This is a genomic window from Streptomyces platensis (assembly GCF_008704855.1).
In the GTDB taxonomy this organism is placed as follows: Bacteria; Actinomycetota; Actinomycetes; order Streptomycetales; family Streptomycetaceae; genus Streptomyces; species Streptomyces platensis.
Genome location: NZ_CP023691.1, coordinates 7,210,837 through 7,325,127, shown reverse-complemented (window position 1 = coordinate 7,325,127; position 114,291 = coordinate 7,210,837). Strand labels below are relative to the sequence as shown.

Here is a 114,291-nt window from a genome sequence, read left to right as displayed (position 1 = left end):
AGGATCAGCGAACCGGTGCACACCGAGGTGGTCCAGGTGGTGTGGGCGTCCACGGCGCGGATCCACTCGTGCAGCGGGCCGTCCGTCATGTGCGCGAGCTGCCCGGGGCCGCCCGGCACGACGAGGATGTCCGGCGCGGTGACCTCGTCCAGCGTGGCGTCGGCGGCCAGTCCGAGCGAGCCGAGGTCGTTGCGGTACGGGCCGGTGCGCTCGCCGACGAACACCGCCTCCGCGCCCGGCAGCCGGCTGAGGGTTTCGTAGGGGCCGACGGCGTCCAGCGTGGTGAAGCGGTCGTAGAGAAGGATCGCGAGCTGCATCTTCGGTTCCTGTCGTCGGTGGATGGGGCCGGCGCGGTGGGTTCGTGGCGGCCGGCGGGGTTCAGGGGGTGGGTACGGGTGGTGAGGCCGGCTGGAAACGGCGGCGGTATTCGGCCGGTGAGGCGCCCAGGACGCGGAGGAAGGCGCGGCGCATCGCCTCGGGGGTGCCGTAGCCGCAGCGGCGCGCCACCTGCCCGATGCCGTCGGTGGTGTCCTCCAGGCACCGCCGGGCGGCCTCCAGCCGCACCCGGTCGACATAGCGGCCCGGTGTCATGCCGGTCTCCTCGCGGAACGCCCGGGCGAAGTGCCGCGGGGAGAGCAGGGCGCGGGCGGCGAGGGCGTCGACGGAGAGGTCCGCCGCCGGGTTGTCGGTGATCCACTGCTGGACGTCACGCAGTGGCCGGCGCTGTGCGGTCTGGGCGGCGAGCTGGGCGCTGAACTGGGTCTGGTTGCCGGGACGCCGCAGGAAGACGACCAGATGCCGGGCGATGGTCAGGGCGAGGTCCCGGCCGAGATCCTCCTCCACGAGGGCCAGCGCGAGGTCGATACCGGCGGTGACGCCCGCGGAGGTGGCCAGGTCGCCGTCCCGTACATAGATCGGCTCGGGTTCGACACGCACCGCGGGGAAGCGCTCGGCGAGGGTGTCGCAGAGCATCCAGTGGGTCGTCGCCCGGCGCCCGTCCAGCAGCCCGGCCTCGGCCAGCAGGAGTGCGCCACTGCACACCGAGACCTTGCGGCGGGCGCGCGGGGCGTGCGTCCGCAGCCAGTCGATCAGCCGCGGGTCGGGGTGGCCGGTGCCTTCGCCGCCGGGTACCAGGAGGGTGTGCGGCGGTGCGGTGTCGGTGAGCGCGAGGTCCGGGGTGAGCGTCAGACCGCTGGAGGTACGGACCGGGCCGCCGTCCAGGCTCGCGGTGCGGATCCGGTAGGCGCCCGGGGCGCCATGGTTCGCACCGTCGAAGACTTCGACCGGTCCGGTCAGATCGAGGCTCTGGAGGCCGTCGAAGAGGACGACCAGCACATCGCGCGGTTCCATGCCGTCCATCCTGGACAGTCACGCGGGTGGCGGCAATGACGGATATCCCACCTTTACTGCCATCGCGACCTTCCCCGACCCACCGGAGGCACCCTCCCCCTAGCCTCATACCGAGCGGTCGGTAACCTGCTGCCATGACTGCTACGAGTGCACTGCCCGAGAAGGCCGGCCGCACCTGCCACAACGTCGTCAACCCGTTCCACTCCACGCACTACTTCGCGCCGGAGCTGTCCGAGGAGATGGCGAAGCTCGGCCTCGACAACCGCAGCGCCGCCTACTTCGCCTGTCGTGGCGCGGCCATGGGTGCCGTGGGCCCCGGCACGATCACGGCGACCTTCTACAACTTCAAGCACGAGCTCATCGCCCAGCACGTCCCGCACATCTGGTCCGTCACCACGCCCCAGCAGGTGCTCGACGCCCGGCTGCGCGCCGTGGACGCCACGCTGCGCCGGCTGCTCGGTACCGAGGCCGTCGAGTCGCCGGAGATGGCCGAGGCGGCGAAGCTGGCGCTGCACGCCGCCGAGGCCTGCACCCGCCGGGCCCGGCCGCTGTACGCCGCGCACGCCGATCTGCCGGTGCCCCAGGCCCCGCATCTGGCCTACTGGCACGCCGCGACGCTGCTGCGCGAACACCGCGGCGACGGCCACCTGATAGCGCTGCTGAACGCCGAACTCGACGGCCTGGAGGCGCTGGTCACCCACACGGCCACCGGCCGGGGCATGAGTCACCAGGGCATCATGGCGACCCGAGGCTGGGCGGAGGAGGACTGGCAGGCCGCGCAGGAGCGGCTGCGGTCGCGCGGCCTCCTGGACGGCGGGGGCGAGCTGACCGAGGCCGGAGTCCTGCTGCGCAAGGAGCTGGAGCGGACCACCGACCGGCTGGACCGGGCCCCGTACGAGCACCTGGGCGCCGAGGGCGTGGCCCGGCTCACCGAGCTGGCGACCGGCTTCACCACCACGGCCATGAACGCCGGGGCCTTCCCCGCAGTGCTGTTCGGCAGGTGATCCGGAACGTATCGGCACGTTCCTGTACGTAACGCACCCTCAGAAGCGGTGCCCCGCGGTCGCCGGGGTGTGCGAGGTCTTCGCGCACCCCGGCGCCGGGGGTATCAGCGCGTCCCTCCCGGTTTCCGGGCGGACGAGGTGAGGTCACGGACACCCCCGGCGGCTGGGCGGCGCGACAGTCCGGCCCGCCACCCGGCACAATGCAGGCTCAAGCAAGCGCTGGAAGGCGGGTCTGGATCAACGTGACGGCATCCACTGAGCCCATCGGGGCCCTCGGGTCCATCGAAGCGAGGATCGCCGGGGAGCTCGGCGTCAAGGAGCGGCAGGTGAAGTCCGCGGTCGAACTGCTCGACGGCGGCTCGACCGTCCCGTTCATCGCGCGCTACCGCAAGGAAGCCACCGAGATGCTCGACGACGCGCAGCTGCGCTCGCTCGAGGAACGGCTGCGCTATCTGCGGGAGCTGGAGGAGCGGCGGGCCGCGATCCTGGAGTCCGTACGGTCCCAGGGCAAGCTGGACGCCGCCCTGGAGGCGCAGATCCGCGGCGCCGACTCCAAGGCACGGCTGGAGGACATCTACCTCCCGTTCAAGCCCAAGCGCCGCACCAAGGCACAGATCGCGCGGGAGGCGGGCCTGGAGCCGCTCGCCGACGGGCTGCTGAGCGACCCCTCGGTGGAACCGGCCGCGGCGGCCGCGGCGTTCGTGGACGCCGACAAGGGTGTCGCCGATCCGGCCGCCGCCCTGGAGGGCGCGCGGGCCATCCTGACCGAGCGGTTCGGCGAGGACGCGGACCTGATCGGTGAGCTGCGCGAACGGATGTGGTCGCGCGGGCGGGTGGCGGCGAAGGTACGCGAGGGCAAGGAGGAGGCCGGCGCGAAGTTCGCCGACTACTTCGACTTCGCCGAGCCGTTCACCGAACTGCCCTCCCACCGGGTGCTGGCGATGTTCCGCGGCGAGAAGGAGGAGATCCTCGATCTCAACCTGGAGCCGGAGGACCCGTCGGCGGCCACCGAGGGGCCGAGCTCCTACGAGCAGTCCATCGCGCACCGCTTCGGCATCACCGACCGGGGCCGTCCGGGCGACAAGTGGCTTCAGGACACCGTCCGCTGGGCCTGGCGCACCCGGGTGCAGGTGCACCTCGGGATCGATCTGCGGCTGCGCCTGCGGCAGGCCGCCGAGGACGAGGCGGTCCGGGTCTTCGCCTCGAACCTGCGCGATCTGCTGCTGGCTGCGCCCGCCGGTACGCGCGCCACGATGGGACTGGACCCCGGTTTCCGTACGGGCGTGAAGGTGGCCGTCGTGGACGCGACCGGCAAGGTGGCCGCCACGGAGACCATCTACCCCCATGTACCGCAGCAGAAGTGGGATGCCTCACTGGCCACGCTGGCGAAGCTGGCCCGCGAGCACGACGTCGAGCTGATCGCGATCGGCAACGGCACCGCCTCCCGCGAGACCGACAAGCTGGCGGCCGATCTGATCGCCGCCCAGCCGGAGCTGAAGCTGACGAAGGTGATGGTGTCCGAGGCCGGTGCCTCGGTGTACTCCGCCTCCGCGTTCGCCTCGCAGGAGCTGCCCGAGCTGGATGTCTCGCTGCGCGGTGCGGTGTCCATCGCCCGGCGCCTCCAGGACCCGCTGGCCGAGCTGGTCAAGATCGACCCGAAGTCGATCGGCGTGGGCCAGTACCAGCACGATCTGTCCGAGGTGAAGCTGTCGCGTTCGCTGGACGCGGTGGTCGAGGACTGTGTGAACGGCGTCGGCGTGGACGTCAACACCGCCTCGGCGCCGCTGCTTTCGCGGGTCTCGGGCATCGGCTCCGGGCTCGCCGAGAACATCGTCACGCACCGGGACAACAACGGCCCCTTCCGCTCCCGCAAGGCGCTCAAGGACGTGGCGCGGCTCGGCCCGAAGGCGTACGAGCAGTGCGCGGGCTTCCTGCGGATCCGGGGCGGCGACGACCCGCTGGACGCCTCCAGCGTGCACCCCGAGGCGTACCCCGTGGTGCGCCGGATGGTGAAGTCGGCGGATACCGCGGTCGGTTCGCTGATCGGCAACACGGCGGTGCTGCGCACCCTGAAGGCCGCGGACTTCGTCGATGACTCCTTCGGACTGCCGACGGTGAGCGACATCCTCCAGGAGCTGGAGAAGCCGGGCCGCGACCCGCGCCCGGTCTTCAAGACCGCGACCTTCAAGGAAGGCGTGGAGAAGATCGGCGACCTGGAGCCGGGGATGCTCCTGGAGGGTGTGGTGACCAATGTCGCCGCCTTCGGGGCGTTCGTGGACGTGGGCGTCCACCAGGACGGTCTGGTGCATGTCTCGGCGATGTCGAAGACCTTCGTCAAGGACCCGCGGGACGTGGTGAAGCCGGGCGACATCGTGCGCGTGAAGGTGCTCGATGTCGACATTCCGCGGAAGCGGATCTCGCTGACGCTGCGGCTGGACGATGAGCACGGCAAGGGCGCCTCGGCGGGCGGTGGCGGCGGCGAGCGGCGCGGTGGCGGCGAGCGCCGGGGCGGCAACGGCGGCGGAGCGCGCGAGGGCGGCCGGGGCGGTGCGCCGCGTGAGGGCGGCCGGGGCGGTGCGCCGCGGCAGCGGCAGGGCGGCGGCGGACCGCGCGGCGGTGACCGCAGGGGCGGCCGCGACGCCGGACCGGCCAACGACGCGATGGCGGACGCCCTGCGGCGGGCCGGGCTCCTGGGCAAGGACCGCGGCGGCCGCTGAGGCAGCCGTACGGTGTCCGGCGGCAGCGGGCCGGTCCCGCTGCCGCCGGTGCGCCGGCCCTCGCTCCCCTCGTGGCACCTCCCGCCGTGCTCCGTTGTCAGTGCCTCCTGATACGAAAGGAGGCAGCTGAGAACGGGGGCGGGGCATGGCGTACGACACGACAACGGTGGGGCACCGGCCGGTGGTTGATCTGACCGACCGGCGGGCCCTGGAGAGCTGGCACCCGGCGGCACCGGACGTGGTCGCGGAGGCGCGGCGGCTGAAGGAAGCCGCGCTGCTGGATTTCGGGCTGACGGAATCCGTGGTGGCGTCCTGGATCTACGCCAAGTGCCACCACCAGATCCCGACGACGGCCGTGCCGACCGCGGCCGTGGTGGCCTCCGGGGACGGCAGCTGTCCGCTGCTCTACAACCCCGGCTTCTTCGTCCGGCTGGGCCTGGAGGGCGTGAAGTTCGTCCTCTTCCATGAGGCGCGGCATCTGGTGCACCGTCATCTGTTCGCCGATCCCGAGCTGCGCGCGGACCCCGTCTTCACCCTCGCCGCCGAGGTCGCCATCAACCATGTCGCCCTGGTCCGGCTCGGCCGCAAGGAGCTGCCGCAGCTCGACGGCCGGCCCACGGGGGTCGACCCGCGCGAGATCCACCGGGACTACGCGGGCGATCTGACGGCCCAGGGACTCGAACCCCTCGGCTACGACGCCTTCGTCGAGACCGACATGACCGTGTTCTCCGAGCTCAAGCGCATGCGGCAGCCGCCCGTTCCCACGGTGTCCTGTGTGCATCTCACGGACCCGGAGACGGCGGACGGCGATCAGCCGACCCTCGACGAGACGGTGTCCTCCGCGCTGGTCAACTCCCTGCTGGCGGCGCGGCGCGGACACCCGGGCGCGGAGCGGGAACTGCTCGATCTGATGGACCGTACGGACGGCACCTCGGAGCATGCGAGCCGGGTGTGGGGGCGGCTGGGCGCGGGGGCGCTGCGCGGCAGGACCCCGCGGACGGGGAAGGTCGACTGGTGGCAGCGCTGGCTGGTCGATGTCCTCGCGTCCAAGCTGCGGGAGGGCGAGCGGCTGGTCTATCCGAAGAAGCGCGGCGCCCTGCTGGCGGCGCTGGGCCACGATCCGATGCTGTCGCGGTGCGGCCCGGTGCGGGAGAAGAACCTCGTGATCGCGTACGACACCTCGGGGTCGATGCCCGATGCGGTGGTCGACTGGCTGACGGAGCTGGTGGGCCAGATCGACGGGGTGACCGCCCACTGGCTGTCGTTCGACGGTGCGGTGATGCCGTTCCACCCCGGCGAGAAGGTGTACGGCGGCGGAGGCACGAGCTTCCAGGCGGTGGCCGACTACGTCGAGGGGCGCACGACGGTCGACGGCCGCGGCTTCGAGGAGATACCGGACGCCGTGGTGATGCTCACCGACGGCTACGCCCCGCACATCACCCCCGCCGAGCCGGACAAATGGATCTGGCTGATCACGCCGGGCGGCAACGACTGGCCCGACCACCACACCCCGCCGATGGCCTGCCACCGTGTGACGACAGGAGACCGATGAGCACGACCACGCCGACCGCGGCACCTCCGGGGGCCGTGGCCACCGCGCAGACCCCGCCGCCCCGCCCCGCGGGATGGCGGCCCAGCGCCACCTACCCCGAGCCCCCGGAGGGCCGGCCGGGGGTCTCCCGGCTGGAGTCGTTCATCGACGCGATGATCGACATGGGTCAGACCGGCCAGATCTTCGGCGAGCACGGCATCGGCAAAACGGCCACCTTCTTCTCCCATCTGCCCACGGCGTACCCGGATGCCGAGCTGGTCTTCGTGCCGGCCGCCAATCTCACCCCGGACGATCTGCTCGCCAACGCGCCGGTGCGCGACGCCAAGACGGGCGAACTGGTGCTGCGGCAGCTGGTGATGAGCCAGCTGCGGCCCGGCAAGCCGTTCGTGCTGCTGATCGACGACTCGCTCCAGGCCGGTGCGACGATCCAGTCACAGCTGATGCAGATCGCCTGCAACTGGACGCTGGGCGAGTACGACCTGCGGGAGCTGGGCTGCATCGGCGTCTTCCTGACGGACAACGAATCGCTGGCGGAGACGGCGGCCCGGCGCAGCGATCTGGCCGTCCTGGACCGCATGGTGACGATCCGGATCACCGCCAACGACACGTCCTGGCGGCAGCAGCTCGCGGCGAAGTACCGCGACTGGAATCTGCGCGAGGTCTTCACCCTCTGGGCCACCCTCGCCCCGGCCCTGCGCGAGCTGCTCTCCCCGCGCACCCTCGACCACATCCTGGCCAACGCCCGGGAGGGCTTCCCGCTGCGCTGGGGGCTGCCGCTGGTCAAAGGCGAGCGGCTGCGGCTGGCCGAGCAGAAGGACAACGGCAGGCCGGGCAAGGACCGTACGACCGAGGTGCTGGACCGGATCGCGGCGGCGGTGGGCGCCGCCAACCCCGCCACCCTCCCCGATCCGGTACGGGCCGTGGTGCGTGCGGCACTGCGTAACCGCTGGTCGGTGCTGTTGCAGGGGCCGCCCGGGTGCGGCAAGACGGAGCTGGTCCGCGAGACCGTCCGCGAGGGCCTCGACGGGCGCGCGCCGCTGTATTTCTCGATGCCGGTGACCAATGTCGAAGACCTCTGCGCACCGATCCCGACCACCGACGGCTCCCTGGACAACCTCCTGGCCGGATCGTTCCTGGGTCCGGAGCCGAAGGCGATCGTGTGGGACGAGTACAACCGCCCCAAGGACAAGGCAGCGTTCGCCAAGCTGATGGAGATCACTCAGGAGTGGTCCCTGGCGGGCCGCCGGATCGAGAATCTGCGGGCGCAGATCGCGGTGCAGAACCCGCCGTATCACCTGGGCCGCAAGCTTCTGGTCGCCCGGAACAACATCGCGCAGGCGACCCGCTTCACTGTCTCGCTGACCGTCGAGCCGGGCGACATCCCGGCCAACGAGTGGCTGATCGCGAAGTACGGTGCCGTCGCCGAGACGGTCCTGGAGTGGTGGAAGCACGACATCGACGAGGACGGCCGGGCCTGGATCACCAAGCGCACCCTGGAGCGGCTGATCAAACTCCACCAGCGCGGACTGCCGCTGGAGATGGGCACCGTCTATCTCGGTGACGGTGAATACGCCCCGGTGTCGCTGACCGCCCTCCTCGACCGGCTCAGCAACCGCCCGGTCACCGGCCTGCGCGAGCTGGCCCAGGAGGTCGACGCCTGGGAGACGCGGCTGCGGACGGCGGCGCGTGCGTCGAGCGAGGGCTCGAACGACAGCGATCTGGTCCACCAGGTCCTGGCCAACGCGGAGTTGTCGCAGCTGAAGCAGCATCAGGCGGCGGTGGCCCGGCTGGTGGCCCTGCTCCCGCCGAAGCTGCGTTCCACCTACCTCGTGGGGGCGTCGAGCGAGGTCCAGCGCTTCTGGATCGAGGTCTTCGCACTGATACCCCGCGGCTGAGCGACAGGGCGAGGCGGTCGGCGGAGTCGCCGCCGACCGCCGCCGCCGACCGCCGCCGCTAAATTGCGTGGACGGGGCCGGCCGGCTCGATTAGTCTGCCCGCATGTCCAGCCCCGAGGCATCAAGACGCTAGCCACCGGCCGTCCGGTGGCTCCTTGCACTGTCTCGCGGTCGCGCCGTCGCCTCCTCGACGCGCGCCACCTGGCACGCTTCCTGCCACCGGCTCGCCGTAGTACGGGCTGTTTTCTCACCTGATGCTGCGTCATATCTCTGACGTCCCAGGTCCTTTCGCGCGGTAGCCACGCGTGCCCTGCGCCGGACGGTTCGCTCCTTCGCCTCCGCACGGGCACCGCTGCGTCTGCCGTCGCGCCCTGTCGATCCACCCTGTGGTTGCGGAGTGTTGCTGTGCCCTTCGTTCTCTCCATGCTCGGCCTTGCGGTGTTCGCCCAAGGCACCTCCGAGTTCATGCTGTCCGGCCTGCTGCCGGACATCGCCCGTGAGCTGAATATCTCGCTCTCCGCCGCCGGAGCGCTGACCTCGGCCTTCGCCGTGGGAATGGTGATCGGCGCGCCGCTGCTGGCGCTGCTGAGCCTGCGCCGGCCGCCGCGTCGCGCGCTGCTGGCCTTCCTGGTCACGTTCCTGCTCGTCCATGTCCTCGGGGCGGTCACCCCGGACTACGGAGTCCTGCTGGCCACCCGGTTCGTCGCGGCGCTGGCCAACGCCGGGTTCCTGGCGGTGGCCCTGGCGACCGCGACCTCGCTGGTCGCCCCCGACGCCAAGGGCCGCGCCACCTCCGTCCTGCTCGGAGGCACCACCATGGCGTGTGTCGCGGGCGTGCCCGCCGGTGCGCTGCTCGGTGAGCTGTGGGGCTGGCGCTCGGCGTTCTGGGCGGTGGCGCTGGTCTCGGTACCCGCCGTCCTCGCGATCCTGTGGTCGGTACCCGCCGACCCCGCCCCGCGGTCCGTCGCGGGCGGCCCCCGCGCCGTTGCCGAACTGCGCGCCCTGCGCAGCCCCCGGCTCGTGGTGCTGCTGCTCCTCGGCGCCCTGGTGAACGGCGCGACCTTCTGCGCCTTCACCTATCTCGCGCCGCTGGTCACCGAGGTCACCGGACTCGGCGCCGGCTGGGTGCCCGCCCTGCTGGCGCTCTTCGGCCTGGGGTCCTTCGTCGGGGTCAGCGTGGCCGGGCGCCTGGCCGATGCCCGCCCCCTCCGCCTCCTGGCGCTCGGCGGACCGGCCCTGCTCGCCGGCTGGCTCGCCACGGCGCTCACGGCCGGCAGCCCCGTCGCCGTGCTCGTGCTCCTCTTCGTCCAGGGGGCGCTGTCGTTCGCCGTCGGCTCCACCCTCGTCTCACAGGCCCTCTACGCGGCGACCGGGGCGCCGACCCTGGGCGGCGGGTTCGCCACGGCGGCCCTCAACGTGGGCGCGGCGCTCGGCCCCTGGTGCGGCGGCGCCGCGCTCACCGCGGGGCTCGGCTTCCGCTCGCCGCTATGGGTGAGCGCCCTGCTGACGGCGCTCGCCCTAGTCGTCGGGGGCCTGGCCCGCGTGACCCGGCGCGGGTCTGCCACCACCCCGCGCCGGGTGGCCCGGCCGTCCCGTACGGATGACTCCGAAGCCCCCTCCACGACAGCGGGCGAACCGGCGGACGACCGACGGGGGCGGTGAGCCACCGGTCGCCCCTTCTGCGACGGCCCGGAGAGGAGGGCGGCTCATGACACGGGCCCCCGCCCCGTCAGCGGGGAGGGGGCCCGCACGCCGTGGTCATACCGACCGGGGGTGGCCGAAGAGGAGGTCGAAGTCCGGCGGCAGTTGCAGCAGGACACGCTGCATGAGGTCTTCGTCAGCGGCGTCGGCGACGACGCTGAGCACGGCGCCGACATCCCACTTGGCGGTCTCCTCGGTGGCGCCCTCGATCCAGGCCGCCGTGGCGCGGACGAACCGTGCGGGGTCCAGCGGCTCGGCGGCCCGGAGCGGGTTGAGCAGGATCAGGGCGAAGGTCTCCGGCAGTTCGGCGGCCAGCTCGGCCCGTTCCTCACCGACCAGATGCGCGCCCAGCAGGGCCAGGACGACGCGGGCCGCCCGCTCCGCTTCCTGCGGTGACTCGTACTCGCCGCGCTCCTGGACCTGTGCCAGAAACGCCTCCCATCGCATGGGCGCCACAGCTGCCTCCTTCTCCTCGGCGCGCGGAGCACGGGACCGGACGGAGACTTTCCCGTCCCCCCGCCGATGCGGGCGCGGTCCCGCTCAGCCGCGGCTCTGCTTCCGCCCAGTGTCCCCACAAATGGTGATCTCGCGGGGCTCGGCGCGCTCGGCGACCGGGATCCGAGGGGGCACGTCCCGGCCCCGCCCACCCCGCAGACCCCGCACACCCCGGCTCACCCCGTCCCCGCGTACCCCCGGATCCGCTCCAGTTCCACGGCCACATCCGTGAGCGTGGCGCAGTCCGGGACCGGCGGAAGGTCAGGGGCGGACGGGCCGGGCTCGGGCCGGCGGCGCGGGTCCTCCAGGGCGTCGGCCATCGCCGCCAGCGCCTGGCACAGCCCCTCGGCCTCGGCCCGGCTCGGGCGGTGCGCGCCATGGTCGAGGCGAACCGCGCAGGCGGTCGCGGCGTCCACGATGCGTTCGGCCGCGGTGACGACGGTCAACCAGTCGGGGTTGCGGTCACGGGCGGCGAGGAGTTCGGCCGCGGCGGTCTCCGCCGCCGCCCTGGCCTCCCCCAGCGCCCGGTAGGCGGCGCGGCGCAGTGCCAGCCGCCGGGTGGGGTCCGCGCCCGGTTCCGCCTCCAGGACGTGCCGCAGGAACTGCTCGGTGCTGCGCAGCGCCGAGGTGACGCGGTGCCCGACCCGGCGGCGCGGGTCGGCGAGGCGGGGCAGATGTCCGACGACGAGGACGATGCCGCAGGCGATGGAGGTGTCCACGATCCGTTCGGCGGCGGCCTCCGGATCGCCGCTGACGTACACGAACGACAGCACCATGAGGGTGATCGCGACGGTCTGCAGGGCGAAGTGGCGGGTGGCGAACGGCAGCAGCGCACCACCCGCGCCCGCCACCAGTGCGGGCCACCACGTACCGGTCAGCAGCAGGCCCGCCCCGGCGAAGACCAGCACGCCCGCGACGGTCCCGGCGAAGCGGTTGACCGTACGGGAGAAGAGCGGGCCCAGGTCCGGCTTCACCAGGAAGGTGACGGTCGCCGGGAGCCAGTACCAGTGGTCGGCGCGGAGCAGCAGCGCCACGGCGACGCTCGCGGCGATGCAGACGGCGACCCGCAGGCCGTAGTCCCGCCCGGCCGGGCCGAACAGGCCGCGCCCGCGCCGCGTCCGTCCGCCGACGGCACCCAGCGCCCCGCGGACCGCGGCCTCGGGTCGGGCCATCCAGGCGGGACGGCCCGACGGGGACGGTGCGGGCTCCGCTCCTGGCCGCAGCTCCGGCTCCCGCCGGGCGAAGGCGACCGCGGCGTCCAGCAGGGCCTGGTCGAAGGCGCCGCGCGCGGCCGTGCTGGTCTCCGGGGCGGACAGCCGGCCCGGCGACCGCCCGGTGCGCAGGGCGTCGGCGAACCTGCGGGGGCTGTCCGCCACCCGGGACGGCAACGGGCGGGCCTCCCACAGCAGCGCCACGCTGGCCTCGCAGAGCGCGGTGGCCGCGGCGAACCGCTCGGTGAGCAGAAGCTCTTCCGTACGGGCGGACCGGCGCAGCAGGCGGCTGGTGAGGAGGCGCAGCCGTACGGCCTCGTCGGCGCGGTCCAGGGCGGCGGTGAGCCGGCGCCGGGCGGGCTCGGCACCGGGCCCGCCGACCGCGCTCAGGGCGTCGGCGAGCGCGTCGAAGACCGTGGCGACCGCGGCCCGTTCGCCGCTGAGCGCGCCGCCCGTGGGACGGGGCGGGCGCAGTACGAGCCGCAGCAGAAGCAGCCACAGGCAGCCGGCGAGGACATAGAGGGCCTTCGCCCAGGGCGCGCCGGGCAGCGGCATCCCGGCGCCCAGGACGGTGGTGGCCAGCATCTGCATCCCGGCGTTGGAGCGCACCGGCCCGGCCACGCTGCCCGCGCCGGAGACGAAGCCGACGGCGAACAGCGCCGGCAGGAGCCACCAGCCCGCGTCGGCCGCCTGGAGCGAGGCGCCGATCAGCATGCCGAGCGCCGAGGCGAGGGCGGGCAGGCCGATGTGGACGATGCCGGTGCGCCGGGTGCCGGGGCGGTCATTGACCCCGGCCAGCATCGAGCCGAGTCCGGCCAGGACGCCGGGCGCGGGATGGCCGGTCGCGACGCCCGCGCCGAGCAGCGGCCCCGCACACAGCGCACCGCGGGCAACGGCCGCCCAGGGTACGGGCAGCCGCTGCCAGCGGAAGGGGTGGGCGAGCCAGGCGGGCACGGCGCGCGGCGCGCGGAGCATGGGCCTCCTCAGACGACGGCGTACGGACGGCGGCAAGCGGTTCCGAGGGGCGTCATCGGCCGACGGTGCTGCTACCAGCCTACGGTCCGGGAGGGGTCCACTCCGCTGCCGCGGGGTTACCACAAGATCACGAACAAATGGCGGGCAGGACTTCCACCTCCCCTTTTCGCCGCCCGCGCCAGCGGTTAGCGTCCCGGCATGACGAGCAATGCGGAGGGCCTGGACATCCGGGTGGTCGGCGGCGGGGTGATCGGGCTGACGTCGGCGGTCGCCCTGGCCGAGGACGGGCACCGGGTACGGGTACTGAGCCGGGACGCGGCGGGCGGGACGACCTCGGCGGTGGCGGGCGGGCTGTGCTGGCCGTACCGCATCCAGCCGTACGAGCGGGCGGTGGCGTGGTCCGTACGCTCCTTCCAGGTGCTCACGGCGCTCGCCGAACGGCCGGCGGAGACGGGCGCCCGGATGGTGACGGGCACGATGACGGCCACGACGGGCGGCGCCGATGACGGCCTGGCCGCCTGGTACGACGCGGTGCCCGGGCTGCGGCGGGCACGGGCGGCGGAGCTCCCCGAGGGCTGCGCGTCGGGGTGGCGGGCCCGTACTCCCCTGGTGGACATGCCCACTCATCTCCGTTACCTGGAACAGCGGTTGACGGCGGCGGGCGGGACCGTGGAGCGGCGTGAGGTCACCTCGCTGGAGGAGGCCGGAGCGGCGGCGGACGTGGTCGTGAACTGCTCGGGGCTCGGCGCCCGCGCTCTCGTACCCGACCCGGACGTCCATCCGGTCCAGGGGCAGTTGGTGGTCGTGGAGAACCCCGGCATCGAGGAGTGGTCCGTCTCCGCCGACGCGGGGGCGTCGGACACCACGTATCTGCTGCCCCAGCCGTACGGCCTGGTGCTGGGAGGTACGGCGCGGGAGAACGCCTGGTCCCGGGAGCCCGATCCGGCGGTGGCGGCGGCCATCGTGGCGCGCGCCGCACGGCGCTTCCCGGAGCTGGCGCGGGCCCGGGTCCTGGCCCACAAGGTGGGGTTGCGCCCGGCCCGCCCGGCGGTGCGGCTGACGGCGGAGCGGCTGTCCGGCGGCATGCCGTGCGTGCACAACTACGGGCACGGCGGTGCGGGCGTGACCGTGGCGTGGGGTTGCGCGGACGAGGTGCTGCGGATGGTGCGGGAGGTCCGGGAGGTCCGCGGGTAGGTGCGGCGCGGTCTTCGCGGTCCGGAATTCGTCCTTTCGGTCCCGCGGCAGGCGGACGAGCGGAATTCACCGGCCGGAGGGCGCATCCAATCGCCCGTCTCATGCGTCCTATGTGCAAGCGCCATTCCTATATGGCCGCACATCAGGGATATTTGGAGTATCCATTTTGAGAAACGGCATTAAGGGCATTCGTCGCGTATCCGCGGTCGCTGTCACCGCGGGGGCCGTTCTGACGGCCGGGGCGTTCACCGCTCCTGCGCAGGCCGCTGCGCCCAAGACTCCCACGATCGCCGCCCAGGGCGGCTTCGTGATGAACAACGGCACGGGGAAGACCCTCTTCACCAAGGCCGCGGACACCCGTCGCTCCACCGGCTCCACCACCAAGATCATGACGGCTCGGGTGGTGCTGGCGCAGTCGAACCTCAACCTTGATTCCAAGGTGACGGTCCAGAAGGCGTACAGCGACTACATCGTCGACAACAACTGGGCCTCCTCGGCCAAGCTGATCGTCGGCGACAAGGTCACCGTCCGCCAGCTGCTGTACGGGCTGATGCTCCCGTCCGGCTGCGACGCGGCGTACGCGCTGGCCGACAAGTTCGGCAGCGGCTCCACCCGGGACGCGCGGGTCAAGTCGTTCATCGGCAAGATGAACTCCACGGCCAGGTCACTCGGCATGACGAACACGCACTTCGACTCGTTCGACGGCATCGGAAGGGGCGCGAACTACTCGACTCCGCGCGACCTGACGAAGCTCGCCTCCAACGCGATGAAGTACTCCACGTTCCGTACGGTCGTGAAGACGAAGTCGACGACGCAGAAGGTCACGACGAAGAGCGGTGGCTACCGCAACATGTCGTGGACCAACACCAACGCGCTGCTCGGCAGCTACTCGGGCACTCTTGGCGTCAAGACGGGCTCCGGCCCGGAGGCCAAGTACTGCCTGGTCTTCGCCGCGACCCGCGGTGGCAAGACGGTCATCGGCACGGTTCTCGCCTCCTCTTCGGTGACGAACCGCACCGCTGACGCGAAGAAGCTGATGGACTACAGCTTCAAGAAGTAACCCGGACAGGCGTGGGGCCTGCGCGCGACCGGAAGGTCGTGCGCAGGCCCCTTCGTCATCCGGCCGCCGGCAGCACACCGGGGCCGTACGACGCCACTCAGGAGTCGGCCTGACCGCCGCTCTTCACTCCGACGCCGCTGTCCTCGCCGGTGCCGCTGCCGTCTCCCGCGTCGTCCCCGTTGCCGTTGCCGGGTCCGATCTGGATCTCGAAGTCACCGTCGTACTGCTCATGGCCCGCGATCACGGCCAGTTCGACGACCTCGGCGCCCTTCTGACCGCGCACGATCAGCGGATCGCTGCGCAGATCACGCATCAGCGCCCAGCACATGGCGATCATCACGACCATGAACGGCACCGCGACCAGAATCGTCAGATTCTGAAGGCCGGTCAGCGCATCGCCCGAGCCACCGCCGATCAACAGCATGATCGCCGCGACCGCACCGGTCACCACTCCCCAGAAGATCACCACGAGCCGGGTCGGCTCGAAGGTCCCCTTCTGCGAGAGGGTGCCCATGACGATGGACGCGGCATCGGCACCGGACACGAAGAAGATGCCGACCAGGATCATGACGAGAATGCTCATGACCGTGGCGAGCGGGTACTGGTGCAGCACATCGAAGAGCTGGCCTTCGGGCGTGCTCGACCCGCTGAGCTGCTTGGACGCCTGGAGCTTCATGGCCGAGCCGCCGAACACCGCGAACCACGCCAGGCTGACCACGCTCGGGACGAGGATGACCCCGCCGATGAACTGGCGGATGGTCCGGCCCCGGCTGATCCGGGCGATGAACATGCCCACGAACGGCGTCCAGGAGATCCACCACGCCCAGTAGAAGACGGTCCAGCTGCGCAGCCAGCCGCCCACATCGTCACCGCTGCTGGCCTCCGTACGGCCCGCGAGCTGCGGCAGTTCGCCGAGGAACGAGCCGAGGGAAGTCGGCAGCAGGTTGAGGATGAGGATGGTCGGTCCGACCACGAACACAAAGACCGCCAGGATGACCGCCAGCACCATATTGATGTTGGACAGCATCTGGACGCCCTTGGCGATACCGGAGACCGCGGACAGGATGAAGGCGATGGTCAGCACGGTGATGATGCCGACCAGCAGGGTGGTGCTGACGCTGTCCATCCAGCCGAGGACCTTGATGCCGCTGCCGATCTGGAGCGCACCGAGCCCCAGCGAGGCCGCCGAACCGAAGAGGGTGGCGAAGATGGCCAGGATGTCGATGACCCGGCCGCCCCAGCCGTTCGCCCGCCGGGTGCCGATCAGTGGGGTGAACACCGCGCTTATCGTCTGCCGCCTCCCCCGCCGGAAGCAGCTGTAAGCGATGGCCAGACCAACGACCGCGTAGATCGCCCAGGGGTGCAGCGTCCAGTGGAACATCGTGGTGGCCATCGCGGTGTCCATCGCCTGGGCGGCGTCCTGCGGATCGGTGCCCGGCGGTGGGGAGCTGAAGTGCCCCAGCGGCTCACTGACGCCGTAGAACATCAAACCGATGCCCATGCCCGCGCTGAACATCATCGCGATCCAGGACACGGTGCGGAATTCGGGATCCTCGCCCTCCTTGCCGAGCGTGATCCGGCCGTACTTGCTGACCGCCAGCCAAATCGCAAAGATCACAAATCCGGAGGCGGAGAGCACGAAGGCCCAGCCGCCGTTGTCGATCACCCAGTTCAGCATCGAGGTCGATGCGCTCTTGAGGGATTCGGTGGACGACGCTCCCCACGCGATGAAGGCGAGGGTGAGCAAAGAGGTCACACCGAAGACCACACGGTCGGTCTGCGGGGGCCCGTGATGCTGCGGCTCATCGGGGACGTCCGTCACGGAGTGCGTGCCACCCCCGTCTCCGGCTTCTCTGACTGTGTCCGACACGTGTCAACCTTTCAATGGGCCATATTTTCCTTACCCGTTACCCCCTACCACACGACGGCAGACGTTGAGGGGCGTCGCGACCGTAAGGTGATAACCGGCCCTCCGGTCCAACAGCAGCGGAACGAGCTTCCGCAGCGGTTGGCGCAGCGGCACGACGACGCCGTCACGGTCCCGGCGCCACACCACTCCGTGCCTCACCAGTTCTTCCCTGACCTGCGCAAACTGTCCCTCTTCGAGACGATAGGCACAAGGTGGGTCGGCCAGGATCTGCTCTTCGGTAGCCGGTTCGTTATCCGCGCCGCCGAGATACACCGGACCGTGATCGGTATAGCCCGCGAGCCGGGCGGCGGTGGTGGCCGCCTCGATCCGTGACCGGTGCCGGTCGAGGAAGGTGAAGGCGCCGTCGAGCGCGGCCAGCTGGGAGTCCACCCGGCGGCGGTTGTTGAGCGCGGGGTCGGCCTTCTCGGCCTCGGTGAGCGCATCGACCCGGGTCTCGACGAGCAGTCCGACCGAGCCCTTGACACCCGCGGTGTTGCGCAGGATCCGCTCCTGCCCGTCGCCCGCGACCTGCTTGACGGGATCACCGGTCTCCGGGTCGGTCCAGATGCCGTAGACGCCGGTGGAGAAGCCCGCCCGGTGGATGGCGGGCCGCACGAAGTCCTCGGAGAGCGCGGCCGCTTCCCGGTGCACCCCGTCCGAGGTGTTGAGATTGCGCGGCCACAGCGACAGCACGTCCTTCATGTAGTACGGGACCGTGGGGCCGTACTCGTGCAGGTCGTAGATGGTGTCGGGGCGGTAGTCGCGGATGACCTCGGCCATCGCCCGGCCCTCGGCGGTCCGCAGGGCGATGTGATCGCGGTTGATGTCCGTGCCGTCGGCGTTGCCGCGGGTGTCCGCGGCCCGGCCGTCGGGGTTGGCGGTCGGGACGACCAGCACGCTGGTGTGTTCCAGGAAGCGCCGGGTCGCCGGGTCCTTGGCGTAGGCGAGATTGCGGACGGTGGTCAGACAGGCCTCGCGCCCGGAGGGCTCGTCACCGTGCTGGGAGCAGATCAGCAGCACGGAGTTTCCGCGGCGGACCTGCGCCGGGCCCTCGGGGGCGGGGGCGCCGATCCGGACGAGCCGCAGCGGGCGGCCCTGCCCGGTGGTGCCGATCCGGTCGATCCGTACGCGCACCGAGCCCCGGTCGACGGCCTTGAGGAAGTCCTGTTCCTCGGCCTGGCCCGTCCAGCGGGCGCCATGGCTGATCTCGAATCCCGTACGGGGTGCGGGGGTTGCGGTCGCGGCCGGGGCGGGCGGCGGGGTCGCGCCGAGGGTGGCCGTCAGCCCGATGGCCAGCGGCCCGGCGGCGAGGCGGTGGGGGCGGGGTATCACGAGGAGGAGCCTCCCTTGGGTGAGCGGTGAGAGGGGGACCGGGTGGGGCCGCCCGTGGCGGGGCGGCCCCGGGGGTCATCCCACGGCCGGCAGCCGGCTGACCGAGCGCGGCGGGGCGATGCCGTCCAGCGGTGCCGCGGCGTCCGGATGCCTCGGCGCGCCCGCGGTGGCCCGCGCGAAGGCCGCCGCGCCGCCGGTCAGCGGGAGTTCGGCGGAGGTGCGGGACAGGTCGAGGGTGAGCTTCGGCGTGTCCGCGGGCGGGTCGATCAGACCGGCGTCGGTGCCGGCCACGATGAGCGCGAGCCGGTGCCCGGCGGGCACGATGTGATCGCTCGCGGCCAGGTCCAGGGTGAGCTTGTAGGGCTTGCCGGGGGTGAGCGGGCGGCCCTTGTGGGCGTCGGCGTAGTTGCCGAGGTCGGCCCAGCCGCGGCTGAAGACGGTGTGGGCGACCTTTTGAGTGTCCGCGGCGGTCTCCTTGAAGCAGCCGGTGTCGCCCGTGGTTCCGGCGCCCCAGCAGGTGCGCCGGTCGAGGGTGGTGATGCCCTCACCGTCGGCCGCGTAGTCGCGGATGGTGTCCGGGCCGAGGTCTACCAGGACGGCGGACAGATGGGCGGTCGAGGTGCTCGGGGTGACGGTCACGGTCACCCTGCCGGAGCCGGAGAGCCGTAGCGGCGTGCGCAGCGGCCCGGTGCGGAACCCGGCCTTGGCGGCGGTCGGGGCATCGATCCGGGCCGCCCAGTCAGCCTCGCTCAGCTTCGGGTCGTCGGTGAAGGTCTCGGTCGCGCCCCGCGGTGCCTTACGGGTCCCCAGCAGGCCGACGCCGGGCTCGGTGCCGCCGCGCGGCCGCAATGTGGTGGGCGCGGTGCCGGGAGCGGGCCACTGCGGGTCGGTGGACCACGTGCCGGGCGAGCGCTCGATATCGGCCATCGGGGTGCGCTCGATGCCGTTGTCGTAGCCCAGCAAATAGTGGTCGAACCAGTGGTGCAGGGTCTTGACCCAGGCGCTGCGCCGGTAGTCGAACGGGTCGACATGCCCGGTCTGGGAGAGCCAGATCTTGCGCTCGACGCCGTGCCGGGCGAGCGCGTCCCACCACTGCCCGGCGTGCCGGGTCCGGACGTTGAGGTCCTGCATGCCGTGCACCAGGAGCACGCTGGCCCGGACGCGGTCCGCGCGCCGGACGTAGTCGCGCTCGCGCCACAGACCGGTCCAGTCGCCGGTACGGGGCGCCCCGTCGGCGAGCTTCTTCTGCACGGCGGCGCAGCGCTTGCGCGCCTCGGGGCTGTCGACCACATCGGCGAGGGAGTCCGGCCCGGAGTCGTAGAGCGGGGCGCCCTTGGCGAAGTAGTAGTCGTACCAGGAGGAGATACCGGCGATCGGGACGATGGTCTTCAGCCCCTTGACGCCGGTGGCCGCGACGCCGTTGGCGATGGTGGCGTCCCAGCTCTTGCCGATCATCCCGGTGCTGCCGCTGGACCAGCCGGCCGTGACGGGTTTCCCGCCCGTACGGGCGGTGTAGGCGCGGCCTCTGCCGCCGAGCCAGTCGACGACGGCCCTGGCGGACCGGATGTCGGAGCGGCCGCCGACGTCGGAGCAGCCGTCCGAGCGGTTGGTGCCCGCGAGGTCGACCAGGACCGTCGCATAGCCGCGCGGCACGAAGTAGTTGTCGTAGAAGAGCGGGAACCCGACCGGCCGGCCCCGGTCGTCATAGGTCTTCTTCTGGCTCTCGTTACCGCGCCCGCAGCAGGAGTAGTACGGACTGGCGTCCATGATCACGGGGATCCGCCGGCCCTGTTGCGCCGGTTCGGCGGGCCGCACGATGTCGACGGCGACGCGGTCGGTTCTCCCGTCCGTGTCGCCGTCCAGCCGTGTGTCCACCCAGACCGATTCGCGTATCGCGCGGTCGTAGGAGTAGACGGGTCTGCTCTCGGCGGGCGCCGCCTGCGCGGCGGCCGGCCCGATCAGGGCGGACAGCAGGGCGGCGACCGCGGCCAGCACGAGCGCTGTGAAGGGGATGCGGGGGATCCGCGCAGGATTCGTCACGGGCGGACGGTAGCGCGGCGCAACTCCCCTGCGTAAGGGCATGTCCGGGCACCGCGGCGCGGGCGGCGGCCGAAAACAGGTCCATGGGTAGCTTTTTCGTCCCACGGGCGGTCCCGAGCCGTGATCGCGGCGGCGCCCGCTGCCCACCGTGATGGAGGGGGGACGACGGAGCACGGCAGACAGGAGGGACGGAAGGTGGTTCATGTCGGTCATGTGTCAGATCAGGCCATGTACATGACGCCGGCCGGGCGCAGTACATAGGGTCTGAACAGAGCCATCCCCCCTACGAGTTGGAGGACTCGTGCGTCACAGACTCCTCGTCCCCGGCGCGGTCGCACTCAGCCTGCTGCTGGCCATCCCGGCCTCGGCTGCCGACTTCACACCGGGCGCTCCGGGTGTGGGCGACACCTACTACCCCGAGAGCGGAAACGGCGGATACGACGTTTCCCACTACGACCTGCGGCTCAAGTACCAGCCGAAGACGGACCTGCTGGAGGGCACGGCCACCCTGCTGGCCACCACCACCCAGGATCTCTCCCGCTTCAACCTGGACTTCGGCCTCAAGGTCAGTGAGATCCGGATCAACGGCAAGAAGGCCGCCTTCGCCACCTCCGGCAAGCACGAGCTGGAGGTCACTCCGGCCACGCCGCTGGAGAAGGGCAAGCAGATCAGCGTCGTGGTGCGCTACGCGGGCAAGCCCTCCGAGCTCAAGATAGACGGCTACTGCGCGTGGGCCCGTACCCCCGACGGCGGGGTGATCGCGCAGGAGCCGGACGCCGCCGTGTGGTGGTTCCCGAGCAATGACCACCCCACCGACAAGGCGACGTACGACATCTCGGTGGCGGTCCCGGACGGCACCCAGGCGCTGAGCAACGGTGTGCTGGCCTCGCAGTCCTCCAAGCTGGGCTGGACGCGCTACAACTGGCGCTCGGACAAGCCGCAGGCGACGTATCTGACGACGCTGGCCGTCGGCAAGTTCGACATCACCAACGACAAGACCGCGAACGGTCTGCCGGTGGTCAACGCGGTCAGCAAGGACCTCGGCGCGAACGAGGGCTCGGCGAAGGCGAGCATCGAGCGCACCACCGAGATCACCGAGTGGCTGGAGAGCGTCTTCGGCGCCTACCCGTTCAACGCGGTGGGCGGCTACGTGCCGAATGTGCCGGCCCATTACGCCCTGGAGACCCAGACCCGCCCGTTCTACGGGAAGAAGGCCTTCGACCGCGGCACGAACGTCTCCGTCGTCGTGCACGAGCTGGCGCACCAGTGGTACGGCGACAGCGTCTCGCTGAAGGACTGGAAGGACATCTGGATCAACGAGGGCTTCGCCGCCTACAGCCAGTGGCTGTGGTCGGAGAAGGAGGGCGAGGGCACCGCCCAGGAACTGGCGGACTACGTCTACGCCCAGCACCCGGCCGACGACCCGTTCTGGACGGTCAAGCCGGGCAACCCGGGCGCGGAGAACCAGTTCGACGGCGCGGTCTACGACCGTGGCGCGCTGACCCTTCAGGCGCTCCGCAACAAGGTCGGCGACAAGGCCTTCTTCGGCCTGCTCAAGTCCTGGCCGACGGAGAACCGGTACGGCAACGCGTCGGTCGCCGACTTCGTGAAGTTCGCCGAGAAGAAGACCGGCAAGCAGCTGGCCGGCTTCTTCGACACCTGGCTCTTCCAGCCGACCCGGCCCTCGGCGGGCGCGGCCAAGCAGGCCCTCGGTGCCTCGCATGCGCCGGTCGCCGCGCCCAAGTCGTGGAAGCAGATCGCGGCCACGCACGACGTGCACGGGCACTGAGCCGGTGAACGAGCACTGAAGGCGTACGGAGCCGGGCCTCCCCCGGCTCCGTGCGCGCACCGCGTCGTTACCGGCGCGCCGCCTGCCTGGCCCGGCGCGCGATCGGCATGAACCGCAGCCGCTCCGGGAGCACCGGCACCACGGCGCGCACGACCCGGCCCAGCCGGCGCAGTGTGCGCTCCTGGGCGTCTGTCCACTCCAGTCCGATGGCCTGCCGGGCCTCCGGCGGCATCAGCCCGACCGTGAGAAAGCGCCGGGTGCGGGCGAACCGCGGGCACAGCCATGGCCAGGTCAGCCGCAGCAGCAGCCGCAGCCAGCGCGGGCCGCGGTCGGGAACCGGCAGTTGCGGATCGGTCGCCAGCAACTCCTTGACCACGGCGGTCTCTTCGAGTTCGTTGTCGAGAACCTTCTGGTAATACGGCCAGAACTCCTCGATCGTCTGCGGCATATCGCGGTCATGGATCCCCAGGATCCGGCCGACCTGGAGCCACTCCGCGTACAGCGCCCGTTCCTGCGCCTCGGTGAAGGGGCGGCCCAGATACTGCTGCGCGTGCCGGAAGACGGGGTAGCCGGTGGCGTGCACCCAGGAGTAGTAGGCGGGGGTGAGCGCGTGGTAGGCGCGGCCGTGTGCGTCCGTCCCCTGGATGGTCTTGTGCAGCGCGCGCAGCCGGCGCCCCTCCGCGGCCGCCTCCTCCCCTCCGTACACCCACAGCTGGAGCGAGGTCAGGGACCGCTCGCCGCGTCCCCAGGGGTCCGTACGGAACACGGAGTGGTCGTCCACCCCGGCGCCCACCGCCGGGTGGGCGACCTGCATGGCCAGCGCGGCCGGCAGCGTCAGCAGCATGCGGATGTCCCCGGCCAGCGACCAGAGCACACCTCCGACCGGCGGGGGATTCGGGTCATTTTTTACCGCAATCATGGTATTAATCATCATACGGTGACTCTCCGCGATCGGCGGACGCGGGACCCACTCCCCGCTGCCATACACCCGCGCACCGCCGGAACCGGCCGCCAGCACTCCGCCGCGGCGACACCGCCCGGCACACCGATCCCGGCGCACCACCGCGGCCGCCCCTAGGGCCGGGCGACTCGTCAACGCCGCTGCGGCATGACCCCACTCGGGCCGGAGGATACCGAAGGCGCCTGTGCGGGCACGCGAGTTGGACGCGGATGGGAACGAATGGCTCCACGCCCCGGGCGAGCGGCGGAGTGTACGGCGTCACTCGACACCCGGCCGTACGGCGCCGCCCCACCGACTTCACCTGATCCCACAACGGAGCTTCACCTCCAAGAGTGGTTTCGCCGCGAGATACACCCCTGAGCTGGGGCGATCAAATCACCACTTTTCCCACTAGCCGCGGATAGTGACAAGGGGATTACGGAACGCGACACTCGCCATGTTCACCCGAACCACCCGAAAGGAGCAACTCATGTCCTGTCCCCCGCCCTGCCCCCCGCCGGTCGATGCCCGTAAGGCACTCGACTTCCTGCGGACGAGCGGACTCGTCGACCTCACCGTTCCGCTGCAGCGAGTCGTCGACCAGGTCAGCCAACTCGACGATGTGGCCGGTTACGTACTCGCCTGGGAGCGGTACGTCCTCGTAGTCGCCAACCAGGTCGCGGAGGACGACTCCGCTGCGGGCAGCTGAGCCATTGATCACGCCGATCGCCGGGAGGCATTCAGTGAACACGACGCAGCCCGGTGACGGTTCGTCACAAAGGCGCGCGGTGGAGACCCAGGCGGTCGCCTGGCTCGCTGCGCGCCGCACTCTGATCGATCCGGCCGAAGCCGCCACCGGCCGGGTGCTGTTCGCCCGTAAGGCCCTCATCGAGACGGCGTTCCTGGTGGGACTGCGGGCCCGCCTCGACCCCGAACCACTCGACGGCGACTACGCGGCCCTCCTCGACCAGGTCGAGCAGATCGCGGCCCGCCCGTCCTACCGGGAACTGATCGCCCGGGACGAAGCCGCCCTCCTGCTCTACGCGGGGACCTACGCGGCCCTCCGGCTCTGCGGTCGCGAGGACCCGGAGTTCCGGCGGCTGCTCACTCAGGCCGCGGCCGGCGGATATGCGGCGGTCTTCGAGCGGATTCCCTACCGGCAGCTCGATCTGCTGCACACCCTGGAGCTGTGCGGTGTTCCGCACGCGCTGCCCGCCATGGACGAGGTCTTGCCGTTCACCCTGCTCTGCAACGGCCCGAACGTCCTCAAGCTCACCGATCGCGATATCTACGCGATCACCCACACGATCTTCTACGCCACGGACTTCGGCCTCCGCGAGCCCCGCTGGCCGCGGGACTTCGATCCGGCCACGGCGGTGGAACTGCTCGAAGCGCTCCTCGTACTCACCCTCGGCCAGGAGAATGCCGACCTGGTGGGTGAGCTTCTGTGCTGCCTGCTGTGCCTCGGGGTCCGGGACTCCGAGGAAGCCCGCCGGGCCTGGGAGTTCCTCACGGCGGTACAAGAGGCCGACGGGCGGGTCAACGGGCCGCCGGGGGTGGTCCACCCCGGACTCGCCGACGGCGACGACGCGTACCGGCACTGGGCCACCGGCTACCACACCACCATCGTCGCGGCCCTGGCCGCGCTCCTGGACCGCAGCCCCCGGGTGGTGCGGCGGCCCCGGCCGTCCGTACCGGCGCCCGGCTCGGCCGTGGAGCAGCCGCTCCGGCGGGCCGTGGTGTGGCTGGCGGACACGGTCCGGCGCCACGACCCGGCCGGCTGCCTGCCCGCCGCGGCGGCCGTCGCGCATGCCGCCGAAGCCCTCGGCGAACCCGGGCTCGCCCGCCCCCTGCTCCTCGATTTCTCCGCGCGTCTCACGGACGCGGACGCGGAGGTGTGGCAGCGGCACGGCATGGAGGTCGTCGGTGCGTTCGCCTCCGGTCTGCGGGCTCACGGGATCCCCTGCGCCTCGCTCGACCTGTTCCTCAAGTCCACCGTCGCCGCCGTCGAAGTCCTGGACCGGGTGCCGCCACAGGCGGTGCACAACGTCCGGCGTCTGGTCGGTCTGGGGCTGCTCTCCCCGCAGCGCGCGGCCGCACTGACCGGTGGCACCGACGCACCGCACCCGGCCCCGGAGACGACCGTCACCGACTTGCCCGGCGCCTGGAAGGACTATCACCTGGGGCGTATCGCCGGCTTCATCCGGGACTCGGCTCGCACCGGACGGTCGCAGCACCGCATCACCCGCGACGCCGTCGCCTTCCTCCTCGCCCAGCAGAGCTCGTGCGGCGCGTTCGGCCGCCCGGCCTGCGACGAACCGTCAAGCCGCGAACGGGCGTTGATGTCCTGGACGCAGAGCGCCGTCACCGCGCTGGCCGCCGTACACACGGCCTGCGGCGCGGCGCTCACGAGTCCGCAGCCCTGCCCCTGACCCGGAACACCCGGCTCGTCGGCAAGAGCTTCGGTCTGTCCATCTCGTGCCCGTCAGATGGCTACCTGGAAGTAACCTCAGCTGCTTGGATGAGCGTCGCTGGTTCAAGTCCCCACCCCCACAGGGAGATTCAGTGTCGCACTCCGCGCTGCGCATGCCCCGGATCACCGCTCTCGCCACGGCCCTCGCCGCGGTCACGGTGGCGGCCGCGGCCCCCTCCGCGTCGGCCGCCGCCACGCCCCGTCTGAAGGTGCTCAGCTACAACGTCTTCCTCATGAGCAAGAACCTCTATCCCAACTGGGGGCAGGACCACCGCGCCCAGGCGATCGCGGCCGCGGACTTCTTCCAGGGCCAGGACGTCGTGGTGCTCCAGGAGGCGTTCGACAACTCCTCGTCCGAGGCACTGAAGTCCCGGGCCGCGACGCAGTACCCGCACCAGACCCCGGTGGTGGGCCGGAGCCGCAGCGGCTGGGACGCCACCGGCGGTGCCTACTCCGCCGTGACCCCGGAAGACGGCGGGGTGACGCTGCTGAGCAAGTGGCCGATCCTGCGCAAGGAGCAGTACGTCTACAAGGACGCCTGCGGTGCGGACAGCCTCTCCAACAAGGGCTTCGTCTATGCGGTGCTGGATGTCAACGGCACCCGGGTGCATGTGGTCGGCACCCACGCCCAGTCCACCGACTCGGGCTGCAAGGCGGGCGAGGCGGCCGCCGACCGCGCCGGGCAGCTCAAGGAGATGGACGCCTTCCTGGACGCCAAGAACATCCCGGCGGGCGAAGAAGTACTGGTCGCGGGCGATCTGAACATCGACTCGCACAGCGCCGAGTACGACGCGCTGCTCGGCAACGCCGACCTGGCGCCCGCCGACAGCCGCCCAGGCCACCCCTACTCCTTCGACACCCAGGAGAACTCCGTCGCGAAGTACCGCTACCCGGACGACCCCCGCGAGGACCTGGACTACGTCCTGTTCCGCAACGGCCACGCCCGTCCCTCCGGATGGCGGAACACCGTGGTCAAGGAGGAGTCGGCGCCCTGGACCGTCTCCAGCTGGGGCAAGGACTACACGTACACCAATCTCTCGGATCACTACCCGGTCGTGGGTACCGTCGGCTAGTCGACCTTGCGACGGCACACGGCCTGGCGGTGGCCGTGCGTGGTCCGGCAGCGCGTCGAGTTCCTTCTGCGGCTCGGCGCGTTGTCCGGTGCAGGTGTCCCGGGGAGGGCCTGCTGACGAGGGCCCGTCAGGCTCCGCGCCGGAGCGGCTCAGCGCTTGAGATATGCCAGGACGGCCAGCACCCTGCGGTTGTCGTCCGCCGACGGGCCGATCCGGAGCTTGGTGAAAATGCTCGCGGTGTGCTTGGCGACCGCGCTCTCGCTGATGTGCAGGCCGGTGGCGATGGCGGCGTTGGACCTGCCCTCGGCCATCAGCTCCAGGACGTCCCGCTCGCGCGGCGTCAGGCTGCCGATCGTGCCGCGGGCATCGCTGCGCAACAGCAGTCTGGAGATGACCTGAGGGTCCATCACGGTGCCTCCGGCAGCCACCCGGCGGACCGCATCGATGAACTGCTCGGTGTGGGTCACCCGGTCCTTGAGCAGATAGCCGACGGCGCCCTCGCCCCCGGCCAGCAGCTCGTTCGCGTACAGCTGCTCGACGTACTGGGAGAGGATGAGGACGGGCAGTCCGGGCCGCCGGCGACGGGCTTCGAGGGCGGCCTGAAGGCCCTCGTCGGTGAAGGTCGGCGGCAGCCGCACATCGACCACGGCGACATCCGGTGCCGCGTCCCCGTCGTCGAGCAGCGCACGCAGCAGCGACGGGCCGTTGTCCACCGCGACGACCTCGCAGCCGTGTTCCTGGAGGGTGCGTATCAGCCCGTCTCTCAGGAGGAAGACGTCTTCGGCGAGGACAACGCGCACGGTATCTCCATCGTCACGGTGGTCGGCCCGCCCTGCGGACTGTGCAGGTCGAGAGTGCCGTCGAAGGTATCCAACCGCTGCCGCACGCCGGCCAGCCCGGTGCCCCGTGCGGGGTCGGCGCCGCCGTGACCGTCGTCGGTGACGGTGGCGCGCAGCAGTCCGTTCTCGTGGGTCAGGGCGATGCCGACCGCGCGGGCGCCGGAGTGCTTGGCCGCGTTCGCCAGCGCCTCGCTCACCGCGAAGTAGGTGGCGGACTCGACCGGCGCCGGGAGCCGGTCCGGCAGCCGGGTCTCGACGTGGACATCGAGGAAGCTGTCGAGCGCCAGCGACCGGACGGCGTCGCCCAGGCCGCGGTCGGCGAGGACCGGCGGGTGGATGCCGTGCACCAGGTCGCGCAGGTCCTGCAAGGCCCCCTCGGACGTGCGGCGGACGTCCAGCAGGAGCTCGCGCGCCGCCGCCGGGTCCGTCTCCAGCAGACGGGTGGCACGGTCCAGCGTCATGCCCAGGGCGACCAGCCGGGCCTGCGCCCCGTCGTGCAAGTCCCGCTCTATGCGTCGCAGTTCGGCGGCCTGCGCGTCCAGGGCCCTGGTACGGGTGTCGGTGAGCCGCTCGACCCGCCGGGCGAGCTGGATGCGGCGCGGTGCGGAAAGCAGCGGCCGGCTCATCCGGGTGTGCAGCCGGAGCGTGGCGGGCGCGGCCAGCAGCCCGGCGGCCAGGAAAACGAGACCCAGCACCAGCGCGGCCCCCATGGTCGCGGTGCTGTGCACGGGGACGAACGCGTACCAGTTGCCGTCGTCGAGGAGCTGCCAGATGAACGGCTGCACCAGCGCCCCGAACACCCCGTACTCGACCAGGGCGAGGGGAACGGCGACGAGCAGCCCGCCGGCCACCGGCTCCAGCCAGGCCCACGCCAGGTCGCGCCAGAATCCCTCGTCGGCGATGATCGCGCCCGACCTCTTGCGGGCGTTGAGTGCACGGTCCACGGGCAGCGGTTCCGGTGGACCGATACGGACGCCTGTCCACCGGTCGGCGCGTGCCCGGGCACGATCGGACAGTCCGCGCAGGGCCCGCGCGGCGGGCGGCAGCAGCAGGAAACCCACGCCCACGGGTACCAGCAGCAGGGCAAGGACCACCAGCGAGCCCACCACCGGCACCGCGAGGGCATGCAGGCTCACCAGCTGGCACCGGCCGAGGGCGACACCGGCGCGGGAGGCGACCGCACGTGGCTCAGCGAACATCGTCCATGATCGGAGGGATCTTAGCGGGTGCCGCCTCCGCCGCACGCGGTCTGCCGACGCTCGTCCACGTCCACAGTCCGGCCGCCACCAGGCACGAGGCGCCGAACAACACCATGGGGAGCACCGCGCCGGACTCCTCATCCATGAACAGCAGCATGCCGAGGTTGATCAGCGCGTGAAAGCCCGCCGCGAGCGGCAGTCTGGAAGCCCGCGCCCCTTCAAGGGCCCACCCCATCACGACCGACATGGACACCGCCCCCATCATGAACGCCCCTGCGTACAGGGGGCGTTGGGCGAAAACCTGGACGTGCCAGACGCCCCACACCACGCCCACCACGACCGATGCCGCAAGCGGGCCGCAGCGGGTGCGCAGCAGCGGCTGGAGAAAGCAACGCCACCCGATCTCCTCGCCGCCCGCGCCGATCAGCTGCGCCACGGCGATCAACAGGAAGGGCGCACCCGGCCGGCTGGAATGCACGTCCCCGGTGAGCGCCGCGTACGCACCGGCGCCCATCGCGATGATCAGCGGCGCCGTGACGAGCAGCAGCACCCCCTTACCTCTGCTGCCCGGCCCGGAGCCGCCGAGCACTTCCCGTACCCGCCCCGGCCACAGCACCGCGGCAAGCCCCACCCCGAGTGCGGGCCCGAACTGTGTCAGCTCAATGACCTCACCCGGTATCCCGGTGACGGGCTGAAGCGCGCCCAGCGCTCCGGCCGCCAGAAACGCAACGGCGAGGAACAGGACCATCGCCCTGATGTCGACGGGTTTGCTCTGGATGGCATCTGTCCTTTGCATGCCCTCGACGATGCCGTCCGGCGGGCCCGCCGCCATTGCCTCTGGATACCGGGCGGGGGTGTACCCAGATACACCCGTGGCCCGTTTCGGCGGTGGTCGTCTGCTCACCATCCACTGACCAACGGCAGGCGGCAGGCAGCAGGCAGCGGATTCAGCGGTCGTAGACCGTCACCGGTATGCCGCACCGGGTAAGCCGCTCCCCTATCAGCGGCTCCACCCGGGACCACTTCCCGCCCGCCAACCCACAGCCGATACGCGGCATATGAACGGACGCCCCGAGCTCCTGCGCCTTGACCGCGACCCGTTCGAGCCCGGCGTCGATGGCCTCGTAGCGGACCGGGGCGCCCTTGCTGCCCGTCCGCATTCCCCGCTGTCCGACGACATTGGCCACCCATAGCCGGTCGCCGACCTGGACGAACTGGGCGGCTCCCAGACCGAAGTCGTTCCGCGCCCGCTCGCGGTGCCACCGTCGGTAGGCGGCCTCCGGCTCCGGCCAGCGCCGGGAGAGCGCGAGCACGAAGCCCTTGCCCCAGCCGCCCAGGTCGTTACAGATGTGCGCGATCACCTTGACGCCCGTGCCCTGCGGCGCCGTGGCGTCCCCCTTGATGTAGGAGATCCCCGTTTTCTCCGTCATGCATCCACAGTAGGGGCGCCCACTGACAATCGGCCGGGGCCATCGGGCCGGGCGGCCGCGCGCGCCGTCGCGTCCGCCGGAAGCGAGCGAGCGAAAGGGCGGTCGCGGAAGCCTTCCGGCCTCCGCGACCGCCCTTGATGACGCAGGCGTCCGCTGTACGTGACTACTTCGACAGCTCGCGCTCCGCGGCGATCCGGCTGACCCGGCCGCGCACCGCGAACCAGCCGCCGACCAGCGCGATGGCGAGGACCGGGATCAGCATCACGGTCTGCCGGCCGACACCGTCGTCGAACCACATCAGGACGATGACACCGAGCAGGAAGGCGATAGTGGCGATATCGGTGACCGGCGTGCCGGGGAGCCGGAAGCGCGGCCGCTCGACCACGCCCTCCTTCGACCGGCGCACGAACACCATGTGGCAGACCATGATCGTGCACCAGGTGCTGATGATGCCCAGCGCCGCGATGTTCAGCACGATCTCGAACGCCTCGCCCGGCATGACGTAGTTGAGGCCGACACCCAGCACACACACCGCGGAGGTGAGCATGATGCCGCCGTACGGCACCTGGTTGCGGTTCATCAGGCCGGCGAACTTGGGCGCCGAGCCCGCCATCGACATGGAGCGCAGGATGCGGCCGGTCGAGTAGAGCCCGGAGTTCAGGCTGGACATCGCCGCGGTCAGCACCACGAGGTTCATCACATCGCCCGCCGCCGGCACACCGACGTTGGACAGCACCGTCACGAAGGGGCTCTCGCCACCGACGTACTTGTTCCACGGCAGCAGCATCGCGAGCAGGATCACCGAGCCGACGTAGAAGACGCCCACCCGCCACATGATGGAGTTGACGGCCTTCGGCACGACCTTCTCCGGCTGGTCGGTCTCGCCGGCGGTCACACCGACCAGCTCCACCGCGGAGTAGGCGAAGACCACGCCCTGGAGCACGATCACCACGGGCAGCAGACCGGTCGGGAAGAGCCCACCGTGGTCGGTGAGCAGGTCCAGCCCTGGCGTGTGCCCGCCGACCGGGTGCTGGGTGGCCAGCAGGAAGATGCCGATGAACATGAAGATGACCAGCGCCGCGACCTTGATGATCGCGAACCAGAACTCCAGCTCACCGAAGATCTTCACCGAGATCAGGTTCACGGTCAGCACGACCGCCAGCGCGATGAGCGCCATGACCCACTGCGGGATGTCGGTGAACAGGCTCCAGTAGTGGGTATAGAGCGCGATCGCGGTGATGTCGGCGATACCGGTCGTCGACCAGTTGACGACGTACATCCAGCCGGCGACGTAGGCGCCCTTCTCCCCGAGGAACTCACGGGCGTACGAGACGAAGGAGCCGGACGAGGGGCGGTGCAGCACCAGCTCGCCCAGGGCCCGTACGACGAAGAAGGCGAAGAGGCCGCAGACCGCGTAGGCGATGGCCAGCGCCGGACCGGCGGAATGCAGTCGACCACCGGCGCCCAGGAAAAGGCCGGTACCGATCGCCCCACCGATGGCGATCATGTTGACATGCCGGCCCTTGAGGCCCTTGCTGTAGCCCGCGTCGCCCGCATCCTGCTGCGCGCCGCTCCCCCCGTCAGGTGACCCGTGGGCTGTCTCGGTGACGGTTTCTGTGCTCACTGCTGGTGTATCTCGCTTTCGGGCAGGCGCTGAAGCCATGGCCTAGAAGTCCCGCAGATCGCGTGGACGGCCGACGGCACACCTTCCCTGAAGAGCCCTTCTCCGTCTGTGGGCAAGATCACAGCGTGTATTGGCCATCCAAGATTTGTCCGTATTTGAAGTGAATTTCCCGGCGCATCAATTTCAAGAGGGGCGTCAGTTCACCCGATTCCGGACTCCGCCGCCCGTCCGGTAAGGAGGATTTCTTGACCTGTTCGGCTCAATCGAGACGTGCATTTTGCTTTCGTGACAACTCACTCCGTCCCGGCCCGCCAGAGGGCTGCCCGCGCGGACCGGCGCGCTGCGGACCGGTCCGCGCGGCAGGTTTCACAAGAGTGGTGAGACAGCAATACTGTTGAACATGATGGAGCCCGCCACCGACCTGACGGTCGACGAACTGGCCGCCCGCGCCGGCGTCACGGTCCGTACGATCCGCTTCTACAGCACGCGCGGTCTGCTGCCACCCCCGGAGATCGGCCCCCGCCGGGTCGGCCGCTACGGTCCGGACCACCTCTCGCGGCTCGCCCTCATCGAGGAGCTCCAGCATCAGGGCCTGACACTGTCCGCGATCGAACGCTATCTGGAGCAGCTGCCGCCCGATCTGAGCGCCCAGGATCTGGCCATCCACCGGGCGCTGGTGGCGAGTTGGATTCCGGACAAGGCCGAGGACGCCACCCGGGAACAGCTGGAGCGGCGGGTCGGCCGGGCGCTGACCGAGGAGGATCTGGACCGGCTGGCGGCCATGAGTGTGCTCGTACGCACCGATGATCCCCGGGTCTTCCGCGTCGACCCGGGGCTGCTGCACCTGGGCACCCGGCTGCTGGACGTCCCGATCTCCCTGGAGACCATCCTCACGGCGCGCAGTGTGGTCATCGAGCACACCCGCTCGGCGGCCCGGGAGCTCAGCCGGCTCTTCAAGGACGAGGTGTGGGAGCCGAACCGGGGCGGCGGGCCGGATGAGGACGAGATGGCGCGGATGAAGTCGCTCTCGGCCCATATGCAGCCGATGGTGGTGCAGGCGCTGGTGACCGCCTTCCAGCGGTCGATGAAGCAGGAGCTGCGGGAGTCGTTCGGCATGGAGGGCGACCGCGACCAGGGCGGCCACACCCCCGAGGGGTGACGGGGGCGGGCCGCCGGGGCCCGCCCCCATGACCGGTCAGTCGCTGAACTTCTCGCCCTTCTCGGCCTTCTCCACCAGCAGCGCGGACGGCGCGAACCGGTCTCCGTAGGCTTCCTGAAGCTCACGGGCGCGGGCCACGAAGCCGGGCAGACCGACCAGCTCCTCCCGCCCCGGGCCGCCCTGGTAGCCGTTGATGTACTGGATCACACCGCCGGTCCAGCCCGGGAAGCCGATGCCGAGGATGGAGCCGATGTTGGCGTCCGCGACCGAGGTGAGCACGCCCTCCTCGAAGCAGCGGACGGTGTCCAGCGCCTCGGAGAAGAGCATCCGCTCCTGCATGTCGATGAACGGAACGGTGGCGTCCTTCTTGGTGAAGTGCTCGCGCAGCCCCGGCCACAGACCGGTGCGCTTGCCGTCCTCGCCGTACTCATAGAAGCCCCCGCCACCACTGCGGCCGGGGCGGCCGAACTCGTCGACCATCCGGTCGATGACCGCGTCGGCCGGGTGCGGCTGCCAGCTGCCGCCGGACTCCACGACCGCCCGCTTGGTCTCCTCGCGGATCTTGCGCGGCAGGGTGAGGGTCAGCTCGTCCATCAGGGACAGCACCTTGGCCGGATAGCCGGCCTGGGCGGCGGCCTGCTCGACGGAGACCGGGTCGAGGCCCTCGCCGATCATCGCCACGCCTTCGTTGATGAAGTGGCCGATGACGCGGGAGGTGAAGAAGCCGCGCGAGTCATTGACGACGATCGGGGTCTTCTTGATCTGGCGGACCAGGTCGAAGGCGCGGGCCAGCGCCTCGTCGCCGGTCCGCTCGCCCTTGATGATCTCCACCAGCGGCATCTTGTCGACCGGCGAGAAGAAGTGCAGTCCGATGAAGTCCTGGTCCCGCTCGACACCCTCGGCCAGCGACGTGATGGGCAGCGTGGAGGTGTTGGAGCACAGCAGCGCGTCGGGCGCGACGATGTGCTGGATCTCCTTGAAGACCTTGTGCTTGAGGCCCACGTCCTCGAAGACCGCCTCGATGACGGCGTCGCAGCCCGCGAGGTCCGCCGGCTCGGCGGTGGGCGTGATGCGGGCCAGCAGCTCGTCGCGCTTCGCCTCGGTCGTCCGGCCCCGGGAGAGCGCCTTGGCGAGCAGCCCCTCCGAATACGTCTTGCCCTTCTGCGCCGCCTCCAGGGAGACGTCCTTGAGGACGACCTGCATCCCGGCCCTGGCGCAGGAGTAGGCGATGCCCGCGCCCATCATGCCGGCGCCGAGCACCGCGACCTTCTCGACCTTGCGGGGCGCGATGTCCTTGGGCCGGTTGGCACCCGAGTTGACGGCCTGGAGATCGAAGAAGAACGCCTGGATCATGTTCTTGGAGATCTGGCCGGTCACCAGCTCGACGAAGTAGCGCGCCTCGATGGTCTGCGCGGTCTCGAAGTCGACCTGGGAGCCCTCGACGGCCGCGGCGAGGATGTTGCGGGGGGCCGGGTAGGGCGCGCCGTTGAGCTGCTTCTTGAGGTTGGCGGGGAACGCCGGGAGGTTGGCCGCGAACTTCGGCTGGGCCGGGGTGCCGCCGGGGATGCGGTAGCCCTTGATGTCCCAGGGCTGCTGGGACTCCGGGTGCTCCTCGATGAAGGCGCGGGCCTTGCCGAGCATCTCCTCGGGGGTGGCCGCGACCTCGTGGATCAGCCCGGCCTCCCGGGCGCGGGTGGCGTTGTACTGGGTGCCCTGGAGCAGCACCTTCAGCAGCGCGTCGGCGATGCCGAGCAGCCGCACCGTACGGGTCACCCCGCCGCCGGCCGGCAGCAGGCCGAGGGTGACCTCGGGCAGGCCGATCTTGGTGCCGGGGGTGTCGAGGGCGATGCGGTGGTGGCAGGCCAGCGCGATCTCGTAACCGCCGCCCAGCGCCGCCCCGTTGATCGCGGCGACGACGGGCTTGCCGAGGGTCTCGATACGGCGCAGGTCGCGCTTGATGCCGTTGCCCGCCGCGAAGGCCTGCTCGGCCTTGTCGGGGGTGACGGCGATCAGGTCGCGCAGGTCGCCGCCGGCGAAGAAGGTCTTCTTGGCGGAGGTGAAGATGATGCCGCGGACGCTGTCCTTCTCGGCCTCCAGGCGGTCGGCGACCGCGGTCAGGGAGGCCTTGAAGGCGTTGTTCATGGTGTTGGCGGACTGGTCGGGGTCGTCCAGCACCAGGGTGACGATGCCGGTCTCGTCCTGTTCCCAGCGGATGGTCGACGACGCAGGGGACTCGCTCACTGTGGCTTCTCCGTAAGGGGGATGGGACGGGCGGTCAGAGGCGCTCGATGACGGTGGCGATGCCCATACCGCCGCCGACGCAGAGGGTGGCCAGGCCGTAGCGCTTGTCCTGCCGCTCCAGCTCGTCGATCAGGGTGCCGAGGATCATCGCGCCGGTGGCGCCGAGGGGGTGGCCCAGCGCGATGGCGCCGCCGTTGACATTGACCTTGTCCAGGCTCAGGCCCATGTCCTTGACGAAGCGCAGCACGACGGCCGCGAAGGCTTCGTTGATCTCGACGAGGTCGATGTCGTCGATGGTCAGCCCGGCCTTGGCCAGGGCCTTGCGGCTGGCGGGCGCGGGGCCGGTGAGCATGATCGTGGGCTCGGAGCCGGAGACCGCGGCGGAGAGGATGCGGGCCCGCGGGGTCAGCCCGTAGCGCTCGCCGACCTCCTTGGAGCCGATGGCGACGAGCGCCGCGCCGTCCACGATGCCGGAGGAGTTACCGGCGTGGTGGACGTGATCGATCTTCTCGACCCAGTGGTACTTCTGGAGGGCGACCGCGTCGAAGCCGCCCGCGTCGCCGATGGTGGCGAAGGACGGCTTCAGGCCGCCCAGGGAGTCGGCGGTGGTGCCGGGGCGCATGTGCTCGTCGTGGTCCAGGACGACGAGGCCGTTGCGGTCACGCACCGGCACGACGGAGCGGTCGAAACGGCCGTCCTTCCATGCCTCGGCGGCGCGCTCCTGGGAGAGCGCGGCGAATTCGTCGACATCCCGCCGGGTGTAACCCTCGATGGTGGCGATCAGGTCGGCGCCGATGCCCTGCGGGACGAAGCCGGTGTCGAAGTTGGTCATCGGGTCGGCGAACCAGGCGCCGCCGTCCGAGGCCATCGGAACCCGCGACATGGATTCGACGCCGCCCGCCAGGACCAGGTCCTCCCAGCCCGAACGCACCTTGGCGGCGGCCATGTTGACGGCCTCCAGGCCCGAGGCACAGAAGCGGTTCTCCTGTACGCCGGCGACGGTGTCGGGCAGCCCGGCGGCGATCGCCGCGATCCGGGCGATGTCGGAGCCCTGGTCGCCGACCGGTCCGACGACGCCGAGCACGATGTCGTCGACGGCCGCCGGGTCGAGGCCGGGGAATCGGCGGCGCACCTCGTGGATCAGGCCGACGACCAGGTCGATCGGCTTGGTGCCGTGCAGTGCGCCATTGGCCTTGCCGCGGCCGCGCGGGGTGCGGATCGCGTCGTATACGTACGCTTCGGTATTCAAGTCAACAGGCCTTTCGCATGAGGGTGGAGGCGGGAGCAGCGGGTGAGGACCGGGGGCGGTCCGGGGTCAGTCGAGCAGGGAGCGTCCGATGATCTCCTTCATGATCTCGGTGGTCCCTCCGTAGATCGTCTGGATACGGCCATCGGTAAAGGCCCTGGCCACGCGGTATTCCGCCATATAGCCGTAGCCGCCATGGAGTTGCAGACAGCGGTCGGCGACCCGCTTGTGCAGCTCGGTGGCCCACCACTTGGCCATCGAGGCGTGCACCGCGTCCAGTGCACCGGCGGAGTGGTCGGCGATGCAGCGGTCGAGGAAGGCGCGGGTGACGGCGCATTCGGTGGCCATCTCGGCTATCTCGAAGCGGATGTGCTGGAGCTTGGCCAGCGGCCGCCCGAACGCCTCACGCTCCTTGACGTAGCTGCTGGTGATCTCCAGCAGGTGTTCGGCACCGGCGATCCCGGCGACCGCGATACCCATCCGCTCCTGGGCGAGGTGGGTCATGAGATGGACGAAGGCGCCGTTGAGCTCGCCGAGCAGATTCTCCTTGGGGACGCGTACGTCGTGGAAGAACAGCTCGGCGGTGTCCTGGGACTTCTGGCCGATCTTGTCGAGGTTGCGGCCCCGCTCGAAGCCCGCCATCCCGCGCTCGACGACCAGCAGGCTCAGACCGTGCGCCCCGCCCTCCGGCGTCGTCCGGGCCACGACGATGACCAGGTCGGCAAGGATGCCGTTGGAGATGAAGGTCTTGGAACCATTGAGGACCCAGTGGTCGCCCGCGTCCTCGGCGTGGGTGCGGATGCCCTGGAGGTCGGAGCCCGCGCCGGGCTCGGTCATGGCGATGGCGGTGATGATCTCGCCGCTACAGAAGCCGGGCAGCCAGCGGCGCTTCTGCTCCTCGGTGCCAAGGCTCGTCAGATATGGGCCGATGATGTCGTTGTGCAGGCCCACGGCGAGCCCGGCGGCACCGGCCCGGGTGAACTCCTCGGCCAGCACCGCGCTGTAGCGGAAGTCCTGCTGCCCGCCCCCGCCGTACTCCTCCGGCACCGCCGGCCCGAGCAGCCCCTGTTTGCCGGCCGCCCGCCAGGCGTCCCGGCTGACGATGCCGTCCTTCTCCCACTGCTCGTAATAGGGCGTCACTTCCTTGGCGAGGAAGGTCCGCACCATCTCGCGGAAGGCCTCGTGGTCCTCGGTGAAGATCTGGCGCTTCATCTGCGCGGTCATCTCTGCGGGCCCTCCCATGAGCCAGTGCTTGACGGTCTCGGTGAACTCTGCGTCCTGCGGCTCCACGGGGCGGGCACGGAGCCTGGTCCCGTCCGCGGTCCGGAATCCCCTGATCCGGTCGCGGCCGCGCCTTCGGCTCCGCAATCGGCCTCGGCCCCGCCCCAGGCCGCGCGGGGCGACTTCCGCTCGCGGAACGCGTCCGGGTTGGCCACCACGAGCCCGGACGGGGTCGAAACCGGCCGCCGCCCTGGCGGCGGCCTCGTCGGCGACCCGGCGCGGGCCGGCCGCGTACCGGAGCGTGCGGGCGGGTGCCATCAGCCGGCGGTGTCCTTCTGGGCGGTACGGCTCGGGCCGGCGGACGGGGCGGGGGCGGCCGGCGACGGGGCGAGGAGGCCGGGAACCTGCCAGTCGCGGGCGATCTCCTCGGTGTCCGCACCGGGCCGCGCGGGTGGTCTGCGGACCGCGCCGGGGGTGCGCGAGAAGCGCGGCGCGGGCGCGGGCTGCGTCATCCCGCCGTGCTCGACGAAGGTGCCGCGGGCGGCGAGATGCGGATGCCGCGGGGCCTCGCGCAGGGAGAGCACGGGCGCCACACAGGCGTCGGACTCCGCAAAGACGGCCGTCCACTCCTCGCGGGTACGGGTCTTGAAGCGGGCGGCGATGGCGCTGCGCAGCGCGCCCCATGCGGCGAGGTCGTCGCGGCCGGGGGCCTCCTCCTCGATGCCCAGCAGGCGGATGAATTCGCCGTAGAACCGCTTCTCCAGCGCGCCGACCGCCATATAGCCGCCGTCGGCGGTCTCGTAGGTCCCGTAGAACGGCGTTCCGCCATCGAGCAGGTTGGCGCCCCGCCGGTCCTGCCAGCCACCCGCCGCCAGCATGCCGTGGATCATCGCCGTCAGATGTGCTGTGCCGTCGACGATGGCGGCATCCACGACCTGGCCCTTTCCGCCGTCGGCGCGGGCGTGCTGGAGGGCGGCGAGGACGCCGATGACGAGGTAGAGGGAGCCGCCGGCGTAGTCACCGAGGAGGTTGGCGGGGATGGCGGGCGGGCCCTCGGGCGGGCCGATCATGCCGAGCGCGCCCGTGATGGCGATATAGCCGATGTCGTGTCCGGCGGTGTCGGCGAGCGGGCCCTGCTGCCCCCAGCCGGTCATCCGCCCGTAGACCAGCCGGGGGTTGCGTGCGAGGCACTCCTCGGGGCCCACGCCCAGCCGCTCGGCCACACCGGGGCGGTACCCCTCCACCAGCACATCGGCGCGCTCGACCAGCTCGAGCACCTGCGTCACCCCGGCGGGACTCTTCAGATCCACCAGTACGGAGCGCTTGTTGCGGTTGGTGACGTCATAGGCCGGATCGATGCCCAGGCCCGCGCCTCCGGGCCGGTCGACCCGGACGACATCGGCGCCGAGGTCGGCCAGGAGCATGGCCGCGAAGGGGCCGGGACCGATGCCCGCGAGTTCGACCACCCGCACCCCGCTCAGTGGGCCGTTGCCTGGCTCTGCCATCGCGCCCCATGCCTTTCCGCACTGTGACACTTCTGATGTAACACTCGTGATGTTAAGAACGTGTTCCACTTTCCACAAGACCCCCTTGCCAAGTGGCGACCACGGAAAGGCCCGCGCCGACGAGGCTCCATCGCCATCGCCGTCACGGGCCGTTGCGCGCCTGCCGCCGCTGCGCCGCTACACCCCGTCGAGCTCGGCGATGAGCTTCTTGGGGGCTATGACGCGATAGGACTCCTCCGCCCAGTCGCAGAGCAATTCGGCGGGCGGAGCGTCCGGCTCCTCCAGGGGGACCTGCACCCATCCGGACCTGCCCAGGCCGTAGCCCGCAGGCTTGGCGCCGGGCGAAGTCAGCGCATGGGCATGGGCCTCCGGGTCCGTGAGCTTCAGCGTGACCCCGAGCGGATGGCTGCCGTCGCCGACGCCGAGGAAGATGAAGACCTTCTTGTTGACCTTGATGACGCTCTCGCCCCAGGGAAACTCCTCCACCGCCCCGGGAAGCCCGAGCGCGAACGCACGCACCCGCTCCCGCACCACCGCCGGCCCGGCCGCCTTCGCCATGCGCTCCTCCATGTCCGTGCCCCCCACGGCACCGCCTGCGATGCCGCTGAGCCGCACGCGCGTCCCGCGCGGGCCGACCCACGCATTCCACGCTAACGGCGACCACTGACAACGGCCCGCGGAGCACCCGTCGGCGGGCCGGGCGAGGGACATCTGACGCCGTGTCCGCCGGGCAACCCGCTGCCCAGCGGCACGGCCCCGACCTCTTCAGCCACCCGGGCACCGCCGTGCCGAGTCGGGCGAGACCTCCCCGGAGGCGGGGGTGGAGGACGCGGGCAGGGCCCCCGCTCCCCCGGACGCCGACACCAGGTGATCCTCGGGCGCCTGACGGCCCACCAGTCGTCCCAGCCGCTGGGGGACGTTGCCGCCCACCAGGAGGATGACGACGAGCGTCAGCCCGAAGGTGAGCACGGCGAGGGCCCGCCCCAGGGGCATGCCTTCGGCCAGACGGGCGCCGAGGACGGGTGCCGCCGCCCCGCCCAGCGCCCCGACGTTGTAGACGAAGCCCACCGAGGCGGCCCGGGTGGCGGTCGGGAAGTGGCCGGCGAGGTACTTCGGCAGAATGCCGGAGATGCCCTGGCTGAGCGCGAGCAGTACGAAGACCAGCACGCCGAGCGCCGGCAGGCTGTCCCGTACCGCGAAGACCGGGAAGACGAAGACGAGCGAGGCGAGCAGCGTGTACGTGTAGGCCCGCCGGGTACCGAGCCGGTCGCCCACGAAACCCGCCAGCCAGCAGCCCGCCATGGTGCCGAAGCCCGCGTAGAACATCACGTCCGTGACCTGCCCGGGAGCGTATCCGAGCCCGGTCTTGAGGTAGGTGGGCAACAGGGCCTGGATCGGCCAGCTGTAGAGGAACGCGCAGAACACCGTCGCCATCAGGGACACGTACAACAGCCATCCGCGGCGGCCGCCCAGCTGGACGGCGAAGGCGGTCAGACACAGCGCCGCGGCGGCGGACAGCCATGGGACATATCCCGTGCCGAGAGGCGTGAAAACGCAGAACAGCGCCATCGAGGCGGCCACCGCCAGGACCGCGTTGCCCCCGGAGCGGAGCCGTCCCGTGAACAACGGCCGGAAGGGGTTCGGGCGCCCCTCCGCCGAACGGGTGGCGGCGGCGCCGATCTCCTTCTGCCAGTCCCCCGCCTCCGGAAGCGCCCTGCGCACCCAGAGGGCCACCAGGACGGGCAGGACTCCGATCCAGAACATCCAGCGCCAGCCCCAGTGGGGCACCACCCACTTGTAGAGCTCGGCGGCGAGGACAGTACCGCCCGCGTAACCGGAGATCAGAAATCCGGAAGCCCGGTTGCGCCATCGGGTGGGCCAGCTCTCCAGCACATACGTCACGCTTGCGCTGTACTCCCCCGCCATACCGAGGCCGATCACCAGCCGGGCGACGAACAGGCTGGTGTAGTCCCAGGCGAATCCGCAGGCGAAGGTGCCGAGCGAGTAGAGCAGGATGCTGCTGATCATGGCGGCCTTGCGGCCGTAGCGGTCGCCCATCGCGCCCAGGACGGCGCCGCCCAGCCACCGGGTGATGAAGGCGCCGGAGATCAGCGAGGCGGCGGTGGCGGTGCTCAGCCGGAAGTCCGCCGCGATTTCGGTCAGCACCAGCGTGATCAGGACGAAGTCGAAACCGTCGAGAAGGTAGCCGATCCAGGCGGCGAACATCGCCTTCCACTGGGGCGGGGTGACCTCCTGCCACCATCGCCGCCCCCGGCCAGGGGTGTCCGTGGGGAGCGTCGCCACAGCAACCGGGCCTCCTCCAACAATCGACGGAATCGGACATTGGACGTCCTATGTCATCGGTGTCATCCGTGAATCTGGCCCCGCTTCTGCGCCCTGTCAAGGCGTCATGCCAGACTCCGTACGACCCACAGGGCGGTCAAGAAGGCCGCCAGGAGCGGACCTTGACGGGGCGACGCCGACTGCCGGGGTCCGGGCTCCAGGGCCGGTGGGCGGTCGAGAGGATGCGCGATGCCACGGCAGGACACCTCCGGACGGGCCTATGACCTCGTCCTCTACGGCGCGACCGGTTTCACCGGCGCCCTCACTGCCGCCTACCTGGCCGCCCACGTCCCCAAGGGCTGCCGCTGGGCACTGGCCGGGCGCAGCACCGCCAAACTGGAGCAGCTGCGCGACCGGTTGGCGAAGTCCGACCCGGCCTGCGCCGACCTGCCACTGCTGCGGGCCGACAGCAGCGACCCCGGCTCACTGCGCGACCTCGCCGCCGGCACCCGGGTGCTGGTGACGACCGTCGGTCCGTATCTGATCCATGGCGAGCCGCTGGTGGCGGCCTGTGCCGCGGCGGGCACCGACTATGTCGATCTGTGCGGTGAGTCGGAGTTCATCGACCGGATGTACGTGCGGCACGATGCGGCGGCCCGCGCGTCCGGCGCGCGCCTCGTGCACGCCGGCGGGTTCGACTCCGTCCCGTACGACCTGGGGGTCCACTACACCGTGGGGCTCCTCCCCGAAGGTGTCCCCGTACGGATCGACGGCTTCGTACGGACCAACGCGACGTTCTCCGGCGGCACGCTGAACTCGGCGCTGACCGCCGCCTCCCGTCCGGTTGCCATGGCGCGGGCCGCCCGCGAACGTCAGCGGGCCGAAGCGAAGCCGGCCGGCCGTACGGTCCGCGCGCCCTTCGGCCCGCCGGTACGGAGCAGCGAAACGCGCACCTGGGGTGTGCCGTTGCCGACCCTCGATCCGCAGATCGTCGCCCGCTCGGCCGCCGCGCTGGACCGCTACGGGCCGGACTTCCGCTATCGCCACTACGCCGGGGTGCGGCGGCTGCCGATCGCCGTCGGCGGGGCCCTGGGGGCGGGAGCACTGTGCGCGCTCGCCCAGGTGCCGCCGGCGCGGCGCTGGCTGTCGGGGCGTCTGGAGCCGGGCGACGGCCCGAGCCCCGAGCGGCGGGCGCGCAGCTGGTTCAAGGTGCGCTTCGTCGCCGCCGCCGGAGGCACCCGTCTGATCACCGAGGTTTCGGGCGGCGACCCCGGCTACGAGGAGACAGCGAAGATGCTCGCCCAGTCGGCGCTCAGCCTGGCCTTCGACGACCTGCCGGAGACCGCGGGTCAAGTGACGACGGCGGTCGCCATGGGGGACGCGTTGACGGCGCGACTCCAGGAAGCGGGCATCACATTCGGCGTCGTCCAGGAGTAGCCCGGGCCGTGCCCCCCGGGCCCGCCGTTACGCGTCGGCGAGCGCCCTCCGGCACAGTGCGTCGGCGGCCCGGGTCGTCTCCGGAAGGCGGTATTCGGCCGCCAGGTGGAGGGTGTGCGCACAGGCCCGGTCGAGGCCGGTGCGGTGCCCCACGGAGACAAAGACCGGCTTGACGCCCGTTTGGGTACGCAGCGCACGTCCTACCTCCTCGGTCCCGTCCAGCAGCGGCGAGGTGGCGCCGCGCTCCGGGCCAGGAGGGGCGTACCGGAAGGTGAAGGGGTTCTTGGCGACGCCGATGGTGGGCAGTCCGGTCAGTACGCCCAGGTGGCTGGCGAGCCCGAAGCGGCGCGGGTGCGCCAGCCCGTAGCCGTCGCAGACCACCAGGTCGGGAGTGCGGGCGAGGCGGCCGAGAGCATCGAGCACGGTGGGGATCTCACGGAAGGCCAGCAGGCCGGGGACGTACGGGAAGGAGACCTGCCCGACGGCGGTGGCCCGGTCGACGACGGCGCGGGTGCGGGCATCCAGGGCGACGGCGGCCGCCGCGACAACGTCTCGTTCATCGTCGTAGGCGACATCCACCCCCACCACAGTGCCCTCGAACCCCGGTTCCGGACCCGCTTCGTCGAGGCGTACATGGGGCCGCAACCGGTCCTGGACCGCACGCGCCTGGGCTTCGTCGGTCGGCCAGCGCCGCAGTTCGTCGTCGCAGGAGATCATTCCGGGAGTGTCCATGATGACCGCAACGCTACCGAACCGGTGATCGAGCCCAAGAGCGGGCGGATCGGCTCAAGGTTCAGGGCTCAGGGCTCAGGCTTTCAGGGCTCAGACCGCGGAGTTCAGGCATGGAATTCCGAGCTCACTGTCAGTGGTGCTCGGTACCGTGATGAGCATGCACCCGCCCGGTGTTCACGTGGAGGCTCGGCGGCCCGGCAGCGGGCCGGCGCCGGGCACGGGACGGCCGGTCCACAGCGCCACGGTGTCGCCCGCCGGGAAGAGTCCTCCTGCCCGCTCCCCCGACGCCTGCCGCCCCTTCACCTCCGGAGGTCCTTGATGTCCGATGCGCTTCACGAGCTCGACGCCACCGACCTCGCCGCCCGGCTGCGCCGCCACGAGGTCTCCGCCCGAGAGGTCGTCCAGGCCCATCTGGACCGCATCGAGCAGATCAATCCGGCCGTCAACGCGATCGTCACCCTCGACCCGGAGGGCGCCCTCACCGCGGCCGCACGAGCCGATGAGCGCCTCGTCCGGGGCGCCGCCGTCCCGCCCCTGCACGGGCTGCCGATCGCCTTCAAGGACACCCGTCTCACCCGCGGTATGCGCACCACACACGGCTCGCCGCTCTTCGCCGATCACGTCCCGGATGTCGACGATCTGCTGGTCGACCGGCTCCAGCAGGCGGGCGCCATCCGCCTCGGCAAGACCAACGTCCCCGAATTCGCCGCCGGTTCGCACACCTTCAACACCGTCTTCGGCACCACCCGCAATCCGTACGACCTCACACGCTCGGCGGGCGGCAGCAGTGGGGGCGCCGCCGCGGCGCTGGCGGCCGGGCTACAGCCGCTCGCCGACGGCAGTGACATGGGCGGCTCACTCCGCAACCCCGCTTCCTTCTGCAATGTGGTCGGGCTGCGGCCGACGCCGGGCCGCGTCCCTTCGCCTCCCGGCAGCGACCTCTGGGACACCCTGTCGGTCCCGGGCCCCATGGGGCGGAACGTCTCCGACGCCGCGCTGTTGCTGTCAGCGATGGCCGGCCCTGATCCGCGCTGCCCCCTCAGTCTGGAGACCCCGGGGGCAGCCTTCCGTGTGCCGCTCGACCGCGACCTGCGCGGGCTGCGGATCGCCTGGGCACCCGACCTGGGCGGATACGCGCCGGCCGACCCAGAGGTGCTCGCCGTTCTGGAGCCCCAGTTGAGGGTCCTGGAAGAGCTGGGCTGCCGTGTCGACACCGCCTGCCCGGACCTCGCCGGCGCCGACGAGACCTTCCGTACGCTGCGGGCGCACAGCTTCGACCTCGCGCTCGGTGGCCTGCTCGACTCCGACCCGCAGGCCCTCAAACCCAGCATCGTCTGGAACATCGAACAGGGCCGCCGGCTGACCGTGGCCGACCTCCACACGGCCACCACGACCCACAGCCGCCTCTACCTCGGCACGCTGGAATTCTTCTCCGGGTATGACCTGCTCCTCACTCCGGTCAGTCAAGTCGCCCCATTTGACGCTGAGTTGGAGTATCCAGGCGAGGTAGCGGGCCGTCCAACGGACAGCTATCTGGACTGGATGCGTTCCGCCTACCTCATCTCGGTCCTGGGCGTACCCGCCCTCTCGGTCCCCGCGGGCTTCACCCCGGGCGGCCTGCCCGTGGGGCTCCAGTTCATCGGTCCGCCGCGCGCCGATCTCGCCGTCCTCCAGGCCGGTCATGCCTACGAGAGCGCGACACGGCACGGGCGCCGCCGCCCCGACCTGCCGACGGCCTGAACCGCTGCCGAGGCCTTCCCCCTACCCGCCCTGGCCTGCACCTTCCCTGCGCGGAGAGATGGCAGAGCGCCGCCCGACACCTCCTCTATATTGCAGTCATGTTCGTACTGGAACTGACCTATACCGCGCCCCTCGAACGCGTCGACGCAGCCCTCGATCAGCATGTGGAGTGGCTTCGGAAGGAGTACGCCGCCGGGCATTTCCTCGCCGCCGGCCGCAAGGTCCCACGGGACGGAGGCGTGATTCTCGCCGCCGGGATGGACCGGGCGACCGTCGAGCGGATCGTTTCCGAGGACCCGTTCACTCTCGCCGGGGTGTGCGAGTACCGGATCACGGAGTTCGTGGCGACGACGACCGCGCCGGCGATGGAGGAGTACCGGGAGCAGCTGCCCTCCTGAGGCGCGTCGCCCGGAGGCTCGGACCGCCGGCCATCCGGCAGTCCGAGCATCGTGCGCACGCCCCGTTCGCGGTATACCGCTCCCGACAGCCCCGATAGCTACGACGTCGTGGTCGGGGGAACCGCCGAATCACCGAGCGAGCGGGGGCTTGCGGTAGTAGGCGCAGCCGGCTCGGGCCAACGCCCCCCATTGCGCCAGTATCCCTGGATCTCCTCCAACTGGCGCCCCTTGGTCTCGGGTGCGGTGACGGAGACGAAGACCAGGGCGGCAAGGGCGAGGACGCCGAGGCCCGCGAAGGTCCGGGCCGCGCCCGCCCAGGCCATCAGGGACGGGAAGAACTGGGCGATCAGGAGATTGGCGACCAGGTCCGCAGTGAGCATCACCGAGGCTCCGGTGGAGCGCAGCTGGGCGGGGAATGCCTCGCTCGCATAGACCCAGATCAGCGAGCCGAAGCCGAAGTTGAAGGCCGCGGTGAACAGCAGGATGGCGGCGAACCCCACCCAGGTCGTCGCCCCCTGGAGCTCGCCCGTGCCGAAGACCACCGTCAGGACGGCGAGCATGACGGCCATCGTGCCGACGCCGGAGAGCAGCACCACCCGGCGGCCGAGCCGGTCGATGATGAGGATGGCGAGCACCGTCGCGGCCAGCGAGGCGAGTTGGACGAACGACGGCAGCAGGAAGTTCTGGCCGTTGCCGGTGAACCCCATCTCCTCGAAGATCTGCGGGCTGTAGTACGTCACGGCGTTGATGCCGGTGATCTGGCAGAAGAACCCGAGGCCGACGACGAAGACCGCGGCGCGGGCGTAGGGCTTGCGCAGCAAGGAGCGTGCCGACCCACCGCTCTCCTCGGCGAGCGCGGCCTCCACGGCCGCGACCTCCGCATGCGGATCGACCTCGGGGTCGGTCATGGCCATGACCTCGACGGCGCGTTCCGTCCGCCCCTTGAGGACGTACCAGCGCGGGGTGTCCGGCAGCCGGAGCAGCGGAATCAGGACGAGCGCGGCGGGGACCGCGGAGAGGCCGAGCATCCAGCGCCAGTGGCCGCCCCCGGACAGGCCCCAGTTGACGAAGTACGTGAGCACGATGCCCGCGACCGTGGCCACTTGGTAGGCGGCGACGGATGCTCCGCGGATACGTGCCGGCGTTGATTCGGCGACATAGAGCGGGGCGGCGACGATCGAGATGCCGATGGCGACGCCGAGCAGGAAACGGACGATGTCCAGCACGACGACGTTGGGTGCGACCGCGGAGAGGGCCACGAAGACGGCGTACGAGCCGGCCACGATCAGCATCGCGGCCTTACGCCCCAGGGCGTCGGCGAGCTTGCCGCCGATCAGCGCGCCGACGATGGAGCCGAACACCAAAATGCTGTTGACCAGGCCCTTTTCGGTCTCGGTCAGATGGAAGTCCTTGCTCAGGAACACCAGGGCGCCGGAGATGCTGCCGGTGTCGTAGCCATAGATGACGCCGACGACCGCACCGGTGAGCGCGAACAGTCTGCCGGTGCGGTGCGTGGTCTTGGGTGACGGCGGCGGGGGCGTCGCCGAGAGCGTGGCAATGGACACGGGAAGTCCTCTGTGCGGCGGAGCGGGCCTTGCTGCATGCCGAATCGCGCATGACTGATCATGCGAGTATTCGGCGCTTTTCACGCAGCTGTCAACACTTTCCTGTACCCCTCTCTGCCATCCGCCCGCCCACCCCAACCCCGCCTGGGCCTTGCTCAAGCAGCCCATTCAGGCCCACACTCCCGCGCTCCCCTCTGGCGCATCCACTCGTACGAGGGATGGATCGCGATCAGATTTCTGCGTACAGTCGATTGCAACACAGCCAAAGATTGCAGTTTCACGCAACACTTCTTCAGTCCATTGCCACATCACGGGAGGGTGGGCCATGAGCGAGACCTCGTACATGGAGCAGGAGCTGGGCAGCCAGCCGGAGACCTGGCGGCAGGCCGCACGGATCGGAGCAGCGGCGGGGCCCTTGCCGAAGCCCGGTCAGCGGGTGGCCGTGGTCGGCTGCGGCACCTCATGGTTCATGGCCCAGTCGTATGCGGCGCTCCGCGAGGCGGCCGGACAGGGGGTGACGGATCCGTTCGCCGCCTCCGAGGCCTTCCTCGGCAGCGACCGCGGCTATGACGCGGTGGTGGCGATCACCCGCTCCGGCACCACGACCGAAGTGCTGCGGGTACTCGACGCCGTCAAGGGGCGCATCCCGACGGTGACGATCATCGGTGACCCCGAGACGCCGGCGGTGGCACTCTCCGACGAGACGGTCTCGCTGCCGTTCGCCGACGAGAAGTCGGTGGTGCAGACGCGGTTCGCGACGACGGCGCTGACCCTGCTGCGCGCGCATCTCGGCGAGGACACCTCCCGTGCGGTGGCCGACGCGGAGGAGGCGCTTGCCGCGCGGGTGGACAAGGAGTGGGTGTTCGCCGAGCAGTTCTCCTTCCTCGGCTCGGGGTGGACGTTCGGCCTGGCCAATGAGGCAGCGCTCAAGATGCGGGAGGCAGCGCAGAGTTGGACGGAGTCCTACCCCGCGATGGAGTACCGCCACGGTCCGATCGCGATAGCCGCACCCGGCCGGGTGACCTGGCTGTTCGGGCAGGCACCGGAGGGGCTGGAGGCCGATGTGGCGCGGACGGGTGCGCGCTTTGTGCACCATGCGCGCGATCCGCTGGCGGATCTGGTGCTGGTCCAGCGGGTGGCGCTGGAGCGAGCCCGCGCCCGCGGTCTGGACCCGGACAACCCGCGCAGCCTGACCCGCTCGGTGCTGCTCGAGACGCCGGCCGCCTCGTAGCCGCCCACCCCACCCCTCTCAACCAGCCCTGCCCGCAAGGGAGAAGGGAGCCGGCATCCCATGCCACTCGTTCCGACCTCATCGATCGTCGACGCCGCGCGTGAGGCGCGGGTCGGTGCCGCGGCCTTCAACGTCATCCACTTGGAAACCGCCGAGGCGCTCGTCACCGCCGCCGAGCGCACCGGTATCCCACTGATCCTTCAGATCAGCGAGAACTGCATCCGCTACCACGGCAGCCTGCTGCCCATCACCCGCGCCACGCTCGCCCTCGCCGAGGGCTCCACGGCCCGGATCGCGGTCCACCTCGACCACATCACCGATGCGGACCTCGTCCGTCAGGGCATCACCGCCGGAGTGGGGTCCGTCATGGTGGATGCCTCCGCCCTTCCCTACGAGGAGAACGTCGCCACCACCGCCGACCTCGCCGCCTGGTGCCATGAACGCGACGCCTACGTCGAGGCCGAACTCGGCGAGGTCGGCGGCAAGGACGGGGTCCATGCACCCGGGGTGCGCACGGACCCGGACGAGGCCCTGGCCTTCGTCCGCGCGACGAGCGTGGATGCCCTCGCCGTGGCCGTCGGCTCCTCCCATGCGATGCAGGAACGGACGGCCGTACTGGACAAGGACCTCATCACGGCCCTGCACACCGCCCTGCCGGTGCCGCTGGTCCTGCACGGCTCTTCGGGTGTGCCGGATGAGGAGCTGCGCCGTGCCATCGCCGCCGGAATGACGAAGATCAATATCTCCACGCATCTGGTCTCCGTCTTCACCCACTCGATACGGCGGACGCTGGGCGCCGATCCCTCGCTCGTCGACTCCCGCAAGTACGTCAAGCCGGCCCGGGAGGCGGTGGCCGAGGAAGCGGCGAGGCTGCTGGGTGTGCTGGGCACTCCGGCGACGGTCCCGGGCCGGTACGCGACCCAGGCATCTGCTCGGGGGTGAGCCCATGGGCTCGCTGATCGCCCTGGTCATGCCCCGTGACGAGACCATGCCGAGACCATGCCGAGACCATGGCAGCAGAACCCCCGCGACCGATCCCTGCATGGACCCCGCCCGGGCCCGCGCGCCCCGGCGTCGGCGGTGTGCGGCGGTGTCCGGCGGGACCTCTGCGGTGTTCGGCAGGAGCTCTACCGCGCGTCACCGTGGTGTGCCGAAACGAATTAGGCTCGCGCCATGAAGCGCCATGAACGGATGAACGCACTGCTTGAGCTGCTCGGAGACCGAGGCCGGGTGGACGTCGAGGAGGCGGCGACCGCGCTGGAGGTTTCGGCCGCCACGATGCGGCGCGACATGGACGCCCTCGCCGAACAGCAACTGCTGACCCGCACCCGGGGCGGGGCGGTGCTCAGTTCGGTGGCGTACGACCTGCCGATCCGCTACAAGCACGCTCACCGGTCGGACGAGAAGGAGGCGGTGGCGAAAGCCGCGGCGAGGCTGGTCGAGCGGGGTGACGTGGTCGGGCTGAGCGGTGGCACGACGACCACGGCAATCGCCCGGGTACTCGCCACCCGTCCGGACTTTTCGGAGGCCGGACCGCAACCGCACCTGACGATTGTCACCAACTCCCTCAACATCGCCAATGAGCTGGCCGTGCGGCCGCAGATCAAGATCGTGCTCACCGGCGGGGTCGCGCACTCGCGGTCATTCGAACTGGTGGGTCCGTTCAGCGAGTTGGTGCTTCAGCAGATCTCCATCGACATCGCCTTCATCGGGGCCAATGGCATGGACCCGATGATGGGGGCGACAGTGCACGACGAGGCGGAGGCCCGGGTCAACCGCCTCATGGCCGAGCGTGCCCGGCGTGCCGTGGTCGTCGCGGACTCGTCGAAGATCGGCGAGCGCTGCTTCGCCCGGGTCGGCGACGCGGATGTCTTTGACACGTTCATCACGGATAACGGAGCGAAGGAGACAACCCGCCGCGAATTCGCAGACCGGGGCCTGAAGGTGGTGACGGCCCGCTCGTCCGTCGGCGAGTGATACTGCCGGCTGGTCCCCGGGCGGGCAGGCCAGGCACGGCGTTGCCCGGGAAGTCCTCGGAGTATTTGGCGTGTGGGGCTTTCAGGTTTCGCCTTGTGACAGGGCCTCCCGGCCGGTCCGCCGTGTGAGAGAACCAGTCTGCTGTCCGGGTGCGCCGCGTAGCCCGGGGGCGTAGCCAGGGCTCCTGTTTGGTGTCACCAGGTGTTGTCTCCCCGGAGAACGGCGTCGGCGCCGCCGTCGAGGAAGACGACCTGGCCGGTGACGTGTGTGTTCTCGGGGGAGGTCAGCCAGGCGAGCAGTGGGGCGACCTGTTCGGGGCGGGCGTGGCCGTGCAGGGGCATGGGGATGCCGGCGTCGATGGCCTTACGTGTTTCGGCGTCGGCGAGCATGGGCTCGGTCATGGGGGTCACGGTCGTGCCGGGGGCGACGGCGTTCAGGGGGATGCCGGCGGTGGCCCAGTCGTCGGAGATGGCCGTACGGCGGAGCCAGCGGGCGATCGCCTGTTTGGAAGCGCCGTAGATCGCATATCCCTCGCCCCGGTCGACGGCGGCCTGGGCGGCGGCCACAGCTGCCCCTTCGTCGCCTGCGAGCGCTGCATCGACGATGGCCTGGTCGGCCGGATGGATCGAGGCGACGGACGAGAGCAGTACGGCGCGCGGGTCGGTACCGGCGGCGAGCAGCGGGCGCAGCCCTTCGACGGTGGCGACGACGCCGAAGTAGTTGACCTGGACGGTGCGTGGGACGAAGTGGGCGAGGCCGGCGCAGGCGATCACGGCATCGAGTCGGCCGTCGGTCAACTCGTAGGCACGATTGACCAGTTGGTCACGTCCGTCGGGGGTGGCGAGGTCTGCGGAGATGTCGGCGTCCTTGAGGTCGGCACCGATCACGGTGTGGCCCCGTTCGCGGAGGTGGGCCACGGTGGCCTTGCCTATACCGGACGCGGCTCCGGTGACGAGGTAGGTACGGGGCATGGACACCGGCGTGGACATGGTCGGCTCCTTCGCTGACGCGTTCGGGTTCTGGCTATGACTGGGGCTGGGACTGGGGATTTGGCCCGGGTTCTGGCTTTGGCTCGGGTTCGGGTTCGGGTTCTGACCCGATGGGCAGGTCGAGCGGTCGAACCGTCATTGCGGTCCGGGCGGTCCGGGCGGTCCGGGCGGTCCGGGCGGTCCGGGCGGTGCCAACATAACGAATTTTTGGCATGATGTGCCAGGGAGCTGGTCTATGACAGAAAATGGCCCTGATAGACATGACGGCCGGACGATCTGGAGGGGTGGATGACGGCAGCGCGAGGGAGACCATCGTTGACCGAGCGGCGGCGGCAGGAGAACCGGCTGGAGATCGCCGAGACCGCGGCGGCGCTGTTTTCGGACCAGGGGTATGAGGCGACGACGGTCGAGGACATCGCGTCGGGGGCCGGCATCTCGCTGCGGACCTTCTACCGCTACTGCGCGGCGAAGGAGGACGCGCTGACACCCGTCATGACGTCCAGCGTCGGTGTGCTCGTCGAGGAGCTGGCCAGGCGCCCCGTCGATGAACCCCTGAGCAGCGCCGTGCAGGCGTCGTTCACCTCGTCGACCGCGGCCCGGCAGCTCGCGGACCGCGAACAGGCCCGTCGGCTGGTGCGGGTCATGGGCACGGTCCCGGCCATTCGGATGCGATGGCTCGCGGCGGGGCGCGAGATGCAGGACCAGTTGGTGCCGGTGCTCGCGGCGCGCAAGGGCGCACCGGAGGACAGCATGGAGGTACGGCTCCTGGCCTGCGCCTTGCTCGACGCGATCAGCGTCGCCATGGAGCACTGGGCCTGGCAGGACGAACCGGAGGACGTCGCGGAGCTGACCCGCCGCGCAGTGGACTACCTGCGTATCGACGAGTTGTAGCCCGGCCGGCCCGGCCTTGTTCCGAAAGGGTTGCCGCTATGTAGCGCTTGTGTCCCTGTGTGGCCCCCGGGGCTGATTTCCATTGGGGGGGTATGGACAATGGGGAATGTACGTGCGAACACGGTAGGGGTTCGCGAGGGGATTCCAAGGCTTTCAACGGGGGAGATCACGTGCGGAAGATCATCGCCATAGCACTGGCAACCGTGGCGTGCAGCGCCTCGCTGACCCTGGTCACCGCATCGGAAGCGTCCGCCACGGGCCGGGCGCCGCAGTGCGTCAAGGTGCGGAAGTACTTCAACAAGGGCCACCAGCGCTACGTCCGCCTGTCGAATCTGTGCACGCGGCGGACCTCGTGCTTCACCATCGTCGTCCCGCATCACCGCGACCCCCATGGCAGGCTCCTCAAGGGCACGACCAAGGACATCCACTACGGCACGACCGGGACGCCGCGGGCACTGTTCGTGAAGAACACTCCCTGCTGAGCGGGCACGACCGAAGGGCCGGGGTACGGCCTCAAAGGCCAGGCGCGGCGGTAGCCGGGCCCCCGCCCGCCGCCAGGACCGCGCAGACCGCCGGAACCACACTCGCCACCAGCGTCATGCTCGCCGCCAGGGCCAGGCCCGCCGCCAGGGCCGCTGCGCCGACGGGACCTCGCCCGTTGCGGAAGGACGCGTCAGGCGCGTACGGCGATGCCGTCCAGCACCATCGAGAGGTACTGGCGGGCGATCTCCTCGGGGCTGTGCTGCCCGCCCGGCCGGTACCAGCTCGCCGCCACCCAGACGGTGTCGCGGACGAAGCGGTAGGTGAGCCGGATGTCGAGGTCCGCGCGGAACGCCCCGTCGGCCACGCCGCGCTCCAGGGTGCCGAGCCAGGCCGTTTTGAACTTCTGCTGGGAGTCGGTGAGGTAGCCGAAACGGGGCTGGGCGGCGAGGTGCTTGGACTCCTTCTGGTAAATGGCGACGGCCGCGCGATGCCGGTCGATCTCCCGAAAGGACTCGGTGACCAGGGCTTCGATGGTCTCCCTGGGACCGAGACCGGCGGCGAGGACGGCGTCGTAGCCGTCCCACAGCTCGGTCAGGAAGCTGGACAGGATCTCGTCCAGCATCGATTCCTTCGAGTCGAAGTGGTAGTAGAGGCTGCCCGCGAGCATGCCGGCTTCGTCCGCGATGCGGCGGACGGTGGTGGCGTTGTAGCCGTGTGCGGCGAAGACGTCCGCCGCGATGGTGAGCAGTTCGCGGCGACGCTCGGGCGAGGCACTCGCGGTCGTCGACTTCTTCTTGGCGGCTGGCACCCGGCCATTGTCACCCTCCGCACCACCCCACTTGTCGCCCGCTCGTCGATCACTTTTCTCCCGCCGGCCGCCGGGACTCCTGCCGTACCCGCCTCCGGCTCGTAGGACGCCCAAGCGGCGTATATTTCACGAGTAAAACACCTGCTAACATTCGCCTCATGGGGAAGCATGGGAAGCCGTCCGGTAAGAGTGCGCACGATGCTCCGGGGAGCGTGGTGCGTGCCCGGCCGCTGCCGGTCCGGAGCGCGGTGCGGCTGCGGCGGCCCGTCGACATCTGGCACAAGCCGGCGCTCAGTGCGCTGGTGGCGCTGGCGATCCCCGACCTCACGCTGTACGCGCTGGGGCGGCTGGATCTGATCCTGTACACCTCGGCGGGGGCGATGTGCGCGCTCTACGCGCACGGTCTGCCGTATGCGGCGCGTGCCCGCACGCTGCCGTGGGTGGTGCTCGGCATGGTCGCCAGCCTCGGCGTCGCGCTGACCGCCGCATCGCTGATCGCCTCGACCGCGCTGCTGGTCGTATGCGCCTCGCTGGTCGCCGCGGCCCATAAGATGGTCTGTGACGCGACGCGTATCGGCCCGCCGGGCAACGTCATCCTGACCTTCATCACCGCCTCGGCGTTCTTCGTGCCGCAGCACCTCGGGCAACTACCTCTGCACCTGGCGCTGGCGTTCGGCACCGGGGTGCTCGCCTGGCTGGTCTGTATGGCTCCGGCGCTGATACGGCCGCAGGGGCCCGAGCGGATCGTGGTCGCCCGCGCGCTGGAGGCCGCCGCGGGGCTGCTGCGTACGGAGGCGGGCACCGGCGGCGCGGCACCGGCCGGGGTGGCGCACGCCCGTCATGCCGCCGCGGCCGCGGTGAACGCCGCCTGGCACACGCTGTTCCTGGTCCCGGCGCGTACCCCGGACACGGCCGCGGCGCGGGCCGGACTCGAACGGCTGCTGGTGCGCGCCGAGTCGGCGTCGGGGAGCACGGGGCTCGCCAGGGGCGTGGCCGCCCCGGGCGCACCGTATGCAGCGGGATTCGCGGGGGCCGAGGCCGAGCGGCTCGGCGGCTGGGCGCGTGAGCTGCGCGGCGGGCGGCCGTTGCCCGAGGTGGCGTTGTCCGCGGCACAGGCCGAGGAGTTGGCGGGTGTCGCCGCGGAGGCGTGGGGGCCGCGGCGGCCCGGGCCCGGTCATCCGCGCGGGGTGCGGGCGGTGCTCGCCCGGTTGGCGCCCGGGGCACCGCTGCTGCCCATCGGCGCGCGGGTCGCCGTGGGGTGTGTACTGGCGGGCTGGGCGTCAATGGCCGTCGGGGTCGGGCATCCGTATTGGGCCGTGGTCACGGCAGCCTCCATCTACCAGGCCAACACCACGCTCTCCTGGCAGCGCGCGCTTCAGCGCACCCTCGGCAATCTGCTCGGGCTGCTCCTCTACACCGCACTGCTGCCGCTGATACACCTCGGACCGCTCGCGATGATCGCGCTCGCGCTGGCCTGTCAGCTCGGCGCGGAGGCCACGATCACCCGTAACTACTGGCTCGGTTCGGTGTGGGTGACCCCGATGGCGCTGCTGCTGACCGAATTCGGCAGTCAGGTGCCGGCGACGACGCTGATCGCCGACCGCTGGCTCGACACCGTGGTGGGGGCGGCGGTGGGGCTGGCCTGCTGTGTCCTGGTCACCAATCGGCGTGCCGCGGATCGTATCGAGGTGGCGCTGGAGCGGGTCGCGGCCGCCGAGGCCGTCGCGTCCCCGCTGCTCCGGGAGGGAGCCGCGACCGGTGTGGACGAGGCCCGGGAAATCGGCTGGGCCCGCGACCGGCTGGCGGGCTGTCTGGTCGAGCTCCGGGAGGCGGTGGAGGTCGCGGCCGGTGAGTGGTGGCAGCGGGCCGTTCCGGAGGAGCGGATCGTCCACGCCGAACAGCGAGGTCACCGGGCGCTGGCCGGTCTCGTCCGGCGGCTCACGGCGCCGGCACTTGCCGCCTGACCCGTGCGCCCGATCGGCACCGTACGGCAGGCACAATGAGGGCGCCGCGCCCTGGGGGCGTACGGCACGGCCGAGAGGAGAGTGCGGGTGACCGAGGACATCGTCGCGGGGGTGCTGCGCCAGTGGCAGCAGGTGCACCCCGGGCTGGACACCGGCCCGATGGCGGTGATCGGGCGGCTCAACCGCTGTTCCGCGCTGCTTCAGCAGGCGGCCGACGCGCCGCTGCGGAGGGCCGGACTCACCAGGCCCGAGTTCGACATCCTCGGCACCCTGCGCCGGATGGACCGCGAGCTGACCCCCGGGCGGGTGGCCCGCGAGACCTTCGCCTCCGGTGCCGCGGTCACCAAACGGGTACGGCAGTTGGAGGAGCGGGGGCTGATCGTCCGCCGCCCCGACGGCCGGGACCGCCGCGTCAGCCATCTCTCGCTCTCCGACGAAGGACGCGACACCATCGACCGGCTGCTGCCCGAACAGCTACGGTACGAGGCGTCGCTGCTGGCCGGCATCGGCGCCGAGCGGCAGGAGGAACTCTCCACGGGGCTGGGCGAGTTGCTGGTGGTCCTGGAGGGACGGCTCGGCAGCCTGCTGGACTGAGGCCTACGGGCCGTGGGCAGGCGGGGCAGGCAGCGAGCGACCGGCCGGAGCGGCGGGCGCGCCGAGCACGGCACGCCCTGGCAGAGCGGGCCTGCCGACGGACGCACCACCCCGGTAGAGGGCCCGCCCAGGGACGCATGCCCCCACACAATGCACGCGCGGCCGCGACCACCCCGACCCTCACCACTCCAGTCGGGCGAGCCTCCCCTTCTCGCCCGCGGCCCAGCAGCCCAGGTCGGGGGCGCAGTCGACGGTGTCGTACGAGCCGGTGTCGAAGGTGTGCCAGGTGTGGCCGCCGTCGAGTGTCAGATCGCTGCCGGTCGGGCCGACCGCCAGGGCGAGGTGGCGGGAGTTCGGGAGCCAGGCGGCGCCGGAGCGGTACGCCTTCGGGGGTGCGGCGGCCGGTGTCCAGGTGGCGCCGGCGTCGGCGCTGACCGCGGCGGCGTGCGGGGAGGGCTGGTCGGGGCGGTAGTCGCCGCCGACCGCGAGGGCGTGGCCGCGGTCGCGGACGGCGAGGGCGAAGATGCCGCGCGCCGGGTCGCCCGCGGGCAGCGGGGTGTCGGTGACGGTCCAGGTGCGGCCGCGGTCGGCGGTGTGCAGGACGCGGGCGGTGGCCGCGCCGCCGGTCGCGATCCAGGCGTCGCGGCTGCCGGAGGAGACCAGGCACTGGCCACTGGCGGCGAATGCGGCCTCGCCCTGCTGGGCCGGTGGCATACCGTCCGATGGCAGGACCCGCCAACTGCGGCCGCCGTCCCCGGTGGACAGGATGCGGTACTTGCCGTCCACGGGGTCGCTGAGCGCGATGCCGTGCCGCCGGTCGAAGAAGGTCAGGCAGTCGTAGAAGGCACGGGGGTCGGGGTTGCGGAAGCTTTCGGTCCAGGTGGCGCCCGCGTCATCGGTGCGGAAGACCCGCGAGGCCGCACCCTCGCCGATCGCGAGGACGACCGCGCGGCGCGCATCGAGCGCCTCGATGTCGCGGAACTCCAGTGCGTCGGCACCGGGTGGGGAGATGTTGCGCCAGTGCTTGCCGCCGTCCCGGGTGCGCAGCACGGTACCGCCGGTGCCCGCGACCCAGGCGGTCGTACGGCTGACGGCGGCCAGACCGCGGAAGCGGGCGGTGCTGCCGCTGTCCTTGAGCCGCCAGCCGGCGTGCGGGGTGGTGAACGAAGCCGCCGTCAGCGGATCACGGGCCGAGGTGGGCGTGGTCGCAGGCGAGGCCGCGGCGGACGTCATCGCGTAGGAGGCGGGGGAAGAGGTCGCGTCCACGGGGGCGTTCGCCGGCCGGGCCACGGCTACGGAGCCGGCCGCGAGCATGGCGAGGGCCGCCGCACCAGCGGTGAGCGCCGCCCGGCGTCCGACACCGCGTGGACGCGGCCCCCGCCCCTTCCGCTGCTCTGAGCCCAGATACAACAAACGTCCCGTGCGCCGCATTTCGCCCCACCCCGCTCTGGTTTTGGGCTGGAAGCTAGCCCAGCCCGAGCGCCCCGTCCAGACCGCCGCCCGGCGCCGCCGGTGACCTCCCCCGTCACTGCCCGCACCCACCGGTGAGCCCTCGGTGGCCGTGCGGTCGTGACCGAGGCGCACCCGTACGCCTGACGGCTCGTCAAGTTGAGCCCCGGGAGGCCGGTCGCGAGTATCGGGCGGCCAACAAAGAGGGCAAATACGTACATTCAAAGGCCCGTGACGCAGGTCACGTAGGAATCCAATGCACCTGGCGCGATGGCCCGCGCGTCTTAGTGGTCGAAGACTCAAATGAACCGCACCGAACACAAGGGAGCCGGCGATGTCCAGCGTCATCGACCAAGCCGTTCAGGCCCGTCTCATCGCGACCGCTCCACGGTCGCAGGTGATCCCGGCGAGCCTGCGTTACGACCGCGCCGACCCCTTCGCGGTGCGGCTGGTCTTTCCGCCGGCCGCTTCGCTGGACGGGGCGGAGGTGACCTGGACGTTCGGGCGCGAACTGCTGGAGGAGGGCCTGTGCGGGCCCGCCGGGGCGGGCGACGTACAGATCTGGCCGTACGACGCCGATGCGGTGGTGGTGGAGTTCCACGCCGCCGGCGGTATGGCGGTGGTGCAGTTCGAGACGCAGGAGCTGAGAGCGTTTCTGACGCTGTCGTACGAGCTGGTCGCGCAGGGCGATGAAGCGCGGCACCTGGACGTCGAGGGCGATCTCGCCGCCCTGTTGCGCGAGGCGTGAACCACACCCCGTCGGCGCCGGAGCCCGACCGGAGTTCCGGCACCCCATCGCGCCGCACCGCCCCTCGCGAACTGACCCTCACGAACTGACCCTTCACCTGTGGCATGCCCCGGCGTTCGGCATGCCCACCCGCCGAAAGGCATCCCGTCCCGCTGTCACCGCACACTCCCCCCGGTCGTCACCACCCGCCCCGCCCCGGTTTCCGGCGGCCGCTCCGCTCCGAAGAGATTCGCCAGGTGCAGGTCCACCAGCCGTAGCGCGGTCTCGGGGGTGTGCACCTCCAGCAGGACGTAGGTGGCGAGCCCGTCGGCCGCGCTGATCAGCAGCATCGCCTCGTCCTCGTTGGCGCGCTCCGGTGGCAGTTCGCCGCGGTCCGCGGCCAGCCGCAGCTGGTCGGCGAAGAAGGCGCGGAGCCGGGGGATGCCGTCCTCGGCCTCGGCGCGCAGGGCCTCGTCATGGACGGCGCGGGCGTAGTACGCGGCGCCGACCAGCAGCCCGATGCGGCTCCTGTCGTCCAGCGGCAGCATGCCCGACAGACAGGCGCGCAGCACCTCACGGGGCGTCGGCTCCTCGGTCAGCGCCTCGATGCGCTCCCTGATCCGGTCCCCGGCAAGCCGGTTGATGTACCGGAGGGCGAAGAGCAGCATCTCGTCCCTGGTGCGGAAGTAGTGCTGTAGCCGGCCCAGTGAGATACCGGCCTCCGCGGCGACATCGCGCAGACTCGCCCCGTCCAGCCCACGGGTGCCGGCGATCCGGCACAACGCCTCGGAGATCTCCTGGCGTCTGGCTTCGTGGTCCACCTTCTTGGGCACGGATGACCTCCCTCGTACGGTGCGCGGTTCCTCGCGCGCGGGGTCGCTTCCGGGTACCGGGCCCGCTTTTACAAGTCGCTTGTACCGTTATAACGTATCGCTACTCAATACGCTTGACTTGGAAACCGGTGACCCTGATGCCTGAGCACGCCGCCCCGCTGCTTCGACCACCCCGCCACCGCGTCGATCCCCGGGCCCGCCGCTGGTGGACACTCCAGGCGCTGCTGACGCTCAGTGGCCCGATGCTGCTCACCGCGCTCACCATGGCGGTCCTGTCCCTGCTCTTCTTCCCGGGCGCGCTGCCCTGGCTCGGCCCGTTGCTGCTGGTCGTGCTGGTGCTGCCGGCCCTCGGCTATCTCCTGGTGATGCCGCGGTGGCGGTATGCGGTGCACGCCTGGGAGCTGGGCGGCCGGGCGGTCTACGCGGCGGGCGGCTGGTTCTGGCAGAAGCGGCGGATCGCGCCGCTGAGCCGGGTGCAGACGGTCGACACCGTGCGCGGGCCGCTCCAGCGGCGGTACGGGCTGGCGACGGTGACCGTCACCACCGCCTCGACCGCGGGCGACATCAAGATCGCCGGACTGTCCGACGCGGACGCCGAGGAGCTGTCCCGGCGGATCGGTGAGGCTGCGCAGGACGTACCGGGTGATGCCGCATGAGCACGCCTCGGGAGCCCGGCACAGACACCGGCACGTCCGCCGGGTCCGGGCCCGCCGCCCCGCCCGACGCCCCCTTCGAGGAGACGCCGTGGCGGCGGCTGGACCCGCGCACCCTTCTGGTGCACTGCGGCTGGATGGCGGCACCGCTCGGTTCGCTGGCACTGACGGCGCTGGCCACCGGCGGCCGGATCAACACCGAGGCCTGGATCACGCTCGCCGCGATCTCGGCCTCGTTCGCCGTCCTCACCACGCTCGGCCTGATCCGGTGGGCGCGTACGGAGTTCCGTATCACCATTCCCCGCCGCGGCGAGGGAGCGGGCGGCGCCTCCCCCACCTTCGATGTGCGCAGCGGGCTGCTGACCCGGCGGCTGCGCAGCGTGCCGCTGCACCGGATACGCACCGTCGATCTGACCGCGACGCCGGTGCACCGGGTACTGGGCGTCACCGTGCTGCGGGCCGGTACGGCCGGCTCGGGGGACGGCAGCAGCGAGCTGTCCCTGGAGGCGCTCACGGTGCCCGAAGCCGAGCGGCTGCGCACCGAGCTGCTCGCCTACGCCGATGCCGAGGCGATCGCGAACGACCCGGTGGTGGCCCGCATCAACTGGCGCTGGCTGCGCTATGCGCCGCTCACCTTCTGGGTCATCGGCGGGGTCTTCGTGGCGGCCGGAGGCGCCTACCGCGCCCTGGACGGCATCGGCATCGAGGCCTGGAAACTCGGCTTCGTCCAGCGGGCGTTCACGGAATTCGGTGCCGGTGCGCTCTGGCTGACGATCCCGGCGGCGCTGGTGGTCATCCTCGCCCTCGGTTCGGTCGGCGCGGTCGTCCTGTACGTCGAGAACTGGTGGAGCTACTGCCTGGAGTGGACCGACTCGCGCACGCTCCGGGTGCGCCGCGGGCTGCTCACCACCCGTGCGGTCACCATCGAACGGGCCCGGCTGCGCGGAGTGGTGCTGCGCGAACCGCTGCTGCTGCGGGCCGGCGGCGGCGCACTGGTGCGCGCAGTGGCGGGCGGTCTGGGCAACCGCGAGGAGAACCGCAAGCGCAGCGGGCTGCTGCCGCCGGCGCCCCGCGCGGAGGCACTGCGGGTGGCCGGTGGCACCCTGCGCTCACCCTTCCCGGGAAGCGCGGCGCCCGCGGCGCTGACACCGCACCCCCGGGTCGCGCTGCGCCGGCGGCGGGTGCGCGGTCTGCTGTTCGTGGTCCTGCCGGGCACCGCCGTGCTCGCCGGTCTCGGCGCGGCGTTCACTCCCGTCCTGCTGCACTGCGCCTGGATCTACGCACTGGTCACCACGGCGCTGTCACTGTGGCTGGCCCGGGACGCGTACCGCAGTCTGGGGCACGGTCTGGACGGCCCGTATCTGGTCGCCCGCTCGGGCACCTTCAGCCGCGACACCGTCGCCCTCCAGCGCGACGCCATCGCCGCCTGGACGTTCTCGACCTCGCCGTTCACCCGCCGGGCCGGGCTCGTCACGCTCACCGCGGCGGTCGCGGCGGGCGACGACGGCTACCGCATCCCGGACCTCCCGGCCACCGACGCCCCCGGCTTCGCCACGACGGCGGCCCCGGGAATCCTGGAAGAGTTCCTGGTCCACCCCGGACCGACCCCCGGACCGGCCCCCGTTCCGGGACAGCGATCGCGGTAAGGGGGCGGTCGTCACAGGAACGCCCGGCATCTGCCGGGCAGTTGGACCACCGGGGCGACCACCACCTCCGGGCGGCAGCCGGGTCAGCTGGCCCACTCCCGCCCGGAGGCGGCGTGACCTGCACACACGCCTGGACGCGGCATGAAACCGCCGGCACCGCAACATGAGATACCTCACACTCATGTCGCGTGCACGGCGAGGCTGGGCACACCGTCCTACTGGACGAGCCTTTGCCCATGATCCGACAGCCGTGAGGGAGCAGCGCGATGGACCCCGTCATCGACCAAGCCGTCCAGGTCCGCCTCATCGCCACCACCTCCGGCCCGCACGCGGTACCCGCGGTACTGCACTATCAGCCCAGCGACCCGCTGGCCGTACGGATGTCCTTCCCGCCGGAGATCTCGCTGGACGGCTCGGCGGTGGACTGGGCGTTCGCCCGCGAACTGCTCGACGAGGGGCTGCGGGTGCCGGCCGGGCGGGGCGATGTGCGGGTGCGGCCGTCCGGCCCGGACCGCACGGTGATGGAGTTCCACGCGGACGAGGGCGTCGCCATGGTCCAGTTGAGGACCGCGGACGTACGGCAGTTCCTCACCCGCTCCTACGCGGCCGTGCCCGCCGGTGCCGAGCCGGCCTACCTCGGTCTGGAGCGCGGCCTCGCGGAGTTGTTCGGCGCGGCATAAGGCGGTGCGAGGGGGCGGCGGCACCGTCGCCCCCCCAAACGTCAATCAGGGCGGCCCGAAGGCCGCCCTGATCCATCCGCCACGCATCAGCGCTTCGGGAACCCGAATCCGTAGCCCTGCTGCTTCATCCACGGCAGCAGCCGCTCCAGCGATTCGACGGTCCGGGAGCGGTCGCCGCCGCCGTCGTGGAACAGGACCGTCGGGCCGTTGGAGAGTTCGGCGCGCACCGTGGCGTCGATCATGTCGACGGTGCCGCCCTCGAAGTCCTTGCTGTCGACGTTCCAGCCCAGCGGTCGCATGCCGTGGTCCGCGGCCAGCTTGCGGCTGTAGGGCGTGAAGGCGCCGCCGGGGGCACGGTAGTACTCGACCTGTGCGCCGCCCGCCGCGTTCTCGATCATCTGCTGTGCGTCGAGTATCTGCCGCGACTGGAAGCTCTCGGACTTGTGATTCATCCCGGTGTCGTGGTCGAGGGTGTGGTCGCACAGCTTGTGGCCCGCGGCCACCACCTGCTTGACCAGGTCCGGGTGCGCCTTGGCCTGCGGGCCGATCATGCAGAAGACCGCTTTGACGTTCTGCTTCTTGAGGACCTCCAGCACCTTCGGGGTCCAGGTCGGGTCCGGGCCGTCGTCGATGGTGATGTTCAGGCTGCGGCCGGGGCGGTCCGAGGCGTGCACGATCGAGGGGTCGACCGGTGCGGCACCGGACGCCTTCTTGGGTTGTTTGGCGGCGTCCGCCGCGCTGGAGTCCGTACCGGCTCCGGAGAAGACGAGCGTCCCCGCTGCTGCGAGCGCCACAACAGCCGCCGCGGCCACCCCGATGATGCCGCTCTCTTTACCGAAGCCCCGTGCCATCCCGATCCCGTCCCTCTTACCTGCGTGTGCGGTCCGACGGCGGTGGGTGCTGCATCCGCACCGCCCTGCACCACGGAAGATGCGTCAGAGATCGAGAAGGCTGCTCCTGTTACGGATCCATCATGAAACTTATTGATACTGGTCCCATGCCACGTGTACTTCTGATCGAGGACGACGCCGCCGTACGGGACGGAGTGACCCTCGCGCTGCGGCGGCGCGGTCATGAAGTGGCCGCCGCGGCCAGCGGCGAGGAGGGCCTGGACGTCCTGCCGGGCTTCCGGCCGGACATCGTGCTGCTGGATCTGATGCTCCCCGGCAAGGACGGCTTCGAGGTCTGCCGGCTGATCCGCGCCGAGCGGCAGCTGCCGATCATCATGCTCACCGCCCGCGGCGACGACCTCGATGTGGTGCTCGGACTGGAGGCCGGGGCCGACGACTACATCGTCAAGCCGGCCCGCGGTGAGGTCCTCGAAGCCCGCATCCGTGCAGTATTGCGCCGTACCGCGCTGCCGGCCGAGGGCGCACCGGCCGCCGCCGAGCCGGGCCCCGCCCCGGTGGAGACGTACGGCGAACTGGCCATAGACCGCGCCGGCCTGGTGGTCGGCAAGGGCGGCCAGGACCTGGCGCTGGCCCCCTCGGAGATGAAGCTGCTGCTGTTCCTGTCCGCCACCCCGGGACAGGTCTTCAGCCGCCAGCAGCTGCTGGAGCAGGTGTGGGAGCACAGCTACCACGGCGATGCGCGGCTGGTCGACGCCTGTGTCATGCGGCTGCGGACGAAGATAGAGGACACCCCGCGCAGCCCCCGTTACGTCCAGACCGTGCGCGGTTTCGGCTACCGTTTCGGGCCCCTGTGAAGCGCCCCCGCCGCTGGACGGACCTCCCCCGCCTCGGGCGCGGGAACCCCCAGCTGCTGCGTGGGCTGCGGGCCCGGCTCGTGGTGGGATTCCTGGTGGTGGCCGCCGTCAGTGCGCTGACCACCGCGCTGCTGACCTACCAGGAGGCGCGTAACGCGATCCTCCAGCGCTCCCAGGACATCGCCGTCAACGATCTGCGGGCGCAGGTCAATTCGCTGGCTCCCGAGCTCCCGGTGCCGCCGTCGCAGGCCGATCTGGATTCTTTCCGGGTCCAGCTGGAGCGTTCCGGGAAGTCCCGGGAATGGGATATTTCGGTGCATTACAGCGGTGTGCGGGACAGCGGCGACGGGAGTCTGCGCGGCGATGTCGTGATACCGGCCGGCCTCAAGGGGTCGGTGGAGAAGCGCCATGTGCCGGCCTTCCAGCGGGTGGACCGCGGCGGGGACCCGTGGCTGCTGATCGGGATGCCGGTGCGGCAGACCGACGGCAAGGCCTCCGCGCTGTCCGTCTATGCCCAGCTTCCGCTGAGCGCCGAGGAGTCCAATGTCGAGGCGCTGGTGAGCGCCGCCCAGCGGGGTGCGCTGCCGGTGCTGGTACTGACCGTGATCCCGGCGCTGCTCGCCGCGCGCGGGGTGCTCCGGCCGGTACGGGGGCTGCGGCAGGCCGCCGGGCGGATCGCCGAGGGCAAGCTGGACACCCGGCTGGAGGTCAAGGGCGCCGATGAACTCGCCGATCTGTCCCGGACGTTCAACGACATGGCGGCCCGGCTGGAGGAGAGCATGGCCGAGCTGCGCCGGCTGGAGTCCAACGCCCGGCGGTTCGCGGCCGATGTCTCGCACGAGCTGCGGACGCCGCTCGCGGCGATGACCGCGGTCACCGACGTGCTCGACGAGGACGCCGACTCCCTCGACCCCGACACCGCCTCCGCCGTCCGGCTGATCAGCCAGGAGACCGGGAAGCTGGCGCGGATGGTGGAGGATCTGATGGAGGTCTCGCGGTTCGACGCGGGAGCCGCGGCGCTGCATCTCGACGAGGTGGACGTCGCCGAGACCATCCGCAAGACCCTTCAGGCCAGGGCCTGGCAGAAGCGGGTGACGGCGGAGCTGCCGGCCGGCGTACGGGCCCGGCTCGATCCGCGGCGGCTCGATGTGGTGGTCGCCAACCTGGTCGGCAATGCCCTGCACCACGGCGGCGAGCCGGTCCGGGTGCGGCTGCACACCCCGGAGCCGGGCGCGGACCGGCTGCTGATCGAGATCTCCGACAGCGGGCCCGGTATCGACCCCGAGGTCCTGCCGCATGTCTTCGAGCGCTTCTACAAGGCGGACTCCGCCCGCGCCCGCTCGGAGGGCAGCGGCCTGGGTCTGGCCATCGCGATGGAGAACGTACGGCTGCACGGCGGCGTCATGCGCGCGGCCAACTCCCCGGAGGCCGGTGCGGTGTTCACGGTGGATCTGCCGTTGCGCCAGGGCGAGACCGCCGGGGCGGCGGCCGGGGAGGCGGACGGCCCGCCGGACGGCGCCTGGGCGGCCGGGGAGACCGCGGACGACAACCCGGACGGCGCACGTCCCGAAGCCGGAAAAGAGAACCTCGTATGAGCGCCATGAACGCCCTGAAGGCCCTGCGTACGGTGCGGGCCCGGCGGCTCGTCCTGGGCGGTGCCCTCACCGGGGCGCTGGCGGCCGCGCTGTCCGGGGCGCTGGCCGGCTGCGGTATCGCGCCCACCGATGTCATCGACGCCGGTGAACCCGCCAGTGGCATGAAGTCGCCGGGCCAGCCCGAGGCCGATGTCCAGCTGTTCTTCTACGGGCCGTCCGGGCTGCGCTCCGCGACCCGGCCGGCGAAGACGCCGGTCGACCCGGACACGGCCCTCCAGCTGCTCATGAAGGGCCCGAACCACGCGGAGCGGATGCGCGGCCTGACCAGTGTGCTGCCGAAGTTCCTCGGCCTGCCGTCCGCCGAGACCCGCGAGGGCGCCGTGGTGATCAACGTGCGGGTGGGCGTCGAGCTGCTGGACTCCGCCTCGCTGAACCAGCTGGTGTGCACCGCGGCCAACGCCCGGGTGCCGGGGGACAAGCCGGCGGGGCAGGTCGCCGTGATGATCGTGGGCAAGGCCGGCCGGGTCGGCCCGATGGTGTGCGGCGGCAACAACGCCTTCCCCGTCGTCGAGCCGAGCCCGACCCCCACCGCGCCGTCCGCTACGCAGCGGCCGGACACGGGTGATTCCGGCACCGGCGGGTCCGCCGCGGAGCCGGACCCGACCGGCTGAACCGCCAGGGACCGCCCCTCACAGCCCGGCGCCGCGCTACCGTGAAAGCAGGCAGCCACCTGCCCGCACACGTCCGGAGAAGAGCGGCCGACCGGCCCTGAACCCTCGGGAGACGCACGCGATGACCGAGCGCAAACCCCCCGGTGTCACCTTCGAGAGCTGGATCGACAAGCAGATCCGCGAGGCGACCGAGCGCGGCGACTTCGCCGGCCTCCCGGGCGCCGGGAAACCCCTCCCCCACCTCGATCAGCCGTATGACGAGATGTGGTGGATCAAGGACAAGATGAGCCGGGAGCACCTCTCCTACCTGCCGCCGAGCCTCGCCCTGCGCAAGGAGGCGGAGGACGCCCTGGAGGCCGCGGCCGCCGCTCCCACCGAGACGGCCCTGCGCCGCATCCTGACGCCGCTCAATGAGCGCATCCGCGCGGCGCTGCGCACCCCGCTCGAAGGCCCTCCGCTGAACCTCGTACCGTTCGATATCGACGAGGTGGCCCGTAAGTGGCGGGAGCAGCACGGGAGTTGACGAGGACGGACTCTTGCCCGGCTCACGGCCCGACGGGGCCCAGCCGTACCCGCAGGAACCGCGGCCGGTACAGGTCCACATCGCCGTTGAGGCGGGAATCGGCCGGGACGCCGGGCGGGCCGAGCCAGTTGATGTCGTAGCTGAGCAGCAATGCGCCGTCGGCGGTGAATTCGGGGTGCGCCTGCGGGTTGTAGACCGCGAGGTGCTGGGGGTCGGCGGCCGGTGGGCGGGGCGGGGTGAGCCGGCCGTTCGGCCCGTGCCAGGGGCCGCGGGGTGAGCAGGACCAGTAGCTGGTGAGGGCCCGCATCCCGGCCGTGCCGCCGCCCCCGGTGTCCATGGTGATCAGCACCCAGGCGGGGCCGTCGCGGACGACGGTGAAGGCGGTGCCGACGCCGCGCGGCCCGCCGTCCCGCAGCACCGGGCGGGCCCGCCCGGCCCGCCGCTGCCACTGGGCGCCGTCCCAGAACCGCCAGCTTCCGCGGTCCCCGAGCCGCCCGGCCGGAACCCGTGCGAGATAAGCGCTGGAGGCGGGTGCCGACGGCGGGTCGTCGCTGCCGAAGACATAGGTCCAGCCGCCGTCGCGGACCGCCGCCGCGCCGTAGAGAACGCGCCGGCCCGGGTCGGCGGAGGTCGGAGCGACGGCCTCGGTGATGCCTTCCAGGCGCAGGCCGGGGAGGGAGAGCGTGGCGACCTCGGTGCTGTGCGGCATGCCGAAGATCCACGGTCCGGTGCCGGGGACGCGGTTCCACAGCAGGACACGGACCACTTTCCGGTCCGATCCCGGCCCGCGGGGCTCCACGCTCGCGCGGACCGGCCAGCGCCAGCCGCCGCCGGGCGGGTCGGGGAAGAACGGTCCGGGGGCGGCCGCGGCCCCGCCGGTCAGGGTGCGCTCCAGCCGGCCCGAACGGGACATCACCACGGCGGAGTTGTGCCGCAGGAACGGGGTGCCGCCGGTGTCGGCGGTGCGCCAACGGCGGTGCCCCCCTTGCGGATTGGGCGGTTCCTGGATCCGGTCGAGGAAGGTGTCGGAGAAGAGCCAGAGCGTCCGGCCGTCGGGCAGACGCACCGCGTGGGTGCCGTCACCGCCGGTCCAGTCGTCGACCCGGGCGTTGTCATTGCCGTATCGGGCGAATTCTGCGGTATGCCGGGAATCGGGGGTCCAGGAGGCGATCCGGCGTCCGCAGGTGGCGGCGTGGCCGGGGGCGGCGGTCCGCGGCAGCACCCAGACGAGCGCGGCGACGGCCAGCAGCAACGTGGCGACGGTCACGGTGCGGGTCAACGGCGCCTTGGGCATCGCGCTCCTCGGTCGGGTGCCGCGCCCACCGTACTGAACCTGCGCCGACGCCCCGGGCGGACACGTCCCGTAGGTCACCGGATGACTTCGCGCGATAGGGGCGACCCGTCCCACCTGCCCCATCCGGCCCATGGATATCAACATTTCTGCACGGTCAACGAGTGCAACGTCACAGCTGGAGCCCCTGCTCCAGCTAACGGTCGTTCGCCTAGCCTGCTGCCATGACCGCCGAGTCCCCCGAACTCCCCCTGGCCGCAGCCTTCCCGGATGCCGACCGCGCACAGTGGCACCGCCTCGTCGAAGGTGTGCTGCGCAAATCGGGCGTCGCAGAAGCAACGGGCCCCGCCGCCGAGGACGCGCTCGCCACCGATCTCCAGGACGGCATCCGCGTCCGCCCGCTCTACACCGCCGAGGACGGTACGGCCGCCCTGGGCCACCCGGGCTTTCCGCCCTTCGTACGGGCCGGCCGGCCCGAGGGCACGACCGTCGCCGGGTGGGACGTACGCCAGCGCCATGTCCACACCGATCCCCAGCGGGCCAATGAATCGGTGCTGGCCGATCTGGAGAACGGCGTCACCTCGGTCTGGCTGACCGTCGGTGACGGCGGGGTGCCGGTGGCCGGGCTGGAGCAGGCGCTGCGGGGGGTCTATCTGGACCTGGCCGCGGTGGTGCTGGACGCGGGGGCCGATTTCGCGGCGGCCGCCGAGGAGTTGCTGCGGCTTTACACCGCGTCCGGTGCGCCGCTGCGTGAGGCGGCCGGCTGCCTGGGCGCCGACCCGCTCGGTCTGCTGGCCCGTACGGGTGATGACGCCAAGCTGCGCCTCCAGTTGGAGTCGGCCGCCCGGATGGCCGCACGCTGCGCCGCCGAGGCACCCGGTGTGCGCGCGCTGGCCGTCGACGCGCTGCCGTACCACGAGGCGGGCGGTTCGGCCGCCGAGGAGCTGGGCACCTCGCTGGCCACCGGCGTCGCCTATCTGCGGCAGCTGACCGGATCCGGCCTCGGCATCGACGACGCCTGCCGGCAGCTGGAGTTCCGCTATGCCGCCACCGCGGACCAGTTCCTGACGATCGCCAAGCTGCGGGCGGCCCGCCGGCTGTGGGCGCGGGTCGCCGAGGTGTGCGGGGCCTCCCCCGCCGCGTCCGCGCAGCGCCAGCACGCGGTCACCTCCACGGTGATGATGACCCGTCGGGACCCGTGGGTGAACATGCTGCGCACCACGGTCGCCGGTCTGTCCGCGGGCGTGGGGGGCGCCGACGCGGTGACGGTGCTGCCGTTCGACGCCGCGCTGGGCCTGCCCGACGCGTTCGCGCGGCGGATCGCCCGCAACACCCAGTCCGTGCTGCTGGAGGAGTCGCATCTGTCGAAGGTGATCGACCCGGCGGGCGGCTCCTGGTACGTGGAGAACCTCACCGATGAGCTGGCCCGGGCCGCCTGGGCGTGGTTCCAGGAGATCGAGGGGGCCGGCGGCCAGGCCGCGGCACTGCGCTCCGGGATGATCGCCGGCCGGCTGGCCGACACCTGGGAGCGCCGTTCCGAGGACCTCGCGCACCGGCGCGAACCGGTCACCGGTGTCAGCGAGTTCCCGCATCTCGCCGAGCCGCCGGTGCACCGCGAGCCGGCGCCCGCGCCGATCGGCGGAGGGCTGCCGCGGGTGCGCAGGGACGACGCCTTCGAGCAACTGCGGGCACGCTCCGATGCGCGGCTGGCGGCGAGCGGTGCCCGCCCCAAGGTCTTCCTCGCCGCGCTGGGCCCGGTCGCGACGCACACCGCGCGGGTGGCATTCGCCGCCAATCTGTTCCAGGCGGGCGGTATCGAGACGGTGGCCGAGCCGGCGCCGGTGGATGCCGAGTCGGTGGCCGAGGCGTTCGCGGCCAGTGGCGCGCGGATCGCCTGTCTGTGTGCGAGCGACGCGGTGTACGGCGAGCAGGCGGCGGCCGTGGCGGCCGCGCTGAAGTCGGCGGGTGCGCTGCGGGTGCATCTGGCCGGCAAGCCGGGCGAGCGGCGGGACGAATTCGCAGCGGCCGGTGTGGACTCCTACGTCTTCACGGGCTGCGACGCGGTCGAGGTGCTGTCCTCGGCCCTGGATGTCATGGAGGTGGCGTGATGGAGGAGACGACGCAGCAGACAGGCGCCGTCGGCGAAGCGCCGCACGGTTCCCCGGCGACCACGGGCGCCATCCCGGACTTCAGCACCGTCGAACTCGGCGGCCCGGTCACCGCGGACGCCGGCGAGGCCGGGGAGTGGGCCGCGGCCGTACAGCAGGCCACCGGCAAAGGCGTGGCGGACCTGACGTGGGAGACGCCGGAGGGCATCGACGTCAAGCCGCTGTACACCGAGGCGGACCTCGACGGGCTGGACTTCCTGGGGACCTACCCGGGCATCACGCCGTATCTGCGCGGCCCGTACCCGACGATGTACGTCAACCAGCCCTGGACGATCCGGCAGTACGCCGGTTTCTCCACGGCCGAGGAGTCCAACGCCTTCTACCGGCGCAATCTCGCGGCCGGCCAGAAGGGCCTGTCGGTCGCCTTCGACCTGCCCACGCACCGCGGCTACGACAGCGACCACCCGCGGGTGACCGGCGATGTCGGCATGGCGGGCGTCGCGATCGACTCGATCTATGACATGCGGCAGCTCTTCGAGGGCATCCCGCTGGACAAGATGACGGTGTCGATGACGATGAACGGCGCGGTACTGCCCGTTCTCGCCCTCTACATCGTGGCCGCCGAGGAACAGGGCGTACCGCCCGAGAAGCTGGCCGGGACCATTCAGAACGACATCCTCAAGGAGTTCATGGTCCGCAACACCTACATCTATCCGCCGCAGCCCTCGATGCGGATCATCTCCGACATCTTCGCGTACACCTCGCAGAAGATGCCGCGCTACAACTCCATCTCGATCTCCGGCTATCACATCCAGGAAGCGGGCGCGACGGCCGACCTGGAGCTGGCGTACACCCTGGCCGACGGGGTGGAGTACCTGCGCGCGGGCATCGAGGCGGGCATGGATGTGGACTCCTTCGCGCCGCGGCTGTCGTTCTTCTGGGCGATCGGCATGAACTTCTTCATGGAGATCGCCAAGCTGCGCGCGGCCCGGCTGCTGTGGGCGCGCCTGGTGCAGAAGTTCGACCCGAAAAACCCCAAGTCCCTGTCCCTGCGCACCCATTCGCAGACCTCGGGCTGGTCGCTGACCGCGCAGGACGTGTTCAACAACGTCACGCGTACGTGTGTGGAGGCGATGGCCGCCACCCAGGGGCACACCCAGTCCCTGCACACCAACGCCCTCGACGAGGCGCTGGCGCTGCCCACCGACTTCTCCGCCCGTATCGCCCGCAACACCCAGCTGTTCCTCCAGCAGGAGTCGGGCACCTGCCGGGTCATCGACCCGTGGGGCGGCAGCGCGTACGTCGAGAAGCTCACCCACGATCTGGCGCACCGGGCCTGGCAGCACATCGAGGAGGTCGAGGCGGCCGGCGGGATGGCCAAGGCCATCGACGCGGGCATCCCCAAGCTGCGCGTCGAGGAGGCCGCGGCGCGGACGCAGGCGCGGATCGACTCGGGGCGGCAGGCACTGATCGGCGTCAACAAGTACCGGGTGGAGACCGACGAGGAGATCGAGGTCCTCAAGGTCGACAACTCCTCGGTGCGCGCCCAGCAGATCGAGAAGCTGAAGCGGCTGCGCGCCGAGCGCGACGAGGAGGCCTGCCAGAAGGCGCTGCGCGCGCTGACCGCGGCGGCCGAGTCCGGTCCCGGCGAGGGGCTGGAGGGCAATCTGCTGGCGCTGGCGGTGGACGCGGCCCGCGCGATGGCGACGGTCGGCGAGATCTCGGACGCACTGGAGTCGGTCTACGGGCGGCACTCCGGCCAGATCCGTACGATCTCCGGTGTGTACCGAGACGAAGCGGGCCCCTCTTCCGGTGTGGAGCGCACCCGGTCGCTGGTGGCCGAGTTCGAGCGCGCCGAGGGGCGCCGGCCGCGCATCCTGGTGGCCAAGATGGGCCAGGACGGCCATGACCGCGGCCAGAAGGTGATCGCCACGGCCTTTGCCGATCTGGGCTTCGACGTCGATGTCGGCCCGCTGTTCCAGACGCCGGCGGAGGTGGCCCGCCAGGCGGTGGAGGCGGACGTCCATATCGTCGGGGTGTCGTCGCTGGCGGCCGGCCATCTGACGCTGGTGCCGGCGCTCAAGGAGGCGCTGGCGGCGGAGGACCGCGAGGACATCACGATCGTGGTGGGCGGGGTGATCCCGCCGGCGGACGTGCAGCCGCTGCGGGAGATGGGCGCCGCCGCGGTGTTCCTGCCCGGCACGGTCATCCCCGAGGCCGCGCACGATCTGGTGCGGGACCTGGCGTCGGTCCTCGGCCACGAGCTCTGAGCGGGGGGTCATGCCTGCGACGATCGATGTCGAACGGTACGCCGAGGGCGTCCGGGCGGGTTCCCGCGCCTGGATCGCCCGCGCCGTCACCCTGGTCGAGTCGACCCGCCCGGACCACCGGGCGGCGGCCCAGCGGCTGCTGATCGAGCTGCTGCCGTACTCCGGTTCGGCCCGCAGGGTGGGCATCAGCGGGGTGCCGGGCGTCGGCAAGTCGACCTTCATCGACGCGCTCGGCACGCTGCTGACCGGGATGGGACACCGGGTGGCGGTGCTCGCTGTCGACCCGTCCTCCAGCCGTACCGGCGGTTCCATCCTGGGCGACAAGACCAGGATGGAGCGGCTGGCGACCGACCCGGCGGCGTTCGTCCGGCCCTCCCCGACGTCCGGCACGCTGGGCGGGGTGGCCCGGGCCACCCGGGAGTCCATCGTGGTGATGGAGGCGGCGGGCTATGACGTGATCCTGGTGGAGACGGTCGGCGTCGGCCAGTCCGAGACCACCGTCGCCAACATGGTCGACACCTTTCTGCTGCTGACCCTGGCGCGCACCGGCGACCAGCTCCAGGGCATCAAGAAGGGTGTGCTGGAGCTGGCGGACCTGGTCTCCGTCAACAAGGCCGACGGTCCGCACGAGCGCGATGCCCGCTCGGCGGCCCGTGAACTGGCCGGTGCGCTGCGGCTGTTGCAGCCCTCCGACGCGGCCTGGACCCCGCCGGTGCTGACCTGTAGCGCGCGTGAGGGCACCGGTCTGAAGGGCGTCTGGGAGCGGATCGAGCAGCATCGCACCCTGCTGGAGTCCACCGGGGCACTGGCCGAGCGGCGCCGGGTCCAGCAGGTCGACTGGACCTGGTCGATGGTCCGCGAGCGGCTGATCGACCGCCTCCAGGAACACCCCGAGGTACGCCGGCTGGGCCCGGAGGTCGAACGCGCGGTACGCGACGGCGAACTCACCGCGACGCTGGCCGCCGAACGCCTGCTGGACGCCTTCGGCCTGGGGGACGGCGCGCCGGGCGAGGCCTAGGGGGTGTCCGCAGAGTCGGACACTCGGCGCAGGCACGACGCATTGGCCAGCGCGTCACGCGGATGCGGATGCGGATGCGGATGCGGATGCGGATGCGGATGCACCACGGCCCCTCCCGGTGCACGGCACGAGCCGCACACCGGGAGGGGCCGTAGACCGACCGGTCAGTCGACGAGGGCGAGCTCCCGCTCCTCCGATGACTCCTCCGCCGACTTCACGGCCGGCTTCTGCGCCGACGCGTCCGCCGACTGTTCGGCCTTGCGCCGTCCGAGCACTCCCGACAGTCCGATGAGCAGGCCGATCGCCGAGAGCACGGTGATCGTGAGCAGCGCCGGGGTGAAGCCGGCGAGCAGCGCGTCGGGGCCGGTCTTGCCTTCGCCTCCGGCGGTGAGCACCGCGGTGACGATGGCGAGCCCGATCGCGCCGCCGACCTGCGTCGAGGTGTTCAACAGACCGCCGGCCAGGCCCTGTTCATGGTCCGGGATCCCCGCGGTGGCCTGGATGTTGAAGGACGCGAAGGCCAGGGTGAACCCGATACCGAGCAGGATCATGCTGGGCAGCACACCGACGGCGTACGGGGCGTCCCGGTCGATGACGAGGAAGAGCACATAGCCGACGAGGTGAGCGAGGACGCCGCCCGCGATGGTGCGCGCGGTGCCGACCCGTTCGATCAGGGGATCCATCCGCGGCGAGCCGAAGGCGACGATCACCGCGGCGGGAAGGAAGCCCAGCGCGGTCTGGAGCGCCGACCACTGCAACACCGACTGGAAGTAGAGCATGACCACGAACTGGAAGCCGATGTAGCCGCCGAAGAACACGGATATGCCCAGGTTGGCCCGTGCCAGCGAGCCCGAGCGGAGGATGCCGAGCCGGACCAGCGGATGCGCACTGCGGCGCTCGATCACGAGGAAGGCGGCCAGCAGCACCGCGGCGATCGCGAACTGGATCAGCGTGCTCGGCGCGGCCCAGCCGGCCTCCGGCGCCTCCACGACGGTGTAGACGAGCAGCAGCATCGCGCCGACCGAGGTGATCGCGCCGGGGATGTCATAGCCGCCGGAGGCACGGGGACCGTCCTTGGGGAGCAGACGGTTGGCCGCGATCCACGCGATCACCGCGACCGGCACCGGCAGGAAGAACGTCCACCGCCAGCCCACCTGGGTCAGCAGACCGGAGAGCACCAGGCCGGCCGAGTAGCCGCTGGCCCCGAAGACGGAGAAGACGCCCAGCGCCTTGTTGCGCGCCGGCCCTTCGGCGAACGTGGTCGTGATGATGGACAGCGCGGCGGGCGCGGTGAACGCCGCCGCCATGCCCTTGAGTATGCGGGTGGCGATGAGCAGTGCTCCGTCGTCGACCAGACCGCCGAGCACGGAGGCCGCGGCGAACACGGCCACCGCGGTCAGGAACACCCGGCGGCGGCCGAGCAGGTCGGCGGCGCGTCCACCGAGCAGCAGCAGCCCGCCGTAGCTGAGGACATAGCCGCTGACGATCCACTGAAGCGCGCTGGTGGACAGCCCCAGGTCCGCCTGGATGGAGGGGAGCGCGACGCCCACCATCGAGACGTCGAGTGCGTCGAGGCCGATGACCAGGGAGACCGTGAGCAGAACTCCCCAGAGTCTGGCGTTCCACGTGGGTGTGGAGGCGGACAAGGGTGCGGAGGAAGTCATGCCGCGACTCTTGCATGCACGCACATCGAATGCAAGCGCATTTAATTTCCGTGCATCAAATGCTGGCGCATGTTAACCTGGGCTCCATGAAGGGTCGCCCGGAGCAGGAACTGGTCGAGGAGTGGCACGGGCTTCTCGCCCGCCATGCCGCCGTGCACAGCGCCCTGGAGCAGGAGTTGCAGGCGCAGCACGGCCTCAGCGTCAGCGAGTTCGAGGCACTCGAACTCCTCGCCTCCTCCGACCACGGCAAATGCCGCGGCCAGGACCTCACCGACGTGGTGCACCTGAGCCAGAGCGCCGCCTCCCGGCTGGTCGCCAGGCTGGAGCGAGGCGGCCTCGTCAATCGCGTCATGTGCGAGCTCGACCGCCGCGGCATCTTCGTCGTCATCACCGACGAAGGCCACCGGCGCTACGACGACGCCAAGCCGACCCACCGCTCCGTTCTCGCCCGGACCCTCCGCGGAGAAGACTGACCGTCCCGCGGTCGGCCGATGACGGGTCGCGGTCAGAGGTCTCCGTACGCGACGCCCGCCGGCCCTCCGGACTGCCGCACCCCCTGTGCCGGTACGCCATGGTGCGGCCGTCCGGCGAAGTGGGTGACGGCCAGTTCCCGGAAGCGGGCGGCAGCCGTGGTGAGGTAGCTGTCCTCGCGCCGGACCAGACTCAGGGTCCGTACGCAGTCGGGGGTGTCGAGATGCAGCCAGGAAATCGGCACGGACGCGAGGTCGGCGCGGGCCAGCGAAGGCATCAGACCGATACCGAGACCGGCCGCGACCAGGAAGTGGGTGGCGCCCGGTTCGTCGCCCTCGCAGGAGATCACCGGGCGGCGTCCGATCGCGGTGAACAGCCGCTCCAGCAGGGCCCGTTGCCAGTGTCCCGGCCGGGTGGTGATGAAGGGTTCCTCGGCGATCTCGGCGACCGTGACCCGTTCGCGGACGGCCAGCGGATGCCCGGCCGGGACCACGAGCAGCACTTCTTCGTGCAGCAGCCGCACCGCGCCCAGACCGGGCCCGGACAGCGGCTGCGAGGCGATGCAGAAGTCCACCTCCCGGGCCCGCAGCTGCTCCCGCATCACGTCGGGGGTGGACTGGAAGCAGCGGACGGTGACCCCGGGGTGGGCGGCGCGGTATCCCGCCAGCAGCTCGGTGAGCGGCAGCAGCGTCTCGGCGGCGACGGCCACCCCACCGTCGTCGAGTCCGGCCGCATCGGCCATCTCCCGGCGGGCGTCGTCGAGTTCGTCCAGCGCCCGCTCCACCCGGGTCAGGAACGCGGCGCCGTAGCGGTTGAGCCGGATGGCGCGACCGTGCCGGTCGAAGAGCGGCACGCCCAGTTCGGCCTCCAGCCGGGCGATGGTCCGGCTCACCGAGGGCTGCGCCACCCGTAGTTCCTCGGCGGCCCGGCTGATGTGCTCCCGGCGCGCGACCGCACGGAAGTAGCGCAGGGACAGCAGATCCATCGGCTTCTCGGGCCTTCCGCTCGGGCGACGGCGACCCGGGAATCGTCACACACGGCAGACCACGGCCCGCTCCGTGCGCGGGCCGCCGGGTGCCGTACGAGCGGTCTCAGCCGCGTACCGACATCGTCGCCCAGACCGTCTTCCCCGACCGGTCGGGGGGTGTCCAGCCCCAGGACTCGCTGAGCCGGTCGACGATATAGAGGCCGCGCCCGGATTCTGCCAGGGCGTCCGGGGTCCTGATGACGGGTGCGCCGGAGCCGGCGTCCGAGACCGCGCACAGCACCGTGGCCTCCTGCCGGGTCAGTGCCAGCCAGGCGTTGCAGAAGGGGGTGGGCGCCGCGGAGTCCTCGTCCTTAGCTCCGGGGTTCCGGTAGCCGTGCCGCAGGGCGTTGCTGACGAGTTCGGAGACGACCAGGACCGCGTCATCGGCGAGTCCGGCGCACACCTGCCAGCCTTCGAGGGTCGCCCGGGTGAACCGGCGGGCTTCCGGCACGGTGCGTGCGGTGGCGCTGAGGGCACAGGCGGCGAAGCCGTCGGGGGTGGGCATCCACCAGGCGTCCTCACACGGTTCCTCCCGAGGGGCGTGGTGCACGGTCTCTGCCGGATGTGTGGTCATCAACATCTCCGCGAAGGGGATTTCGGGGCTGGGCCGGACTGCCTCGGAGGGTTAATATCCTCGGCAGCCGTCACCCGGTGCAAGTGCATCTGCAATTACATCGGCAAGGACGGCGCCCCAGGGACTCGTTCACGCCAAGGTGATCGAAGGCTCGGTATCGGTCGGAGGAATGACCTCCAGTAAGGGAGCAGCTGTGATGGAGTCGGTGAGCAACGGCATACGGGCCACCAGCATCGAAGGCGCCGTCTGGCGCAAGAGCCGCCGCAGCAACCCCAGTGGCAACTGTGTTGAACTGGCGGTTCTTTCGGACGGCGGAGTGGCGGTGCGTAACTCCCGGTTCGCCTCGGGTCCGGCGCTCGTCTACACCCGCGAGGAGATGGTGGCGTTCGTCCAGGGCGCCAAGGACGGCGACTTCGACGATCTCATCGCCTAGGACCGACGCGGACGCCGCCACGAATGGCGCATATGTCGACTGGATAGTCACCCCGGCTGTACGCACACCGGGGGCGATGGGACACTGGGCGTTCGTCCGACCACTCAGGGGAGTCAGCATGAGCGAGCGCCGGATGGGGGTTCGCCCGGCCGGAGGTCGGGGGACCGTTGAAGGGTGCGAGCCGCGCGCAGGCGAGGCCGAACGAAGAGAGGTTTCGGCATGAACGCCGCGCAGCCGAGCAGCGGCCCGTCCCTGCGCCGCTATCTCGACCACCCTCGGGGCGGCCCGACCGTCCTGCGCATCGTGCTGGGCACCCAGCTGCGCCGGCTGCGGGAAGCGGCGGGCATCACCCGGGAGGCCGCCGGGGACGCCATCCGCGGCTCGCACGCCAAGATCAGCCGTCTGGAGCTCGGCCGGGTGAGCTGCAAGGAGCGGGATGTCGCCGATCTGCTGACGCTCTACAACGTCACGGACGAGGCGGTCCGCGCCGACTTCCTCAACCTGGCCCGCCGGACCAGCAGCCCCGGTTGGTGGCATCAGTACGGCGATGTGCTGCCCGGCTGGTTCGAGACGCATATCGGCCTCGAAGAGGCCGCCTCGGTGATCCGCACCTACGAAGTCCAGTTCGTACCGGGCCTGTTGCAGACCGCCGACTATGCCCGTGCGGTGGCACAGCTCGGTCATCCGCGGTCCTCACCCGAGGAGATCGAGCGCCGGGTGCAGTTGCGGGTTCAGCGTCAGGATCTGCTGACCGTCCCGGACGCGCCGCGGGTGTGGGCAGTGATCGACGAGGCGTCCCTGCGCCGCCCGCTCGGCGGGCCGGAGGTGATGGCGGACCAGCTCAGACATCTGCTGAAGATGACCGAACTGCCGAATGTGACGCTACAGATCGCGCCGTTCAGTCTCGGTGGACTCGCGGCGGCCGGTGGTCCGATCACGATCCTGCGGTTCCTGGAGCCGGATCTGCCGGACATCGTCTATCTGGAACAGCTCACCAGCGCGCTCTATCTGGACAAGCGCGATGATGTGGACCACTACCTCGCGGTGATGGACCGGCTCAGCGCCCAGTCCGAGTCGCCGCGCGAGTCCGTGGCGATCCTGGAGCGGCTGCTCAAGCAGGAGGGCTGATCCACACGGTCCCGGCGGAGCGGGGCGGGGCACCCACTGGGATGCCCCGTCCCGCTTCCGCTTTGCGGGGTGCCCGCGCTACGGCTTGCGAGCGACGCCGCCGTACTCGATCCACTCCTGAGTGAGCTGCCTGGGGCCGATGTCCGTGTCCGGCTTCCAGGTGGAGACCTCCACCAGGCCCGGCTCCTGGACCTCCAGCCCGTCCAGGAATCCGGCCAGTTCATGCGCCTGACGTACCCGGCCCCACTGGCCGTGGGTGCTGACCCGCATGAACTCGGTGACGAAGTCGCGGGTCGCGGCGTCCTCGCTGACCAGCTGGCACACCACCAGGAAGCTGCCGGGTGCCAGCCGGTCGGCGACCCGCTTGATCAGACCCGCCGGGTCGTCGGCGTCCGGTATGCAGTGGAGCACGGAGACGAACAGCGCGGCGACGGGCTGGTCGAAGTCGATGAGCCGCTCGACCTCGGGGCTGCTGAAGATGCCGTCGGTGTCGCGCATATCCGCCTGGATGACCGCGGTGTTGGCGTTCTCCTCCAGCAGGGCGCGGCCGTGCGCCAGCACGATGGGGTCGTTGTCGACGTAGACCACACGGGACTGCGGGTCGACCTGCTGGGCGACCTGGTGGACGTTGTCCTGGGTCGGCAGACCTGATCCGTGGTCGATGAACTGCCGGATGCCGTGTTCACGCGCCAGCCAGCGGACCACCCGCTGGAGAAAACGCCGGTTGTTGATCGCCAGCACCTGGGTGCTCGGGACGACCTTGCTCAGCTCGTCGCAGGCCTCGCGGTCGACGGCGTAGTTGTCCTTGCCACCGAGGTAGTAGTCGTACATCCGCGCCACACTCGGGATGCTGACGTCGACGGCGCTGGACTGCGGTCGCGTCTCTTGGCTCATTCCACACTTTCCCGTCGCTTCGACAGCCATCAGCCAGGGGGCAGCGGCCGATCGTTGCGTGATTGTACGACCACGCCCCGCAGTCCCCAACATACCTAGCGGAGGGCGGTTGTTGCAGACGAGCGACCGTGTTCCTGATGAGCGTTGGCGATATGACGGTGCCTCATGAGCTGTGGACCGAAAGGCCGTTCGATGCCGGGGTACGGGCCGCCACCACGCCACTCACGGGCGGCGGCCCGTTCCATATCCCCGGCGACACCCGACGCCGGGCACGCCCCCCGCGCGGTCCGGGCCCGGCCCAGGAACACACACCCGGGCCCCACCGCGTCCGCTCCGCCTCGGCCGGCACCCGAGCAACAGCCGTTGCGGAATGGGGCGTTGCGTGAGATCGCCTACCACCGTCATCCCGCTTTACACCTGTCGATCACGACGCCGATCCGCGACGCCCTCCCCCGGCAAGCTGACGCCCACGTAAACTTACTCGCCAGTAAGGTGGGGGTAAGGTGGCACGAATGAGCGACATACGCAGGCGACGCCTCCCCCGGCCGGTCCGGGAGCAGCTGATCATCGACGCGGCGATCGGGGTCTTCGCCAAGCGCGGCTACCACGCCTCCTCGGTCGACGAGATCGCTGAACTCGCCGGAATCACCAAGCCAATGATCTATCTGTACCTCGACTCCAAGGAAGGACTGTTCCTCGCCTGCCTGCGCCGCGAGACCGAGCGCCTGGTGACCGCGTTCCGGGCCGCCGCGGGCCCCGCGCCCTCCCCCGAGCTGCGGCTGCGGGCGGGGCTGCTGGCGTTCTTCACCTTCGTCACCGATCACCCGGACAGCTGGGTGGTGCTGCACCGCCAGGCGTCGGAGCTGAGCCCGGCGATCGCCGCGGAGCTGGCGCAGAGCCGGCAGGCGGTGCTGACCGAGGTCTCCGGGATCGTCCGGACCTGCAGCACGGAGGGCGCCGGGCCCGCCTGTGCCGAGGACGAGGCCGACTTCGTGGCGTACACCCTGGTCGGGGCGGCGGACTCGCTCACCGACTGGATGGTGCTGCACCCCGACGAGCACCCGGAGCGGATCACCGTGCGGCTGATGAACATGGTGTGGGTGGGGATGCGCAATGTCCTCGACGGGGAGGTCTGGACGACGCCGGCCGGGGAGGGGTAGGCCCCGGACAGGCCCAGGGGCGCCCGCCGCCTCGCCGTCCGTAGTGGTGGGCGCCCCGGCCCGGTGGGTAGAAGGGACGGATGACCATGAACAAGAGTGAGCTGACGCCCCGTCCGGAAATCCCGCCCACCGCCGAGGAGATGGTGCTGGCCAACCAGGCGAACTGGGACGCCCGCACCCCGATCCATGTGGCCAGCGAGTTCTACGGGCTGGACGGCTCCCGTACCGCCGAGGACTGGTTCGCGCCCTTCGAGTGGACGGATCTCGGCGAGCTGACCGGGCGGGACGTGCTGCATCTTCAGTGCCATCTGGGCACCGAGACGGCCGCCTTCGCGGAGCGGGGCGCGCGCACGGTGGGGCTCGACTTCTCGGCGGCAGCGGTCACGGAGGCGCGGCGGCTCGCCGAGGAGGCCGGCCGGAACATGGAGTTCGTCCAGGCGGATGTGCACCGGGCCCCCGAGGCGCTCGGTTCACGGCGCTTCGATGTGATCTACACCGGCAAGGGGGCGCTGTGCTACCTGCCGGATCTGACCGCCTGGGCGGGGATCGTCAGCTCACTGCTCCGGCCCGGCGGGACGTTCTATCTGGTCGAGTTCCATCCGATGCTGGACTCCCTGGGGCCGGCCGGCGGCCCGGACCAGCAGGAACTCCGGCTCCGGAACGACTACTTAGGGGGCCGGGGTCCCCTCAGGAGCGATACGCCGTGCACCTACACCGATGGCCCGCCGGTGCAGGGAGCCACCACGAGCTATGAGTGGCGGCACGGCCTCGGGGAGGTCATCTCCGCCGTGGTCGCCGCGGGGCTGACCGTCCAACTCGTACGGGAGACCGAGCTGCTGCCCTGGAAGCGGTTCGACTCGATGGTGCCGGGCGAGAACGGCTGGTGGCGCCTGCCGCCGTCGGAGCCGATCGTTCCGCTGCTGTACGCCCTGCGGGCGGTCAAGAACTGAGGCCGTAGCGGCGGCCGGTGGCGGGAGATGTGCCGTGCTCATCCGGTGGTTCGAAGCTTCGGACCACCGGATGAGCACGGCCCGGGGCATGCCCTAACCGGCAGTGGGCGGAGCGGTGGCCTCCGTGAGACTTCGGCGGTATGACAACCCGGGGCGACCGCAGAGCTCGCTCTCCCCGACGACGGTGAACCCCGAGCGGGCCAGCACGGCCCGTGACGGCGCGTTGTCGAGTGTGGTCGCGGCACGCAGGGTGGTCAGCCCGTAGTCGGTGGCGGCCAGGTCGCACAGCTTCCGTACGGCCCGGGTGGCCAGCCCCCGGCCGGTGGCACGCTCGGCGATCCGGTACCCGAGTTCGGCAGCGCCCTCCGCGACATCCAAGAGGTTGACCCGCCCCAGCACCTCGTCGTCGGCGCCGACCAGGACGTGGAAGTAACAGACACCGGCCGCCTGTTCGGCGAGCAGGGCACGGTGCCGTTCGTCGAAGCGGACGAAGTAGTCATCGCCTCGGTCGGGGACGGAGGCGGCGAAGTAGGCCCGGTTCTCCTGCTCGAAGGCGAGCAGCGCGGGGGCGTGGCCTGGGCGGAGCAGCTGTATCTCGGGCATGAACAGGAATATAGGCAACCCGGCCGTCGCCCGGTTCCTGTTTCGTGGCAGCTGCGGCAGGCGCCTCAGTCCGCCGGCCCGTGGAACCGGCGGTGGGTCAGCGCCCACCAGACCTCGGCCAGATCGGCCGGGTCACGGAGGTTGGTGCCGGTGATCTCCTCGAAGCGCCGCAGGCGGTTGCGCAGGGTGTTGGGGTGGACATAGAGGGTCCGCGCGGCAGCGTCCAGGCGCAGGCCCTGTCGTAGGTAGGCGGCCGCGGCCTCCGCCAACTGGACGCCGTCCTCGCCCCGTTCGTCCAGCGGGGCCAGGCGGAGCCGTACGAGCTGTTCCCCGACGGCCGGCAGCGCCACGATCGCGGCCCGCAGCCCCAGCTCCTCGCGGGTGTACGCGCCGACCAGCCCGAATCCGGCGGCGGCCCGCAACGCCTGGGTGGCCCGGGTGAATTCGGCGGCGACCCCGGAGGCCGGCGCCGGGGCGCCGAGTCCCAGGATCAGGCTGCGGCACAGCCCGGCCGGGCGCCCGACCAGCAGTCCCGCCACGTCCCCGTCCACGGTCGTGACCAGCGGGCGTCCCGCCTCGTCCAGGGCGAGCCAGGGACGCAGCAGAGCGACGGTCCGGTGGAACGCGCGGTCGCCGGGGCCGGCGTGGCCCGCCGCGGCGGGGGCACCGCCCGGTTCGCCGGGCGGGGAGACGTCGGGCAGCCGCGCACGGAAGGGGAGGCGGAGGGCGCTGTGTTCGTAGGAGCCGTCCACGGCCTCCGCGTCATCGGCGTGGCCCTCGGGCCGGTATCCGTCTGCCGGACCGTCACCGGCGGACCCGGCGGACCCGGCGCCCCAGGCACCGGGGGACTTGTCCCACCGTGCCTCGCCGAGCAGCAGGGCGCGGACCATGGCCGCATGCCGGCCCTCCGCCGTCGGGTCGCCCCCCTGGACGCCGACCCGGCAGCTGCGCACGATCCGCAGGGTGTTGGCGTCGACCCAGGCACGCAGGGTCTCGGCGATCGGGAGCAGGTCCTCGGCGGTCCCGCCCCGGGCCGTCATCTCCTCGCCGAACCGCCGCCAGACGATGTCCGTGCCGATCCGGTAGGCCGAGATGACGTCCTCGACGGGCAAGGAGCGGGCCAGGGAGGTCACCTCGTCGAGATGCGTCTCCGGGATGCCGTACGCGGGGCCGTCGCCGCGGCCGGCGCCTCGCGTGCTCCGCCGCTCCTCGGCCCACCGCTGCACCATCGAGAGGCCGTTGCGCAGCGACGCCAGCACCCTCAGCCGGAGCCGGTCCGGCGACACCGCGGCGTAGGACGGGAGTTGGGACCGCAGGCCGTCGATGACCTCGTCGGTGAGCGCGTCGATTCCGGCGTGCAGCGCGGCGGCGGACTCCGGCACCGTTGTGGATGTCTCCACCCGTCCCCTCCCGACTCGGTGTCTTTCCCCATGGCGAAAGCGATCATTCGTCGCCATGCTACGAGGAAGCCGCCCGAACCCCTACAGATGTTCGAACTTGGACGACTTTCCCCAGCCGTCCGGACTCGTCCCGGCGTTCGGCGCCCGGCCCCGCTGTTCCTCCCCGTCACCCCCCGCATCATCAAGGAATCCCATGGCTGTTTCCTGGCGTCGTATCGCGGTGCCCGCCGCCGCGGTCGGCGTACTCGTCCCCGCCGCCATCGGCACCCACGCGCTCCTCTCGGGTCCCGACAAGCCGCGCACGTCCTCGGCCGGGATGCCGGCCGCCGGGCCGACGGCGCCCGGTGCCGTGCCGGACGATGCCCAGGCCACCGGCCCGGAAGGCGGGGCCGCGGTCGCCAGGCCGTCCGACGCGCCCAGCCCGTCCGGCAATTCGGTCTCCGTACAGCTCTCGTCGTACGACGCGCACCGCAAGCAGGCGGAGCTCAAGCCGTCCGCCGGCAAGACCGTACGGTCCGGGGATGTGGTCGCCGCCGCGCCCAACCGGCACGCCCCTTCGGGCGCGCTGTTCAAGGTCCGCAAGGTCACCGGCACCCACGACGGCAAGGTCCGGGTGACCACCGCCCCCGCCACGCTCTCGGAGCTGCTCGGCGATCAGAACGTGGACCAGCGCACGGCGTTGCGGCCCGGCGAGATCTCGGTCAAGCCGCTCTCCTCGGGTGTCACCGTCCAGAAGCGCCCCGGTGCGGACAGCGGCGGCACGGCCACGCCGTCCGGCGAGCCGGGCACTCCGTCCGGCAGCCCGGACGCCACCGCCTCCGGCTCCCCGAGCCCCTCGGCGTCCGACTCCGCCGGGGCCCGCACCCAACTCGTGCCCTCCGGTACGCGCCCGTCCCCCGCCTCCTCCGACAGCACGCTGCCGCCCGAGGCCCGGAAGGCACTCACCACTCTGCGGCTGGGGCTCAATGTGCCGCTGCCCAAGGGCGTGCAGGCGACTCCGAAGTCTCCTGCCCGGCTGTCCGGCGAGGTGTCGTTCCGGCCCGAGCTGATCTTCCAGTACGAGAAGCGCGGCGGGCTGAACCTGCTGCCGCAGCGGGCCGCCATCGGCCTCGGCGGCTCCTACGGCTATGGCTGGCAGGTGCACGGCAAGGTGCGGGGCGCCGCGGACACCGGACAGGTCGCGGTGCCGATCGCGGCGGTCACCGGACGGCACGTCTTCTGGGTGGGCCCGGTTCCCGTCGTGGTCAGCACCGAGGTCACCTTCACCTACCGCTTCAACGCGGACGGCCGCATCGTGCTCGACGCCGACCAGCGCACCTCCGGTTCGTTCGCGGTAGGCGCGAAGTACGACCGCAGCAATGGTTGGAAGCCGCTGCACGAGGCGCGGCAGCAGACCAAGGGCGCGGCGCCGCGGGTCGAGGGCGCGGCCTCCGCGACGGCCCGTATCGGGGCGCGCGCCGAGGTGTTCCTGTACGACACGGCGGGCGTCGGCGGTGAGCTGTCCGTCCACCTCACCGGGCGGGCCGCGGGCGCGACCGATGGCGGCGCCCCGGCGTGGGCGCTCAGCGCGGGCTACGACCTGAAGACCGAGCTGATGCTGCAACTGAAGATCTTCGGTATCCAGATCGCCGATCTGCGGACCACGCCGTTCGCCCTGCACGACGAGCGCAAGCTCTTCGGCCGGGGGAAGCTGCCTGCCGCCTGATCCCGCAGCGAAACGGCTACCGGCGCCCCCAGGGACACCTGTCCCCGGGGGCGCCGTGCGTGGTGTACGGCGGCCGACCCGGCACGGTCACCCTGCCGTCGTCACCCCAGCCGCCGGTACACCGAGCACAGCAGTTGGTCCTTGGCCGGGCCGCCGACCCGCCACTCCAGCTGCCATGCGTCCGGCCCGACGGCGGTGAAGGTCCCCTCGTACCGGTCCGCGGCACAGGGGTGGACGGCGGTCCACCGGCCGGTCCTGAGGTCGAGGTCGTGGAAGGGCCGGCCGTCGGCGAAGTCGACCGCGGCGGTGCCGTCCGGACGGGGCCGCAGGCGCAGTGTGCGGCTCACGGGACGCACCGTCCCGCCCCACGTCAGCTGCCCCTCCTCGTGGTGCAGCAGCGCCTCGCCCGTCGCGTCGGGCCGGAACTCGGCGGTGCCGCGGAAGCTGCCCTGGGCGCCGTTCCGCAGGTCGTCCACAGTGCGCTCGATGCTCCAGCGGCCGGAGAGGTAGGCCGCGACATCGGGCACGGGGTGCGGCCCCGTGGCCGTCCCTTCTTGCTCCCGCCCCGGCTTCCGCTCCCGGCTCAGCTCGCTGCCCATCCGTCCATTGTCCCGTCCGCCGCACGGGTCACTCCGTCGGCCCCGGCCGGTACCGCTCCCCCGGCCCCTCGTACGGTGCGGAGCCGCACCGCCCGTCTTACTCTCGGTTCAGTGATCGTCACCGAGGTCCGCACGGCGGGCCGACCGGCGGCCTGACGCCGTCGGCGAGGCGGCCGGACCCTGCCGCGGCCGCCCCGTACGAGCCCGGAGACCGGAGGCACCAGCATGCCGGAGCTGTTCATCGGCGGTCAGTGGACCGCAGCGGCCGACGGGCAGGTGCGCGAGATCCGCTGCCCCGCGGACGGCACGCTGGTCGCGACCGTGGACGAGGGCGGGCCGAAGGACGCGGCGGCTGCGGTCTCCGCCGCCCGCACGGCCTTCGACGACGGGTCCTGGCCGCGCACCCCGGCGGCCGAGCGCGGCCGGCTGGTGCTGCGCGTCGCCGAGCTGCTGGAGCGCGACCGGGACGTGCTGGCGAAGGCCGAGTCGCTGGACACCGGCAAGCGGCTGGTCGAGAGCGGCTACGACATGGACGACATCGCCAACTGCTTCCGCCACTTCGGCAACCTCGGCGCGGCCGGGGGCACCGACCGGGTGGTGGACGCCGGTGCCGCGGAGATCGCCAGCACGGTGTGCCACGAGCCGGTCGGCGTCTGCGCGCTGATCACCCCGTGGAACTACCCGCTGCTCCAGACCGCCTGGAAGGTCGCCCCCTGCCTGGTCGCGGGCAACACCTTCGTCCTGAAGCCCAGTGAGCTGACCCCGCACACCGCCGTCCACCTCATGCGGCTGCTGGCCGAGGCCGGGCTGCCCGACGGCGCCGCCAATCTGGTGCTGGGCACCGGCCCGGCCGTGGGCGCACTGCTGACCGAGGACCCGCGGGTGGACATGGTGTCGTTCACCGGCGGGCTGCTCACCGGCCGGCGGATCATGGCCGCGGCGGCCCCGACGGTGAAGAAGATCGCGCTGGAGCTGGGCGGCAAGAACCCGAACATCGTCTTCGCGGACGCCGATTTCGACACCGCCGTCGACTACGCCCTGATGGCCGTCTTTCTGCACTCCGGGCAGGTCTGCTCGGCGGGGGCCCGGCTGCTCGTCCAGGAGGAGCTGCACGATGCCTTCGTCGACGAACTGGTCTCCCGCGCCCAGCGGATCCGGCTCGGCGGACCGTTCGACGAACATGCCCGTACCGGCCCGCTGATCTCGGCCGCGCACCGCGCGAAGGTCGAGGCGTATGTGGCGGCCGGGCTGGAAGAGGGTGCCGTACTGCTCTGCGGCGGCTCCCCGCCGGACGATCCGTCGCTGTCGAACGGCTTCTACTATCTGCCGACCGTGCTGGACGAGTGCACCCCGGACATGTCCGTCGTCCGGGACGAGAGCTTCGGCCCGGTGCTGACCGTCGAGCGGTTCCGCGACGAGGACGAGGCGGTCTCGCTCGCCAACGACACGGTGTACGGTCTGGCCGGGGCGGTGTGGACGCAGGACAGCGAGCGGGCCCACCGGGTCGCCGCACGGCTGCGCGCGGGCACGGTGTGGATCAACGACTTCCATCCGTATGTGCCACAAGCGGAGTGGGGCGGGATGAAGCAGTCCGGCGTGGGCCGCGAGCTGGGGCCGGCGGGGCTGGCCGAGTACCAGGAGGCCAAGCACGTCTGGCGCAACACCGCACCACGGCCGCAGAGGTGGTTCGAGTGACCGGCCCCGAGTCCCCCCGTCCCGGCACCCGGGCCGACGGCTCGCACGACGACGACTCGCTCACCGAGCTCGGCTACAAGCCGGAACTCAAGCGCACTCTGGGCAACTTCCACACCTTCGCCGCCGGCATCAGCTATATCTCCATCCTGACCGGCACCTTCCAGCTGTTCTACTTCGGTATCGCCCACGGCGGACCGGCGTACTGGTGGTCCTGGCCGATGGTCTTCGCCGGCCAGCTGATGGTGGCGCTGTGCTTCTGTGAACTGGCCGCCCGCTATCCGGTGGCCGGCTCGGTCTACAACTGGGCCAAGAAGCTCGGCGGTCCGCACATCGGCTGGCTCGGCGGCTGGATGATGCTGACCGCGACCATGGTCTCGCTGTCCGCGGTGGCGCTGGCCTATCAGGTGACGCTGCCGCAGATCTCGTCGTGGTTCCAGTTCGTCGGCGACGGCACCGGGAAGTCCGCGGCCGAGAACGCCGTCCTGCTGGGCACCGTGCTGATCGCGTTCACCACACTGGTCAACGCCTTCGGCGTCAAACTCATGGCGCGGATCAACTCCGCGGGCGTGGCGATCGAGCTGATCGCCGCCATCGTCCTGATCCTGCTGCTCGCGGCGCATGTCGCCCGCGGCCCCGACGTCGTGACCGACACCTTCGGTCTGGGCGCGGGCGAGAACCTCGGCTACTTCGGTGCGTTCCTGACCGCGTCGCTGGCCTCGGCCTATGTCATGTACGGCTTCGACACCGCCTCGTCACTCGGCGAGGAGTCCAAGGACCCCGGCCGCAACGCCCCCCGCGCGATCCTCCGGGCGCTGATCGCGTCCTTCCTCATCGGTGGTCTGATCCTGCTGTTCGCCCTGATGTCCGTGCCCGATCTCCAGGCCGAACAGCTGAAGGTGGACGGCCTCCAGTACGTGGTGCTCTCCACGCTCGGCTCGACCATCGGGCAGATCGTGCTCTGGTGTGTGGTCATCGCGATCACCGTGTGCGAACTGGCGGTGCACACCGCCGGCATCCGCCTCGCGTTCGCGATGGCCCGGGACAACAACCTCCCGGCCGCCTCCCTGCTCGCCAAGGTCAGCCCGCGTTTCCAGACGCCGGTGCTGCCGGCCGTCATCATCGGTCTGGTGGCGATCGGCATCCTCGTCATCAACGTCAACCAGCCGCAGATCTTCTCGGTGATCACCAGTATCGCGATCATCATGATCTATCTGGCCTATCTGTCGGTCACCCTGCCGATGCTGATCCAGCGGCTGCGCGGCAACTGGACCCCGGCCAAGGGCAAGTTCTCGCTCGGCAAATTCGGCATCCCGGTGAACATCCTGGCGGTGTGCTGGGGCATCGCGATGTCCCTGAACCTCGCCTGGCCGCGCGCCGCGGTCTACAACGCGACCGGCCCGCAGCACTGGTATCTGCGCTGGGGCGCCTTCCTGTTCATCGGCGTCGTGGCGCTCGGCGGCTTCGCCTACTACTGGTTCGTCCAGCGCAAGAAGACGGGCGTCCTCGCCATGCACGCCGCCGTCCACCCGGACCGCGGCACCCCGGGCGACACCGGCAACCCCACCCCCTGATCTGGAGACGGCACGATGTCCCAAGAGGCTCCTGTGGACGAGTTCGACTATGTCGTGGTCGGCGGCGGCACGGCCGGCGCCGTCGTGGCGGCCCGGCTCAGCGAGGATCCGGCGGTCACCGTCTGCCTGCTGGAGGCCGGCCCGTCCGATGTCGGCGACGAGAACGTGCTGCGCCTGGACCGCTGGATGGGGCTGCTGGAGTCCGGCTACGACTGGGACTATCCGGTCGAGCCGCAGGAGAACGGCAACAGCTTCCTGCGGCACGCCCGCGCCAAGGTGTTGGGCGGCTGCTCCTCGCACAACTCCTGTATCGCCTTCTGGACCCCGGCCGAGGATCTCGACGAGTGGGCCGCGATGGGCTGTACGGGCTGGAGCGCGGCCGACTGCTTCCCGCTCTTCCAACGGCTGGAGAACAACGACGGCCCGGGAGACCACCACGGCCACGACGGCCCGGTCGTCCTGCGCACCGTCCCGCCCCATGACCCGTGCGGAGTGGCCCTCCTGGAGGCCTGCACGGCGGCCGGCATTCCGACCGCCGCCTTCAACACCGGCAAGACCGTCATCCGGGGAGCCAACTGGTTCCAGATCAACTGCCGCCCCGACGGCACCCGTTCCTCGGCCTCGGTGTCCTATCTGCACCCCGTCATGGGCACCCGCAAGAACCTCGACGTACGCACCGGCCTCCAGGCCAGGCGCCTGAACTTCGACTCCGCACGGCACTGCACCGGCGTGGACTACCTCGCCCCCGACCTGATCCACACCCGCACCGTCAACGCCCGCCGCGAGACCGTCGTCTCCTGCGGCTCCATCGACTCCCCCAAGCTCCTGATGCTCTCCGGCATCGGCCCGGCCACCCATCTGCGCGCCACCGGCATCGAGCCGATCGTGGACTCCCCCGGCGTCGGCTCCAACCTCCAGGACCACCCGGAGGGCGTGATCATGTGGGACGCCAAGCAGCCCATGGTCCGCTCCTCCACCCAGTGGTGGGAGATCGGCATCTTCGCCGACACGGAGCCGGGTCTGGACCGCCCGGACCTGATGTTCCACTACGGCCAGGTGCCCTTCGACATGAACACCTACCGCCGCGGCTACCCCACCTCGGAGAACGCCTTCTGCCTCACCCCGAACGTCACCCGCGCCCGCTCCCTGGGCACCGTACGGCTGCGCACCCGCGACTTCCGTGACAAGCCCAAGGTCGACCCGCGCTACTTCACCGACGAGCACGACATCCGCGTCATGACCCACGGGCTCCGGCTCGCCCGGGAGATCGTCGCCCAGCCCGCGATGGCCGACTGGGCGGGCACCGAACTCGCCCCGGGCCCCTCCGCCCGCTCCGACGCCGAGCTCCTCGACTACATCCGCACCACCCACAACACCGTCTACCACCCCGCCTGCACGGTCCGGATGGGCGCCACCGACGACCAGGCCACCCCGCTCGACCCCCAGCTGCGGGTCAAGGGCGTCACGGGTCTGCGGGTGGCCGACGGTTCGGTGATGCCGTTCCTGCCGGCCGTGAATCCGTGCATCACGACGATGATGATCGGGGAGAAGTGCGCGGACCTGATGCGGAGCGCATGACCGGGGCACACAAAAGACCTACGAGGTGGGCTCCCTTCGCCGGCATTGTCCGGATCAGGTGCTTGGGGGTCGCCGTCCGGTCTTACGACCTTTCAGCCTCTCAGCCCGACCTTTCCTCTTGTCCTCGGCGAGAGCCAGAGCTCCCTTCCCCGAGGCCAGTCCGGTCGAACTCCCTCGCTCGCCCCGTAGGCCGGTCTTCAGGATACTCCCAAACAAAGGGTATGGAACAGGCAATTTGGACATCTCTTGCCCCGCTCCCCGGAAATGCAGAAAACCCCTGCTCAGCAGGGGTTTTCGTTGGTGTCCGAGGGGGGACTTGAACCCCCACGCCCGATAAAGGGCACTAGCACCTCAAGCTAGCGCGTCTGCCATTCCGCCACCCGGACTAGGTGTGATCTTCACGGGGCGTTCCCCGCGGCGACATGGACAACAATACCAAGCTTTCGGAGTGCCCTTCACCTGCATATCCGCTGCCCACATAACCTCGTTTTATGGGCAATGAGGGACAAGTCGCGCAGATCACTGGTCCCCGCAGGCCACGTGCGCTGTCGCCGCTACGGGAGCATCTGCGGGACACCTTCTGGTTCGCGCCGTCGGCGGGGCTGGTGTGTGCCGGGCTGCTGTGGTGGGGGGCGTCGACGCTCGATCTTGAGATCGTCGCGCTGCTCCAGCGGGAGAAGGCGTACGCGGCGCTGCGGGAACTGGTCTCGATCGCCGAGGACACCAGGACGATCGTGACGACGATCAGCTCGGCGATGATGACCTTCATCGGGGTGGTCTTCAGCATTTCGCTGGTCGCGGTGCAGATGGCCAGCGGTCAGCTCACCCCGCGGGTGGTGCGGATCTTCATCCGGAGCCGGATCAGCAAGATCACGCTCAGCGTCTTCCTGGCGACCTTCCTGTTCTCGCTGCTGGTGCTCACCTCGTACGAGAGTGAGACCGACATCCGCCAGGTCACCTCGGTGCCCGTAGTGCAGAGCCTGCTGACGATGGCCCTCGTGGTGCTCAGTCTGGTGCTGTTCATCGCATATGTGTCGGCCACGCTGCGGCTGATGCAGGTGGGGCCGGTGGTCGACCGGATCACCCGGGAGACGCTGCGGATGCTGGCGCGGCAGGGCACGGGCAAGGAGGGCTCGGAGGACGGCGGCTCCCTGGCGGCCGAGACGGGGCGGGTCGCGCACACCGGCCGGGCCGGGGTCGTACGGGATGTGCATGTGGCGCGGCTGGTGCGGGTGGCGCGGCGGCAGGGGGTCGTGCTGCGGCTGCTGCCGCGGATCGGGGATTTCGTGCTGCCGGGGACGCCGGTGCTGGCGGTGCACGGCGAGACGGTGCCGCCCCGGTGGGCGTTGCGGCGCACGGTGTCGGTAGGGGTGGAGCGGACCTTCCACCAGGATCTCGGGCTCGGGCTGCGGCAGCTGTCGGACATCGCGCTGCGGGCACTGTCGCCCGCGGTGAACGATCCGACCACGGCCGTGCAGTGCCTGGACCGGATCGTGCAGATTCTCGCGGCGGTGGTGGGGCGGCCGCTCGGGGCGGTGCACCACCGGGACCGCCGGGGTGCGGTGCGGCTGGTGCAGAACGTACCGGCCTGGGCCGATCTGGTGGACCTGGGGCTGACCGAGATCCGGGCGGCCGCGCCGCACAGTCCGCAGGTCACCCGGCGGATGCTGGCCGGGATCGACGATCTGCTGCGGCTCGCACCGGAACCACGGCGGGAGCCGCTGGTGCGGCACCGCACGCTCCTGCTCCAGGCGGTGGAGCGCGCGGTACCGGCTGCCCCGGACCGGCGGTTCGCCTCGTCCCCCGACCGGCAGGGAATCGGCTGACGCCGGTCCGGGGCGCCGGCTACGGCATCAGGTGGTAGTCGGGGAAGTTGCCCGGCAGACGTTCGGACTCCGGGCCCTCGGTGACCGCGCGGACGAGGAGTTCACCGCCGACGAAGGCACCGCTCCAGGAATTGCCGAAGCCGCCGAAGAGCTCATCGCGGTCACCCCGGGAACGCGGCTTGCCGTGGCCGACCTTGAAGGCGCGGATCTGCGGTGCCAGGCGGTCGTAGGTCTCCTGGTCGTCACAGGACAGGCTGGCCACCAGGGCGCCGTTGCTGGCATTCATGGCGGCGAGGAGTTCCGCCTCGGTGTCGACGAGGACGAGGGTGTCGACCGGTCCGAAGGGCTCGGCGTGGTGGAGCGGGGAGGACGGGGGCGGGGCCAGCAGCGTGGTGGGCGGGAGGTAGGCCGAGGTGTCCTGGGACGGCAGGAAGTGACCGTCCGCCAGGCTGCCGCGGTGCAGGGGGACCGCGCCCCGGGAGATCGCCTCGTTGGTGAGGTCGGCGAGCTCCTTGGCCTTGGCGGCGTTGATCAGCGGGCCGAAGTCGAGTTCGGGGAGCGGATCGGCGGGGTCGGCGACGGCCAGGGGGTGGCCGAAGCGGACGCTGCGGACGGCCGGGAGGTAGGCGGCGAGGAAGTCGGCGAAGGCCTCACGCTGGACGACGAAACGGGGGTAGGCGGTGCAGCGCTGCTTGGCGTAGTCGAAGGTCTTGCGGAGCAGCGGCGTCAGGGCCGGCCAGTCGGTGAAATTCCAGATGCCCCAGGTGTTGAGGCCCTCTTGTTCGAGGACATGGCGTTTGCCGAGGTCGGCGACGGCGGTGGCGACCCGGGCGCCGGTGTCCCGGCCGCCGACGAACGAGACACAGCCGATCTCGGGCGAGCGGACGAGCGAGGGCGAGAGCTCCTTGCCGCTGCCGCTGACGAGGGTGGCCGGGACGCCCTCCCGGGTGGCCAGCGCACAGGCGAGGGTGAGACACACCAGACCGCCGTCGGTGGGGGTCTTGGCGATCACCGCGTTCCCGGCCAGCGCCTGCACCAGCATCGCGTGGATCAGGACCGACATCGGGTAGTTCCAGCTGGCGATGTTGCTGACCGGGCCGGGCAGCGGGGTGCGGTCGACGAGCATCCGGTCGATCTCGTCGACGTACCAGCGGACCCCGTCGATGGCCCGGTCGACGTCCGCCTGCGCGAGCTTCCAGGGCTTGCCGATCTCCCAGACCAGGAGCAGCGCGAGCAGTTCGCGGTGCTCCGTCAGCGCGTCGAGGGTGGCGGAGATCCGGGCCTTGCGTTCGGCCAACGGGACCTGGCGCCAGGCCCGGTGCTGGTCGAGGGAGGCGCGTACGGCGTGCAGCGCGGCGTCCGCGTCGAGTCGGGGCGGGCCGGCGACCGGGCTGCCGTCGACGGGGCTGGTGGCGGGCAGCGGGTGGCCGTCCGGATGCCAGGCGGCGCCCCAGAGGTTGAGAGCCTGGTCGTCGCGGAACGCCTCGGGTGCCACGGCCAGACTGCGCTGCCAGGCGTCCTGCCAGGACGTACCGGGCTTGAGTATGAGCGTCGGGGCGGGGCGGTCGCTCCGCGCCGGATCGGCGGGGGATGCGGGGGTGGTGGCCATCATGTGTCTCCGCTCTCGGTGCACGGCCGGAGGGGCAGGGTGGTGGCGCTCGGTCGGCTCCCGGAGGAGCCGTATTACTGGACGGTAGTGGGCGCGGCGACACTGCGGGACGGTCCGGCGTCAGGTATGGCGAGTGTCACTCGGCGGGGGCGGCGAGGCCACCTGGGTGAGGCGACCGTGGGGCCGGACGGTCAAGAAGTAGCTGCGCCATTCTTCGGGCGGGGCGCGCCCGAGGCGGCCATCGAGGGCCCTCTGGGGGCGCTTCGCGGCGGGGGAGCCACGGCCTTCTCCACCGGGAGCCACGATCTTCGTGGCCAGTCCCTTGCGCGCCGCACGGCAGACGAGGGCGCCCACGCGGATCGTCACCGCGCGGGCGGTCCCATGCCCTCCGTCGGACGTCCGGGGCTCAGCCCGCGGCGGGTCCGGCCTGTCCCGCCGCTTCCGCCGTCGCCTCTTCGTGCGTACGGTCGGCGATCGCCCGGTGGTGGCGGACTACCTCGCCGATGATGAAGGTGAGGAACTTCTCGGCGAAGGCCGGGTCCAGCTTGGCGTCCTCGGCCAGCCGGCGCAGCCGCTCGATCTGCGCGGCCTCCCGGGCCGGGTCGGCGGGCGGCAGGCTGTGCCGGGCCTTGAGCTCGCCGACCTGCTGGGTGCACTTGAAGCGCTCGGCGAGCAGATGCACCAGGGCGGCGTCGAGGTTGTCGATACTGCCGCGCAGGTAGAGCAGCCGCTCACGCGCCGCTTCGTCGGCAACGGAGGCCGCTTCGCCGGCCGCCGGTGCGGTCCCTTCGCTCATGTGCGTCTCGCCATTCATGGTCGGTCCGGTGCCCGGTGCGGTGTCCTGCTTCGGGTACGTCATGCCTGATCGGCTGCACATTACCCGGATGAAGGCCGGTGACCTGGGCTGGTCTCGCGGATCGGACCGAATGGCCGGAATCGGGGCGGTCGGTGCCTGCGCCACGCCCGGTAGCGGGATCCCCCACAGATCCCGCCACCGGGCCGATTCGCGCGGGGCCGCGGCAAGGGCCGCCCCCCGGATGCGGGGCGCTGAATCCGCCCCCGGCTCAAGCACCTACCCACACCGCGGCCCGGCCATCCCTCCGTCTTCCCTTGATTCGCACTGTTCTTTCCTGCCCTGCCGTCCGGGGGGCGACCCGTCGCCCCGCCCGCACGCATCCTGTCCGGCCAGGGACAACTCCTGTGAGAATGTGCCCCGTCGACCGCAGCGAGCCGACCGACCACCGGCCGCCGGACAGTGCAGGGGGCACGCACCGTATGAACACGGATCACATCCGGATCGCAGGGGCCGAGGTCGCCGTCGTGGGCGGCAGTATCGCCGGTTGCGCCACGGCACTGGCCGCGCATCGCGCGGGCGCGGGCCGGATCACCGTCCTTGAGCGCACCACCGGGCGCCTAGAGGACCGCGGCGTCGGCCTGGCGGTGCACAACGCCCGTTATGCCGAACTCGCGGCCGCCGGCTACCTGGACACCGCGATGCCGTGGGTGCAGCTGACCACCCGCCGCTGGTACCTCCGCGACGGCACCGCACCCCTCGGCCGCCGGCTCGCCGTCCTGCCCTTCCCGTTCCGCTCGTACTGCTGGGGGCCGCTCTGGCGGGAGTTACGGCGGCGGCTGCCGGAGGACACCGTCTTCCGGTCGGGCGTACGGGTGGCCGGGGTCAGCGATGCCGCGGACGGCGCCACCCTGCGGCTCGACGACGGCGAGGACGGCGGCAGCGGGGGCAGCGGCACGAGCGACGGCGTACGGGGCCCCGATGGCCGCCGTACGGAGCGTTTCGACCTGGTCATCGGTGCGGACGGTTATCGCTCGACGGTCCGTGCCGCCGCGTTTCCCGAGGTACGGCCCGACTACGCCGGCTATCTGGCCTGGCGCGGCGCCGTCCCGGCCGAGCGGCTGGCGGAGCTCGACCTCCCCGGCCTGCCGGCCACTCCCTGGGCGGTGGAGGACTGCATCTACGTGGTCTTCCCTGGCGGCCACGTCATCATCTACCGCATCCCGGACGGCCACGGCGGCCACCGCGCCAACTGGGTCCTGTACACCGCCCCGCCGGCCGGCCTCGACCTGGCGTCGGCCTCCCCCACCAGCCTGCCGCCCGGCAGCCTCACCGACGCTCTGCACCGCCATCTCACCCATGTGGCAAGCGAGTTGCTGCCGCCGTACTGGGGCGGACTGATCCGGCTGACGCCACGTGAAGACTGCTTCATCCAGCCCATGTACGACTTCACGGCGCCGCGCTACACCGCCGGCCGGCTGCTGCTCGCGGGCGATGCGGCCACCGTCGCCCGCCCGCACACAGGCGGCGGCGCGGTGAAGGCGCTCCAGGACGCCGCCGCCCTGGAGGCCGCACTGCGCGCCGTACCGGAGCGGCCGGATGCGCTGGACGCGTACGGCACCGAGCGCGGGCGGACCGGCCGGGTGATGGTCGAGCTGGGACGGCGGCTGGGCCGGCTCCTGGTGCAGGACGCCCCGGACTGGCGGACGCTGGACCAGGCCGGGGTGGCGGCCGCCTGGGCCACGGCCGATGGCTCGGGCGCGTTCGGCGGCCGCGAGCTGAAGAGCTGACGCTACGTCAGCACGAGGGGGCCATGCCGCGCGGGCCCGGCGACGGCCGCCGACGGGCCGCGGATTCACCAGGGGCGCGCGGCACGTACGGCCGAGAAGGCCCGCCCCGGAAGCGATCCGCACCTGCGCGACTACGGCGCGTACCGGCCCCTACGCGGCGCACCACCGCACCCGCCAGGTGCAGGAGAATGCGAACGTCAAGGTCACCTCGCCCGCACGGCACCGGTGGCCACGGCGATCCGCATCAGGGGCCGGTCCGGCCCTCGGCACACACAGCACCGGGACCAGGCCGGACCGGTGCGGACGGGACTGATCAGACATGGGACGGGTCACCGAGCGACGCCGCGTCATCCGCATCCGCGACGGTGCCGTGAGCACCCGCCCGGACACCCTCGTCGCCGAGGAGCCGATGGAGATCCGGGTCGGCGGCAAGCCGCTGGCGATCACCATGCGCACCCCCGGTGACGACTTCGCGCTCGCCGCCGGCTTCCTCGTCAGCGAGGGCGTCCTGGCGAGCGCCGACGAACTGGCGAACATCGTCTACTGCGCGGGGGCCACCAGCGGGGGCACCGCCGGCCCGGAGGAAGCGGAGAGCGGGGGCGGGGGCGGGAGCAACAGCTACAACGTGGTCGATGTCCGGCTCGCGGACGGGGTTCCGGTCCCGGACATCAGCCTGGAGCGCAACGTCTATACGACCTCGTCGTGCGGGCTGTGCGGCAAGGCCAGTCTGGACGCGGTGCGCACCACGGCCCGCTGGGCCCTGGACACCTCCCCCGACACCCCGGTCCGGATCGCCCCGGAGACGCTCAGCGCCCTCCCTGACCGGCTGCGGGCGGCCCAGCGGGTGTTCGAGCGGACGGGGGGCCTGCATGCCGCGGCGCTGTTCACGGCGGACGGTGAGCTGCTCGACATCCGGGAGGACGTGGGGCGGCACAACGCCGTCGACAAGATCGTCGGACGGGCGCTGCAACAGGGGCGGCTGCCGCTGTCCTCCGCTGTGCTGATGGTCTCCGGCCGGGCGTCGTTCGAGCTGGCGCAGAAGGCGGTGATGGCGGGCATTCCCGTGCTGGCCGCGGTCTCGGCGCCGTCCTCGCTCGCCGTCGATCTGGCCGTCGAGACCGGGCTGACCCTGGTCGGGTTTCTGCGCGGCAGCTCCATGAACGTGTACGCGGGTGAGCACCGGATCGCCCTGGACGCGGCGGCCACCACGGGCTGAGGCGCCGCGCGTCACCCCGCCGGCAGCGCGATCCGGGTCAGCAGCGCGATCAGCTGCTCGCGTTCGGCGGGGGTCAGGGCCGCGGTCAGCTCCGCGTTGGCCTCGTCGCCGAGCTGCTGGGTGCGGCGCAGCCGCCGGCGGCCGTCGGCGGAGATCTCGACGGCGTTCTTGCGCCGGTCCTTGGGGTCGGGGGTGCGGGTCACCAGTCCGTCCTGCTGGAGGTCGTTGACGATCGCGACCATGTCCTTGGGGTCGATGGCCAGCGTCCGGCCGAGCTCCGCCTGGGAGACCGGACCGAGTTCGGCGACCGCCGAGAGAACGGCGTGATGCATCATCCGCATGCCTTCGGCGGCCAGTGCGTCGGCGACCAGGCGGTGACCGCGGGCGGCGGCGCGGCCCAGCAGCCAGCTGGGGAGCGCGCGGATTCGGCTGGGGGCGTAGGGAGTGTCGGCCATGGGACCACCGTACCGAGAACCCATTGGAGAGCCCAACGAAAAACCATTGGAAGCCCCCATGGTTTATGGATATCGTTGGGCCACCCAATGAAGCCTGCCGGTGCTCACCGGCCGACACACCTGGAGGTGCTGCGCATGCGCCGCGTCCGATTCCATTCCTACGGTGGTCCCGACGTGCTGCGGGTCGAGGAGGCGGCGGCGCCGGTGCCCGGCCCGGGTGAACTCCTGGTCCGTACGGAGGCCATCGGCGTCACGCTGCCGTGCGTACGGCGGGTGCGCGGCGACGGCAACGGCGGCGGCGATCCGCTGCCCGCCACGCCCGGCGGCGAGATCGCCGGTACGGTCGTCGCGCTCGGCCCGGACGTCACCGGCTTCGCCCCCGGCGACCGCGTTACCTCACTCACCCTCACCGGCTCGTACACCGAACTCGCCCTCGCCCCCGCCTTTCTGGCGAGCCGGATACCGGACGGGGCGAGCGCCGTGGAAGCGGTGGCGCTGGTGCGCAGCGGGCATGTCGCGCTCGCCGCGCTCAGCACCGCCGCACCACAGGGCACCGAGTCCGTACTGATCACCGGCGCGGCCAGCGGCACCGGACATCTCGCCGTCCAACTGGCCAAGCTCCAGGGGGTGCCACGGGTGGTGGCCGCCGTCAGCTCGGCCGCCAAGGCGGAGTTCCTCCGCGAGCTGGGGGCCGATGAGGTGGTGACGTACGACCAGGAGTCCTGGGGCGCGCCCGTCGACATCGTGCTGGACGGCGTCGGCGGCGAGCTGCTGCCGCGCGCCCTGGCCGCGCTGGCCCCCGGCGGCCGGCTGATCTTCTTCAACTCCGGTGGCGGCACGGTCCCGGCGTATGAACTGCTGGCGGGCGCCAAGACGATCACCGGGCTGACGATGCGCCACTTCTCCACCGTCCAGCGGGAGCTGTACGAGGAACACCGGGCACAGCTGTGGGAGCTGGCGGGCTCCGGCCGGCTGCGGGCCGCCGTCCATGCCGAACTGCCGCTGGCCGAGGCCGCCGAGGCGCACGAGATCATCGAGGCCAGGGCGAACCTCGGAAAGGTGGTACTGCGGCCGTGAGGCCCGGCGGGGGCATACGGCAGATTCGGGGCACCCGGCCCACGCGGCACTCCCGGCCCCCGCACCGCAGTCGGCGCTCCCGGCCCACCCGGCGCAGTGCCTGCGGGCCGGGAGAGTGAATTCCGGCTGCGGCACGGAGAACCGACGCACGCTCCTTGTCGCGGTCCGCACGCGGCAGTAGCTTCCGTCGCGATGCACACATAGGACGTGGGATGTCCTGATGACCCGACGCCGATGCCTCGAAGGGCAGGCCGGACCATGACGTCAGTTCTCCGCGCACACCCCAGCCCCCGCAGCAGACCCCGCCGCCGCGCAGCGGCCCTGCTCGCCGCACTGACCGCCACAGCCCTCGCCCTCCTGCCGGCCACCCCCGTCCACGCCGCACCGGACGGTGCACCGGGCATCCCCGCCGGCGGCTTCGACCAGCAGATCCTCTTCAAGGCCTCCCAGGACCCGGGCTACTACTGCTTCCGTATACCGGCCGTCGTACAGTCCCCGCGGGGCACCCTGCTCGCCTTCGCCGAGGGCCGGCGGCACGACTGCGGCGACGCGGGCGATATCGACCTCGTCCTCAAACGCTCCACCGACGGCGGCCGGACCTGGGGACCGCTCCAGGTCATCAACCACGGCAACGGTGACACCCACGGCAACCCGGCGCCCATCGTGGACCGCCGCACCGGCCGGATCGTGCTCGCCGAGACCTACAACAAGGGCCGCGCCGACGGCCTCAGCTGCGATGTCCCCTGTGATCGCACCCCGCACCTCCAGTACAGCGACGACGACGGCGCGACCTGGTCCGCGCCCCGTGACCTGAGCGCCAGCATCCGTCCTCCGCAGTGGAACTCCTGGTACGCCACCGGTCCCGTGCACGGCATCCAGCTCACCCGTGGACGGCACGCGGGCCGGCTGGTGTTCAGCATGAACGCCGAGAGCTACGCGGACCACCGGGTCACCGCCAACCATGCCGCCCTGATCCACAGCGACAACGGCGGTGCCTCCTGGAAGGTCGGCGCGCTGGACAGCTGGCCCGTCGCGGCCGACGGGACGTTCCGTCAGAAGCCCTCGGAGATGACCCTCCTGGAACGCTCCGACGGTTCGGTCTACGTCAACGGACGCGAACAGGACGGCAGCGACCTGGGCCATCGCACCGCGGCGGTCAGCCGGGACGGCGGTGACTCCTTCACCGCACCGTTCCGCGCCCTCCCCGACCTCTACACCCCGATGGTGCAGGGTTCGGCGCTCCGTCTGCCGCACCCGCACAGCGGCCGCGGCCGCACCCTGTTCGCGGCCCCCGCCGACCCCGACCGGCGCCGGACCATGACCATCCGCTCCTCCTACGACGAGGGCCGCACCTGGGAGGGCGTCGACCGCGGCGCCCGGGTCACCACCGACTGGTCCGGCTACTCCGATCTGGTCGCCATCTCCCCCGAGGTCACCGGCCTGCTGTACGAGGGCGGTGCGGTCGACGCGCGGGACGAGATCCGCTTCGCCCGCTTCACCGAGGACTGGCTCGGCCCCCGCCGCGCCCCGGACCCCACGACCCGCGACACCGCCCCCGGCGCCCGGCCGGCGCTCGTCCTGGGCGGCGCCCGAGGCACCGACGGCCACTTCGGACAGGCACTTTCCTTCGACGGCACCGACGATGCGGTACGCCTCCCCTTCCGCCGCGCCCTGCCCCTGGGGAACCACGACTTCACCGCCGGCCTGTGGTTCCGCTACGCCGCCACCACCGGCGAACAACCGCTGCTGTGGATGGGCGGTGTGGGCGCCAGGGCCCCGCAGGTCGCGATCTCGGGCGACCCCGCCCATCACCGGATCGTCGCCCGCATCACGGCCGTCGACGGCGCCCAACCGGCCGCCGGCGCCCAAGCGGTGACCAACTCCGCCTACAACGACGGCAGTTGGCACCATCTGGCGCTACGCCGCAGCGGCGGCCGGCTGCTGCTCACGGTGGACGGCGGCGAGACCACCGTCGCCCCCGATGTCCCGGGGTCGGTCAGCCGCGGCTCGGTCTTCGGCGTACACCTCGGCCAGAAGCCCGACAGCCGCGTCCAGTTCACCGGCGCACTGGACGAGGTACGCGTCTACCGACGGGCCCTGACCGACGCCGAACTGTCCCGCGTACGCACCGAGAACGCCCCGGCGAACGGCCCGCTGGTCCTCGGCCTGCCACTCGACCGGGTACGCGGGGCCGCGAAGAACTGATCAGCACAGCGGACGAAGCCAGGGCCTGCCCGGACGTGAACGCGCCGGGCGGGCCCTGCGGCCGGTCCGGCCTGACGCCCTACCGCCGCGCCCCGCTCACCGCCGCCTCCCCCGCGGCCTCCGCCGCCGGGCTTCCCCCGGCGCCGCCCGCCGCCGCCACCGCCGGCTCCGGTCCCGCGGTGGCCGCAAAGCGCTTTGCGAGGACCGCGCACACCATCAACTGCATCTGGTGGAACACCATCAGGGGCAGCACCGCGAGGCCGGCCTGGGCGCCGAACAGGACGCTGGCCATCGGGAGGCCGGCCGCCAGGCTCTTCTTGGAGCCGGCGAAGGTGATCGCGATCCGGTCCGCCCGGTGGAAGCCGAGCCGCTTCGAGCCGTACCAGGTGGCGGACAGCATCACCGCGAGCAGCACGGCCTCCACCCCCAGCAGGCACAGCAGCCGCGGCGCGGAGACCTGGTGCCAGATGCCCTGGACCACACCGGCGCTGAAGGCGGCGTAGACGACGAGCAGGATCGAGCCGCGGTCCACCCGGCCGAGGGCCTTCTTGTGCCGGGTCAGCCGGTCGCCGATCCACCGCCGCAGCAACTGCCCGGCGAGGAACGGCAGCAGGAGCTGGCAGACGATCGAGACGAGCGATCCGGTGGAGAAGCCGCCGCCGTTCCCGTGCAGTACCAGGCTCGCCAACAGGGGTGTGAGGACGATGCCGACGAGGCTGGAGAACGAGCCGGCGCAGATCGCCGCCGCGACATTGCCGCGGGCGAGGGAGGTGAAGGCGATCGAGGACTGGATCGTGGACGGCACCAGGCACAGGAACAGCAGGCCGGTGTAGAGGGTGGGCGGCAGGACCTGGGGAACCAGCACGCGGGCGGCCAGGCCGAGCACCGGGAAGAGCACGAAGGTGCAGGCCAGAACGGTGAGATGGAGCCGCCAGTGGCGCAGACCGTCCATCGCCTCGCGGGGCGGGAGCCGGGCGCCGTAGAGGAAGAAGAGCAGCGCGACGGCGCCGGTGGCGGCCCCCTCGGCGACGGAGGCGGCGGCCCCGCGGGCGGGCAGCAGCGCGGCCAGGGCGACGGTGCCCACCAGCGCCAGGAGGTAGCCGTCCACGGGCAGCCGGGACGGGAGCTTGGACAGAGGGGGGCGGCGCATGGTCTCTCTTCGGTCGTTCGGCGGCTCGGTGCACGGGGCACGGTGGGCCGGCTTCGGTCGTTCGGCGGCACGGGGCACGGTGGCCGGTGCGGGCCCCTCCAGGGTGCCGTGAGCTGCGGCCATCGGGAACCCCGCTTACCGTGGTCACTGTGATGCCGGTCTGCGATAAGCGCCGCAGGGGCCGCAGCCCCAGGGGCCGGCCAGGAACGGAGAGCCGTGTTCGAACCCGCCCAGTTGCGCACCTTTCTCGCCGTGGCGCAGACACTGAGCTTCACCCAGGCCGCACACCGGCTCGGGCTGCGGCAGTCGACGGTGAGCCAGCACGTACGGAAGCTGGAGGAGGCCGCCGGGCGCCGGCTGTTCGCCCGTGACACCCATGCCGTGGAGCTGACCGAGGACGGCGAGGCGATGCTCGGCTTCGCCCGCACGATCCTGGAGGCGAACGAGCGCGCCGCGAGCTTCTTCGCGGGCACCCGGCTGCGCGGCAGGCTCCGCTTCGGCGCCTCGGAGGACTTCGTGCTGACCCGGATGCCGGAGGTCCTCGAAGAGTTCCGGCGGGAGCACCCCGAGGTCGATCTGGAGCTGACCGTCGAGCTGTCGGGGACCCTGCACGAGCTACTGGCGGCCGGCCGGCTGGATCTGGTGCTCGCCAAGCGGCGTCCAGAGGACGCGCACGGACGGCTGGTCTGGCGCGACCGGCTGGTGTGGGTGGGGGCCGAGCGGCTGCGCCTCGATCCGCAGCGGCCGGTCCCGCTGGTCGTCTACCCGCCGCCCGCACTGACCCGTGCCCGCGCGCTGGAGGCGCTGGAGCGGGCGGGCCGGGAGTGGCGCATCGCGTGCACCAGCGGAAGTCTGAACGGACTGATTGCCGCAACCAGGGCAGGCCTGGGCGTAATGGCACATACGAGAGGCATGATCCCGCCAGGCCTGGTCAAGATTCAGCCACGTGCCGGACTTCCGGAACTGGGCGGCGTGGATTTCGTTCTTGTGTACGGACAGCGCGACCGCGCGGCGCGGGGCCCGGCGGAGGCACTGGCCGACGCGATCCTCGCGGGCGGCGACCGCCTCCAGCTCCCCTGATCCGCGACGGCGTACCGGACAGGTCGACCGATCCGCTGTCACGTGCAGAGATTTGGTGCAGATATGGTCCCGGCGCCGTGATCGTCCGGCGTTGAACCAGCCGAACGGTGTCCCGGCTTCTCCGGAGTAACCCGATTTCTCCAGTTGGTCATTTCCTGGGCGTCCGCGTTCGCGACGTGGTACGGCTCTGCCGGATGCCGTCACGGTGGGGTACGGTCGCGGCCTTGTGAGCAACACCACGAGGAGCTGGGTCATTGCGCGAGTTCACCGTCCCGCCTCTGGCGACCGCGCCCCGGGTCGGCGGGCTGGCGGACGCTGTCTACGAGCATGCCGAATCCGATCCCGATCGCGTCGCCCTGGCGCGTAAGGACGACGCGGGGAACTGGCAGAACGTCACCTCCGGAGAGTTCCGGGACGAAGTGCTCGCCCTCGCCAAGGGACTGCTGGCCCAGGGCATCCGGTTCGGCGACCGCGTCGGCATCATGTCGCGTACGCGCTACGAATGGACCCTGTTCGACTTCGCGCTGTGGTCCATCGGCGTCCAGTCCGTACCGCTGTATCCGACCTCGTCGGCGGAGCAGGTCTTCTGGATGCTGCACAACGCGGGCGTCTCGGCCTGTCTGGTCGAGCACGAGGACCATGCGATGACCATCGGCTCGGTCGTCGACCGGCTTCCGCAGCTGCGCAAGCTGTGGCAGCTGGACGCCGACCCGGTGGCCGAACTGACCGCGGCCGGTGCGCATATCGAGGACGATGTCGTCCACCGCCACCGGATGGCCGTCACTCCGGACGCCACGGCGACGATCATCTATACCTCGGGCACCACCGGCCGCCCCAAGGGCTGTCTGATCACGCACGCCAACTTCATGGCCGAGTCCGACAACATCGTGCTGCGCTACGAGACGGTCTTCCACTCCAAGCCGGGCGACGAGGCGGCCACGCTGCTGTTCCTTCCGCTGGCGCATGTCTTCGGGCGGATGGTCCAGGTCGCCGCGATCCGTGGCCGGGTCAAGCTGGCCCACCAGCCGGAGCTGGCGGCCCGTGCGCTCCTGCCCGACCTCCAGACGTTCCAGCCCACCTTCATCCTGGCGGTGCCGTACATCTTCGAGAAGGTCTTCGCCGCGGCCCGGCGCCGGGCGGAGGCGGACGGCAAGGTGGGACCGTTCGACAAGGCCGTCGAGATCGCGGTCCGTTATGCCGAGGCGCAGGAGCACAAGGCCTTCGGGACCGGCTCCGGCCCCAGTGCATCGCTGCGGATGCAGCATCAGTTCTTCGACAAGGTCGTCTACAGCAAGGTCCGGGCGGCGATGGGCGGCCGGGTGCGGCATGCGATGTCGGGCGGGTCGGCGATGGAACGCCGGCTCGGGCTGTTCTTCGCCGGCGCCGGGGTGCGGATCTTCGAGGGCTACGGCCTGACGGAGAGCACCGCGGCCGCCACCGCCAACCCGCCCGAGCGGACCCGCTTCGGCACCGTCGGCACCCCCGTCCCGGGCACCACCGTGCACATCGCGGAGGACGGTGAGATCTGGCTGTACGGCGGGCAGGTCTTCCACGGCTACCACAACGACCCCAAGGCGACCGATGCCGTGCTGCACGACGGCTGGTTCTCCACCGGTGACCTGGGCGCACTGGACGAGGACGGCTATCTGACGATCACCGGCCGCAAGAAAGAGGTCCTGGTGACCTCCGGCGGCAAGACGGTCTCGCCGGTGGGCCTGGAGGAGCGGGTGCGGGCGCATCCGCTGGTCGCCCAGTGCATCGTGGTCGGCAACGACCGGCCGTTCATCGCCGCCCTGGTGACCCTGGACCCGGAGGCCGTCACCCACTGGCTGGCCATGCGCGACAAGCCGGAGATGCCGCCCACCGACCTGGTGCGCGACCCGGACCTGGAGACCGAGATCCGGCGCGCCGTGGTCGCCGCCAACACCCTGGTCTCCCAGGCCGAGTCGATCCGTACGTTCCGGATACTGGCCAACCAGTTCAGCGAGGAACACGGGCTGCTGACCCCGTCGTTGAAGCTCAAGCGCAAGGCGATCGAGACGGCCTACACGGTCGAGGTGGACGCGCTGTACCAGACGTGACGGGAGCGGGGGCGCCGGCCGGCACCGCGGCGCTCCCCCGTCCGGCGGAGCGGGATCGTCCGCCGGACGGACGCTGCCCGGACCGCCGGCCGCGAGGCTCCTGCCATGGATAACCGCCGTCTCACGCTCCTCGGCCGGATCGCGGTCGTCGCCTGCGTCCCGTACCTCGCACTCAAGCTGCTGTGGGTGCTGGGCTTCGACCCCGGCGTCCTGGACACCCACCGCATCGGCCGCGCCGCCTGGGTGTCGGCCAATGTCGTCACCTTCCTCCTGGACGCCGTCGCCGCCGTGGTGGCCCACACCCTCACCCGCCCGGCCGGTCTCCGTGCCCCGGCCTGGCTGCTGGCCTTCCCGCTGTGGATGGCGTCCGGACTGCTCATTCCACTGATGACGGGGCTCGCCGGCGGCAGCGCGACCGCCCTGGTCACCGGCGCCGCCAACCCGCTGTCCACCGGCAACTTCCTCGCCCCGTGGGTCTTCGGCGTGGTCTACGGCGGCTTCGCCGTCGAGGCCGTCACCCTGCTCGGCGCCTTCGTGTTGTACGCACATCAGCGCTGGGGCGGCCTGCTGCGCCGTCCGCTGCGCGCGCTGCCGGACACCGGCACCCGGGCGCTACAGCGGATCTTCGTGGTGCCCGCCGCGGTGCTGCTCGCGGCGCTGGGCACCGTGCACGTGCTGTGGGGCGCGGGCTCGACGCTGGGTGTCCCGGCGGCCGATGCGGCCTCCCGTACGGTCATCAGCTCCGCGTCGGAATGGGCCGCCGGCCTGCTCTCGCTCGCGGGCGCGGCCGGGCTGCTGCTCCTGGTACTGCCGGGCCCGCTGCCCGGGCTCCGGGTGCGTACGCCGCTGTTCCTGGCCTGGTGCGGCAGTGCCGCGGCGTTCGCCTGCGGCGGCTGTCTGTGGCTCGGGCAGGCGGTGACCGACGGCCTCTCCCCCGGCGCCGCCGCGGTCCCCGAGGGGCTCCCGGGCCTGGTCGGCGCCCTGGAGCTGTGCGCCGGACTGGTGGTGCTGTGCGCCGGGTCGTTCGCGCTCTGCGAACTCACCGCCGCGACCCGCTCCACACCCGCGTCCGGGGGCGGTCCCCCGGCCCCGCCCGCGGCGCGTGCCCGGGAACACTCCGCGTTTCGGGCATCCCGTCCCGCTGCACGGGAATGCGTGTCGGCGGATGATCGTTGACATCCCTGAACAAGAAAGCCGACGTAAGGATCGATCCCCTCGTGAGCAAGGTTCCGTCCATCAAGCTCAACAACGGCGTCGCGATGCCGCAGCTCGGCTACGGCGTCTGGCAGGTCGAGGACGAACAGGCGGCCACCGCCGTCGGCCAGGCCCTGGACGCCGGGTACCGCAGCATCGACACCGCGATGATCTACGGCAACGAAGAGGGCACCGGCAGGGCGCTCGCCGCCTCCGGCGTCGCCCGTGACGAGCTCTTCGTCACGACCAAGCTCTGGAATGCCGACCAGGGCCACGACGCGACGCTGCGCGCGTTCGACACCTCCCTCGCCAAGCTCGGCCTGGAGTACGTGGACCTGTATCTGATCCACTGGCCGCTCCCGGCCCGGGACACGTACATCGAGACGTACCGGGCACTTGAGGAGATCTACGCGGACGGCCGCGCCAAGGCCATCGGTGTCTCCAACTTCCTGCCGGAGCATCTGGAGCGGCTGATGGGCGAGACCTCCATCGTCCCGGCCGTCAACCAGATCGAGCTGCACCCGCAGTTCCCGCAGGCCGCCTCCCGTGCCTTCCACGCCCGCCACAACATCGTCACCGAGGCCTGGTCGCCGATCGGCCAGGGCAGGGGCCTCCTGGAGGACCCGACGCTCGTGAAGCTCGCCGCCAAGCACGGCAAGAGCCCGGCCCAGGTCGTGCTGCGCTGGCACGTCCAGCTCGGCAATGTCGCCATCCCGAAGTCCGTCACCCCCTCGCGCATCGCCGAGAACATCGACATCTTCGACTTCGAGCTGGACGACGCGGACCTCACCGCGCTCGCCGGCCTGGACACCGGCACCCGCCTCGGCCCGGACCCGGCCGCCTTCGACGTGGTCTGATCCGCCGCCCGTATTCGGCGCCGCCCGGCTGTTCCGGGCGGCGCCGAGTCGTACCCGAGTGGCGGGCTCGGCGGACGGCGGTGACTGTGGAGGGTGAGTGTGGGGTGGCTCCCGAGGCCTGCCGACCGGGGCCGCGACCCCTCCGCGTTCTGCTCCTCCCGTATGCCTGAACGGCGGGAGGTGCCCCATCGAGGAGGCCTTGATGCCTGAAGTCACAGCTCCCTACCAGCCCGGGACGCCCTGCTGGATCGACCTCGCGGCCCCTGACCAGCAAGCGGCCATCGACTTCTACGCCCAGGTCTTCGGGTGGACCGGAGAGATCGGGCCCCCGGAGACCGGTGGCTATGCGGTCTGTGAGCTCAACGGCAAGCCGGTCGCCGGAATCATGGCCGCGGTCGAGATGGGCGGCCAGCCCGCACCGCCGACCGTGTGGACCACCTACCTGGCGGCCGCCGACGCGGACGCCACCTCCGAAGCGGTCCGGGGGGCCGACGGCACGGTCCTGATGCCGGTCATGGACGTGATGACGCTCGGCCGGATGTGTATCGCGGCCGACCCCACGGGAGCGGTGTTCGGCATCTGGCAGCCCAGGGACTTCCCCGGCGCCGGCATCGTCAACGAGCACGGCGCGCTGATCTGGAACGAGCTCAACACCACCGACCCGTCCGCCGCCGCCGCGTTCTACAAGTCGGCCCTCGGCATCGAGAGCGCCCCCATGGAAGGCGCCGACAACTACTACTCCCTCCAGGTGAACGACCGTCCGGTGGGCGGGATGCAGCCGATGTCCGAGCAGATGCCGGCCGACACCCCCTCGCACTGGCTGGCGTACTTCTCGGTGGCGGATGCCGACGCGACGGTCGAGAAGGTGACCGCGGCCGGCGGCGCGGCGCTACAGCGTCCCTTCGACATGATCGCCGGCCGGATGGCCGTGGTGAGCGACCCGCAGGGCGCGACGTTCGCCGTCATCACTCCCAAGCCGATGAATCAGGGCTGATCCGAGAGCCGGTGAATCAGGGCTGATCCGAGTCGGACGGCCGCTTCGGACGGCAAGCAGGCGCGCGGGCGCGGCGGTTGCCGGGTGGTGGGCCAGGGCCTTTTCCGGCCCTGGCCGCCCGAACCGGCCCCGGCCCCGCTACGCCCGCGCCGTGTGGACGGTCTGCGCCGACAGGAAGAAGGCATCGGGGCGGCGGGTGATCCCGGCGGCGTCCTCGGGGTCGGTGAGGCGGGCCAGGGCGGTGCGGTCGTCCTCGTCGAGGCGGTCGCCGTACATCTCGCGCGCACGGCTCAGGGTGGTCACGAGGTAGGCGCGGGCGTCGGCGGACAGCGGGGCCGGCAGATCGAGCAGGAAGCTGCGGGTACCCGGCGCGCGCAGACCGGCGTCGGCGAGGAAGGCGGGCCAGTCCTCGGTCTCGTCGACGGTGTCCGGCAGCGCCGCCCGCATCTCGCTGAACCACTCCTCACCGGCCGCGTCGAGCCGGGACTGGAGCCCCGGGCGGCCGATGCCGAGGTCGCGCGGCAGAAAGCGCGGGGTGAGGCCACCCTCGGCGAGGGCGAGCAGTCCGCCGGGCCGCAGATGACCGGCCAGGGCGGCGACCGCGGCACGCTGGTCACCGACGTGGTGCAGGGCCTTGCTCGACCAGATGAGGTCGGCGCCGCCGAGGGCGTCGAGTCCGTCCGGGACCTCGGCGAGCTGGGTGTGGACCCGGTCGGCGAGGCCGAGGCGCGCGGCCCGGTCGCGGGCCCGCTCCAGGAGTGCCCCGGTGGCGTCCACCGCCACCACCTCGGCATCGGGGAAGGCGCGGGCCAGCAGACAGCTGACGACGCCCGGACCGCTGCCGATGTCGAGCACCCTGCGCACTCCGCCGGGGGCGGCGCCGGGGGCGGCCTCGCGCAGCCAGGACGCGGCCTGTTCGTAGAGCGGCGTGTACAGCTCGGCGCCCCGTTCGAGGTCCGGGCCGAGCATCTCCCAGTCGGGGTGGACGCTGTCGTGCCGGTGGTGGTGCCCGGGTCCGGGACGGTCGTGGTCGCTCATACGTCGAGCCTCCGTGACGGGTGGTGCGCGTGCAATCCTGCGGGCCGGCGGCCCCACGTTCCCCCGGGAGCAGGGGTGATCGTAGGGTCTTGGCCTGTGGCTACTCCGGGATGGATGCCGCCGACGGATACCGAGCGGCGGCTGTGCGAAGCAACGGCGCGTGGGGACTGGGACGGTCAGGTCGCGGCGATCGCCGGTGAGGATCTGTATCTGGCGGTACCCCAGCAGGGTCAGGACCCGCTGCCCGTCTACGACGACCCGGCGGCGGGTGCGAAATGCATTCCCGTCCTGACCCGCGGCATGCTCCCGCCGTGGCAGCCGCAGCAGTTCTTCGACCGGGTCTCGGTCGAGGAACTGGCGCAGGACTGGCCGAACGACAAATGGCGGCTCGCGGTGAACCCCGGGACGCCGTGCGCCGCGTATCTCGCCGCGTCCCCCGGCCACCGCGCCGGCTGGCTGCGGGTCCGTGCCCAGGTCGGGGTGCGGCCCGGCGGGCTGCTCGTCACGCACTACGGGAGTGCGCTGCACGGCCCCGTCGCGCAGGGGCTGGCGTGCGGTGCGCCGATCGCGGTGCACCACAGCGTGCCGTGGAACGAACTCGGAACGGCCTTCCTCGACCACGCCGCGGACGCCCAGACCCTGCGCGACCAGTGGTCGGTGACCGATCCCGCCACCTGGCAGCAGCGGCTGGACCAGCTGCTGGGCGGGCAGTTCGTACCGGCGGAGACCGAGACGGCGCTGCGGGCACGGGCCCGGGACGCGGCGGAATCGCCGGCCGTCCCGGAGCTCGTGACCCGGTACGAGGAGCGCTTCCGCGCGGACGGGCTGCTGCCGGCCGACGGCCGGGTGGTGTCCCTGGTGGCGCTGGACCATGCGCATGCCGTCAATCTCGTCCGCTGGGGCCTGAGCGCCCGGCTGTGCGCGCCGCCCCAGGCTGAACAGGCCGTGCAGCAGGTCGCCGCGCGGGCCCGGGAGGTGTACGGCTCGTGGGAGGAGTTCGCCGCGGGCTATGCCCTGGGCCGGATGCTGGCGTTCGACAACGGCTGGTTCGGGCCGCAGTACGCGGAGGCGGTGCATCTGCACCGCGTGCTCACCCAGGACCCGTCCTCGCCGTGGCGCGGGCTGCCCTTCTCCTGACGGGAGGGGCGCCCGGCTGACGGGCGGGCGCCCTCGAACGCCACCCCGCGCGGTGCCGTTCGGTGTAGACGTAGGGCATGGACGTAGCGATCTGCCTGTTCAGCTCCGACCTGCGGCTGCACGATCAGCCGGTGCTGCATGCCGCGCTGCGCGCCGCGCGCCAGGTGGTACCGCTGTTCGTCGTCGACACGGGCATCGCCGACGCCGGGTTCGTGGTGCCCAACCGGGCGGCCTTTCTCGCCGATGCGCTGGCGGATCTCGATGCGGGGCTGCGCGAACGGGGCGGTCGGCTGGTCATCCGTACGGGGGACGTGGTCACCGAGACCTGCCGGGTGGCGGCGGAGGCCGGGGCCGGGGAGGTGCATCTCGCGGCCGGGGTGAGCGGCTATGCGCTGCGCAGGGAGCGGCGGTTGCGGGCGGAGCTGGCGTCGGCCGGGCGGGCCCTGGTGGTCCATGACGCGGTGATCACGGCGCTGCCGCCCGGCGCGGTGCTGCCCTCCGGGCCGGGCAAGGACCATTTCGCGGTCTTCACCCCGTACTTCCGGCGCTGGCAGGCGGCGGGGCGGCGGTCGGTGCTGCCCGCGCCCCGCTCCGTACGGGTCCCCGCCGATGTGCGGTCCGAGGAGCTGCCGTCCGCGCGGGTGCTGTGCCCGGACGGCACGCCGTCGCCCGCGCTGCCGGAGGGTGGCGAACGGGCGGGGCGCCGGCGGTTCGGGGCCTGGCAGCGGTCGGGTATGGCCGACTACCAGGACCGGCAGGACGATCTGCCGGGCGATGCCACCTCGCGGCTGTCGCCGTATCTGCACTTCGGGTGCCTGTCGCCGGTGGAGCTGGTGCACAAGGCGGCCGGCCGGAGCGACGCCGGTGCCGAGGCATTCGTACGGCAGCTGGCCTGGCGGGACTTCCACCATCAGGTGCTGGCGGCCCGTCCCGACGCGGCGCGCGCCGACTACCGCGCGAGGGGGGACCGCTGGCGGTTCGACCGCGCCGAGGTGACGGCGTGGAAAGAGGGCCGTACCGGCTATCCCGTGGTCGACGCGGGGATGCGGCAGCTGCTGCACGAGGGGTGGCTGCACAACCGGGCCCGGATGCTGGTGGCGAGCTTTCTGACCAAGACGCTGTATGTGGACTGGCGGGTGGGCGCCCGGCACTTCCTGGATCTGCTGGTGGACGGCGATATGGCGAACAACCAGCTCAACTGGCAGTGGGTGGCCGGCACCGGAACCGATACCCGGCCCAACCGGGTGCTGAATCCGCTCGTCCAGGCCCGTCGGTTCGATCCCCGGGGCGACTATGTACGGCGCTGGGTGCCGGAGCTCGCGGGCCTCGCGGGCGCGGCGGTGCACCGGCCCTGGACGCTGTCCGGGCCCGAGCGGGCGGCGTACGACTACCCGGATCCGGTGCTGGACCTGGCGGACGGGCTGGTGCGGTTCAAGCGGGCCCGCGGGCTGGACTGAACGGGGCACCGGCCGGCCGTGTGTCGTGGGCGGCGTCCGGTACGGGAGATGATGCAGGGCGGACTGACGGAAAGGACGGATACGACATGGGCGGGAGCGGTATGCGCCGCGGGCTGGACCCGACACAGCTGGACCGGGCACTCGGGGCGGCGGGGCCGAGGAAGCCGGCCACGCTGCCGACCTGGGCCCAGGTCCGTACCGCGCTGCGCCGTACGCCACTGTCCGTGTGGCACGACGATGTGACGGACTGGGCCGCCAGCCTGACGTACTACTCGGTGCTGGCGCTGCTGCCGTCGCTGATCGTCACGGTGTCGCTGATCGGTCTCGCCGATCCGCCGGCCACCGAACAGCTCATCAACCAGATCAGTTCGATCGCCCCGGCCGAGTCGGGCCCGACCGTTCACCGGGCGCTGGTCGGGATGGCGCACCAGCAGACCGCGGCGTGGGTGGTGCTGGGCGGCGCCCTGATCAGTGCGCTGTGGTCGTCGTGCAGCTATCTGGCGGTGTTCCGCCGCGCACTGCACGCCATGCACCGCACGAAGGACGACCGGCCGCCGTGGCGCAAGGCGCCGCGCATCCTGTTCACGGCGCTGCTGCTGATGGCGCTGCTGATCAGCAGTGCGGTGGCGCTGCTGGTGAGCGGCCCGATCGCGACCGCGCTGGGCCGGGCCCTGGGGTTCGGCGAGGCGGGCGAGGCGACCTGGAACCTGCTGAAGTGGCCGCTGCTGCTGCTTCTGGCCACGGTGCTGGCGATGGTGCTGTTCCGTTCCGGGCCGCCCAGTTCCCGCGGGGTGCGCCGGGCGGCCCCCGGCGGTGTGGTCGCCGTCCTGCTCTGGCTGATCTCCTCCGCCGGATTCGCCCTCTATGCCTCGTACGTCGGCACCTTCAACCGGCTCTACGGCTCGCTCGCCGGGCCGGTGGTGTTCCTGATCTGGCTGTGGTTCTCCCATCTGTCGCTGCTGTCCGGCGCCCAGTTCAATGTGGAGCTGGCCCGCGCGGGGCGGGTGGTGCGGCCCCGCAGCGGCAGCTGAGCGGCTACGGGGTCAGCGCACCCCGTGGCCCGGCGCGATGTCCTCGATACGGCGGGCGAGACCGAAGTCGAGGTGGGTGACCCGGCCGCCGATGCTGTGGGTGTTCACCGCGATGCCGACCCGGTTGTAGCCCAGGGTGAGATCGGCATGATGCCCCAACTCCTCCTGGATCTGCGCGATATGGACCACCATGGCGACGGCCGGGACATGCCCGTGGAAGAGGTAGTGACGGCGCAGCGAGTCCCCCTCCACGGACCACCCGGGCAGCTCCGCGAGACGCTCCTCGATCTCCTTGTCACTGAGCGGTTCCACCTGAGCATTCATCACTGCTCACCTCTCACTGTGTGGGCCGGCCGCCGAGGAGCCGGCTTCCGATACGTCGCGCGGTCCGGGCAGCCCCCCGCTGCCGCGGCG

95 protein-coding genes and 1 tRNA gene (1 of these 96 only partly in view) are annotated in these 114,291 nt (G+C 71.4%); 55 read left to right on the top strand and 41 right to left on the bottom strand.

What is annotated here, in order from left to right; translation table 11 throughout:
- Together CP981_RS32370 and CP981_RS32365 are read right to left on the bottom strand one after the other, a co-directional pair.
- Nucleotides 1-317: the start of a DJ-1/PfpI family protein gene (locus CP981_RS32370; protein WP_085922559.1), read on the bottom strand. 328 nt of this gene lie to the left of the window's left edge; 317 of the gene's 645 nt are visible here — the first part of the coding sequence; its start codon is at nt 315-317; its stop codon lies off the left edge, out of view.
- Nucleotides 318-378: 61 nt separating this feature from the next.
- A complete protein-coding gene (locus CP981_RS32365; protein ID WP_085922756.1) occupies nt 379-1,350 on the bottom strand; it encodes a GlxA family transcriptional regulator in 972 nt (323 codons plus the stop codon).
- 134 nt (nt 1,351-1,484) lie between these two features.
- On the opposite strand from CP981_RS32365, the gene CP981_RS32360 reads away from it, so the two are divergent.
- The 5 genes from CP981_RS32360 (at nt 1,485) to CP981_RS32340 (ending at nt 10,180) form a co-directional block, all read left to right on the top strand.
- Nucleotides 1,485-2,354, top strand: coding sequence for an SCO6745 family protein (locus CP981_RS32360; RefSeq protein ID WP_085922560.1), 870 nt, complete (start codon nt 1,485-1,487; stop codon nt 2,352-2,354).
- 242 nt (nt 2,355-2,596) lie between these two features.
- Nucleotides 2,597-5,071 (top strand): Tex family protein, encoded by a 2,475-nt coding sequence (locus CP981_RS32355; RefSeq protein ID WP_085922561.1) that lies wholly within the window; start codon nt 2,597-2,599, stop codon nt 5,069-5,071.
- A 145-nt stretch (nt 5,072-5,216) separates the two neighbouring features.
- Nucleotides 5,217-6,623, top strand: coding sequence for a vWA domain-containing protein (locus CP981_RS32350; protein ID WP_085922562.1), 1,407 nt, complete (start codon nt 5,217-5,219; stop codon nt 6,621-6,623).
- Complete coding sequence (locus CP981_RS32345) at nt 6,620-8,518, top strand: ATP-binding protein (protein ID WP_085922563.1); 1,899 nt, start codon at nt 6,620-6,622, stop codon at nt 8,516-8,518. Before CP981_RS32350 ends, CP981_RS32345 begins: the two co-directional genes overlap by 4 nt.
- A 405-nt stretch (nt 8,519-8,923) precedes the next feature.
- Entirely contained in the window at nt 8,924-10,180 is a 1,257-nt protein-coding gene (locus tag CP981_RS32340; RefSeq protein ID WP_085922564.1) for a Cmx/CmrA family chloramphenicol efflux MFS transporter, read from the top strand.
- A gap of 96 nt (nt 10,181-10,276) precedes the next feature.
- Here CP981_RS32340 and CP981_RS32335 read toward each other — a convergent pair whose 3' ends face one another.
- The gene (locus CP981_RS32335) at nt 10,277-10,666 is read right to left on the bottom strand and encodes a DUF2267 domain-containing protein (protein ID WP_085922565.1); all 390 of its coding nucleotides are present in this window, start codon (nt 10,664-10,666) and stop codon (nt 10,277-10,279) included.
- Between the two features lie 224 nt (nt 10,667-10,890).
- Nucleotides 10,891-12,900: an FUSC family protein gene (locus tag CP981_RS32330; protein WP_085922566.1), complete on the bottom strand. Its 2,010-nt coding sequence runs from the start codon at nt 12,898-12,900 to the stop codon at nt 10,891-10,893.
- Nucleotides 12,901-13,098: 198 nt separating this feature from the next.
- Here CP981_RS32330 and CP981_RS32325 point away from each other — a divergent pair, with 198 nt between their 5' ends.
- Nucleotides 13,099-14,094, top strand: a complete 996-nt coding sequence (locus CP981_RS32325; protein WP_167536173.1) for an FAD-dependent oxidoreductase — start codon at nt 13,099-13,101, stop codon at nt 14,092-14,094.
- Between the two features lie 166 nt (nt 14,095-14,260).
- The gene (locus CP981_RS32320; RefSeq protein WP_085922567.1) at nt 14,261-15,154 is read left to right on the top strand and encodes a D-alanyl-D-alanine carboxypeptidase family protein; all 894 of its coding nucleotides are present in this window, start codon (nt 14,261-14,263) and stop codon (nt 15,152-15,154) included.
- 97 nt (nt 15,155-15,251) lie between these two features.
- Here CP981_RS32320 and CP981_RS32315 read toward each other — a convergent pair whose 3' ends face one another.
- From CP981_RS32315 to CP981_RS32305, 3 genes are all read right to left on the bottom strand, one after another.
- On the bottom strand, nt 15,252-16,976 hold the full coding sequence (locus CP981_RS32315) for a BCCT family transporter (protein ID WP_085922568.1): 1,725 nt from the start codon (nt 16,974-16,976) through the stop codon (nt 15,252-15,254).
- Nucleotides 16,977-17,054: 78 nt separating this feature from the next.
- A complete protein-coding gene (locus CP981_RS32310; protein ID WP_107429487.1) occupies nt 17,055-18,395 on the bottom strand; it encodes a M14 family metallopeptidase in 1,341 nt (446 codons plus the stop codon).
- A 75-nt stretch (nt 18,396-18,470) separates the two neighbouring features.
- Nucleotides 18,471-20,477, bottom strand: a complete 2,007-nt coding sequence (locus CP981_RS32305; RefSeq protein WP_425282180.1) for a Xaa-Pro dipeptidyl-peptidase — start codon at nt 20,475-20,477, stop codon at nt 18,471-18,473.
- Between the two features lie 259 nt (nt 20,478-20,736).
- Between CP981_RS32305 and CP981_RS32300 the strand changes: the two genes are divergently transcribed.
- Nucleotides 20,737-22,224, top strand: a complete 1,488-nt coding sequence (locus tag CP981_RS32300) for a M1 family metallopeptidase (RefSeq protein ID WP_085922569.1) — start codon at nt 20,737-20,739, stop codon at nt 22,222-22,224.
- A 67-nt stretch (nt 22,225-22,291) separates the two neighbouring features.
- Here the strand turns inward: CP981_RS32300 and CP981_RS32295 are convergent, their stop codons facing one another.
- Nucleotides 22,292-23,143 (bottom strand): oxygenase MpaB family protein, encoded by an 852-nt coding sequence (locus CP981_RS32295; RefSeq protein WP_208853013.1) that lies wholly within the window; start codon nt 23,141-23,143, stop codon nt 22,292-22,294.
- 511 nt (nt 23,144-23,654) lie between these two features.
- Here CP981_RS32295 and CP981_RS32290 point away from each other — a divergent pair.
- The 3 genes from CP981_RS32290 (at nt 23,655) to sph (ending at nt 26,710) form a co-directional block, all read left to right on the top strand.
- Nucleotides 23,655-23,873: a hypothetical protein gene (locus CP981_RS32290; RefSeq protein WP_085922571.1), complete on the top strand. Its 219-nt coding sequence runs from the start codon at nt 23,655-23,657 to the stop codon at nt 23,871-23,873.
- A 79-nt stretch (nt 23,874-23,952) separates the two neighbouring features.
- Nucleotides 23,953-25,596: a DUF6895 family protein gene (locus CP981_RS32285; RefSeq protein WP_208853012.1), complete on the top strand. Its 1,644-nt coding sequence runs from the start codon at nt 23,953-23,955 to the stop codon at nt 25,594-25,596.
- Between the two features lie 154 nt (nt 25,597-25,750).
- Nucleotides 25,751-26,710 (top strand): sphingomyelin phosphodiesterase, encoded by a 960-nt coding sequence (sph, locus tag CP981_RS32280; protein ID WP_085922761.1) that lies wholly within the window; start codon nt 25,751-25,753, stop codon nt 26,708-26,710.
- 149 nt (nt 26,711-26,859) lie between these two features.
- Here sph and CP981_RS32275 read toward each other — a convergent pair whose 3' ends face one another.
- From CP981_RS32275 to CP981_RS32255, 5 genes are all read right to left on the bottom strand, one after another.
- Nucleotides 26,860-27,510 carry a response regulator transcription factor gene (locus CP981_RS32275; protein WP_085922572.1) on the bottom strand — a complete coding sequence of 217 codons (651 nt, stop codon included), beginning with the start codon at nt 27,508-27,510 and terminating at the stop codon, nt 26,860-26,862.
- Nucleotides 27,474-28,748 (bottom strand): sensor histidine kinase, encoded by a 1,275-nt coding sequence (locus tag CP981_RS32270; RefSeq protein ID WP_244329884.1) that lies wholly within the window; start codon nt 28,746-28,748, stop codon nt 27,474-27,476. Before CP981_RS32270 ends, CP981_RS32275 begins: the two co-directional genes overlap by 37 nt.
- Nucleotides 28,738-29,580, bottom strand: a complete 843-nt coding sequence (locus CP981_RS32265; RefSeq protein WP_244329883.1) for a CPBP family intramembrane glutamic endopeptidase — start codon at nt 29,578-29,580, stop codon at nt 28,738-28,740. Before CP981_RS32265 ends, CP981_RS32270 begins: the two co-directional genes overlap by 11 nt.
- A 115-nt stretch (nt 29,581-29,695) precedes the next feature.
- The gene (locus tag CP981_RS32260; protein ID WP_085922573.1) at nt 29,696-30,178 is read right to left on the bottom strand and encodes a macro domain-containing protein; all 483 of its coding nucleotides are present in this window, start codon (nt 30,176-30,178) and stop codon (nt 29,696-29,698) included.
- 163 nt (nt 30,179-30,341) lie between these two features.
- The gene (locus tag CP981_RS32255) at nt 30,342-31,802 is read right to left on the bottom strand and encodes an amino acid permease (RefSeq protein ID WP_085922574.1); all 1,461 of its coding nucleotides are present in this window, start codon (nt 31,800-31,802) and stop codon (nt 30,342-30,344) included.
- Nucleotides 31,803-32,202: 400 nt separating this feature from the next.
- Between CP981_RS32255 and CP981_RS32250 the strand changes: the two genes are divergently transcribed.
- Nucleotides 32,203-32,961 carry a MerR family transcriptional regulator gene (locus CP981_RS32250; RefSeq protein WP_085922575.1) on the top strand — a complete coding sequence of 253 codons (759 nt, stop codon included), beginning with the start codon at nt 32,203-32,205 and terminating at the stop codon, nt 32,959-32,961.
- A gap of 36 nt (nt 32,962-32,997) precedes the next feature.
- On the opposite strand, the gene CP981_RS32245 is transcribed toward CP981_RS32250, so the two are convergent.
- From CP981_RS32245 to CP981_RS32220, 6 genes are all read right to left on the bottom strand, one after another.
- A complete protein-coding gene (locus CP981_RS32245; protein ID WP_085922576.1) occupies nt 32,998-35,202 on the bottom strand; it encodes a 3-hydroxyacyl-CoA dehydrogenase NAD-binding domain-containing protein in 2,205 nt (734 codons plus the stop codon).
- 34 nt (nt 35,203-35,236) lie between these two features.
- Entirely contained in the window at nt 35,237-36,451 is a 1,215-nt protein-coding gene (locus CP981_RS32240; protein WP_085922577.1) for an acetyl-CoA C-acetyltransferase, read from the bottom strand.
- 66 nt (nt 36,452-36,517) lie between these two features.
- A complete protein-coding gene (locus CP981_RS32235; RefSeq protein WP_085922764.1) occupies nt 36,518-37,660 on the bottom strand; it encodes an acyl-CoA dehydrogenase family protein in 1,143 nt (380 codons plus the stop codon).
- Between the two features lie 326 nt (nt 37,661-37,986).
- Nucleotides 37,987-39,174, bottom strand: coding sequence for a CaiB/BaiF CoA transferase family protein (locus CP981_RS32230; RefSeq protein WP_085922578.1), 1,188 nt, complete (start codon nt 39,172-39,174; stop codon nt 37,987-37,989).
- A 177-nt stretch (nt 39,175-39,351) separates the two neighbouring features.
- The gene (locus tag CP981_RS32225; protein ID WP_085922765.1) at nt 39,352-39,744 is read right to left on the bottom strand and encodes an MmcQ/YjbR family DNA-binding protein; all 393 of its coding nucleotides are present in this window, start codon (nt 39,742-39,744) and stop codon (nt 39,352-39,354) included.
- Nucleotides 39,745-39,939: 195 nt separating this feature from the next.
- On the bottom strand, nt 39,940-41,400 hold the full coding sequence (locus CP981_RS32220) for a sialate:H+ symport family MFS transporter (protein ID WP_244330097.1): 1,461 nt from the start codon (nt 41,398-41,400) through the stop codon (nt 39,940-39,942).
- 306 nt (nt 41,401-41,706) lie between these two features.
- On the opposite strand from CP981_RS32220, the gene CP981_RS32215 reads away from it, so the two are divergent.
- Nucleotides 41,707-42,894 carry a saccharopine dehydrogenase family protein gene (locus tag CP981_RS32215; protein WP_085922580.1) on the top strand — a complete coding sequence of 396 codons (1,188 nt, stop codon included), beginning with the start codon at nt 41,707-41,709 and terminating at the stop codon, nt 42,892-42,894.
- 27 nt (nt 42,895-42,921) lie between these two features.
- Here CP981_RS32215 and CP981_RS32210 read toward each other — a convergent pair whose 3' ends face one another.
- The gene (locus CP981_RS32210) at nt 42,922-43,626 is read right to left on the bottom strand and encodes an endonuclease V (RefSeq protein WP_085922581.1); all 705 of its coding nucleotides are present in this window, start codon (nt 43,624-43,626) and stop codon (nt 42,922-42,924) included.
- 318 nt (nt 43,627-43,944) lie between these two features.
- Here CP981_RS32210 and CP981_RS32205 point away from each other — a divergent pair, with 318 nt between their 5' ends.
- Together CP981_RS32205 and CP981_RS32200 are read left to right on the top strand one after the other, a co-directional pair.
- A complete protein-coding gene (locus CP981_RS32205) occupies nt 43,945-45,366 on the top strand; it encodes an amidase (protein ID WP_085922582.1) in 1,422 nt (473 codons plus the stop codon).
- Nucleotides 45,367-45,464: 98 nt separating this feature from the next.
- Nucleotides 45,465-45,764 (top strand): YciI family protein, encoded by a 300-nt coding sequence (locus CP981_RS32200; protein ID WP_085922583.1) that lies wholly within the window; start codon nt 45,465-45,467, stop codon nt 45,762-45,764.
- A 98-nt stretch (nt 45,765-45,862) separates the two neighbouring features.
- Here the strand turns inward: CP981_RS32200 and CP981_RS32195 are convergent, their stop codons facing one another.
- Nucleotides 45,863-47,329 (bottom strand): sugar porter family MFS transporter, encoded by a 1,467-nt coding sequence (locus CP981_RS32195; protein WP_085922584.1) that lies wholly within the window; start codon nt 47,327-47,329, stop codon nt 45,863-45,865.
- A 325-nt stretch (nt 47,330-47,654) separates the two neighbouring features.
- Here CP981_RS32195 and CP981_RS32190 point away from each other — a divergent pair, with 325 nt between their 5' ends.
- From CP981_RS32190 to CP981_RS32180, 3 genes are all read left to right on the top strand, one after another.
- Complete coding sequence (locus tag CP981_RS32190; RefSeq protein WP_085922585.1) at nt 47,655-48,560, top strand: SIS domain-containing protein; 906 nt, start codon at nt 47,655-47,657, stop codon at nt 48,558-48,560.
- A 60-nt stretch (nt 48,561-48,620) separates the two neighbouring features.
- Nucleotides 48,621-49,502, top strand: coding sequence for a class II fructose-bisphosphate aldolase (locus CP981_RS32185; RefSeq protein WP_085922586.1), 882 nt, complete (start codon nt 48,621-48,623; stop codon nt 49,500-49,502).
- 231 nt (nt 49,503-49,733) lie between these two features.
- Nucleotides 49,734-50,537: a DeoR/GlpR family DNA-binding transcription regulator gene (locus CP981_RS32180; RefSeq protein ID WP_085922587.1), complete on the top strand. Its 804-nt coding sequence runs from the start codon at nt 49,734-49,736 to the stop codon at nt 50,535-50,537.
- Nucleotides 50,538-50,731: 194 nt separating this feature from the next.
- On the opposite strand, the gene CP981_RS32175 is transcribed toward CP981_RS32180, so the two are convergent.
- Nucleotides 50,732-51,526: an SDR family oxidoreductase gene (locus CP981_RS32175; protein WP_341873692.1), complete on the bottom strand. Its 795-nt coding sequence runs from the start codon at nt 51,524-51,526 to the stop codon at nt 50,732-50,734.
- A 315-nt stretch (nt 51,527-51,841) separates the two neighbouring features.
- Here CP981_RS32175 and CP981_RS32170 point away from each other — a divergent pair, with 315 nt between their 5' ends.
- Both CP981_RS32170 and CP981_RS32165 read left to right on the top strand, forming a co-directional pair.
- Nucleotides 51,842-52,417 (top strand): TetR/AcrR family transcriptional regulator, encoded by a 576-nt coding sequence (locus CP981_RS32170; protein WP_158092608.1) that lies wholly within the window; start codon nt 51,842-51,844, stop codon nt 52,415-52,417.
- A gap of 170 nt (nt 52,418-52,587) precedes the next feature.
- The gene (locus CP981_RS32165) at nt 52,588-52,899 is read left to right on the top strand and encodes a hypothetical protein (protein ID WP_085922589.1); all 312 of its coding nucleotides are present in this window, start codon (nt 52,588-52,590) and stop codon (nt 52,897-52,899) included.
- 191 nt (nt 52,900-53,090) lie between these two features.
- Here the strand turns inward: CP981_RS32165 and CP981_RS32155 are convergent, their stop codons facing one another.
- On the bottom strand, nt 53,091-53,708 hold the full coding sequence (locus tag CP981_RS32155) for a TetR/AcrR family transcriptional regulator (protein WP_085922590.1): 618 nt from the start codon (nt 53,706-53,708) through the stop codon (nt 53,091-53,093).
- Between the two features lie 158 nt (nt 53,709-53,866).
- On the opposite strand from CP981_RS32155, the gene CP981_RS32150 reads away from it, so the two are divergent.
- Nucleotides 53,867-55,672 (top strand): FUSC family protein, encoded by a 1,806-nt coding sequence (locus CP981_RS32150; protein WP_085922591.1) that lies wholly within the window; start codon nt 53,867-53,869, stop codon nt 55,670-55,672.
- 87 nt (nt 55,673-55,759) lie between these two features.
- Nucleotides 55,760-56,266, top strand: a complete 507-nt coding sequence (locus CP981_RS32145) for a MarR family winged helix-turn-helix transcriptional regulator (RefSeq protein ID WP_085922592.1) — start codon at nt 55,760-55,762, stop codon at nt 56,264-56,266.
- 180 nt (nt 56,267-56,446) lie between these two features.
- On the opposite strand, the gene CP981_RS32140 is transcribed toward CP981_RS32145, so the two are convergent.
- The gene (locus CP981_RS32140; protein WP_107429488.1) at nt 56,447-57,580 is read right to left on the bottom strand and encodes a beta propeller repeat protein; all 1,134 of its coding nucleotides are present in this window, start codon (nt 57,578-57,580) and stop codon (nt 56,447-56,449) included.
- Nucleotides 57,581-58,049: 469 nt separating this feature from the next.
- On the opposite strand from CP981_RS32140, the gene ssgD (CP981_RS32135) reads away from it, so the two are divergent.
- Nucleotides 58,050-58,463, top strand: coding sequence for a spore wall synthesis regulator SsgD (ssgD, locus tag CP981_RS32135; protein ID WP_085922593.1), 414 nt, complete (start codon nt 58,050-58,052; stop codon nt 58,461-58,463).
- Nucleotides 58,464-58,618: 155 nt separating this feature from the next.
- Here the strand turns inward: ssgD (CP981_RS32135) and CP981_RS32130 are convergent, their stop codons facing one another.
- Nucleotides 58,619-59,275: a TetR/AcrR family transcriptional regulator gene (locus CP981_RS32130; protein ID WP_085922594.1), complete on the bottom strand. Its 657-nt coding sequence runs from the start codon at nt 59,273-59,275 to the stop codon at nt 58,619-58,621.
- A 137-nt stretch (nt 59,276-59,412) separates the two neighbouring features.
- Here CP981_RS32130 and CP981_RS32125 point away from each other — a divergent pair, with 137 nt between their 5' ends.
- The 3 genes from CP981_RS32125 to ssgD (CP981_RS32115) all read left to right on the top strand — a co-directional run bounded on the left by CP981_RS32125 (nt 59,413) and on the right by ssgD (CP981_RS32115) (nt 62,254).
- The gene (locus CP981_RS32125) at nt 59,413-59,931 is read left to right on the top strand and encodes a PH domain-containing protein (protein WP_085922768.1); all 519 of its coding nucleotides are present in this window, start codon (nt 59,413-59,415) and stop codon (nt 59,929-59,931) included.
- The gene (locus CP981_RS32120; protein ID WP_085922595.1) at nt 59,928-61,574 is read left to right on the top strand and encodes a PH domain-containing protein; all 1,647 of its coding nucleotides are present in this window, start codon (nt 59,928-59,930) and stop codon (nt 61,572-61,574) included. Before CP981_RS32125 ends, CP981_RS32120 begins: the two co-directional genes overlap by 4 nt.
- Before the next feature lie 266 nt (nt 61,575-61,840).
- Nucleotides 61,841-62,254 (top strand): spore wall synthesis regulator SsgD, encoded by a 414-nt coding sequence (ssgD, locus tag CP981_RS32115; protein WP_085922596.1) that lies wholly within the window; start codon nt 61,841-61,843, stop codon nt 62,252-62,254.
- An 86-nt stretch (nt 62,255-62,340) separates the two neighbouring features.
- Here the strand turns inward: ssgD (CP981_RS32115) and CP981_RS32110 are convergent, their stop codons facing one another.
- Entirely contained in the window at nt 62,341-63,105 is a 765-nt protein-coding gene (locus CP981_RS32110) for a polysaccharide deacetylase family protein (RefSeq protein WP_085922597.1), read from the bottom strand.
- Nucleotides 63,106-63,251: 146 nt separating this feature from the next.
- On the opposite strand from CP981_RS32110, the gene CP981_RS32105 reads away from it, so the two are divergent.
- The 4 genes from CP981_RS32105 to CP981_RS32090 all read left to right on the top strand — a co-directional run bounded on the left by CP981_RS32105 (nt 63,252) and on the right by CP981_RS32090 (nt 66,748).
- Nucleotides 63,252-63,959, top strand: coding sequence for a response regulator transcription factor (locus tag CP981_RS32105; protein ID WP_085922598.1), 708 nt, complete (start codon nt 63,252-63,254; stop codon nt 63,957-63,959).
- Nucleotides 63,956-65,554 (top strand): sensor histidine kinase, encoded by a 1,599-nt coding sequence (locus CP981_RS32100; RefSeq protein ID WP_244329882.1) that lies wholly within the window; start codon nt 63,956-63,958, stop codon nt 65,552-65,554. The genes CP981_RS32105 and CP981_RS32100 overlap by 4 nt, the downstream gene beginning before the upstream one ends.
- Nucleotides 65,551-66,225: a hypothetical protein gene (locus tag CP981_RS32095; RefSeq protein WP_244329881.1), complete on the top strand. Its 675-nt coding sequence runs from the start codon at nt 65,551-65,553 to the stop codon at nt 66,223-66,225. The genes CP981_RS32100 and CP981_RS32095 overlap by 4 nt, the downstream gene beginning before the upstream one ends.
- A 121-nt stretch (nt 66,226-66,346) precedes the next feature.
- Nucleotides 66,347-66,748, top strand: coding sequence for a DnaJ family domain-containing protein (locus tag CP981_RS32090; RefSeq protein ID WP_085922599.1), 402 nt, complete (start codon nt 66,347-66,349; stop codon nt 66,746-66,748).
- Nucleotides 66,749-66,770: 22 nt separating this feature from the next.
- On the opposite strand, the gene CP981_RS32085 is transcribed toward CP981_RS32090, so the two are convergent.
- The gene (locus tag CP981_RS32085; RefSeq protein ID WP_085922600.1) at nt 66,771-68,042 is read right to left on the bottom strand and encodes a DUF4185 domain-containing protein; all 1,272 of its coding nucleotides are present in this window, start codon (nt 68,040-68,042) and stop codon (nt 66,771-66,773) included.
- A gap of 221 nt (nt 68,043-68,263) precedes the next feature.
- Here CP981_RS32085 and CP981_RS32080 point away from each other — a divergent pair, with 221 nt between their 5' ends.
- From CP981_RS32080 to meaB, 3 genes are read left to right on the top strand one after another with little or no spacing between them, the layout of a single operon-like run.
- The gene (locus CP981_RS32080) at nt 68,264-70,147 is read left to right on the top strand and encodes a methylmalonyl-CoA mutase subunit beta (RefSeq protein ID WP_085922601.1); all 1,884 of its coding nucleotides are present in this window, start codon (nt 68,264-68,266) and stop codon (nt 70,145-70,147) included.
- Nucleotides 70,147-72,417: a methylmalonyl-CoA mutase gene (scpA, locus tag CP981_RS32075; RefSeq protein WP_244329880.1), complete on the top strand. Its 2,271-nt coding sequence runs from the start codon at nt 70,147-70,149 to the stop codon at nt 72,415-72,417. The genes CP981_RS32080 and scpA overlap by 1 nt, the downstream gene beginning before the upstream one ends.
- Before the next feature lie 10 nt (nt 72,418-72,427).
- Nucleotides 72,428-73,435 (top strand): methylmalonyl Co-A mutase-associated GTPase MeaB, encoded by a 1,008-nt coding sequence (gene meaB / locus CP981_RS32070; RefSeq protein WP_085922602.1) that lies wholly within the window; start codon nt 72,428-72,430, stop codon nt 73,433-73,435.
- Between the two features lie 164 nt (nt 73,436-73,599).
- On the opposite strand, the gene CP981_RS32065 is transcribed toward meaB, so the two are convergent.
- The gene (locus CP981_RS32065; protein ID WP_085922603.1) at nt 73,600-75,099 is read right to left on the bottom strand and encodes an MFS transporter; all 1,500 of its coding nucleotides are present in this window, start codon (nt 75,097-75,099) and stop codon (nt 73,600-73,602) included.
- A gap of 86 nt (nt 75,100-75,185) precedes the next feature.
- Between CP981_RS32065 and CP981_RS32060 the strand changes: the two genes are divergently transcribed.
- Entirely contained in the window at nt 75,186-75,572 is a 387-nt protein-coding gene (locus tag CP981_RS32060; RefSeq protein ID WP_085922771.1) for a MarR family winged helix-turn-helix transcriptional regulator, read from the top strand.
- A gap of 32 nt (nt 75,573-75,604) precedes the next feature.
- On the opposite strand, the gene CP981_RS32055 is transcribed toward CP981_RS32060, so the two are convergent.
- Together CP981_RS32055 and CP981_RS32050 are read right to left on the bottom strand one after the other, a co-directional pair.
- Nucleotides 75,605-76,555: a LysR family transcriptional regulator gene (locus CP981_RS32055; RefSeq protein WP_244329879.1), complete on the bottom strand. Its 951-nt coding sequence runs from the start codon at nt 76,553-76,555 to the stop codon at nt 75,605-75,607.
- Nucleotides 76,556-76,661: 106 nt separating this feature from the next.
- Complete coding sequence (locus CP981_RS32050) at nt 76,662-77,171, bottom strand: ATP-binding protein (protein ID WP_085922604.1); 510 nt, start codon at nt 77,169-77,171, stop codon at nt 76,662-76,664.
- 196 nt (nt 77,172-77,367) lie between these two features.
- On the opposite strand from CP981_RS32050, the gene CP981_RS32045 reads away from it, so the two are divergent.
- Both CP981_RS32045 and CP981_RS32040 read left to right on the top strand, forming a co-directional pair.
- Nucleotides 77,368-77,604 carry a DUF397 domain-containing protein gene (locus tag CP981_RS32045; protein WP_085922605.1) on the top strand — a complete coding sequence of 79 codons (237 nt, stop codon included), beginning with the start codon at nt 77,368-77,370 and terminating at the stop codon, nt 77,602-77,604.
- A gap of 219 nt (nt 77,605-77,823) precedes the next feature.
- Nucleotides 77,824-78,732: a helix-turn-helix domain-containing protein gene (locus tag CP981_RS32040; protein WP_150522381.1), complete on the top strand. Its 909-nt coding sequence runs from the start codon at nt 77,824-77,826 to the stop codon at nt 78,730-78,732.
- A gap of 78 nt (nt 78,733-78,810) precedes the next feature.
- Here the strand turns inward: CP981_RS32040 and CP981_RS32035 are convergent, their stop codons facing one another.
- Nucleotides 78,811-79,626, bottom strand: a complete 816-nt coding sequence (locus CP981_RS32035) for an SAM-dependent methyltransferase (protein WP_085922606.1) — start codon at nt 79,624-79,626, stop codon at nt 78,811-78,813.
- A gap of 512 nt (nt 79,627-80,138) precedes the next feature.
- On the opposite strand from CP981_RS32035, the gene CP981_RS32030 reads away from it, so the two are divergent.
- Nucleotides 80,139-80,786, top strand: coding sequence for a TetR/AcrR family transcriptional regulator (locus CP981_RS32030; RefSeq protein ID WP_085922607.1), 648 nt, complete (start codon nt 80,139-80,141; stop codon nt 80,784-80,786).
- 80 nt (nt 80,787-80,866) lie between these two features.
- Nucleotides 80,867-81,736 (top strand): class I SAM-dependent methyltransferase, encoded by an 870-nt coding sequence (locus CP981_RS32025; RefSeq protein ID WP_085922608.1) that lies wholly within the window; start codon nt 80,867-80,869, stop codon nt 81,734-81,736.
- A 93-nt stretch (nt 81,737-81,829) separates the two neighbouring features.
- On the opposite strand, the gene CP981_RS32020 is transcribed toward CP981_RS32025, so the two are convergent.
- The gene (locus tag CP981_RS32020) at nt 81,830-82,339 is read right to left on the bottom strand and encodes a GNAT family N-acetyltransferase (protein WP_085922609.1); all 510 of its coding nucleotides are present in this window, start codon (nt 82,337-82,339) and stop codon (nt 81,830-81,832) included.
- Between the two features lie 65 nt (nt 82,340-82,404).
- Nucleotides 82,405-83,739 carry a helix-turn-helix domain-containing protein gene (locus CP981_RS32015; RefSeq protein WP_244329878.1) on the bottom strand — a complete coding sequence of 445 codons (1,335 nt, stop codon included), beginning with the start codon at nt 83,737-83,739 and terminating at the stop codon, nt 82,405-82,407.
- A gap of 193 nt (nt 83,740-83,932) precedes the next feature.
- Here CP981_RS32015 and CP981_RS32010 point away from each other — a divergent pair, with 193 nt between their 5' ends.
- Complete coding sequence (locus CP981_RS32010; RefSeq protein ID WP_085922611.1) at nt 83,933-85,444, top strand: hypothetical protein; 1,512 nt, start codon at nt 83,933-83,935, stop codon at nt 85,442-85,444.
- A 101-nt stretch (nt 85,445-85,545) separates the two neighbouring features.
- On the opposite strand, the gene CP981_RS32005 is transcribed toward CP981_RS32010, so the two are convergent.
- The gene (locus CP981_RS32005) at nt 85,546-86,043 is read right to left on the bottom strand and encodes a DUF6314 family protein (protein WP_085922612.1); all 498 of its coding nucleotides are present in this window, start codon (nt 86,041-86,043) and stop codon (nt 85,546-85,548) included.
- Between the two features lie 225 nt (nt 86,044-86,268).
- On the opposite strand from CP981_RS32005, the gene CP981_RS32000 reads away from it, so the two are divergent.
- Genes CP981_RS32000 through CP981_RS31990 form a run of 3 tightly spaced genes read left to right on the top strand, consistent with a single transcriptional unit; the run spans nt 86,269 to nt 90,887 of the window.
- Entirely contained in the window at nt 86,269-87,738 is a 1,470-nt protein-coding gene (locus CP981_RS32000) for an aldehyde dehydrogenase family protein (RefSeq protein ID WP_085922613.1), read from the top strand.
- Complete coding sequence (locus CP981_RS31995; RefSeq protein ID WP_425282179.1) at nt 87,726-89,309, top strand: APC family permease; 1,584 nt, start codon at nt 87,726-87,728, stop codon at nt 89,307-89,309. The genes CP981_RS32000 and CP981_RS31995 overlap by 13 nt, the downstream gene beginning before the upstream one ends.
- A 15-nt stretch (nt 89,310-89,324) precedes the next feature.
- On the top strand, nt 89,325-90,887 hold the full coding sequence (locus CP981_RS31990; RefSeq protein WP_085922615.1) for a GMC family oxidoreductase: 1,563 nt from the start codon (nt 89,325-89,327) through the stop codon (nt 90,885-90,887).
- Between the two features lie 298 nt (nt 90,888-91,185).
- Here the strand turns inward: CP981_RS31990 and CP981_RS31985 are convergent.
- Nucleotides 91,186-91,273: transfer RNA gene (locus tag CP981_RS31985), tRNA-Leu, on the bottom strand.
- A 105-nt stretch (nt 91,274-91,378) separates the two neighbouring features.
- Between CP981_RS31985 and CP981_RS31980 the strand changes: the two genes are divergently transcribed.
- Nucleotides 91,379-92,713 (top strand): DUF2254 domain-containing protein, encoded by a 1,335-nt coding sequence (locus CP981_RS31980; RefSeq protein WP_085922616.1) that lies wholly within the window; start codon nt 91,379-91,381, stop codon nt 92,711-92,713.
- A gap of 19 nt (nt 92,714-92,732) precedes the next feature.
- Here the strand turns inward: CP981_RS31980 and CP981_RS31975 are convergent, their stop codons facing one another.
- Nucleotides 92,733-94,322: an aldehyde dehydrogenase family protein gene (locus CP981_RS31975; protein ID WP_085922617.1), complete on the bottom strand. Its 1,590-nt coding sequence runs from the start codon at nt 94,320-94,322 to the stop codon at nt 92,733-92,735.
- A 406-nt stretch (nt 94,323-94,728) separates the two neighbouring features.
- Nucleotides 94,729-95,118 (bottom strand): chorismate mutase, encoded by a 390-nt coding sequence (locus CP981_RS31970; RefSeq protein WP_085922772.1) that lies wholly within the window; start codon nt 95,116-95,118, stop codon nt 94,729-94,731.
- Between the two features lie 479 nt (nt 95,119-95,597).
- Here CP981_RS31970 and CP981_RS31965 point away from each other — a divergent pair, with 479 nt between their 5' ends.
- Nucleotides 95,598-96,905, top strand: coding sequence for an FAD-dependent monooxygenase (locus tag CP981_RS31965; protein ID WP_085922773.1), 1,308 nt, complete (start codon nt 95,598-95,600; stop codon nt 96,903-96,905).
- Between the two features lie 319 nt (nt 96,906-97,224).
- Entirely contained in the window at nt 97,225-98,121 is an 897-nt protein-coding gene (fdhD, locus tag CP981_RS31960; protein ID WP_085922618.1) for a formate dehydrogenase accessory sulfurtransferase FdhD, read from the top strand.
- Between the two features lie 11 nt (nt 98,122-98,132).
- Here the strand turns inward: fdhD and CP981_RS31955 are convergent, their stop codons facing one another.
- Nucleotides 98,133-98,576, bottom strand: a complete 444-nt coding sequence (locus CP981_RS31955) for a MarR family winged helix-turn-helix transcriptional regulator (RefSeq protein WP_085922619.1) — start codon at nt 98,574-98,576, stop codon at nt 98,133-98,135.
- Nucleotides 98,577-98,711: 135 nt separating this feature from the next.
- On the opposite strand from CP981_RS31955, the gene CP981_RS31950 reads away from it, so the two are divergent.
- Nucleotides 98,712-99,653 carry a quinone oxidoreductase family protein gene (locus tag CP981_RS31950; protein ID WP_085922774.1) on the top strand — a complete coding sequence of 314 codons (942 nt, stop codon included), beginning with the start codon at nt 98,712-98,714 and terminating at the stop codon, nt 99,651-99,653.
- Nucleotides 99,654-99,911: 258 nt separating this feature from the next.
- The gene (locus tag CP981_RS31945) at nt 99,912-101,858 is read left to right on the top strand and encodes a sialidase family protein (RefSeq protein ID WP_085922620.1); all 1,947 of its coding nucleotides are present in this window, start codon (nt 99,912-99,914) and stop codon (nt 101,856-101,858) included.
- A 79-nt stretch (nt 101,859-101,937) separates the two neighbouring features.
- Here the strand turns inward: CP981_RS31945 and CP981_RS31940 are convergent, their stop codons facing one another.
- Nucleotides 101,938-103,008 carry a bile acid:sodium symporter family protein gene (locus CP981_RS31940; RefSeq protein WP_085922621.1) on the bottom strand — a complete coding sequence of 357 codons (1,071 nt, stop codon included), beginning with the start codon at nt 103,006-103,008 and terminating at the stop codon, nt 101,938-101,940.
- A 216-nt stretch (nt 103,009-103,224) separates the two neighbouring features.
- Here CP981_RS31940 and CP981_RS31935 point away from each other — a divergent pair, with 216 nt between their 5' ends.
- From CP981_RS31935 to CP981_RS31915, 5 genes are all read left to right on the top strand, one after another.
- Nucleotides 103,225-104,088 carry a LysR family transcriptional regulator gene (locus CP981_RS31935; protein ID WP_085922622.1) on the top strand — a complete coding sequence of 288 codons (864 nt, stop codon included), beginning with the start codon at nt 103,225-103,227 and terminating at the stop codon, nt 104,086-104,088.
- 254 nt (nt 104,089-104,342) lie between these two features.
- On the top strand, nt 104,343-106,169 hold the full coding sequence (locus CP981_RS31930; RefSeq protein WP_244329877.1) for an AMP-dependent synthetase/ligase: 1,827 nt from the start codon (nt 104,343-104,345) through the stop codon (nt 106,167-106,169).
- A gap of 105 nt (nt 106,170-106,274) precedes the next feature.
- Entirely contained in the window at nt 106,275-107,345 is a 1,071-nt protein-coding gene (locus CP981_RS31925; RefSeq protein WP_085922623.1) for a hypothetical protein, read from the top strand.
- A gap of 41 nt (nt 107,346-107,386) precedes the next feature.
- Nucleotides 107,387-108,220: an aldo/keto reductase gene (locus CP981_RS31920; protein WP_085922624.1), complete on the top strand. Its 834-nt coding sequence runs from the start codon at nt 107,387-107,389 to the stop codon at nt 108,218-108,220.
- A 202-nt stretch (nt 108,221-108,422) separates the two neighbouring features.
- Nucleotides 108,423-109,214: a VOC family protein gene (locus CP981_RS31915; RefSeq protein ID WP_085922625.1), complete on the top strand. Its 792-nt coding sequence runs from the start codon at nt 108,423-108,425 to the stop codon at nt 109,212-109,214.
- Nucleotides 109,215-109,352: 138 nt separating this feature from the next.
- On the opposite strand, the gene CP981_RS31910 is transcribed toward CP981_RS31915, so the two are convergent.
- Nucleotides 109,353-110,252 carry a class I SAM-dependent methyltransferase gene (locus CP981_RS31910; protein ID WP_085922626.1) on the bottom strand — a complete coding sequence of 300 codons (900 nt, stop codon included), beginning with the start codon at nt 110,250-110,252 and terminating at the stop codon, nt 109,353-109,355.
- A gap of 114 nt (nt 110,253-110,366) precedes the next feature.
- Here CP981_RS31910 and CP981_RS31905 point away from each other — a divergent pair, with 114 nt between their 5' ends.
- The 3 genes from CP981_RS31905 to CP981_RS31895 all read left to right on the top strand — a co-directional run bounded on the left by CP981_RS31905 (nt 110,367) and on the right by CP981_RS31895 (nt 113,877).
- Nucleotides 110,367-111,389: a DUF1266 domain-containing protein gene (locus CP981_RS31905; protein ID WP_085922627.1), complete on the top strand. Its 1,023-nt coding sequence runs from the start codon at nt 110,367-110,369 to the stop codon at nt 111,387-111,389.
- A 77-nt stretch (nt 111,390-111,466) separates the two neighbouring features.
- Nucleotides 111,467-112,846 carry a cryptochrome/photolyase family protein gene (locus CP981_RS31900; RefSeq protein WP_085922628.1) on the top strand — a complete coding sequence of 460 codons (1,380 nt, stop codon included), beginning with the start codon at nt 111,467-111,469 and terminating at the stop codon, nt 112,844-112,846.
- Nucleotides 112,847-112,932: 86 nt separating this feature from the next.
- Nucleotides 112,933-113,877 carry a YihY/virulence factor BrkB family protein gene (locus CP981_RS31895; protein ID WP_085922629.1) on the top strand — a complete coding sequence of 315 codons (945 nt, stop codon included), beginning with the start codon at nt 112,933-112,935 and terminating at the stop codon, nt 113,875-113,877.
- 12 nt (nt 113,878-113,889) lie between these two features.
- Here CP981_RS31895 and CP981_RS31890 read toward each other — a convergent pair whose 3' ends face one another.
- The gene (locus CP981_RS31890) at nt 113,890-114,201 is read right to left on the bottom strand and encodes a 4a-hydroxytetrahydrobiopterin dehydratase (protein ID WP_085922630.1); all 312 of its coding nucleotides are present in this window, start codon (nt 114,199-114,201) and stop codon (nt 113,890-113,892) included.
- Nucleotides 114,202-114,291: the final 90 nt, after the last annotated feature.

Excerpts from the sequence above, each read along its gene's own strand:
- CP981_RS32200 (WP_085922583.1), top strand. The coding sequence starts at position 45,465 with ATGTTCGTACTGGAACTGACCTATACCGCGCCCCTCGAACGCGTCGAC.
- CP981_RS32305 (WP_425282180.1), bottom strand. The coding sequence starts at position 20,477 with ATGCCCTTACGCAGGGGAGTTGCGCCGCGCTACCGTCCGCCCGTGACG.
- CP981_RS32005 (WP_085922612.1), bottom strand. The coding sequence starts at position 86,043 with ATGGGCAGCGAGCTGAGCCGGGAGCGGAAGCCGGGGCGGGAGCAAGAA.
- CP981_RS32180 (WP_085922587.1), top strand. The coding sequence starts at position 49,734 with ATGAAGCGCCATGAACGGATGAACGCACTGCTTGAGCTGCTCGGAGAC.
- CP981_RS32345 (WP_085922563.1), top strand. The coding sequence starts at position 6,620 with ATGAGCACGACCACGCCGACCGCGGCACCTCCGGGGGCCGTGGCCACC.
- CP981_RS32350 (WP_085922562.1), top strand. The coding sequence starts at position 5,217 with ATGGCGTACGACACGACAACGGTGGGGCACCGGCCGGTGGTTGATCTG.
- CP981_RS31910 (WP_085922626.1), bottom strand. The coding sequence starts at position 110,252 with ATGAGCGACCACGACCGTCCCGGACCCGGGCACCACCACCGGCACGAC.
- CP981_RS32270 (WP_244329884.1), bottom strand. The coding sequence starts at position 28,748 with ATGTTCGCTGAGCCACGTGCGGTCGCCTCCCGCGCCGGTGTCGCCCTC.
- CP981_RS32290 (WP_085922571.1), top strand. The coding sequence starts at position 23,655 with ATGTCCTGTCCCCCGCCCTGCCCCCCGCCGGTCGATGCCCGTAAGGCA.
- CP981_RS32065 (WP_085922603.1), bottom strand. The coding sequence starts at position 75,099 with ATGACTTCCTCCGCACCCTTGTCCGCCTCCACACCCACGTGGAACGCC.
- CP981_RS32045 (WP_085922605.1), top strand. The coding sequence starts at position 77,368 with ATGGAGTCGGTGAGCAACGGCATACGGGCCACCAGCATCGAAGGCGCC.
- CP981_RS31965 (WP_085922773.1), top strand. The coding sequence starts at position 95,598 with ATGAACACGGATCACATCCGGATCGCAGGGGCCGAGGTCGCCGTCGTG.
- CP981_RS31925 (WP_085922623.1), top strand. The coding sequence starts at position 106,275 with ATGGATAACCGCCGTCTCACGCTCCTCGGCCGGATCGCGGTCGTCGCC.
- CP981_RS32105 (WP_085922598.1), top strand. The coding sequence starts at position 63,252 with ATGCCACGTGTACTTCTGATCGAGGACGACGCCGCCGTACGGGACGGA.
- CP981_RS32125 (WP_085922768.1), top strand. The coding sequence starts at position 59,413 with ATGCCTGAGCACGCCGCCCCGCTGCTTCGACCACCCCGCCACCGCGTC.
- CP981_RS32080 (WP_085922601.1), top strand. The coding sequence starts at position 68,264 with ATGACCGCCGAGTCCCCCGAACTCCCCCTGGCCGCAGCCTTCCCGGAT.
- CP981_RS31900 (WP_085922628.1), top strand. The coding sequence starts at position 111,467 with ATGGACGTAGCGATCTGCCTGTTCAGCTCCGACCTGCGGCTGCACGAT.
- CP981_RS32085 (WP_085922600.1), bottom strand. The coding sequence starts at position 68,042 with ATGCCCAAGGCGCCGTTGACCCGCACCGTGACCGTCGCCACGTTGCTG.
- CP981_RS32150 (WP_085922591.1), top strand. The coding sequence starts at position 53,867 with ATGGGGAAGCATGGGAAGCCGTCCGGTAAGAGTGCGCACGATGCTCCG.
- scpA (WP_244329880.1), top strand. The coding sequence starts at position 70,147 with ATGGAGGAGACGACGCAGCAGACAGGCGCCGTCGGCGAAGCGCCGCAC.
- CP981_RS32025 (WP_085922608.1), top strand. The coding sequence starts at position 80,867 with ATGACCATGAACAAGAGTGAGCTGACGCCCCGTCCGGAAATCCCGCCC.
- CP981_RS31945 (WP_085922620.1), top strand. The coding sequence starts at position 99,912 with ATGACGTCAGTTCTCCGCGCACACCCCAGCCCCCGCAGCAGACCCCGC.
- CP981_RS31980 (WP_085922616.1), top strand. The coding sequence starts at position 91,379 with ATGGGCAATGAGGGACAAGTCGCGCAGATCACTGGTCCCCGCAGGCCA.
- CP981_RS32210 (WP_085922581.1), bottom strand. The coding sequence starts at position 43,626 with ATGGACACTCCCGGAATGATCTCCTGCGACGACGAACTGCGGCGCTGG.
- CP981_RS32220 (WP_244330097.1), bottom strand. The coding sequence starts at position 41,400 with ATGTTCGCCGCCTGGATCGGCTACCTTCTCGACGGTTTCGACTTCGTC.
- CP981_RS32095 (WP_244329881.1), top strand. The coding sequence starts at position 65,551 with ATGAGCGCCATGAACGCCCTGAAGGCCCTGCGTACGGTGCGGGCCCGG.
- CP981_RS32110 (WP_085922597.1), bottom strand. The coding sequence starts at position 63,105 with ATGGCACGGGGCTTCGGTAAAGAGAGCGGCATCATCGGGGTGGCCGCG.
- CP981_RS32360 (WP_085922560.1), top strand. The coding sequence starts at position 1,485 with ATGACTGCTACGAGTGCACTGCCCGAGAAGGCCGGCCGCACCTGCCAC.
- CP981_RS32225 (WP_085922765.1), bottom strand. The coding sequence starts at position 39,744 with ATGGAGGAGCGCATGGCGAAGGCGGCCGGGCCGGCGGTGGTGCGGGAG.
- CP981_RS32090 (WP_085922599.1), top strand. The coding sequence starts at position 66,347 with ATGACCGAGCGCAAACCCCCCGGTGTCACCTTCGAGAGCTGGATCGAC.
- CP981_RS31895 (WP_085922629.1), top strand. The coding sequence starts at position 112,933 with ATGGGCGGGAGCGGTATGCGCCGCGGGCTGGACCCGACACAGCTGGAC.
- ssgD (WP_085922596.1), top strand. The coding sequence starts at position 61,841 with ATGGACCCCGTCATCGACCAAGCCGTCCAGGTCCGCCTCATCGCCACC.
- CP981_RS31955 (WP_085922619.1), bottom strand. The coding sequence starts at position 98,576 with ATGGCCGACACTCCCTACGCCCCCAGCCGAATCCGCGCGCTCCCCAGC.
- CP981_RS32325 (WP_167536173.1), top strand. The coding sequence starts at position 13,099 with ATGACGAGCAATGCGGAGGGCCTGGACATCCGGGTGGTCGGCGGCGGG.
- CP981_RS32040 (WP_150522381.1), top strand. The coding sequence starts at position 77,824 with ATGAACGCCGCGCAGCCGAGCAGCGGCCCGTCCCTGCGCCGCTATCTC.
- CP981_RS32140 (WP_107429488.1), bottom strand. The coding sequence starts at position 57,580 with ATGCTCGCGGCCGGCTCCGTAGCCGTGGCCCGGCCGGCGAACGCCCCC.
- CP981_RS32190 (WP_085922585.1), top strand. The coding sequence starts at position 47,655 with ATGAGCGAGACCTCGTACATGGAGCAGGAGCTGGGCAGCCAGCCGGAG.
- CP981_RS32365 (WP_085922756.1), bottom strand. The coding sequence starts at position 1,350 with ATGGAACCGCGCGATGTGCTGGTCGTCCTCTTCGACGGCCTCCAGAGC.
- CP981_RS32185 (WP_085922586.1), top strand. The coding sequence starts at position 48,621 with ATGCCACTCGTTCCGACCTCATCGATCGTCGACGCCGCGCGTGAGGCG.
- CP981_RS32020 (WP_085922609.1), bottom strand. The coding sequence starts at position 82,339 with ATGCCCGAGATACAGCTGCTCCGCCCAGGCCACGCCCCCGCGCTGCTC.
- CP981_RS32250 (WP_085922575.1), top strand. The coding sequence starts at position 32,203 with ATGATGGAGCCCGCCACCGACCTGACGGTCGACGAACTGGCCGCCCGC.
- CP981_RS32235 (WP_085922764.1), bottom strand. The coding sequence starts at position 37,660 with ATGAAGCGCCAGATCTTCACCGAGGACCACGAGGCCTTCCGCGAGATG.
- sph (WP_085922761.1), top strand. The coding sequence starts at position 25,751 with ATGCCCCGGATCACCGCTCTCGCCACGGCCCTCGCCGCGGTCACGGTG.
- CP981_RS32010 (WP_085922611.1), top strand. The coding sequence starts at position 83,933 with ATGGCTGTTTCCTGGCGTCGTATCGCGGTGCCCGCCGCCGCGGTCGGC.
- CP981_RS32055 (WP_244329879.1), bottom strand. The coding sequence starts at position 76,555 with ATGGATCTGCTGTCCCTGCGCTACTTCCGTGCGGTCGCGCGCCGGGAG.
- CP981_RS32000 (WP_085922613.1), top strand. The coding sequence starts at position 86,269 with ATGCCGGAGCTGTTCATCGGCGGTCAGTGGACCGCAGCGGCCGACGGG.
- CP981_RS31950 (WP_085922774.1), top strand. The coding sequence starts at position 98,712 with ATGCGCCGCGTCCGATTCCATTCCTACGGTGGTCCCGACGTGCTGCGG.
- fdhD (WP_085922618.1), top strand. The coding sequence starts at position 97,225 with ATGGGACGGGTCACCGAGCGACGCCGCGTCATCCGCATCCGCGACGGT.
- CP981_RS32295 (WP_208853013.1), bottom strand. The coding sequence starts at position 23,143 with ATGATTGCGGTAAAAAATGACCCGAATCCCCCGCCGGTCGGAGGTGTG.
- CP981_RS32205 (WP_085922582.1), top strand. The coding sequence starts at position 43,945 with ATGTCCGATGCGCTTCACGAGCTCGACGCCACCGACCTCGCCGCCCGG.
- CP981_RS32050 (WP_085922604.1), bottom strand. The coding sequence starts at position 77,171 with ATGACCACACATCCGGCAGAGACCGTGCACCACGCCCCTCGGGAGGAA.
- CP981_RS32330 (WP_085922566.1), bottom strand. The coding sequence starts at position 12,900 with ATGCTCCGCGCGCCGCGCGCCGTGCCCGCCTGGCTCGCCCACCCCTTC.
- CP981_RS31940 (WP_085922621.1), bottom strand. The coding sequence starts at position 103,008 with ATGCGCCGCCCCCCTCTGTCCAAGCTCCCGTCCCGGCTGCCCGTGGAC.
- CP981_RS31975 (WP_085922617.1), bottom strand. The coding sequence starts at position 94,322 with ATGGCCACCACCCCCGCATCCCCCGCCGATCCGGCGCGGAGCGACCGC.
- CP981_RS31915 (WP_085922625.1), top strand. The coding sequence starts at position 108,423 with ATGCCTGAAGTCACAGCTCCCTACCAGCCCGGGACGCCCTGCTGGATC.
- CP981_RS32260 (WP_085922573.1), bottom strand. The coding sequence starts at position 30,178 with ATGACGGAGAAAACGGGGATCTCCTACATCAAGGGGGACGCCACGGCG.
- CP981_RS32120 (WP_085922595.1), top strand. The coding sequence starts at position 59,928 with ATGAGCACGCCTCGGGAGCCCGGCACAGACACCGGCACGTCCGCCGGG.
- CP981_RS32230 (WP_085922578.1), bottom strand. The coding sequence starts at position 39,174 with ATGGCAGAGCCAGGCAACGGCCCACTGAGCGGGGTGCGGGTGGTCGAA.
- CP981_RS32035 (WP_085922606.1), bottom strand. The coding sequence starts at position 79,626 with ATGAGCCAAGAGACGCGACCGCAGTCCAGCGCCGTCGACGTCAGCATC.
- meaB (WP_085922602.1), top strand. The coding sequence starts at position 72,428 with ATGCCTGCGACGATCGATGTCGAACGGTACGCCGAGGGCGTCCGGGCG.
- CP981_RS31905 (WP_085922627.1), top strand. The coding sequence starts at position 110,367 with ATGCCGCCGACGGATACCGAGCGGCGGCTGTGCGAAGCAACGGCGCGT.
- CP981_RS32175 (WP_341873692.1), bottom strand. The coding sequence starts at position 51,526 with ATGTCCACGCCGGTGTCCATGCCCCGTACCTACCTCGTCACCGGAGCC.
- CP981_RS31970 (WP_085922772.1), bottom strand. The coding sequence starts at position 95,118 with ATGAGCGAAGGGACCGCACCGGCGGCCGGCGAAGCGGCCTCCGTTGCC.
- ssgD (WP_085922593.1), top strand. The coding sequence starts at position 58,050 with ATGTCCAGCGTCATCGACCAAGCCGTTCAGGCCCGTCTCATCGCGACC.
- CP981_RS31890 (WP_085922630.1), bottom strand. The coding sequence starts at position 114,201 with ATGAATGCTCAGGTGGAACCGCTCAGTGACAAGGAGATCGAGGAGCGT.
- CP981_RS32335 (WP_085922565.1), bottom strand. The coding sequence starts at position 10,666 with ATGCGATGGGAGGCGTTTCTGGCACAGGTCCAGGAGCGCGGCGAGTAC.
- CP981_RS32215 (WP_085922580.1), top strand. The coding sequence starts at position 41,707 with ATGCCACGGCAGGACACCTCCGGACGGGCCTATGACCTCGTCCTCTAC.
- CP981_RS32265 (WP_244329883.1), bottom strand. The coding sequence starts at position 29,580 with ATGGCGGCGGGCCCGCCGGACGGCATCGTCGAGGGCATGCAAAGGACA.
- CP981_RS32030 (WP_085922607.1), top strand. The coding sequence starts at position 80,139 with ATGAGCGACATACGCAGGCGACGCCTCCCCCGGCCGGTCCGGGAGCAG.
- CP981_RS31990 (WP_085922615.1), top strand. The coding sequence starts at position 89,325 with ATGTCCCAAGAGGCTCCTGTGGACGAGTTCGACTATGTCGTGGTCGGC.
- CP981_RS32060 (WP_085922771.1), top strand. The coding sequence starts at position 75,186 with ATGAAGGGTCGCCCGGAGCAGGAACTGGTCGAGGAGTGGCACGGGCTT.